Below are 115,343 nucleotides of genomic sequence, written 5' to 3' on the forward strand. Positions count from 1 at the left end.
AATGGCTGAAAAAATTGTCACAAGTGAAACGGATTGGAAGTACACGTTTACCGACTTACCAAAGTATAAAAATCAAGGTCAACTTATTGAATATAAAGTAACAGAAGAAGTAATTGCGGAATATTCAACGGAGATTGAAGGTACAACAATTAATAACAAACACACGCCATATAAAACTTCAAGAACTGCCATGAAATTCTTTGACGACGCACAAAATCAAGATGGTACACGTCCAACGGAGATTACAGTTCAATTATATGGCGATGATGAAAAAGTTGGCGAATCGGTTCTTTTAAATGAAGAAAATGAATGGAAACACACATGGGAAGACTTAGATGAGCGAAAAGCAGGAAAGAAAATTCGCTATACAGTAAAGGAAGTCAATACACCTGTCGGCTATGAAGTAATCGTCGACCACGAAACGACTCCTGGGATGATATTAGTTACTAATAAACATGTACCAGAAGAAGTTGAACTAAAAGGTGAAAAGAAGTGGGATGACGATGGTAACCGCGATCAAAAACGTCCAAGTAAGATTAAAGTCCATCTATTCGCAGATGGTAAAGAGATTCAAGAAAAAACTGTAACGGAAAAAGAAGATTGGGCATATGAATTTACAGGATTACCGAAGTATCGTGATGGTGGAGAAGAAATCGTTTATACGATTACCGAAGACTCCGTACCAAACTATACAACGGAGATTGAAGGAATGGATATTACAAATAGCTACACACCCGGCAAGACAAGTGTAACCGTTACGAAAACATGGGATGATCAAAATGATTTAGAAGGAAAACGTCCAGACGATATTCGTGTTCAATTATATGCGAATGATAAAAAAGAAGGTACAACAGTTATATTAAATGAGAAGAATAAGTGGACACACACATGGCAAGATCTCAATCAAAATGCAGATGGAAAGCCGATTAAATATACAGTAAAAGAAGTTACAGAGCTGAAAGATTATGAAGTATCCATCGACGTAGAGAATAAAGGAAATATTGTCATTACAAATCGCTTGATTGAAACACCTCCAGAAGAAGAACCACCATTTGACGGTGGGGAAGAGTTTGAACCACCAAGTTCAGGTAACGAAGAATTTGAAGTAGATGGTCCTTCTAATTTAGGTGCATTGTTACCAAATGGGAACTCATTCCAAAATGTACCGTACGAAATAGATAGACCAGTACAAAAAGAAAATCTTCCAAAAACAGGTGAAAAGACAAACCCGTGGTATATTGTAGTAGGTGTAATACTTTGCTTACTTGCGATTTTCTTCATCTTTAGAAATCGCCGTCATAAAAAACAGAGTCGTTAAAATAAGAAAAGGCTTCGGTATGTATAAATGATGTCGAAGCCTTTTGCTTTTACAATTTCCACTTTTTCTACTTTTTCAGACGTGTGTATTTTTTTTACAAGTGGTTTACATAAAAACTTTTGGAAAATTTCATCGGCTTCTTCACCCTTTAATAAGCCAGTTTCTATTTGTTCAGAGAATGTCATATGAATGGATAAGAATAAGTCTACCGCAATATGTACATCTATTTCTAAATGATAGCCTACTTCAACTAACCGTTTTAACATACGTCCCATTTCTTCTCTTTGTAGTTTGTAAATGAGAGCATGTAATGAATCACCATAATTAAAATGAAAAAAATGAAGATGGATTTGTTCATTTAACATTTTATAAATTGTGAATGGATAGAAAAATTGTTTTTCAATCGCAATATTATTTTTTGCAGTAAATAATAGCGATAACCGAATGTGAATAAATCATATTTATCTTGGAAGTGATTATAAAAGGTAGATCAATGAACAGCTGCACGTTTGCAAATATCATTAATTGTAATGCGTTCAAAATCCTTATTCTCTAAAAAAACTAAATCACGTAAAGAATTCCAAAGTAAAAGGTTGGTATGTGTCACTTTAAGTGGTTTCATAAACTAGACATTTCCTCCTTGTTGTCTAAATATTAGACAGTTTGCATCATTTGATTATTGTTAATGCTGGTAAAAAAAGTGAAAATTGAATGGTAGCGTGATTATATCATCTGGAGGTTTTAAAATGAGTCATCAACAATCTGTTATTGAACGTATTGAAATCCCCACTCATATCAGTAATTTACAACAGATTATAGAGCGAGAAATTGTCCCAAAAGAAAGAATGCTTAAAATGTATAAAACAGAAACAGTGGGAGAAATAAAGACAATTGTTACAACCTATTCGACGAAAATAGATGCAATGAAAGATATTCTTTACTTTCCAAATGGACACGAATTAACAGAATCATATCACCTAGAACAGCTTTTTTATACAAAAAAACATCAAATTGTATTCTTTGACCAAGCGCTTGTGAAATTTCCAAGCTATTACATTGTACACCTAGAACGTCGTGTAATTTACCATGTCTGTTTAGCAGAATTCAGTCGTTTAATCCAAATGGATGCGTGGATATCCATTTAACTATAAATAAAACGTATATTATCTAGGCTATATACATATTTATAAATGAAATGTAGAGAAATCTATGAATAAATGATTAAATTTGTATAAAAAACAAGTTATTTTTTAAAACATTCAGTAAGAAGAACTTCATTTTTATCATAAACAACTAAAAGGAATTTTCTTTATTTTCAAAAAGAAGTATGTGTATTTCAAAAAAAAGGTATAATGGAAAGAAGTACATGGAGGTGTTTTTTTGCGACAACAAAAAGCCATTTTCATTTCTTTTTTTCGTTCAGGTGTACTAGGTTTTGGTGGAGGCCCTTCGGTTATACCTTTAATTGAAAGAGAAGTAGTGAAAAATTTTAAATTGATGGATTCAGATGAGTTTGCGAACACATTAGCGATTGCGAATACGTTACCAGGTCCGATTGCAACAAAAATGGCAGGGTATGTCGGTTACCGTGTAGCAGGTATTACAGGCATGCTCAATGCACTTGTAGCAGCGGTTATACCGACTGTAGTAGCTGTTATTCTGTTATTAGGTAGTTTACAAAAGTTTCAAGAAGTACCATTTGTTCAAGGTATGACAAAAGGTGTTATACTTGTCGTATCTGCGATGATGTTTAGCTTGATGGTTGATTTTTTGAAAAAATCTTACTATAAGCTAGGAATTCTAACGGGTTTAGTTTTATTAGCGATCAGTATCATTTTAATGGTTATTCTCAATCTACATCCAGGGATTGTTATTGTATCATTCCTTGTATTAGCGTTTGTTCTTCCAGTTCGTAAGGGAGGCAAAAGTACATGATTTATTGGCAATTATTCGTTGTATTCCTCTATACGAATTTGATTGGTTATGGAGGAGGTCCTGCAACGATTCCATTAATGGAAGAAGAAGTGGTGCAGCAACATCATTGGATGACGACAGAGGAGTTTAGTAATACAGTTGGTCTGGCGAATGCTCTACCAGGACCGATTGCAACAAAGATGGCAGGGTACATTGGATATGAGCAGGCAGGTATTATTGGAGCCATTATTTGCCTTTTTGCAACAATTATGCCATCATTAATTTTAATGATAGCTCTTTTAGGGCTACTAAATAAATTTAAAAAGTCACAACGTGTACAGCGACTTTCCACATATGTCTTACCAGCAATCGCTATTTTGATGGGGCAACTCGCATATAGTTTCTTAAAAACATCGATGGATTCCTCGGGTATTTGGTTATCCATCATATTAGTCGCAATTTGTTATATTTTGATTGATATCGTAAAAGTGAATGTTATTTTTTTAATCGTTTTGAGTCTTATATTAGGTGGTTTTTTCTTATAAAAGGAGGTATAAGACAGTGGATAAATTACGTAAGCATTCTTCACACTAAATTACATTTAGGAGGAGAATAAAATATGAAAGTAACTTTTTCAAAACAAAAACAATTTTCAAAAGAACAATTAGCAGAACTATATAACGATGTCGGTTGGTTTGCTTATACGCAAGATTTACCACAACTACAACAAGCCATTGAACAATCCCTTTATGTTGTAGGCGCTTATAAAGGGGAAGAATTGGTTGGTTTAGTTCGTGTTGTCGGTGATGGTTTAACAATCATCTATGTCCAAGATATTTTGGTAAAGGAAGCTGAACAAAATCAAGGAATTGCCTCGCACTTATTAGAGGATGTATTACACACATTTGCTTCTGTACGACAAAAAGTATTGTTAACGGAAGAAGCACCAGACGTTCGTCACTTCTATGAAAAGCACGGTTTTACATCTTGTAATCAAGGCGAAACAGTCGCTTTTGCAAAATTCACATAAACGAAAAAACACTTTGGAATCATTTCCAAGGTGTTTTTTTAGTTCAAATAGAAGGAATTCGATTATGAAACAGTGAAAAGGGAATAAGAAGAAAAAGTGTAAAGTAGGTGAAGAGATGGGAGATTTAAAAGCATTTATTTGGAAAGTGAAAAAATCGATTTATGCAGAGAATGCAGATCACTATGTACAAGGTGGATTACGCCATACAACATTCAAAGATGGTTTCTATCACTTTGAAAATCAAGAAATTGGCCATCGCTACTATTCTGGGCATGAGGTCATTTATAAAAAAGATGAACCTATTTGGACAATGGTTTATTCGGGTGGCATTTTAAATGATGATATAGGTGAGAAGCGACTATTATCTTTTTTACGCCGTGCCCTTGTAGAAGAGGAAAGGACCAATATATTACGTGGTCCGAGCTTCTACCAAGAGGAACATCTACTTTATTTGAATGAATTTTACGGTGGTATTGATCGATTTTCCGGACGTGAATATATCCGTTTTGGCACACATATTATTTATGAACTTCACTATAGCGGTGGTTTACTCGACTAAGTCAAGTAAACTCACATCAAGATGGTGCGTGACAGTCGCCATCTTTTGTAATGCAGTCACATCTTCAATGATATAAGTGCGACCTTGTTTCGATAACTTTTTCTGTTTAATGAAATGTGCAAAAACATGGAGTAAATGGCGATAAGAGACACCGAGATATTCACATACTTCGGTGTGCTTTTCTTTGTAAATACCTTCATGAGAAGAGATTAAAATAAATTCCGCAAGTCGATTTTCAAGTGGGAAGGAGAGCCCCTGTGCAAAGCGAGATGAGTGCATCGTAGCTTTTCGACTTAAATAGGCGCAAAGAAGGCGCAAGAAATGTGCATCTTGTAGTAAGAGAGATTTCACTTGTTGAATGGAAATCGCAAAACACTGTAAATCCGTTAATGCTTGTACTCCTTTTGAATAAGTGGCATCTTGTAACAATTCGAGTTCACCGATAAAAGCACCTGTTGTAATAAAGTTGAGTAATGCGACTTTACCATTCGGCTGCGTTGTGAAAATTTTTGCGCGCCCTTCTAATACATAATAAAGATAATCAGGGGTATCGCCTTCATGAATAATCATGTCACCACGCTGAAATGTTTGAACAGATAAAAAAGGTTCGATTGGAAAAGAAAATAGTGTATGGATAGGATGTATCTGTAATACCTGTTTTATGTCGTCTGTTTGTAAATTTTGCATCATTTACCACCTTAAATATGAGATATCTCACATTATTGTAGAGAAATACGTGCTAAACTGCAATAAGAAATGGAGTGAAAACATGAGAGAACAAAAGTGGATGGCACAACATTATTTTATCTTCTTCTTATCATGGGGGATTTTTCTACCGTATTGGACAGGGTATCTCGTACATGAAAAAGATGTAGCGATTGAATTAGCAAGTATGATGATGAGTGCAGGGTTAATATTGCGCGGGATTTCGACGATGTTCATCTTTCCGGCGATGGCAAACCGCTTTAGTCAAAGTACAGTACTGACAATTTTTATTTACGGCTCATTTTTAACGAGCGTATTATTTATTTTTACAAGTGATACAACGCTATTATTTATTTTAACGTGTTTACTAAGCTTCTTCTTACCAGCGATTATGCCAGGTTTGGATAGTACGGCAGGTATTTTAGTGCAAAAATATAATATTCATTATGGACGTAGTCGTTCATATGGTTCACTCGGTTTTATTGTATCGGTTATTATCGTGAGCCTTGTGTCTGCTCTTTACGGCGATCAATCGATGTTATGGCTTATGATAGCCTATACACTACTACTCGTGGCAGTCAATCTACAACGTGTACCAGAAGCATTAAAAGAAAAGCCAAATAAAAAAGTGAATAATGTTAGTTTTAAAACGATTTTTAAAACACGCCATTTCGTTTTTATTTTAATTTTAGTTACATTAATCCAAGGTTCACATGCAGCCTATTATAATTATGGCTATCTCTATTTAGAACATTTAGAAGTTCCAAAATATTTGATTGGGATTGTCATTAACGTGGGGGTTGGATTTGAAATCCTACTATTTGCGATTGCTGACCGCGTATTTTCAAAGTGGAGTCCAGCTAAATTATTCGTCTTAGCATCAATCGGTGCATCACTGCGCTGGTTACTTGCCTTTGCTGTACCAAATGCATGGATATTTACTGCGTCACAAAGTTTACACGCTTTATCGTTTGCAGTCTCACATTTTGCCTTTATAATGTATTTAGCAAAAGAACTGGAATATACACAGATTACAAAAGCACAAGGAATCTATTCCGCTTTTGCATTAAGTTGGGGAACAGCGATTCTAACGGTTATTAGCGGTTATTTCTATAATACCCAACCGAATTTTGCATTCGCTGCTATGTTTGTTTTCACATTACCAGCACTCGTTGGTTCACTTTATTTATATAAGAAGACGAAAGCAACCGAAAACATTTAAAGGAGTAAGAATTTGAAGAAATATATCACATTATTTTTTGCTGTGTTATTGCTTGCAGGATGTAATATACAAGGGCAAACTGCGAAAGAACCACCGACTGTTAAAATAGAAGCAGACGGTAAAAGTTATGATACTGTTCTTGGGACGTTTTGTTGGAATGGTAAGTGTGAGGATCATGCAGGGCCTGTTGAATTAATGAAAGACAAAGTGACATTACAAGTGAAGGCAGGCGAAAAGCTTCAATTGAAGCAGAGTACGACGAATCTTCCTACAACTTCTTTTTTAACAGAACTTAATTCCATTGAACAAGGAAAAGATTTACCGTTAACAGAAGATGGGACGTTTACAGCGCCGACACAACCAGGAACATATTACTATGGTTATACGGCTTCTTGGCGTGATGAAAAGAAAGATGTATCAATTGGCGATGCACAGTATGCCTTCGCTTTAAAAGTATTACCATAAGAAAAAATCTCGAAATCAATTTGATTTCGGGATTTTTTTACTTTATTTAAAAATAAAGGTTGAAATATTCAGAAAAATAGATTATATTAATCCTACAGGAATACTAGGTTAAAGAAGGAGTGAGAAAATGATTCAAATGGTAGGAACAGGGTTACTATGTGGCGCACTACTTGGTTTCGTCTTACAAAGAGGGCGCTTTTGTTTAACAGGTGGTTTTCGAGATTTATATTTAACGAAAAATACACGTATGTTTAATGCTTTATTACTTGCGATTGCGATTCAAGCAGTCGGTGTCTATGCACTCATTCATTTTGATTTATTAGTATATGAAGCAGGAACGTATTCATTCGTAGCTGTAGCACTTGGCTCATTTATTTTTGGGGTTGGTATTATTCTAGCAGGAGGTTGTGCAACAGGTACATGGTATCGCGCAGCGGAAGGATTAGTCGGTAGTTGGATTGCACTAATTTTTTATATGTTAACGAGTGCCATGATGAAGACAGGGGCATTCAAACCAATTCATGACGCTCTTCAAAGTATGCAAGTACGTGATAATTCGATTGCACGTACATTCGGTGTCAATGTGTGGGTACTTATTATCTTTTTCATCGGTGTTGTGGCACTCATTCTTGTAAAAGAAGCACGAAAACCAAAAATCTTCATTCCACAACTAAAGCCGAAAAAAACAGGTATCGCGCATCTGTTATTTGAGAAGCGCTGGTCAACTTATGTGACAGCTTCCTTAATCGGTGTGATTGCGATTTTAGCATGGGTATTCAGTGAAGCAAGTGGTCGCATGTCGGGTTTAGGTATTACAACCCCATCTGCCAATATCGTGCAATATGCTGTAACAGGTGATGTACAGTATATTAACTGGGGTGTTTTCTTAGTACTCGGTTTATTGATTGGTTCATATATCGCCGCAAAAGGAAGTGGCGAGTTCCGTCTACGTGTACCCGATCCTAAAACCATCGTTTCTAGCCTATGTGGTGGTGTGCTAATGGGGTTCGGTGCAAGCTTAGCAGGTGGTTGTACAATCGGAAACGGTCTTGTACAAACAGCGATGTTCTCATGGCAAGGTTGGATTTCACTTGGTTTCATTATTCTAGGAGTTTGGACAGCGACTTATTTCGTATTCGTTCGTCCAACAATTAAAAAAACAGCGCAACAACCAACTGTTGCACAAACAAATTAGGAGGAATTTTATATGGTAAAAGTATTAGAAACAGCAGGGCAAGTTTGTCCATTTCCATTAGTAGAAGCGAAGGCGGCACTTGAAACACTTACATCAGGCGAGGAATTAGAAATTCGCTTTGATTGTACACAAGGAACGGATTCGATTCCACGCTGGGCAGCAGAAGAAGGGCATACTGTGACGAATTTTGAACAAGTGGGTGATGCGGCTTGGACGATTACCGTACAAAAGAAATAGCCACTTGTTTACAGAATACATTTCCTATGGCATCATACTAATGACTCTATAAATAAAAAGGTTGATGACAATGGAACAAAAATTCAAAGTGAATCAAATGCTGACGAATCGTCAAACAGGTCACGTCGAAAAAATTTATGCGACAACACCAGACGGTCAACCATTTGACTTACTCGAAATTAGTATTTTAACGCATTATGAAGTGATTACATTAGAAGCGTTAGAAGAAAAGTTACAACAAGCAGGGATCACATATGAATTAGTGCCTGTTGGTCGCACATATCTTCTAACTGTCGCAACAAAAGAAGATGCAGAACGCTTCATTGAACAGATCGCACCGCTTTATAATGAAGTACTACAATAATAAAAGAGGAATTTCGTCAAATACATGATGAAATTCCTCTTTTTTACTTTTTAAAATACTATGTGTGTGCATGCAATATGAGAATTTCATATGCTGTTACTTTAACATTTTAAAGCATTGTCAATCATTTAAAAATCTTCATTTAGACATATCCTATGTACGCCAATTTTTACATACGTCCACCCATTCAATACTTTGTGCATAGCGTTCTAATTCTGGAATCGTTAATTCGATGGCGGAATTACTACTACCACAAGCTGGGAATACCGTCGTGAATCGCTTAAGTGATTCATCTAAATAGACGCGTATCCCTTCATTAATACCGAATGGACAAACCCCACCAATCGCATGACCAATGGTTTCTTCTACTTCTTCTGGTTTTAGCATGCGAGGCTTTAGTTGAAAAGTCGCTTTGAATTTCGCGTTATCAATTTTCGTATCACCAGCCGCTACAATTAGAATCGGCTGTTCTACCCCGTTAAATGATAAAGTTTTCGCAATGCGTTCAGGTTCACAACCAAGTGCTTGCGCTGCTTCCTGTACAGTAGCCGTACTTGCATCAAATGTTTGAATCTGTTCTACTAAATCAAATTGTTCAAAGTATTGTTGTGCTCGTTCGAGTGACATCTCTTGCTCCTCCTTTGTTATTTGCATGATATAATGATAACGTAATCAATTGAGAAAACCAACGCAATTGTTTGAATATTTCATTTATTAAGGAGAGATTAGAATGGACGGACGTAAGAGAAGTACGATTCATAAAGGACTGGCAGTGGCGATTGTCTTAAAACAAGATCAGCGCACAGGAAAAGAAACAGTCGGTGTTGTTAAAGATATTTTGACGAATAGCCCATCACATCCGCACGGTATTAAAGTACGCTTAGAAGATGGTCAAGTAGGCAGAGTGTGTAGAATTCTTGACAATGCATAGATTTTTAGACATCATTCTCCATTTATGAATTGCCCAAACAAATCTTGGTTGGTACTATAGAATAGTATGAATATTTGTATAGAGATGAATAGGTAGGGAAATGCACATGAGAATTTTAAATTTCATCATTATTTATGTCGTTGTATTAGCACTTGGTATGGGTGCAATTGCACTAGGTGTACCACAAACAGCAGCACTTTGGTTCTTCACCATTGCCGCAATCGTGTTAGTAATCGGCTATATGTATGCGATGACATCAACGAAGAACACAAAGTTAACATTATTTGCGATTAAGTTTCAAAAACGTTCGCCGATGTTTGCGTATGTCTTTGCGGTTAAAGACGGTACATTAGAAGACGAACTAGAAGCGATTGAGTTAGTGAAAAAGAAAGTGAAAAATCCTGAAACGGTTTATGACTATGAATTTTTAGGTTATATTCGCCAAAAGGATCTAGTCAATGCGTACGAAATCATTAAAAAGATGAAATCGAGTCCACGTAAACGTTTAAATATCGCAATTTACGAAGCAGAAGCTGGTAAATACGGTGTGGCACGTAGCCATGATTTAGACTTCATCTGGATGGAAGATTATATCGAAGCATATGTCGCAAACCTTCAAGGTAATAAAGAACGTTATGAAGAATATATGCAAAAAACAATCGAAGGCACAAAAGGTTTACAACGCCTAACGAATGAAGCCATCTACGCACGTGATCTACGTGAATGGGATGCGGCACATCAAAAGAAGAAAAAGAAAAAATAATGAAGGAGCTGTGTATACAGCTTCTTTTTATATAGAATGAAAAATCCCTTATTTATGGATAAAATTTCAATTTTTTCTAGAATTATTACCTTAGCGAACTAATTTATGCAAAACTGATTGTATGCAGATGTGTCTAAAAAGACTACAATATAGTTAAGAATTTAAATATTTAGGGGATGGAAGGAAAAAACTTAAGTATTTAAATGCTATTTATGATAGGAGTGAGATAATATGCAACTATTCGAAGTACCTGTAGGAGCGAGAGAAAAGTTTTTGAATTTATTAATCCTTGCAGATGAGGATGAAGCAGTCGTTAGAGAATATATGAATGAAGGTAGACTATTCGAAATCACAGAAAAGATGGAGAGAGTCGGGGTTATTCAAACAATTGAATGCGACGGTTATTCCGAAGTGAAGAATATTGCCATAACTCCAGAGCGTCAAGGTCAGGGGATTGGGAAAAAAGCTTTACGCTTCGTTGAAAAGATTTTATACGACGATGGAGCTCAGATCATGAAAGTTGGGACAGCAAATTCATCTATTAGCAATATCGCTTTTTATCAAAAGGCAGGTTATCGCCTAGATTCAATTCAGCATGATTTTTTTTCAAATTATAAAGAACCGATTTTTGAAAATGGAATTCAAGCGATTGATTTATTATACTTCTCAAAAGAATTATAAGAATTTACAAAATAGTATGATGTAGCTTGATGAAAGAAAACACCTTCTTGTGAAGACACAAGGGTGTTTTTTTTATATGGTCAAAAGAACTACGATTATATTGTAAGCCGATAGAAAAGCGTGTATGTGTCTGGAAATATCAAAAAAATAGCATAAAAAATATACAATTCCTTTCTTGTACTATAACAAAAATGATTGTATCAATACAATAAAACGCGAATTTTCTCTTTTAAATTATTATTTTCTGTTTTGAGTACCTTTTTTGCTTATTAAATCAATTCTTTTACTTATTTATGAAAATATTGGTTCTTTTTTGATGTAAACGGTTATATTTTACTTGTAACAGAAAATAACGTACATAAAGTAGGGGGAATGAACATGAAACAGGTTCAAGATATTCGAGTAACAGCAGCAGATCCATCTGGTATCGGTCTATTTGGTTTAGCTATTGTCACATTGGTGGCATCAACGCAGAAGCTGGAATGGACAGAGGGATTAGGCTTTGTTCTCCCATGGGCAATCTTTTTAGGGGGTTTTGCACAATTATATGCTTCAATGATTGATGCAAAATTAGGAAATACATTTGGCGCAACAGCATTCGGTGCATATGGCTTCTTCTGGTTAGCTGTAGGCGGTGGCTGGTTAATTCAAGCAGGCGTGTTAGGCGAAACACTTGCTTCACAATTAGATGTACACCAACTCGGTGTTGTATATTTAGGCTATTTAGCATTTACAATTTTCATGACAATTGGTGCATTAGAAACAAACAAGGTATTGTTCTTAATCTTCTTCTTAATCAATTTCTTATTCTTAGGTTTAGGATTAAGTTCACTAGGTATCTTAGAAACTTCAATGCACAATATGGCTGCAATTTCTGAATTATTAATCGGATTATTAAGTGTCTACGGTGCAGGCGTAAATGTTCTAAACCGTCACTTCGGTTTTGAATTCTTACCACTAGGCAAACCATTCAACATCATTGGTCGCCGTCGTGAAAAAGCAAAAGCTTCAGACATGGCAACACACTCATAATAGTAAAAGGGAGTCGATTCGTGAATCGGCTTCTTTTTTTATCTTTCAAATCTAGCATAAGTATTCTTTTATGGTATATACTAACAATAGGGTCAGCTTCAAAAGGAGCAAATTAACATGACAACACAAACACAAAAAGTATACTATCCAACAACAGCGATTAGTGACGGACAACATGGTGAAGGGTTCGTTGCGGGGGGGATTCGTCCAATTCGTGAAGATTTCACGTTATTCGGTAAAGCGATTACAGTGAAGTTGCCTGTTGGAGAAAACGGGGCAGTACTAGAAGCGATTGCACAGGCAGAGCGCGGCGATGTACTCGTTGTCGATGCGAGAGGCGATGTGAATCGTGCGATTGCAGGTGATTTCGTGATGAGTATGATGAAAGCGGTAGGCATTGCGGGACTGGTTGTTGATGGTGTGATTCGTGATATCGAAGCAGCACGCGCATTAGACTTCCCTGTGTTTTGTAAAGGAACGACAGCTGTTGCGGGTGTGAAAAATGGTGGCGGACGTGTTCAAGTACCTGTCGCAATTGGAGAGGTAGCAGTACAGCCAGGCGATTATATTTTTGGAGATGCGGACGGTGTGATTGTCGTGCCGCAGTCAAACATTGATGAAGTGTTAGAGCGTACGCAAGCGAAAATCCAAAGTGATGCAGAACGAGAAGCAGCAGTGTTACAAACAGAAGAAACGGTGCGTGCGTACTTAGCGAAAGTGACAAGTAAATAAAAGTTGAGGAGAAGAATCGTGTAAACGATTCTTTTCTTTTATATAGATCTAGAGATAGGATTAACTTGATTAGAAATATATTGTAAACCTATGCTTTGAACGTCATTTAGTTATGTTCGTAATATGTATTGTACAGTGGTTTAAATGCTTTTTTTAACATTTGTATATTTTCTGTATTATTTGAAATAATATCGATTACATCAGAGTTTATATACAACAAAAAATCATCAGAATAGAATACTATATATGATTCAGGGTTTCCTTTTTTAATAGAGAAACAGTAGTTATATACATCTGTACAATTTAGTTTTTTTAGTTTCGTTAAAATAACTCGAACATCTGGAGTATGGTATAGATTTTCGGTGATTTCTTGCCAATTTTTTAATTGAATGACTTTTCCAATTCCTGTTTTAACATATATATTTTTATTTTGAAAAATATAACCAGAAATAAAAATTGTTTGTATAGATTTAGTTTTGAATATTTTTTCTAAAATAGATTTCAAGTTTTTTAATGTGAGTTTATCTAAAATGAATCTTATTCTTTTATGATGATTCGTTTGAAAATAAGGCGTTTCTTTATTGGGTGTAAAGTCAATGTTCAAGTTTTTTAGTTCAACCATTAATAGAGTCTCCAATCTTTTTATAATCTTAATTATGAAATTCTTTTGTAAAATAATCAATAAAATAAAGGATTTTCCTTTTGTAGCTCGAATATGAAAAGTGTACGACTAATCAAAGGAGTGGATTTAGATGTCGAAAAAAGTGTTAATCATTGCAGGAGATGCAGTAGAGGCTTTAGAAGTGTACTATCCATATTATCGTTGTTTAGAGCAAGGGTATGATGTGACGATTGCAGCGCCAAGCGTGAAAAAGATTCAAACTGTGATTCATGATTTTATTGATGGCATGGACACATATGTTGAGAAAACAGGCTATGGTTTAGAAGCAAATGCAGCTTTCGAAGATGTAAATCCAGATGAATTTGATGGTTTAATCATTCCTGGCGGGAGAGCGCCTGAATATTTACGTTTGAATGACCATGTAGCGAAGATTGTCCGTCATTTCTTTGAAGCAGACAAACCAGTTGCGGCTGTCTGTCACGCGGCACAAATTTTTGCGGTGATTCCAGATGTTATTAAGGGACGTGAGCTAACAGCTTATATCGCTTGTAAACCAGAAGTACAGGCAGCAGGTGCAACATATGTTGAAGAACATCTGCATACAGAAGGAAATCTTGTATCAGGACATGCATGGCCTGATTTACCAGGATTAATGAAAGGCTTTATTCAATTACTTGAAAAATAAATAATTCTAATGAGAAACGGCAACAAATGCTGTTTCTCATTTTTTGTAGAGCTAGTGTGATAACGCTACACTTCAGAACTATGTGGAGAGATACACTTCGCTGTATATAAAAACAGGTTGGGACATAAATGCAAAAAAACACATCCCACATGAGCATAAGAAAAACTGGACTCGCGCTATAGCGCGAGTCCAGTTTTTCGTTGCGAACGCTAAAAATGGGAAGTGACTTGTTTTGTCCCAGCCTGTCTTTTAAATTCCTTTTCGATTAAAGAGAACAATAGCAAGCAGGTGGCAGGCGATTATACAAATACTTGTTGTAATCAGAACACCTGTATAGTCGGACCAGACGTATTCACCTTGGAGTACTAAATTATTTTCAGAGATGAGACGAATGAATGATAGATCTTTTAATTTCTCGAATAGTGAAATAATAAAAAGAACGATGAGAATGCCAACCGCAAATAATAATGTGCCAAAGAATGAGCGGAATAAGACATTACCTAAAATTAAGACGGAAGCGACGAAAATACCGAACAGCCAGAGTAAAAAGACAGATAAGAATAAATGCTGAACGTCTTCTTTCGGCCAGTAGTAGATTGTATAAGCATAAACGACAAGTACGGATAACACGTAAACAATCGTCCACATGATCATAGAGAATAATGATTTGACGAGTATGACAGATGTACGTGACAATCCTTTCGTTAATGGAATCACGAGTGTACCATGTTGGCGCTCATTTGCTAAGCTCGCACCGAAGATTAGGACGAAAACGAATAAGCCGATTTGTGAAAAGTTTTTAAAGAATTGTTGCCACGAATCGAGTGCTGTCGGTATCGGGAACGAGTCTGCTACATCTTTTGGTAAGAAGTTCCCTAAAATTTCAGGCATGAATTTTGCAGTGAGAGGACTAGAAAATGCAAGAATGAAAAAGACGGTTGCTAGAATGAGCAGTCTATAGTTGCGGAGGAAGTCTATCCATTCTTTCTTAAAAAGTGCCGATACTTGATTCATGATTGAATCACCTCCAAAAAGACATCTTCGAGTGTCGATTGTTCAATCTCAATGGATTGAATGGCAATCTGTTGCTGAATACATTGTTCGAAAATCTGTTGTTGTGTTGCAAGTAAATTCGTCGATGGAATCGTGAATGTTGTACCGCTCTGTGTCGCATTCGTTAGGAGCGGCTTTAGTTTTTCAGCGTCAGCCATTTGCTGTACGACAACGCGTAAAATCGGTTTTTGATGTTGTTTTAAAATATCCGATACTTTACCGCTCAATTGGAACGTACCATTGTGTAAAAAGGCGACGCGGTCACAAATTTTCTCGGCATCACTTAAAATATGCGTTGAGAAAATAACGGTGGTTTCATGTTTAATTTTTTGCAAAATCTCAATCATTTCGCGGCGACCTACAGGATCGAGTGCGGAAGTCGGTTCATCACAGATCAATACTTTCGGTTGGTGAATGAGTGCCTGTGCAATGCCAAGACGTTGCTTCATACCGCGTGAAAATCCACCAATACGCTTACGGTTGAAGGGAAGACCCACTAAAGCTAAATATCTTTTTGCTCGTTCTACGCGTACTTTTTTATCTAATCCTGTAACTTCACCACAAAATAGTAAATATTCATAGGCTGTCATATACGGATAGAATGAAGGAACGTCGGGTAAGTAACCGACATGTTGATTCGTCGATGTCTTACCAAAGCGTACAGATTCGCCTAGAATTCGCACATCTCCCTGATCGGCCTTTAATAACCCCAGCATAATCTTCATTAAGGTTGTTTTACCTGCACCATTTTGTCCAAGTAATCCAAAAATTTGACCTTCTTCTATTTTAATTGAGATATCATTTAAAACAGTATGTGTACCAAACTTTTTATGAATATGATCAATATGAATCATCACGTTCACCTCGTCCAAATAAGAAATAAACAATTGGTCCAATAATCTGGATGAATAATACGATGAGAATCCACATGATGCGGTTACCAAAGCGATAGTGTGGATGGCGAATAACATGAACGAGTGCAACAATCGCGAGCGTCCATTCTAAAATAATAAGTGGAATTAGAATCGGTAATAGCTCTCTGACTTGATCCATTATGCATTCACTCCTAACATATGTGTTAAATTACTTACTAGCACTTGATAACGTGCATCTTGTTTTAATGGCTCAAACATCGGGTTTTTTTCAACAATATCTAGCAGACTTTGACGTAGAGAGGCTTCATCGCGTGGCATTGTCTGACCTAAATCAAGTTCGCGTAATAGCCATTCATCTACTTTATTAAAGTAATCGTCTCCATGTAATGTAATCGGGAACGGTGTTTGTTCAATTACATGTAAGTAGCGCTGTAAAGCTTCAAATGCTGCGTCCATTCTCCCTTGAATGGTATAACCTTGAGCTGCACCAATATACATAGAAATACATGAATTGATATGAAGTGTATCGAGCTGGAATAAACGAATTAAGCCAAAGCCGCGTTCCACCGTCTCTTGAAAACGTTCTTCATCTTGTAATTGCATTTGTAAATAATTTGCGAGAATAAAGACGTTACTCACGACTTTTTGAAATAATGAGATTTGATACGTTTCTTCTGCCTTGTCACCTTGTTGAAGCTGTAAATAAGCGCTCGCAAGCACTAAATCATTCCCCGCGTAAGCCTCTACTTCTTCACCGAATAGCGCAATCACTTGTTGTGGTTCATTTTTTATGAGTGCAATTTGCGCTTGTAATGAACGACAAAGTTGTAATAGACGTAGGTCGCTCGATTGTTGTTGGATACGAATACAGAGCGATTCAGCTAATGATAAAATTTCTTTCGTGCGTTCCCCTGCTAATTGGGTATAATTAAGTAGTAAGACAGAAATTTGCATTAATAAAGGGAAACAAGCATAGTATTCTTTAATAATGTTTTGAATTTCAGCATATACCTCATCAAATGGTTTTTGTTGAAAATCATTGGCTAGGCGCATATATAATTGTTGGATGTGTTCTTTTGACATTTGCGGTTCATAACCGAGTAAGTCATCAATCGAACAATTAAAATACGTAGCGAGTTTTGGGAGTACCGACAAATCGGGATAACTCTGATTCGTTTCCCACTTTGAAACAGCTGCAGTTGATACACCCACATAATGTGCGACATCTTGTTGGGTTTTACGTTCTTTTTTTCGTAGCGTTACTAAGCGATTTGATAAATCAAACATATGATCAGCTCCTTTACATAAAGTATAAAACTAAAAAAGGGGAAAATCGAACGACTTATATTTATATTTGATTAAAAAAATCAACTATTGGTTGAATAATAGAGAAGGAGTGACGAATTACGTGTCACTGACGGAACAACTAAGAGAAGCTGGGCATCCAGAATTAGCTCAGTATTATGAAGAAAAAAATAAACAAGCGATGATTGCATATATGCGTCAATTTGATGTCGTCGCATATCATACATTGTCACTATTACTTGCGCAATTAGAAGCTGTAACAGAGACAACGAATGAGACAGAAAAGATTTTTTGGCAAGACCTAGACATTGCCATTGAAGAATTTTTAATGGCGGAAAAGGAGACAGATTTCCCATATGTCATAGAAGAATCGCTCGTTACTATCTATGCGCAGGCGATTGCTGGAAATTCAGAAGCGATGATGCAGTTGGCTAAGTACTATCAAAATCAGGAATTATATGAAGCTGCGTATGATTGGTATGAGATTGGTATGCAATTAGAAGTAGGGGAAGCTTACTATTGGCATGGGAATTATGCCTTTTTAGGTCGTGTTATTGAACACGACCTAAAAGTAACGTATGAAGCTTATTTACGCGCTTCACAGCTTGGTTATCCAGATGCTGTAAACAATTTAGCAGACATGTATTTGCGTGGTGAATATGTTGAGCAGAATGACGCAAAAGCAGCAGAGATTTTTAAGGAAGCTGCAAAACTAGGTGTGAAGGAGTCCATGTACACACTTGGCTATTTATACCATCATGGGCGAGGTGTTCTAAAAGATGAAGAACATTCGGCTTATTGGTATCATCAATCGGCGCTACATGGCGATGTTTTTGCGATTAATAAACTAGGACACGAGGCATTCGCAGAAGATGATGGTGAACGTGCGCTTAGTTGGTATCAAAAAGCAGCAGATTTGCAAGATCCTTATGGCGAGTATAATGTCGGTTTTTGCTATGAATCGGGTATAGGTACACCAATTGATTTAAAAAAAGCGAAAATATGGTATCAAAGAGCCGCATTGCATGGTGATGAAGAAGCAAAAAAGCGTTTAAAAGAACTCGCGAAAGGATGAAGAATGTGCTAGAAGTGATTGTGACAACCGTAGAAGATGCAATTATTGCAGAAGCAGGAGGGGCTGACCGTCTCGAGTTATGTATTTCCATGGAAGAAGGGGGCATTACACCCAGTCTAGGCAAGATTAAAAATGTCATTAGTGCAGTGAGTATTCCTGTGCATGTAATGTTACGCCCACATAGTAATAGTTATCACTATACAGTCGAAGATTTTTCAGTTATGTTAGATGATTTACGTGTCATTCAATTATTTGGTGCGCGCGGTGTCGTACTAGGTGGATTAACGAAAGAAAACTTCATCGATAACATTCTATTACAAGATTTACTGCCCCACTGTGAAGGACTCAATGTGACGTTTCACCGTGCATTTGATGAAGTGGAAGATCAAATTGAAGCGTTACACCAACTAAAGAAATATCCGCAAATTAAGCAAGTCTTAACTTCAGGTGGTCCAGGGACAGCGCTTGATAATCTAATACAAATAGAGGCATTACTTTATGAAACATCGCATGAACGAATGCATATTTTAGCAGCTTCAGGAATTGACCCAACGAATGTAGCACAATTACTTGAAATTGGTGTAACGAATATTCATGTAGGCTCAGGCGTACGTTTTGGAAAAAGTTTTCATCAGCCAATTAATATCGAAATGATTCGTAAAATAAAACAATTAATGGAGAGCTATTTAACATGACTGCATTTGTATTTGATTTAGATGGCACGATTTGTTTTAAAGGAAAACCTCTACAAACGGATATTTTGGCTGCATTTGAACAGTTGGAAGAAGATGGACATGAGGTTGTTTTTGCTTCTGCACGCCCGATTCGTGATATGTACCCAGTCTTACCAAAGTATTATTGGCATCATCGGATGATTGGTGGGAACGGGGCATTTATTTTTAATGGTGAAAAAGTAGAAGTGCATGCTTTTTCGAAAGAAGTGCGTGAAAAAATAGACGAACTTATTGAAGAGCATCGTCTCATGTATTTAATGGATAGTGCATGGGATTATAGTTTTACAGGTTCAAACACACATCCAATCTATACACAGCTTGATTCACTCAAGCTTGCTGAGAATAAAGAGAGACAGCAATTGAGTGATTGGGTAAAGTGTGTGCTATTTACAGAAGATGAGATGATTTTTCAATCATTAGAAGCAATGGATTGTGTCATCCATCGACATCAAAAAGAAGGTATTTTAGATATTAGTCCTTGTGGTATCACAAAAGAAGCAGGACTAAAGCAGCTCGGTATTCTGCCAGGTACATATATTGCATTTGGTAATGATCAAAATGATTGTCGTATGTTAGAAGAGGCAAAAATATCTGTTTGTGTAGGTGGAAATGAAGAAGTAAGGAAGTATGCGACGTATGGATGTGACGAACAACAAGTGGCGCATATGATGAGACAATTATCGAATGAATGGAAAGAAATTAACATATAGATTATATAATAAAGCATAAATTTCTTTAAGTTTATGCTTTTTTTATGAAAAAATGTCAAAAAAGTGAATTTATTTTATATATACTATTCTGGGATTAAATGCATAAAAATAGCATGAAATACTAATGAAAATAAGTATTTATACTCATTGCGAAAGGTATAAAAAACTAAAAATTTTGAAAATTAAACAATTTACTATAAAGATTTGAATTTTCAATAATCAATTCAAATGACCATAAAATGCTAAGTATTGTACAAAAATAGCTCGTTCATGTTAGTATACAATTACTAGTGATAGAACAACTAGAATTTTTCTAATGGGAAGTGATTATATGTTAACTGTTAAAATTTCAAGAGAAGATGTAAGTTACGTAGTTGAAGTTATGACACAAGCAACATTAGATGTAAAAAGTATGACTGTAAAATCTCTGCATGATATGGTATATACATTAGGCCGTCTTGCACATATTAATGACGTTCATTTTTTTATTCCAAGTGATTTAGAAACCTCTCTAGTCAAGTCATTACAAGTCGAGTATCCAGGAGAAGTGTATGAACATCGAATTACAGTCCAATAATGCAATGAGTATTTACATGAAAAAGGAGGCGACATCCAATTAGTCGCTCCTTTATTTTTAACTGAAGGCGCATTGAAAAGCAGGGCTATCTTCCTCTTTTTAATGTGTTAAAATTTTTTCATAAGCATAACATGGAATATTTTCCCCATAAGAAACATTACCAACATACTGGTAATGATTTTTTTTTGCCACGCGTTGCATTGGTATATTCTCTGTATGTGTATCAAGCCGGATTTGTTTAAACCCTTTGGCGTGAACAACTTCCTCAATCGCTTGTAAAAACTGTGTACCAATTCCTTTTGCCGCTGTTTCTTTTGCCACAGCCATACGATGAATCGCAATATAAGGATCATTTGAAGACCATTTGCCATTTAATGCATCGTAAGCAGGCTCACCGTCTTCGTCCAAGCAAACTGTTCCAATAATTTGCTGTCCATCCATCAATACATAACTTTTCTGTTGTTCCACATCTTTTTTCATCTGTTCTAGGTCAGGGTAGCCATTTTGCCACTGAGGTAGACCAAGCTGTTTTAAATTCGCGCGTCCATCTTCAATAATCTCCATAATGCGTGTAATTTGTTCTTTTTTTGCTTGTACTAATCGCATCGTATCACCTCTTTTGTAGTATAACGTAAAAATGTTATTCTACAAATATTTAGAATATTTAGGAAAACGCTTGACTATAACAGATAAATTATTTATATTGTGTTATATAACAAATTAAATTGAACAGGGGTTGACGATATGAGAAATAAAGAATTACTATTAATTCCAGGCCCGACACCAGTGAGAGACGACATTTATGATGCACTTAGCCAAGAGACAATGGGACATACAGATCCACGATTTGCACGCATTTATAAAAATTCAATCGAAATGACAAAGGAATTATTTAATCATCCTGCAGAAGCATATGTTATTTCAGGTTCAGGAACACTGGCGATGGAGATGGCAATCGTCAACACTGTTTCAAAAGGTGAACGTTTATTAGTAATTAGTCATGGCTTCTTTGGGGACCGTTTTGTACCACTTGCAAAAGCTTTCGGCATTGAAGTCGATGTGATTCAAGCAGAATGGGGCAAACAGATTTCAAAAAAAGCTGTTATAGAACAATTAAAACAGCACGAATATAAAGCGGTTACAGTAACGCATGTCGATACATCTACAGGCGTTGTTGCAAATATTCAAGAATTAATTCCTGTTGTTAAAAGAGCAGGTGCATTATTCATTTTGGACGGTGTATGTGCAACGACAGCACTAGAAGAAGATATGTCAAAAGAGTATGGGCAAGAAGGCGCAAAAATTGATGTAGTCTTAACTGGCTCACAAAAAGCGATTGGTGCACCTCCAGGGCTTGCGATTATTGCATTTTCAGAAGAGGCGGTTGCCGCACGTGAAGCATTAGAGAATGTGCCAGCTTATTACGCAGATATTCATAACTGGCGTAAAGTAATGGACGACCCAACAGCTTATTTTGCAACACCACCTGTTAATTTGATTTATGCATATGAATGTGCAATGAAAATTGTACTTGAAGAAGGGATGGAGGCGCGCGTGGAAAGACATGAAAATTACGGTGCAGCGATTCGTCGTGCACTAATTGCATACGGTATGAAGCCATTGGCAAAAGAAGAAGCAGCTGCTCCAACATTAAGCTGTATTTTATATCCTGAAGGTGTAGAAGATCATGTATTCAGAGCGAAACTAGCTGATCGTGGTATTATCGTAGCAGGTGCGTTAGCGCATTTATCTGGCAAAGCATTCCGAATCGGTCATATGGGTAACACAACACCGCAAATGCTTGAACAGGCGATTTGCCAAATCGGTGAAGTATTAGAAGAGATGGGACACAGCGTAACAATTGGTGCTGCTCTAAAAGCATTTAGAGAAGTATTAGGTAGTAAAGCAACGATTTCATAATCATAGAATAATCCGACTTGTTTTCGAACAAGTCTTTTTTTATATGAAAATAGTCATATATATTGCTTAAGTATATTAAAAAGATGTATTCTGTTAAGTAGGTTTATGAAAACATAAAAAGGAGCGTTCACATGAAAAAACAGCATCATCTGTCTCTATTTATTGTATTTAGTATGATTATGGTCTTTTTAGTACTAAATACACAGATGGAGGCAAAAGCTAAAACACCTACTTACATAATTACACCGAGCAGTAAGCCATACAATGTAACGTATAGTAAATATAGTACATATAACCAACATACAAAACATTATTATGTATTACGTTCCTATTTAGAACGTTTTGAAAAAACAAAAGGTGGAAAACTCATCTTAAAAAAGGGAACATACACAATTTCTAATACACTCTATGTTCCTTCTAATGTGACCATTCAACTTGAAAATGGAGCAAAGTTAGTAAAAGGAACAAAGACAGGTACAAGCCAGTTTAAGGCGGCTAGTTCCATGTTCCAATTAATTGCACCTTCAAAATCAAGTAAAAAAGGTGTTTACGGTAAATATAATGGAGAGAAAAATATTCAATTCATAGGTAAAGGTACCGCAACAATTGATCTAAATTATGTTGAAAAAGGTATTGGTATTATTATGGGGCATAATCAGAATGTTTTAGTAGACCGCATTCAATTTCGTCATATGAATTATGCGCATTTTATTGAAATGGATGCTTCCAAAAATGTAACAGTAAAAAATTCAACATTTAAATATGCAAAAGACCCCCTTATTTCGGTAAAAGAAGCAATTAATCTGGATACACCAGATCGTTCAACAAAAGGATGGAGTCAGGAGTGGAGTAAATTTGATGCACAACCAAATAGTCATGTATTGATTGAAAATAATACATTTGAGGATATTCCACGTGCTGTAGGTACACATAAATATTCGTATAAAAAATTACATGACCGTATAACAATTCGTCAAAATAAAATGGTGAATTTGCGTAGTGACTATATTCGTGCGCTCAACTGGTCGAATGCTGTCATTGAGAAAAATACATTTACAATGAGTTCGAAAAATAAGCGTAATGAAGTAGTAAAAGGTATTGCGGCGAGTGGAACAAAAAACCCGATAATCCGCAACAATACATTTAACTATATGGCCATCTCGATGATGTTCTTCACATTCTCAAATACTGGTGGAGGCACAACGAAAAAAGTGTTTGCAGATTTATCGAAAGCCAATAAAGAAGCATTGATGACGAATACGTTTAAAAACTTAAAAACACCATATATCCAGATTCGTGACAATATTCAATCAAATGGTTCACGTAAAACAGAAACCATTCGATTAGACGATTCAGTTTTACGTTAATAAAAGATTTCTAAAAGGAGCTTCCGCATAGATTGTGCTAAAGCTCTTTTTTTAGATAATGAAAAACTAGCTGTTTATAAAAATTCAAAAAAATGTATAATATATACAAAAGGAGGATGGAATATGTTAGAAGTAATGATTCATGGGATGTTACTGGCATTCGGGTTAATTTTACCACTCGGTGCGCAGAACATCTTTTTATTTAATCAAGGGGCTATGCAACCGAAATTTATTTATGCATTTCCTGCTTGGATTACCGCTGCACTATGCGATACACTCTTAATTTTACTCGCAGTTTTCGGAGTATCCGCAATCGTTCTTCAATTTGAATGGCTACGTATTACGATGATGAGTGTCGGTGTTTTATTTTTAAGTTATATGGCATGGAGCATTTGGCGCAGTGAGCCGCCACAAGATGTACAAGGTTACTCGATGCCAATGAAAAAGCAAATGCTATTTGCGGCATCTGTATCCTTATTAAACCCACATGCCATTTTAGATACAATCGGGGTGATTGGCAGTAGTGCATTAGCTTATACAGGCGCAGCTCAGTGGTATTTTGCAATCTCTTGTATTGTCGTTTCATGGTGTTTTTTCTTAGCGTTAGTCATTCTCGGTGCTATTTTTAAAAAGCTTCAATTGCCGCGTTATGCGTTTGTCATTATGAATAAGCTATCAGCTATTTTTATCGTTTTCACTGCAATTTACTTAGTTACTACATTATTTGCTTAGTCATTCGTTGTCATTTTCTTTTTGAATTGTTAGAATATACATATATTGAATGAGTATTCAGTTGAAGGAAGGGGATGGAATGATGTTAATGAAAGATGTATTAAAGCAACATGCTGAGGAATTAGGCGATTATCAAGCAATTGTGTATCACGATGTTGAATGGACGTATCGCACTTTTTATAATGAAGTCACTTGTTTAGCAGGCTATTTACAAAGCTTACCACTTCAAAAAGGCGACTTCGTCGGTTTATTAATGGAGAACACGGATCAATTTCCAATCGCTTATTTTGCGATTCAATTTGCAGGGTATGTCGTCATGCCAATCAATACAAAATTAGCACCACCTGAAATTGCCTATATTTTGAATCATTCAGAAGTGAAAGTATTGATTATGGATGAAGTTTTCCAAGAAACATATGAGAAAACGGAATACATCTGCCAACAAGTTATTATGACAAGTGATTTACACAATTTAGCATTGATGGCTCCGCAGTATCGTGATGTGACGATGAACCCATCTGATGTGGCGGTGATCCTTTATACATCTGGCACAACAGGGCATCCAAAAGGTGTCATGTTAACGCATCAAAACATCTATATAACAGCGGAACTCTGGTCTGAACCGATGGAATTGACGTCAGAAGATCGTTTATTTATTTGTACACCACTATTCCACTCGGCTGGCGCGCATGTCTTTATGGTTCCATGTTTTTATGTGGGTGCCACATTAATCATTGAAAAAGCATTCTCACCAAAACAAATTATGCAACAATTAAGTGATACAAAAGCGACATTCTTCTTTGGTGTTCCAGCAATGTACACACTTATTTTAAATCATGATTTAGACGAATCACACGATGTTTCATCCCTTCGTCTATTCGGTTATGGTGCAGCGCCGATGCCTTACGAACTCATTCGACGTTTAAAAGAAGCTTTCCCAAATGTTAAAGTACAAAATTTCTATGGACAGACGGAGAATTCACCAGCTGCCACAACATTATTAGATGATGATGCACTAACAAAAGTGGGTTCTGTTGGTCGTCCACTCGCACACACAGAAATTCGGATTGATGACGGTGCTGGTGGCGCGCTGCTAAATGGCTATGTCGGTGAAATTGTGGTCAAAGGTCCTCAGTTAATGAAAGGCTATTTAAAAAATCCTGATGAAACGATGATGGCACTTCGCGATGGCTGGTTATATACGGGCGATTTAGGCCGCTTAGATGAAGATGGCTATTTATATATTGTTGATCGTAAAAAGGACATGATTATTCGAAGCGGCGAAAATATTTATCCAATTGAGATTGAAGAAGTATTATATCAAATGCCAGCTTTATTTGAAGCAGCCGTTGTCGGTGTTCCGCATCCGGTTTACGGAGAAGTTCCAAAGGCATATGTTCGCGTAAAAGAGGGGAATACTGTATCGGAAGAAGAAATTCTAGCCTACTGTGCGACACAGCTCGCAACGTATAAATTACCGTATGAAATTGAATTCATTGATGAATTGCCGCGTAACGCTTCAGGAAAAGTATTGAAGCATGTATTGCGTCACTAAGGGGGAACAAGTATGGAAGATGTGTATCTAATTGAAGGTGCGCGAACAGCCTTTACTGCGTTTACAGGCTCTTTTGCGACCGTATCAGCCATTCAACTCGGAACGGTAACAGCTGTTGAAGCATTGAATCGCTCGAAAGTTGCACCAGAAGATGTTGATGCTGTATTTTACGGGAATGTCATTGCGACAGGTAAAGATGCAGCTTATACAGCGCGTCATATTGCGTTACTTGCAGGATTACCAGAAGAAATACCTGCTCTCACATTGAATCGATTATGTGGTTCAGGATTACAATCTGTTATTTCAGGCGCACAGGAGATTCAACTCGGTGAATCACAAATCGTTTTAGCAGGTGGCACAGAAAATATGTCACAAGCTCCATTTTCAAATTTTGAACAGCGCAGTCAATCATCAAAAATGGGGAATATTCAATTTGAAGATATGCTACAAGCTACTTTAACCGATCAATACACAGGCATGGGTATGGGCATGACAGCTGAAAATTTAGCTGAAAAATATGCGATTACGCGAGAACAACAAGATGCCTATGCGGTATTATCACATGAACGTGCAGCAGCCTCACAACAAGCAGATGTATTCGCACGTGAGATTGTGCCTGTTCAAGTGCCAACACGTAAAGGAACACGCGTAATTGAGCAAGATGAACAAATTCGTCCAGATACAACTGTTGAACAGATGGCACAGCTCCAACCTGTTTTCAAACGCCAAGGTACTGTTACAGCAGCAAACGCCTCAAGTATTAATGACGGTGCAGCTTCGATTGTACTTGCAAGTGGGCAAGCTGTAGAAGAAAAAGGATTACAACCACTCGCAAAAATCATTTCGTATGCTGCTGTTGGCGTGGATCCGAACTACATGGGAATTGGTCCTGTACCCGCGATTAAACGCGCTTTAGTACGTGCAAATTTAACAATAGATGATATTGACTTGTTTGAAATTAATGAAGCTTTTGCAGCACAATATTTAGCAGTTGAACAAGAGTTACAATTAGACCGTAATCGTGTGAATGTACATGGAGGAGCAATTGCACTGGGGCATCCTGTTGGTGCAAGTGGTACACGTGTATTATTGAGTGCAGCACATACATTGCATGAAAGACAGGAACGCTATGCAGTTGTAAGCCTTTGCATTGGCGGAGGTCAAGGAATTGCGATGATTATTGAGCGCGTATAGGTATAAAGAATCAAATATCTTAAAAGTATGGTTAGAGGTAAAACACCTCTTCCATGCTTTTTTAATTTAGGATATGATAGTACTTGCTGATTTAAAAAAGAATGGAGAATTGATTTTGTTTATACGCGTCTACATGCAAGCTTCTACTGAAGTGGAAGCGACAACTTATTTGCAGAAACTATTGAATTTAGGTGAGCGAGTAAAATTATCGCTAAAAAAAGAGAAGTGTGAACCATTCTTAGATACGTTTGCAGTTGAATTAGAGGCAAAAGCAGCTTCTGAAAAGCAAGTGAACGAATTACTAGAGAGTATCGCACCAAAATGGAATCAACTACCAAACAGCTTTATCGCTACAGAAAAAGAGACAGAATTACATATTCATCACATAGAAATGATTGAAGTGTATCCTGAATTTTAATCTTTGAAGTTCGCTTACGAGAGCGAGCTTATTTTTTTTTCTTAAAATGGAACTTTTCTCCCGAAAAATCGTATAAAAAAGTATATATAAAGACGGAGGTTGGTTAGATGGGTTTATTAAAAGCTGGAATCGGTGCCATGAAAGGCGTTTTAGAAGATCAATGGCGTGAATATATTTATTGCGAAGGACTTTCAAAAGATGTGTTAGTCGTAAAGGGGCGTAAACGCTCAACGAAGCGTGGTTCGAATAAAGGGAATGACAATATCATTTCAAACGGTTCGATTATTGCAGTAAATGAAGGACAATGTATGATGATTGTCGAGCAAGGAAAAGTAGTCGAAGTCTGTGCAGAACAGGGTGAATACGTCTATGACATGTCGACAGAACCAAGTGTCTTCTATGACGGTGATTTCATGGAAAACTTAAAAGAAACATTTAAAGAAGTCGGCAAACGCTTTACATTTGGCGGTGAACCTGCAAAAGACCAACGCGTATATTTCTTTAACACAAAAGAAATCGTCGGGAATAAATACGGAACACCATCACCTGTACCGTTCCGCGTAGTAGACCGTAATATCGGATTAGATGTCGACATCTCGATTCGTTGTCACGGGGAATATTCATATCGCATTGTCGATCCATTATTGTTCTATGTCAATGTTGTAGGAAATGTAGAGAATGAATATACACGTGATGAAATTGATAGCCAATTAAAAACAGAATTGATGACTGCGTTACAACCTGCCTTTGCAAAAATTTCAGCGCTGGGCGTTCGTTACAGTGAAGTACCCGCACATACGATGGAATTAGCAGATGCGCTCAATCAAGTATTATCTGAAAAGTGGACAGCTTCTCGTGGTCTCGCGATTGGTACGATTGGTATTAGCTCGATGAAAGCCTCTGAAGAAGATGAACAAATGATTAAGACGCTTCAAAAGAATGCGGTTATGCGTGATGCTCCAATGGCAGCGGCACAGTTAACAGGTGCGCAAGCAGAAGCGATGGTCAAAGCAGCTGAAAATGAAAATGGTGCGATGAACGGCTTCATGGGTATGAATATGGCACAAAATACAGGCGGTATGAATGCAAATCAACTGTATCAAATGGCACATGAACAGCGTATGCAACAACCAGCAGCACCCGAATCAAATGAAGCAACATGGACATGTTCGAATGGTCATACAAATACAGGGAAGTTTTGTTCGGAATGTGGCGAAAAAAAGCCAGAAGTTGAGACGTGGACATGTTCTTGTGGGGCTGAAAATACGGGTAAATTCTGTTCCGAATGTGGTCAGAAAAAGCCTGTCGCTACAACATTCCATTGTTCCGAATGTGGACATGAAATGTCAGCTACACCTGCTCCAAAATTCTGTCCAGAGTGTGGTACACCTACGGAGCGCTAAGGAGGAAGTAGCATGACGAGTGATGTGAAAGAAGTAAAGCTCGATTTTGATGCGGAATGTCCTTCCTGTGGTGCTTCTGTTGAATTTAATCCGAAAACTGGAAAGCTCTCTTGTCCATATTGCGGCTATGAAGTAGATATTGCGAAACCCGAACAAGAGGAACAACGAAGCGCGCAAGAACTTGATTTTTACGACGCAAAAAATCGTGGAAGATTTGACTGGGGTGTCGAAAAAAAGACTGTTATTTGCTCGGAATGTGCGGCAGAAACGATTTATGATGCGCTCCAAGTAGCAGATACCTGTCCGTATTGTGGTTCACATCAAGTGATGGAAGCAAGTACAGAAGAAACACTTGCGCCGAACGGGGTTTGTACGTTTGAAGTGACGGATAAGGAAGCAGGCGAATCTTTTCATAAATGGATTCGTAGTCGTATTTTTACACCGAGACAGGCGAAGTTAAGTGCGAAACCAGATGCTTTTACAGGTGTCTACTTACCGTATTGGACATTTGATTCACGAACGATTTCGTATTACTCTGCGCAGTATGGGATTAATCGAACGGTACGTGATGCAGAAGGAGAAACACGAATCGTAACAGATTGGTACTCAACATCCGGTGTTTATCAAGAGTTTTTTGATGATGAATTGGTGAGTGCAACGAGAAGATATGATCGCGATATGATGCGCAAAATTGAACCGTTTCGTTTAACAGATAATAAAGGGTACCGACCTGAATATGTCAGTGGTTTTTTAGCAGAACGCTATAGTATCGACTTAGATGAAGGTTTTGAAGAAGCGAAATCGAGTATTCATAACAAAATCGAACAAGCGATTAAATCAAAAGTTCGCTTTGAACATGGCGCAGATATTGTTGGTCATGTATCGTTTTCGACAACACATGATGACATTACGTATAAATATTTGATGCTACCGATTTGGTTATCTTCTTTTAAATATAAAGATAAGCTCTATCGTTTTATGGTGAATGGTCAAACAGGTCGTGTGGGTGGCAGTGCGCCAATCTCAACTGTTCGAGTGGGAATCGCGGTATTATTATCAATTGCCGTGATTTATATGATTTATCTATTCTCACAATCTTAAATTGAATTGGAGGAATTGCCTAAACGGTGATTCCTCTTTTTGTTATAATAAAGTGACTTTAAAAGAAACAAATGAGAGAGGAAGAGCTCGTTGAATGAATTTTATATGGTTGCAGATACCGCGCGGTTAAAAAATATAAAACCAGAGGAATTAATCCAGCAACCTTTCTATATCGTACCTAAACAAATACCTTGTATACAGCTACAGTTAGATGCACAAACTATTCAGCACATGTTGACGCATTTACCACGTCAATTAGAGGAGATGAAGCAGTCACTAGAGCAAAAAGTGACACGTTTTCAATCAGCTAGTAGCGTCAGACAGCAATATCAAGCGATTGAAAAAGAGCTAGTAAAACTAGTGCAAAATGAAGCAGTGATTGGACAACCCATTTCAGCAGAAAGCGCACGTGTTTTATATGACCAAGTAGCCTATTACTTAGAATGGCTAATGAAAGAAGTCGTATATGTTCAACAAGAAACACTCCTCTCATTCACTGAAAAAAATTGGAATGAAAAAAAGAATATAGACGATTTTTTAACAGCATGTCATACATGGTTTGAGACAATTTTCCATGTAACGCCCACATTGAAAAAAGTAGATTTACAACAAGACTGGCTTGGGGTTTCAGATGATGGTATCACGTATAACTACCACCTATTTGCGGGATATGACGTACTATACGATTTTAAAACGATGTTTAAAACAGCTGACGTACCAGGATTCATATTAAATCTTTCGAAATTTTTAGTGCGTGATACAACGCGAGGCAAGACGAAAACCGCTCTAACAGAATTTGCTTACAGTCGCGTGATTAAAGGGCTTGGGATTTACCCAGATGAAGACCATCTATTTTGTTATCGCTATAATCCTTTATTTCAGTTAAGCTGTTCTGATTTTGCACTGCCTTATTTAACAGAGCGTAAACGATATATGATTTATGCGATATACGATTTACGTCAAAATCCTACATCTCCATTTGTACAATATGATGAGCGTAAATACGGTGCAACGATTCATGTCGAGAATAACGAGTTAAAAGAAGCCTATGCAAATATCACACCGCGTTTTTTAGCCTGTAGTTATACAGAAAAGGAACAAGGACAACTTGATTTTGACCGTATTCCTATTCAAGCGATGTGGTTAGAGGATGAAGCGGCACTTCGAGCTTTTATACAACAAGATCCGCAGTACCCTGCTTTTACACATGTCCTAATCGAACAATTTTTAAAACGAATAGAAGGTGGCAAATAGAATGAAGCCTGAAGTACAAAAATTACAGCAAATTGAACAACAACTAAATGCACACTTTATCGAACGACAACATGAAATTCATGCCATCTTACTCGGTATCTGTGCGCAAAAAAATGTCCTATTGATTGGTGCGCCCGGTGTTGCGAAATCAAATATTGTCGACCAATTCATGTATGTATTACCAATAACTTATGGTACATTCAAGCGACTAATTTCACCGACCACACAACCAGAAGAATTATTCGGTTCCGTCCGCTTTGACCGTTTAAAAGAAGGGATTATGGAACGAAATATTGAAGGACAGCTCCCAACAGCACATGTGGCTTTTTTAGATGAAGTGTTTAAAGCAACATCTGATTTACTTAATAGTTTATTAAAAATTATGAATGAACATCGCTTTGAAAATGGTACCGAAGAATTGACGACACCACTGTTCACATTAATCGGTGCAAGTAATGAATTTCCAGAAGAAGACCGTTTGAATGCATTGTATGATCGCTTTTTAATTCGCCGTGAAGTAGAAGCGATTCAAACGCCTGCGCACTTCATGCAGATGTTACAGGGGAATACAGAGGAGATTACACTACCGCGTCTAACGGCAGAGGAGATACAGGTTATCCACGCTGAAACAAAAGCAGTTCACATTCCAGAGACGATGATCGAAATGTTAACAGAAATTCATTTTAAATTGAAGGATGCAGGGATTGTTGTGTCTGATCGCCGCACGAAGCAATGTTTATCGATCTTACAAGCTGAAGCATATTTACAAGGACGCAATGAAGTGAAGCAGTCGGATTTTCGTGTGTTAGTAGATTGTTTATGGATTGAGTCGGAAGATCGTGAGACGGTACAAGATTTACTTGTACCTTATACAAAAACAGTCATCGACCAATTGTTTGTTCAATTGAATCGTTTGCGTATGGAAGTTGATGCGAAACATGCCGTACTCAAACAAGCAGAGATGATTCAATATGAGGAATATGCACAGTTTGCTTCAGCAATTTTAATGAAATGGCAGCAAATCGAACAAGAAATGATGACAGAGTCACCAACAGAAGAAGAACTGCAAAAGTTAAATGAATGGAAAGCACAACTACATGAAAAAATAGCGGAGGAAGTGATGTAGTTGCATAACGAGTTAAATAGTCAGCTCATGGACATCGACCGATTTACGATACAAGCATATAACGACTTACTCACGCATCATGAAGGACTGCAACAATTAGTTGAAAAGCATGAACAACTACCGCAGTTAGTGCGTGATGTATGGTGCATGCTCTACACTGGAAAGACCGAATTTAAAACGACTTCTCCTTTACAAATACTAAGCGAACTACAAGAGTTTCCGCTTTTTTTACAACAAGCGATGGGTGATAAACTGATTACGACGCTTGCGACACTACGATTTGGCTATTTATTTTTACGTCAACTGGAACAACCGGAAGATGAGTCATTAGAAGATGCATTTAAAAAAGAGATACAGCATGTTTTAGAACAAGTAGAATATGTAGAAGATCTACTCAGTAGTTTGCAACAACGAAAACAAGAGAGACAGCAAACACCGATTTATGATCAGTTGGCTTTAGCAGATGCACTAGAAAAGCAATCAGAACTACAAAAAATGGCTGAATGGGCGAAAAAGTTTAAAATTTCAGCGAAACAAAAGCGCGTTCAAATGAAAACTGCTTCCATACTAAAAGGGACTGTAACAACAGGACAAAAAGCAGAGCGTTTATTACCTATTGAGTATTTAAAATCTGAAACACCTGAAGCAGAACTTGATTTTCTTGTGCGTTTTTCAGACGGAAGAACCCGCATGTATGATTATAAAGAGCGCACGAAAAAAGAAAAGGGCGCACTCATTATTTGTTATGACGAGAGTAGTAGTATGCAAGATTTAGACGTACAAGGAAAAGGTTTTTTAATGGCTTTACTTAGTATGGCGAAACAAGATCGTCGAGATTTTGTTTTTATTCCATTTAGTGGTGATGTGGATTATCAGCAAATTCAGCATTTTAAAAAAGGGAAATATAAAATCCCTCAATTTCTTCAATTTGCACAGTCGTATATTGGCGGCGGAACCAATTTTGAAAAGCCGCTTCAACAAGCCATTCAATTTATGAAGCATTCGACAAAAGGGGAAGTATTATTTATTACGGATGGTGTCTGTCATATTCCGGAAATAGTAATCGAACAGGTGAATGCAGAAAAGAAAAAAAAACAGTTTTATTTGATGTCATTATTGATTGGACATAACAAACATCCTGGACAATTAACGGAAATTTCAGATGAAGTGCTTCATTTAATTCATTTTCAAGATATTCATCATACAAGGGTTTTTGAATTATAAAGTAAAATACATGCCCTAAAATGTTTTAAAAAAAGAAAATGTGGAAAAGTGCTATTGAAAGGACGTGTACTATTAATGAATAAAAAATTAGCTCTTTATGCAGTTCCATTATTAGCATTATCGTTGACAGCATGTAGCACAGATAAGGATGAGAAGAAAGAAGAAACAAAAGTAGAGGAGCCTGCATCAGATACTACAAATGATTCGTCGTCATCTGATTCATCTTCAACTGATTCTTCAAAAGACGATAGCTCAACGAATGAAAAAGTAACAGAGCAACCGTACAAAAAAATGGACCTTGATGTTGAGTATGACAAAGGTGATTACACATTTGAATACGAGAAAAAAAGCGATGGTGACATTGCAGAGATAGAAGATGAGCGTGACAATACGAAAAAGACTGGTGATGAAGCTCTAGGTGAAATGCAACCAATTGTTGAGAAGTTCACATTTGACCAAAACTCATCAGATGAAGAAGTGAAGAAACAAATTATGGACAATATCAAAATCGATGATAACTACAAGTCTATCAAACTAGAAGTGGAGTTTGATGATGGCAAGGAAAAAGAATATAAATTCGTTAAATAATTGAATGTGAAAAACTAGTATCGCCTCATCAGGTGATGCTAGTTTTTTCTTTTCTAAAAGGATTTTTCACATTAATTGAGAATTTTTATCAATTAAACTTGAAATTGATAATCATTATCATTTATAATGAATGTATTAGTTATGGAGGTTATGTCGATGGATTTAACAATGATGCATGTAACAGCATACTTTGCAAAAGCAGCTGTTTCTTTAACGAATGTCTTTCAAGAACATATTTTAGCTGAACATAAATTAACACATATTCATACACAATCGAGTGCATTTATCTTCCCAGTAAGCGGAAAAGCCTGGGTGCACAGTGGTCGTGAGAAATTCTTTATTACACCAGGTCGTATTTTACATATTCACGAACGTGAAACACTTCATATTGAAAATTGTGGTGAACAAGATGTACAATTTATCGTTGCACAGTATCAAGTAGCAATTCGATCCGATGATGATTTATATGATGATGCTTTCGTGCTGCGCGTATCAGATACCACAATTTATTTAGAAGATGCCGTTCGATTATTGGATATGCAGGCGCTACCAGGAGCGATGGCAGCACTTCAACGTCGCACGCTCTTTTTCCAACTCATCGAACGCTGTATGGAAGGTGTACGTGATCAACAGCTTCAATCGACGGTAGATGTGATGGAGTCCATCGTTGCTTATATTCAACAATACTATCGCGAGAAAATCAATGTCACAAAAATTGCAGAGAAATTTCAAATTGAGCGTCGTCGCCTCGCTTATTTATTTGAAAAACATACAGGGTTATCACCGAACGCGTATATTACAGCGTATCGCATTTCAAAAGCGAAAGAATTACTAGAACGTGTGGATTTATCCATTGCAGAAGTAGCAGAGCGTGTAGGATATGATGATTGTTTCTATTTTAGTCGTGTATTTAAAAAACAAACAGGTTATGCACCTTCAACTTACAGAAGAAAACAAATCGTCGCATGGACAACAATGTAAAGGAGCAGATGAACATGACAGAGATATATGATGTAACGATTATTGGCGGAGGACCAGCAGGTTTATATGCCGCATTTTATGCCGGACTACGTAATATGAAAACAAAAATAATTGAGTTCCAATCTGAATTAGGTGGTAAAGTGCGTCTATTCCCTGAAAAGAAGATTTGGGATATCGGTGGTCAGCCCCCAATAACAGGTGATGCTTTCATTAAGCAACTCATTGAACAAGGTCTAACGTTTCATCCAACAGTCCATGTGGAAACGAAGGTAGAACGTATTGTAGATCAACTAGATGGAACATTCCATATTGAAACAAATAAAGGAACACATATGAGTCGCTCGGTCATTGTCGCAGTAGGTGGTGGAATTATTCAACCACAGAAGTTACAAGTAGCAGGTGTTCCAAAAGAAGATGTGCAAAATATGCATTATGTTGTACGTGAGTTTGAACAGTTCCGCGATCAAGTAGTACTCATTTCAGGTGGCGGTAACACAGCTGTTGACTGGGCAAATGAATTACATGGTATTGCCAAAGAAATTCATGTTGTCTACCGCGGTGAAAACTTATCTGCTCATGAAGCACAAGTGGAGCAAGTGATGAAGCATGCTACAGTTCATACGCAAACACAGATTACACAAGTCCATGCTAATGAAAATACGAATTGTATAGAAAATGTAACGATTGAACAAGCAGCAGGTGAAAAAATTATCTCCGTTGATCATATGATTGTCAGTCATGGCTTTGATTTAGATCAAACATTACAATATGACGTATCGATTCCGCTTGAACGAATCGACCATGCCATTGCTTCGACTGCTACAGGTAAAACGGATATGCCAGGTATTTTTGTAGCAGGGGATATTGCTAAGTATGAAGGGAAAGTAAATCTATTAGTCGGCTGTTTCCAAGATGCTGTTAATGCAGTGAATGGTGCGAAACTACACATCGAACCAACTGCTAGCCATGTAGCAATGGTTAGCTCACATAATGAGCGCGTACAAAAACGCATACCCGTAGAAACAAGAAAAAATGAGAAGTCGCTAGCTTAGGCGACCTCTCATTTTTATTTTGGTATTGGATTTGCTTTTGGTACCCATTTCATACAGATTAATAAAATGATACAAGTTAATCCTTCAGCAATCGGGAAAGCAAGCCAGATTGTAATGCTCGGCAATGCCATTGGTAGTAAAATAAGTAATGGCATAAAGAGTAGAATACTTCTACTCAGTACAATTAATACAGAAAGGCGAATACGCTTAATCGCTTGGAAATATTCTGCGATCACTAAGTTGAAGCCTAAGAAAATATAACCTGTGAAGTAAAGAAGAATCCCTTTCTCTGTAAAGGCGACAACAGTTGGATCATCAACACCAAATAGTTCAATGAGTAAGGACTTTCCGAAAATCCCGATGATGAGTAAGAGTACACCAATAATGGTCGCAGTTAAAATCCCAAGTAATAAAAACGATTTTAAACGACCATAAAGGCGCGCACCGTAATGATAACTCACGAGTGGTTGAATCGAAGCACCCACTGCAATGAAAATCATTAAAAAGACCGCATGTAAATAATTGATGATCGCAAATGCTGTGACACCCACTTCTCCTGTATAATGAAGGAAAGTAAGATTATACATCACAACGATGATAGCAAAACTCATCTCGACGACATAACTTGGTAAACCGATTTTTAAAATATCAAGCATACCACGTAGTGAACGAGTAGGTTTTATAAAGTGTAGATGGTTTGCGGGTGTACGGAAGTGAAGTAATAGAATACATAGACCAATCAGTGTGGCAATACCAGTCGCATATGCGGCACCAGATACACCCCATTGCCAAACGAAAATAAAGAAATAATTAAGTACGACATTTAAAACGGCTGTGACACCTAAACCTGTCATAGCTAATTTCGGATTCCCGTCATTTCGAATGAAAATACTTAAAATATTTTCAAGTACAAAGACAAAACCGAAAATGAGAATGACCCATAGATAATCACGTACATACGGATAGGTTACTTCACTTGCACCAAAAAGATAAGCGACTGCTTTAAGTTTCCATAAGCCAATACCGATTAGAATACCTACAATTAGAATCGTTAATAAAAATGAGCGTGTAAAGATGGCATGTGCTTTTTGAATTTTATTTTCGCCAAGCGCGATGGAGAATAAGGTTGCACCACCCATACCAATCCAGAGCGATACAGCTAATAAAATAGAGAAAATCGGTGTGGCAATATTCACACCGGCAAGTGCCTGTTCACCAACGCCATGACTGACGAAGATGCCATCGACGAGAATATTACTTGCCATGAGTAACATGCCGAGAAGCGATGGGAATAAATAAGATAAAAAGAGTTTTTTAGGTGGGCTTGTTTGAAGTTTAAGCGCCATTGGATCTTGCTGTGTTGCGGTTGTCACGATATCAATTCCTTTCGTAGTTATAATGCTAAAGTATATGGTTACCGTATAGTCAAGGGGGAAATGTAGATGGAAAGAGAAAAATTAAAAGGTTTTTTTACAACAGGCGAATTTGCCCGTTTATGTAATGTGCGAAAACAAACATTATTTCACTATGATGAAATTGGGTTATTAAAACCAGAAGTGAAGCTCGATAATGGTTATCGTTACTATTCATATCAACAATTCGATGTTTTTAGTGTCATCGAATTATTAAAAGAATTGAATATGCCATTGAAGGAGATTAAACAGTTTTTAGCAACGAAATCACCAGAGCAGTTTGTGACATTATTTGAAGAAAAAAAGCGTGAGCTACAACAAAAAATGAAGCATTTGAAGCAGTTGGAGCGCATTGTTGATACAAAATTGGCGATTACAAAAGAAGGAATGGCGACAGATTTTACAACAATTCGTATTCAACCCGAGGAAGAAGAGCGCTTTTTCATTAGTGCAGATGTTAAGAATACGGATGATAAAGCCTTCTTACATGCGATTTCTGACTTGATTGAGTTTGTTTATAATGAAGAATTAGATATTGGCTATCCAATTGGAGCGATTTTGCAAAGAGAAGAAATTGAAAACGAGGATTACGAGAACTATGTCAATTTATACACGAAAATCGCGCCGACCAAACGTCAAGTGCCAATTCATGTGAAGGAAAAGGGGTTCTACGTAGTTGCCTATCATATTGGGGAAGAATCGAAAAAACATACAACCTATGAGCGTATCCAGCAATATGTACGAGATCAACAAATGCGATTAGCGAGCGATGCGTATGAGGAGTATGTGTTTGAAGAAACAGCTGTTTCAGAATTAGAAAATTACGTAACAGAAATTAAAATACGTGTTGAGTAGAAAAAGCAGGAAGAAGCGAGATGAAATATGCTAAAATGAGGACAAGAGGTGGGGTTAATGGGAATTAAGATCGTACAACGTAAAAAAATCTACGAAGAAGTTGCGGAACAATTAATGGCATTAATTAAATCTGGGGAACTATTGCCAGGAGACCGTCTAGATTCGGTAGAAGAATTAAGTCGTCAGTTTGATGTAGGGCGTTCAACGATTCGCGAGGCATTAACGGCATTGCGTGCGATGGGCTTAATCGAGATGAAACAAGGTGAGGGGACCTTCGTTAAAAATTTTGATGGACGTACACTAGGAATACCGCTTGCATCTGCATTACTCATGACGAAAAAAGATATTGCAGAACTGCTAGAAGTCCGTCGTGTATTAGAAGTAGGTATGGTGAAAAGTGCCGCAGAAAATCGGACGATGGAAGATTTAGCTGCATTAAAAGGGCATTTACAAGAGATGTATGATCATACAGATCAACCGAAAATTGCAGAACAAGCTGATTTAGCGTTCCACTATGCGATTGCGAAAGCAACACATAATGAGATGTTACAATCTCTTTTTAAAACAGTGAATGATGTCATGAGCGAAGTCATTCATGATACACGTCTCATCTGTTTATATGATGAACAAGCGACATTTGAAACATTGAATGCGCAACATTTACATATCTTTAATGCGATTGAATCACAAAATATCGACCAAGCAAACGAAGCGATGACGACACATCTTCAGTTTGTGGAAGACGTATTGAATAGCTATGTGGCAGAGCAAAAAGAAGGATGAATAAAAATAAGAAAGCTTCAGTATTTTATATGCTGAGGCTTTTTAAGTTGTATTAGGATATTCGTTTTGGGCGATGCTTTTCGCGGGCACGGCTTCATCTCATGTTGGCGATGAATCGCCAACATGGATATTCCGCTCGTGCTGTTCCCGCAGAAGTCACGCCCACACGTCCATCTAATGTGAAAAATAACTATGTGAACTTAAGTTGCTATTATCGTTTCTTTTTGCTATAGAATGTTTTCGCTAGATAGAAAGGTTGGATTGTTTAAAGTTATTTTCTTAACAGAGGGTAAAGGTATAGGAGATAAAACACTTTCAAAAAGCTTGCTGAACTAGATTAAAAAGTATAGAAGTTACTTGTTATAGTATTTATAAATAAAATGTACGATGTTTAAAAATACGAGGATTTCTAGCTCTTTACCAACGTTATTTATTGTAGAGCCTAATAAAGAGGACTTTAGCACAAATTAATCTGCTAAAGTCCTTTTCTTATTCCGCTGCTAATTCAATCGAGCGTTTTGTAGCTTCATCAATACAAGCTTCAATAGCTTGTTTGAAGTGGTGATTTTCAAGTGCTTGAATACCAGCTGCTGTTGTACCACCTGGGCTTGTTACTTTACGTCGTAGTTCAGTTGGTTCTTCATCGGACTGTTTTAACATTTCCGCAGCACCTGCAATCGTTTGAACAGCGAGTGAGCGAATTGTGCCTTGCTCTAAACCGTATTTCATTCCTGCTTGTTCGAATGCTTCGACCAAGTAATATAAATAAGCAGGGCCGCTACCTGAAAGTGCTGTAATCGCATGAAGTTCTTCCTCTTTCACCTCAATCACAAGTCCAATCGCTTCTAACATCTTTTTAAACGTAGCTTTCAACTCATCCGATACTTCTTCACTAAAAGCCATACCGCTCGCACTCATACCGATTGTTGCCGATGTATTTGGCATGACGCGTACAACAGGGCGGTTACCTAAAACACTTTGAATCGTCTCAATACTCGTACCTGCGACAACGGATAATACGGCTGTATCTTCTCGTAAATACGGGGCTAAATCGTTCATCCCTGCCATCACATCTTTTGGTTTCATCGCTAAAATAACACAATCTGCTTTGGTTAAAATCGCGCGACGGTCTGAAACAACTTGTACACCATAGCTGTTCGCGAGCTTCGCGAGTTTTTCTTCATTCGACTTGTTCATTACATGAATGGCTGGCGGGACTACAACCCCCTCTTTAACCCATCCTTGAATAATTGCTTCTGCCATTGAACCTGCACCTGCGAATACAATTGTTTGCATACATGTCGCCTCCTCTAAAATAATAAAAATAAAAAAGCATTCTCCATCCTTCTATGAAAAAAGGACGAAAATGCTTGGATTCCGCGGTACCACCTTGTTTTACTCTAAAAATAGAGTACGCTCAGACTCTTTATCGCAGAGTATACGGTTCTGTTTTCAGAACTGCTCAGAAGTAGGTTCTAGCTCATTTTGCCATGTGACTCTCAGCCGGTGATCACACTCTCTTTTCGCAAGGGATGACTGCTATACTATTCTTCATCAATGCATTAGTATATAAAAGTGATTATAGTTTCTTTACAAGAGGTTGTCAACTGTCATTGGTAGATGACAACCATTCAAGATTTCAGTATAATCATATGAATAACCATTCAGTATGAAGTGAGAGGAGATTGTCACATGATAAAAAGAATTGAAACACCAACACCCTTCGCCGTTGGAAGTGTGAATTGCCATTTATTAAAGGGTGATGCATTATCCATTGTAGACGTAGGTACAAAAACAGACGAAGCACTTGAGGCGATTCGAGTAGGACTAAAGCAAGAGGGCTATCGTTTAGAAGATATTGAACAAGTAATTTTAACGCATCATCATCCCGACCATATCGGATGGACGGATGCTTTTCCAAATGCTGAAATTATGGGGCATATTTATAATGATGCCTGGTTGCGTCGTGATCCTGTCTTTATCGATTCGCACTATGATTTTTATATGCATCAACTACAAATTGAAGGTGTGCCTGAAAAATTTTTTGAGTGGCCAAAGCGTATGACGAGACGACCGCATATGATGGGGACAAGACCGCTAACACGTATTTTAAAAGAAGGCGACGAAGTACCTGGTCATAAAGGGTTGTATGCGATTGAAACATTGGGACATGCGCAGTCACATCTAGCTTATTGGCATGAAGATACAAAACAATTGTTAGGTGGCGACTTGTTGATTTCGCATACGGTATCGAATCCACTCATTGAACCACCATTAATGCCGAATAATCCACGTGCGAAATCGCTTCTTCAATATAATGCATCACTGAAAAAAGTATTGGATTTACCTGTAGAAATTGTACACAGTGGGCATGGTGCGCCGATTTTAGATGCACATGCACTGATTGAAGAACGATTGGAACGTCAACATCGACGTGCATTAAAAGTATTACAAATCATTGAGGAATTAGGTCCGATTACAGTTTATGAATTGTCTGCGAAAATTTTCCCAACAAAATATGAAACGGAACTCGGTCTAACATTGTCGCATACAGTTGGACAGGTCGATTATTTACAATCACTCGGTCATATTGTTGAAACGAGTGACGAACGAGGAGTATTACATTATGTACGCGCCTAAACGAATTTTTATTACAGGTGCAACGTCTGGTGTAGGTTATGAAATCGCAAAACAATTAATTCATACATCGCATGAATTATGGCTGACAGGGCGAAATGAAGCGATTTTAAATGAATGGCAACAACAAGGAGCGCATATTATTCCGGCAGATTTAACAGATGACCACCAACGTAAGCACCTCATTCAAAATGTACCAGAAGTGGATGTAGCGATTTTAAATGCAGGTGTTGGTACATTCTCATATGCACAGGAAATGGCCGATGAAGACATAGATGCGATGATTGCACTCAATGTCACAGCACCGATGAAGTTAACAAAAGAGTTACTACCGATTGTAAAAGAGCAGTTCATCTTTATCGGTTCGCAAGCAGGGAAGGTTGCCACACCGAAAGCTTCTGTCTATGCAGCGACAAAATTTGCACTCATTGGTTATACGAATGCATTACGACTGGAACAACCGAATAAAGTGATTACGGTTATTCACCCAGGTCCGATTGATAGTCCGTTTTTAGACCATGCAGATGCGACGAATACATACCGACAAAAGATGGGGAGCGTGCTATTATCAGCTGAAGAAGTCGCAAAAAAGACGATTCAAACGATTGGTACGAAAAAAAGAGAATGTAATATCCCGTGGTATATGGGGATCTCGAGTAAACTCTATGCACTTGCACCGTCTATTGTCGAAACGATTGGCAAACCTTTTTTTAATAAAAAATAAGCTACATTGCTTTTTATACTCTTTTTGGTAAAATTAAACAAAAGAGGTGTGTACATGAAAAAGTATATGATGCTATGTGTGGCCATTTTATTACTTACTGGTTGTTCGAACAATACAGAGCTCGGCAGTAATCCACCGAAAGTGACAGTAGAAGTAGACGGAGAAAACTATGATACAGAGCTTGGTTCATATTGCTGGCAAGGCGGTGCAACAGGTAGTGGCGAATGTGCAGATAAAGCGGGCCCTGAAGAACTATTGAACGGAAAACAGCCGATTGTTGTGCAACCAGAAGCCGAACTAGCGATTCAAATCGACTTAAAACGCCAGCCAGATGAAGTAGCACTTGAACAAGTGAAAAAAGATCAACCAATAAACATCACGAACTTTAAAAACATGCGCGTTACTGCCCCAAAAGAAAAAGGTACGTACTTCTATATTCTTCAAGCAGATTGGGCGAATCAAAAAGAAAAAAACATATCAGATGGCGACGCTTGGTATGCGTTTCATATACGTGTGGAATGATTGTTTTTTTCGAAGCAGAACCTAACCAACATAAACAACCCCCGTATGATGTCAAAATCATACGGGGGTTTCTATGTTTTAAATGACTATATTTAATTCTTCCACTTGAACCAGCGTGCGTGGCTCTCCGCTTGGTCGATACGACGAATTTCTTCGATTTGGTGTTCGTGTAAGAAATCTTGGTGTAGTTGTTCATCATATAAATTATTGTAAATATGATAAACAGGGCGTGTTTTACTAATCGCAATAAGTGACTGCATCAAATTCATCTTCGCTTCAGGTGAGAATTGATTCGCTACATATGTATGGAATATGACAAGCATTTCTTCTTCAGGTACTTGCGTTGCAATGCGTTGTAATTTCTTCGTTGCATCACCATCCACTAATTGAATCGGTAATTCACGTGTAATATGCACAGCTTGATTGAGTAATTGTAGACGGTCAGTATGTTCAGGCCAAATGAGTGCTTTCAACCAATCTAAATCTTCTTCCTCGTTTACATTCATTGTACGTAAGTCGATACCAATTCGTGTCGCCACTTCAAAAGGTTTGGCAATACTTTTTGGTAAAGATTCTCCGCGGTTATCACTTTGTAATGTCAGTGAACTCGTTTGATCGCCAACTGTTGTATCGCCATAACGGAATTGATAATGGTCGATACCAAGCTGTAAACCAGCGCTTGTGCCAACTTCGATGAGTGCGAGCGGTTTTTTATGTTGTTCGAAAATATCACAAAGCATTGGATACAAGTAAGCACAACGTCTTACTTCATTTGTTTGAACTCGCTTTGTTGCAAAAAGATAAGCAAGTTCTTGTGTATGTGTTAAGACAAAATCTTTAAAATGTGGGAACGCTTCCATCGGTGATTGTACAAAATCCGTAAAACGTGGATAGAATGCACGCAGTGGATGTTCTTGTGTCATCAATAAATATTGAACAGAGGCAAAGAGCAAATTCGGAATGGGTTGTTCTTTTGGAATTTGGGCAGCAATGCGCAAAATCGCTTCATCTTGTGCAATCGCATAAGACAATTGTTCATATAATGGACTCGAATTGTGACACTCTTGCTGGGCAAATTGTTCAAAAATCCCTTTCAAATTTCTTGTCATAAGCTTCCCTCCGATTATTTTTACTACTTTTATAGTAAAATAAAAGAATGATTAATAAAATTAAATATATTTAAATGTTTTAATTAAAAATAGTAAAGAGGTGTGTGAAGTGGAATATCGTTGGATTGAAACATTTCTCGTTGCAGCCAAGTATAAAAATTTCCGAATGGCATCGGAGCAATTAAACTTATCGCAACCGAGTATTACGGTGCATATTAAACAGTTAGAAGATGCTTTGAATACGACATTATTCAAGCGTGAAAATAATCGCGTAACATTAACAGAGTCGGGGAAATTATTTTTAGTACAGGCGAAAAAGATGAAGCAGCAGTGGGATGAGAGTTTGCAAACATTTGCTCTGCAACAAAAGGGTGTCATTGAGAAGTGTCAGATTGCCATTACACCGATGATGGTGGAAACGATTTTGCCAAATATTTTATATGAATTTATTAGTACACATCCTGAGTATGAAATTTCGATTACGATTGAAGAGTCGGAGAAGATGGAACAGTTAATAGAAGCAGGAGATATTCAACTAGCGATTGGTTTAGTACAGCCTGGATCAAAACGTGTGCGTAGTCATCTATTTGTGGAGAGCCCATTACAACTCGCTTATCCACTCGATCAATATGACGATGAGACGGGCGTATTTATTGAAGAACATGAATTGTTTCAACAATATCCTCTTTTCACAGGACATGATCCAACGAACTTTGCTTACATTCAAAAAGAAGTGGCGCGCCATTATCCATCGTGTAAACAAATTCAGTTATCGCATTCATATGCGGTGAAGAAGTTTATTCGTGATGGGTTAGGAATCTCTTTTTTACCAAAACTCATTTTACGAAAAGATATGATGGAGGGAAGGTTGAATATTTACGATTTTCAAAGCTTTCCACTACCGAATGTATCGCTATACTTTCTATATAAAGAATTACGCTCGCTTGAAAAAAGTTTAATAGAAGTGATTGAATCACGTCATTTTGCATAGAAAAATGCAAATATGCATGAATAAACACAAAATATGCATAAAAAGAATAGAGATAAAAAAGGTTTGAAAGTCAATGTTTAAAAGGCTTTTAAACCTTTTTTAAAAACAAATACAAAATACATGAAAATACACTTGCATTCATAAAAATACCATGCTATGATAAGTGCATAAATATAAAATAAAAACGTATAAACATACACAACACGAATCGGAGGAAATAAAAATGAAAAAAGTCGTACTCGCTTATTCAGGCGGTTTAGATACATCTGTTGCAATTACATGGTTACAAGAACAAGGTTATGAAGTAGTCGCTTGTTGCTTAGACGTAGGTGAAGGAAAAGATTTAAAACATATTCAAGAAAAAGCATTAAAAGTTGGTGCAGTTGAATCATACGTAATCGATGCAAAAGACGAATTTGCAGAAGATTTCGCATTAATGTCTTTACAAGCACATACATGGTATGAGCAAAAATATCCATTAGTATCAGCATTATCGCGTCCGTTAATCGCGAAAAAATTAGTTGAAATCGCAGAACAAACAGGCGCAACAGCAGTGGCACATGGTTGTACTGGTAAAGGGAATGACCAAGTTCGTTTTGAAGTTGCATTCAACGCTTTAAACCCAGATTTAGAAGTATTAGCACCTGTTCGTGAATGGGGCTGGAGTCGTGAAGAGGAAATCGAATATGCAAAAGACCGCAATATTCCAATTCCAATCAACTTAGACTCACCATTCTCAATCGACCAAAACTTATGGGGTCGCGCAAATGAATGTGGTATTTTAGAAGATCCATGGGCAAAACCACCAAAAGATGCATATGATTTAACAGTTGAAATTGAAGATGCACCAGACGTAGCAGACGTAATCGAAATCGAGTTTGAACAAGGTGTACCAACAAAATTAGACGGCGTATCATACAAATTAGCAGATATGATTTTAAAATTAAATGAATTAGCTGGTAAACATGGTGTTGGACGTATCGACCACATTGAAAACCGTCTTGTAGGGATTAAATCACGTGAAGTTTATGAAATTCCTGGTGCGCACACACTACTTGTTGCACATAAAGAATTAGAAGATTTAACACTTGTAAAAGAATTAGCGCATTTCAAACCAGTTGTTGAAAAACAATTAACAGAGCTAATCTATAACGGTTTATGGTTCTCACCATTACGTAACTCAATCCAAGCGTTCATTAAAGATACACAACAATATGTAAACGGTACAGTTCGTGTACGTTTATTCAAAGGTCATGCAGTAGTTGAAGGACGTAAATCACCGAACTCACTATATGATGAAAAACTTGCAACGTATACAAAAGACGATGAGTTCAACCACAATTCAGCAGTTGGTTTCATCGAATTATGGGGCCTTCCAACAAAAGTTAATGCAATCGTTAACGGTAAAAAAGTAGGTAAAGCATAATGAGTAGCAAAGCATGGGGCGGTCGTTTTCAAAAATCGGCTGAAGCATGGGTAGACGAATTTGGTGCATCGATTGGTTTCGACCAACAACTAGTTACAGAGGATCTTGAAGGCAGTATCGCTCACGTAACGATGCTTGGTAAATGCGGTATTTTACAAGCAGATGAAGTAGATGCCATCTTAAAAGGTCTACACACATTACAAGAAAAAGCAGAAAATCAAGACCTTGAATTCAAAGTGGAACACGAAGATATTCATTTAAATCTTGAAAAAATGCTCATCGACTTAATCGGTCCTGTTGGAGGTAAACTCCATACAGGTCGTAGTCGAAATGACCAAGTTGCAACAGATATGCATCTATTCTTAAAGAAGCGTGTCACAGAAGTGATTGCACTGATTAAGAAATTGCAACAAGCGATTGTAGAACAAGCAGAAACGCATATTGATACAATTGCGCCAGGTTACACGCATTTACAACGTGCACAACCAATCTCATTCGCACATCACTTGATGACGTATTTCTGGATGCTAGAGCGCGACCAACAACGTTTTACGGAATCAATGAAACGTATTGACGTATCGCCACTTGGTGCGGGTGCATTAGCAGGTACAACTTTCCCGATTGATCGTGAATTAAGTGCCGAATTAATGGGCTTCTCAGCTGTATATCAAAATTCAATTGATGCAGTAAGTGATCGTGATTTCATCGTAGAATTCTTATCAAATAGTTCACTGCTAATGGCGCACTTATCACGTTTTGCAGAAGAAATCATCATCTGGTCGACAGATGAGTTCAAGTTTATTGAATTAGATGATGCATTCTCAACTGGTTCAAGTATTATGCCACAAAAGAAGAATCCAGATATGGCAGAATTGATTCGTGGTAAAGCAGGACGTACATACGGTAATCTAATGGGGTTATTAACCGTATTAAAAGGTATTCCACTTGCATATAACAAAGATATGCAAGAAGATAAAGAAGGTATGTTTGATACACTTCATACAGTCGTTGGCTCGTTAAAAATCTTTGAAGGCATGGTTCGCACGATGGTTGTCAATGAAGAAGTGCTACACAAAGCAGTTCATAATGACTTCTCAAATGCGACAGAATTAGCAGATTATCTAGCAACGAAGGGGATGCCATTCCGTGAAGCACATGAAGTAACAGGAAAGTTAGTGTTTACATGTATTCAAAAAGGCATTTATCTACTGGATCTGCCATTAGAGGAGATGCAAAAAGAAAGTACATTGCTTGAAGCAGATGTCTATGATGTATTAGCACCTGTTGCCGCAGTAAAACGTCGTCATTCATTAGGCGGCACAGGCTTTGAACAAGTAACAAAACAAATTCAACATGCCAAAACATTGTTATAAGTAAGACATGGAGCGTCTGTTCACAGAGGGGAACGCGATTCATGGGAAATGTCGCACCATTTCACCAAAAGGGATGCCAGAGGGAGAAACTTTTGCTAGCTCCATCGTGTACAATGTTTTGAAATAGATTGGAAGGTAATTCACAGAGGGGAATGAATTCCAAACGGGACATACATATGTTCCAGAAAAGGCAACTTCCAGAGGGGAGTTGTTTTTTATTATGGTAAAATATGTGTAATGAAAAGGAGTGGTTATATGAGAGGGTATATTTTCGATATGGATGGTACATTGTTTCAAACGAACTTAATTTTAGCACCCGCACTAGAAGAAACTTTTCAAATGTTACGTGACAAAGGGTTATGGGAAGGAGAGACGCCATTAGAACGTTATGAAGCGATTATGGGTGTACCTTTACCAGAAGTATGGAGAACGCTCTGTCCATTACATACGGAATCTCAACACCAAGTAAGTAATGATTTTTTTCAGCATGCATTAATTCGTTGTATTCAGAATCGACAAGGAGCTTTATATGACGGTGTAGAAGATGTGTTGAGTAAATTATCAAAAGTAGATCCGCTATTTATTGCAAGTAACGGTCAAACAGCTTATTTACAAGCCATTGTTGATACGTATCAGTTACAAAGATATTTTCAAGCCGTATACAGTATTGATGTCGAGTCATCAGGGAATAAAGCAGATTTAGTAGCGCGTATTATTCGAGAACAGCAATTGGAAGAAGGAGCTGTTATTGGGGATCGACTTTCAGATTTTGAAGCAGCACACAAAAATCACTTTAAAGCAATTGGTGTAGCATTTGACTTTGCACAGCAGCAGGAATTACATATGGCAGACGAAGTTGTGACAAACTTTAAAGCGTTACCACTTTTATTAAAGTAATATTATTTCAAAAGATTGATTCTGTACATATGTTCGGGGTATGATGAATTTATATAGGAGGACACAGCTATGTTTATCATCTTACTTACCCTCTGCATTTTTAGTAGTCTTATCATACTGTACCATCGACAAAAGCCTTTAGAATCCATCTTTCAAGAAGATGAAGCAGAGGTTGTAACAGCGGAGCAAAGAGGCGAAGAGCTGGAGAATGAAATCGTCGACTTTCTTTCACAGTTACCTGGACAATTTGTTTTATACAAAAACTTTTACATTCCACTTCCACAAAATAAATGGACAGAAATTGATGTATTAATGGTTCATGAAAAAGGTATTTTTGTATTTGAATCAAAAAATTATACAGGGGACATATATGGAACAATTCACGATTCCCATTGGACAAAATCTTTTAGTGAAACGTTCGATCAGCGCTTTTATAGTCCTGTACGTCAAAACGCGACGCATATTCGAGCGTTAACTGCATTAATCGGTTCGGTTAAACCCATTTATTCTGTCATTGTCTTTGGACGTGATGCGGCTGTGCATGTTGATCCGATGCCAGCAGATAACACATATATTTGTAAAATAACGCAATTAGTATTTTTATATGATGTTTTACAAGCACTTCCAAGTCAGATTTCAGTACATGCACTTCAAACTCAACTTGATCCATGGCAACTGACAACAGAGGAAACTAAGCTAGAACATGTGGAAAATATAAAAAGAACCTATGGGAATAAAGCGATTTCCTAGCCAAACTGTGTATAACTCTTTATTATTGAGGTATATGCAGTTTTTAATTGTAAAGTATCAAGAAAATACAATAATTTTTTTAGAATTTGTTTTATAATTGAAGGGAGAGGAATATGAATACAGATTTGAATTTGCTCATTGCGTTTGGAGCAGGGTTTTTAAGTTTCATTTCACCTTGCACATTACCATTGTATCCTGCGTTTCTTTCTTACATAACAGGGGTATCGTTTGGTGATATTAAAAAAGGAAAAGGCTTAATGCAAAAAAAAGCCATTTTACATACGTTATTCTTTTTATTTGGTTTTTCATTGATTTTTATTGCGTTAGGCTTTAGTACAACATTTGTTTCCTCTTTATTTAGAGAGTATGACGAAATTATTCGTCAATTCGGTGGTATTTTACTTGTCATTGTTGGTTTAGTCACAGCAGGCATTTTCACACCACAATTTTTAATGAAGGAACGAAAGTTTGAATTAAAGAGTCGACCAGCAGGTTATATTGGTTCAGCGCTTATTGGACTTGTGTTCGCAGCGGGTTGGACACCATGTACAGGACCGATTTTAGCAGGAATCTTTGCGCTTGGCGTATCGAATCCAGATGCAGCCATTTGGTATATGCTGGCATATGTAATTGGTTTCGCACTACCATTTTTCTTCTTATCATTCTTTGTCACACGACTAGGTTGGATTCAGCGAAATGGTCAAAAATTAGTCAAAGTTGGCGGGTACATAATGATTGTACTTGGAATCATTATTTTCTTTAATGCGATGACGATTTTTAATCGCTTATTGTCACCGATTTTTGGCGATTTTATTGGTTTTTAACTAGCTAAAAATAGTGAAAAGTAGTATATTATAAAACGATAAAAGGGGTGGACAGATTGACAACTTTATTAGTAGTAGACGATACCGTTTTTATGCGTGAAACTGTTAAATCACTAGCGGTTGAATGTGGTTTACAAGTTGTCGGAGAGGCTGAGAATGGTCAACAAGCAATTGAACTGTATCGTACATTACAGCCAGATCTTGTTACGATGGACGTAACGATGCCCGTATTATCAGGATTGGATGCTACAAAAGAAATCGTAAATGAATTTCCAAGTGCTAAAATTATTGTCGTAACAGCTCTAGGGCAACAAAAAGTCGTCATTAAAGCACTTGAAAACGGTGCAAAAGATTTTTTGACGAAGCCATTTGATCATGAACAATTTAAACGTATTATTCGTCAAATGATTGTAATTTAGTGTAAAGATAAGGAGAGGGTCATATGTTTAATTCGATTCCTTCTCAATATGTACTAATTGGTTCAACAGTTTTAGTCGTATTCATGGGAACGATGATGATGCTCATTCGAGTAAAATCAGCCAAAAAACCTGCAACAGTCAAAAAAATAATTATTCCGCCGCTTGGTATGGCAACAGGAGCTTTGATGTTTATCTTCCCGTATTTCCGTGTTTCATGGGATCATACTATCACATCTGTTATAGTCGGTATGCTTTGTTCCATTCTATTAATTAAGACGTCTCGTTTTCATATTTTAGATGAGCAAATCTTTTTAAAACCGTCAAAAGCATTTTTCTTTGTATTAATGGGATTACTTGCTTTCCGTACAATTGCGAAAATCTATTTAGGTGGCGAATTCCACTTAGGTGAATTAGGTGGTCTGTTCTGGATTCTAGCCTTTTCAATGATTCTACCATGGCGCTTAGCGATGCTATGGCAATACAAGCGTTTAGAAAAGAAAATACCGCTACATACATTTGAAAAAGTAGAACAATAAAATAATCGAGTTTTTTCGAGCGAGTTATGTTTCCTTATAGGAAATGTAGCTCGTTTTTTTAAATTAAAGGGAATCTGTGCCGTTGAAAGGGACAAATGATTGCGCGAAAGGGAATCTATGCCGTTGAAAGGGACAAATGCACGCGCGAAAGGGAATCCATCGATTTGAAAGGGACAAATAGCCGCGCGAAAGGGAATCTATCGGTTTGAAAGGAATAAATGCACGCGCGAAAGGGAAATGTCGCTGTTGAAAGGGACAAATGCACGCGCGAAAGGGAAATGTCGCTGTTGAAAGGGACAAATGCACGCGCGAAAGGGAATCCGTCGGTTTGAAAGGGACAAAATGCCGCGCGAAAGGGAATCCATCGGTTTGAAAGGGACAAATGCACGCGCGAAAGGGAATCTATCGGTTTGAAAGGGACAAAACTAACCATATAATACATAAAAAATATATTTTATGTATTACATTAGCTATTTATGGTATTTTTATTCTCTTTTATGTAAAATGAAAGAAATGAATGATGAATCACTATGTTAATAAGTTAGGAGGAGCGGTATGGCAGTAAGCGTAACGGAACAAATGGAAGTGGCTGAACGTATTGAAGATTTTTATATTTTATGTGTGTATGAACAATATTCAATGAAGAAACATGTTCAATTTTTACAAAAAGAATTCAATCAATCGAAAATTATTGAATTGCCAGAGGTGCATCATACATTTCATGCAAAATCATTTGTCGTATGGGCAAAAACATATGAACAGAATGAAGCGCTTTTTTATAATATTCGAATGCAGGCTAGAAAAGAGACGGTCATGGAAATTGCAAAGGCGCTTGTGGCATACCATTTCGAAGAACATCCTACACTTGAAAAGAAATTAAAAAATCCAGCTATATTGGATGAAACGATGCATGAATTACAACAATTAATTCAGCAAACAACGTTTTTATCAGATGAGCGTTGGTTAACTTTTTATTATGATTTTAAAAATCAGGTGAAAGATTGGGTCATCGTTAAATTACTCGACCATGTTTCGATTGAGGAATTACGTCAAATGAATGATACCGACCTTAACTATCTATTTTTCGACTTCTTTTCGCAACAACTCGCTGAAAAAGGAGAGTTCATGCAAGTGATGACGGATGCGACGAATGCCTACTTAGAAAAGTGGCTCGAAGAAATTTTATGTGAATTGAAAAAAACAAATCAATTACCTAAAATTCTGCATCATCTACAAGATGAAAAGACAAAAATGGGTGAATTTACAGCACAGTTTACAGTTGAAAATCATTTGTTTGTGATGAACAATCTACCTTATCAACTAGTACGAGAAGCGATTTATAAGAAGAATTTTGAACATCATATTGGTTCACCTTACCCAACGGCTATTGTTTTGAAGGGTAATACAGAAGGGCGTTTTGAAATTAATCCATTCGTACGAGATCATGCTTTGCAATATGCGTGGGAGCAGGTGGGGAAAATTTCAGATATTGATGTTGATGTATTTGATGCGCTATGTAATGTCTTTTTATCGCGTAAACGTCAACCGAATGAGTTAATCAAAGTGACGATTACGGACTTACTTCATTATAGAGGACTAAAACCGAAACGAAGTGGTGACGGTAGACGAGGTGGCTACGACCATAAACAAAAAATCCAAATTATGCAGTCATTATGTAATATTCAAAGCATTCATATGTCATTGACAAAATTACTTAGTTTTGAAAAGGGGACACCCCAATATACAACACTAAAGGGGCGCACCTTCTTATTCAAAGATGCATTAGGACAAGATTTTGCATTATCGCCGCATGAACCTGTAAAAGAAATTTATTTTTCATTGGATGAAGCGTTTGCGCATTATTTAACGGGGGCGGGGCGACAAGTAGCTTTACAACATATGAAGGCGCTACATTACCATCCAACACAACAGTTGCATGAAAAGCGACTCAGTCGTTATTTGAGTTGGCGCTGGCGTACACAGGCACGAAAAGCAGATTATTTAGCGCCGAATGCGATTCGTACATTATTAGATTCGATTGGCATTCCGATGAACGAGCGTTTACCATCGCGTACACGAGAGCGATTAGAAAAAGCACTCGATCAATTGGAAGCAGATGGTGTGATTCAATCTTGGCAATATGAAAAATGGGATGAATCGATTGCAGAATTTAAAGGATGGGCGAAAATATGGTTGGAAACAGGTATTATTATTGAACCACCAGTAGCTATTTTAAAACAGTATGCAACAATTGAACGAAAGACTACTAAAAAAGTAGAAAAGAAAAAAACATTGAAAGAAGTACGGCAACAACGTAATTACTCGTTACTACAGTTGGCAGAAGAACTCCAGTTGTCGATTAGTGAACTAGGTGAGATGGAACGTGGTTTACGCCCATTAACAAAAAAAGTACAAAGTTGGTTAGAGTAAAAGGATTAGCGTTCAATCGCTAATCCTTTTTATTTCTACTTTATGTTATTTTAATTCTCGAAAAGACTTAAAAATTTTAGTTCAAGCTAATCCTCTATTCATTTATTTTCGATGTTTATGTATCACGTACGTCGTGATTCACATGTACGAAAAGCGTGGTTGGCTTGTACAACAAAAAAATAATAAAAAATGTAAAACGAGATGGTTCAAGGGTTTGAAGGCTCAATTATAATGAGCCATTTGTATATAAGTATATGAACTTAGTGTGTACGGTACAATCGCGTCAACTTAAGCCTTCGCTACAATAGGTGTAACAGAAATGTCTGTTAATACACATATAGAGGTGATGGAACATGCTCGAAAATCGTCATTACGAAACATTGGCTCCACTGTTTAACCCGAAAGGCATTGCAGTTGTAGGTGCTTCAGAAAGTAAGTACAAAATTGGTTATTTACAAGTACAGGCATTAATTGATGGGAAATTCACAGGTGAGATTTATCCAATTCATCGAACAGCCACTGAAATTGCAGGTTTACGTTGTTATCCATCTGTATCAGAAGTCGAAGGAGAAGTCGATTTAGCGATTCTTTGTACGAGTGCGAATCAAATCGAAGAAGGTATCATCGATTGTGCGAAAAAAGGGGTAAAAGCAGTCATTATTTTCGCAGCTGGATTCTCTGAAACAGGAGAAGAAGGAATTGCACAACAACAACGCTTAGCGATGCTTGCAAGACAGCATGGTATTCGAATTGTTGGACCAAACTGTGTAGGGCTTGTGAACACATCGAATGGTTTAATTGGCACATTCTCACCTGCCATCTTAATGGTTCCAACAGACGGTAAAAAAGGTGTTGGCTATGTATCGCAAAGTGGTGCCTTCGGTGTATTAACGTATATGGCAGCAGCACAGAACGGTATTTTATTTAATTACTTTGTTAGTACAGGAAATGAGATGGAATCTGAATTTGCAGATTTCATTGAATATATGATTCACGATGAACAAACACAAATTATTACAGGCTATATGGAAGGTGCACGTGATCCAAAACGTCTACTTGCTTTAGCAAAAGAAGCGTTAAAACGTAAAAAGCCGATTGTGCTGATGAAAACAGGACGTAGTGAGGCGGGCAGCCAAGCAGCCGCTTCTCATACAGGTTCACTTGCAGGTGCAGATAATATTTATGATGCATTCTTTAGACAGGCGGCAATCGTTCGTGCAGATGATTATGATGATATCATTTCATTCTCTAAATTATTTTTAGCGAATAAATTACCAAAAGGGCGTAATACAGTTATCGTCACAAGTTCGGGTGGTCGTGGAATTAACGAAGCGGATCGTTGTGAAAGTTTAGGGTTATATGTTGTGCCGCTTTCTGAAGAAACAAAAGCGAAAATTCGAGAAGATATTCCGAGTTATGCTAGTGCAACGAACCCGATTGATTTAACAGCAGCAGCTTCCGTAACGAATCCAGAATTATTTTTAGCTCCAATGAAAGCGCTAACAGAGGACCCAGATGTACACAATATTATTTTTACAGAATTTCCACATAATTGGACGAAAGAGATGCCGATTTTACAAGAGTTCATCTCGCTTTGTGAGAAGTCCGATAAATTTGTCTGTGTCACAACATTTGAGATTGAAGGGATGACATATCCACCAGCTACAAAAACATTAGTAGAACATGGTATTCCTGTTATTTCAGGTAGCTTAAATCCGATTCGTGCGCTTTCTAAATTAGTAACATATGCAGAACAATACCGAGGGCAGTTTGATGAAGTAGCAGAGCAAGAAATCTTCTTAAAGCAAGAGATTGATGCACTGATTGCAGGTCAAGAGATGTTGAGCGAGGCGCAAGCGGCAACGGTTCTTCAAGCATACGGTATTCCAACAACGAATCGTGTCATTGCGATGGATGTTGAAGCAGCAAAAGCCGTTTCAGAGCAAATGGGTTATCCGGTAGTAATGAAAGTGGATTCTGCACAAATTCCACATAAGACGGAAGCAGATGCGATTCGCTTAAATCTACAAAATGAAGCAGAAGTACAGCAAGCATTCCATGAAATTATGCAAAATGCGAAAAATTACTGTCCAGAAGCCATCATCAACGGTATTTCAGTTCAAGAGATGCTCGGCGAAGGTGTCGAAATGATTATTGGAGCACAGCGCGACCCGTTATTTGGACCAGTCATCATGGTAGGGCTAGGCGGTATCTTCGTTGAAATCTTCAAAGATGTATCATTCCGCGTAGCACCATTATCACGAAAAGATGCAGTGGATATGTTAGAAGAACTCAAAGGAAAAGCACTATTACATGGCGCTAGAGGTAAGGTGAAAGTAGATACAGAAGCGATTATTGATGTGCTATTACGCGTATCTTCACTTATGATGGATCACGATCAAATTGAAGAATTAGATATTAACCCACTGATTGTTTATGAAAAAGGCGTCAAAGCAGCAGATGCCATGATGGCACTGAAAAAAGTAGAAGAAAATGTAGTGGTAGGAGGGTTAACAGATGTCCAATAAACATTTAATTGGTTTAAAGGGAGAGTCATTTACATTCCATGTCACGCTTGAACATATACAAGCATTTGCACGTGCAATTGGTGATGCGTCACCACTTTATTTCGATGAAAAATATGCTAAAACGACAGCGTATGGTCGCATTACTGCTCCGCCAACCTACCCGATTGCGATTGGGGCAGCAGGTGGCGCCATCGACTTACAACTCGACCAACGACGTATGCTACATGGTGAGCAGGCTTTTATCTATGAACGTCCAATCGTTCCAGGAGATGTTTTAACATGTGATGCAGTCGTTTCAGACGTTTATGAAAAACAAGGTAAAAACGGGACGATGGAATTCATTGTACTTGATACCTATATGTACGATACGACAGACAGATTAGTTGTGACAAGCAGAACGAATATCGTATATCGTGCTGCACAGCAACATGTATAGGAGGAGAAGAAGATGTTGGTATTAGAACAATTACAAGTTGAACAGACAATCGAACCAATCACGAATAAACCGATTACCAATGATCAGTTAGTTGCATATGCACAAGCATCAGGTGACTTAAATCCAATTCATACAGATGAACAAGTGGCTAAAAGTGTCGGATTACCAACGAACATTGCGCATGGTATGTTCGTGATGGGACAGCTCGGTCAGTATGTGAATCAATTAGCAGGTAAAGAGGCGCGCGTGGAAGAATTTCGTATGCGATTTGGTGCGATGACATTCCCACAAGAACAAGTAACTTGTTCAGCCATCGTTGAAAAAATAGAAGGCAAACGCGTCCGCTTGAATGTTTATGCTTCAAAAGGACCGCAAGAAGTTGTTGGAAATGGTACAGCTATTCTCGTATTTGAAGGAGTGCATACACATGAATGAAATGAGAAGTAAGTACGCAATTGTCGGTGTTGGAGAAAGTGAACGTTCAAAAAATTCAGGTACAACGCCGTTACATTTAGCATTGGATGCAGCAAGAGCAGCAATTCAAGATGCAGGAATTGACCCACAAGAAATTGATGGTTTCATGAGTTACTCAGAGGGCGACTCATGTACAGCACACCAAGTAGCAACGTATTTAGGTGTTCGTCCACGCTATGTAAAAGATATTTCAGGCGGTGGTTCGAGTACAGAGCTACTCATCGCAGATGCAGTCAGTCTAATTGAGACAGGACAAGCGAATACCGTTCTTATTTACCGCGCGATGAATGGACGTTCTGGCGTACGTATGGGCGGTGGCGGTTGGAGTACGGATTTATTACAAACAGCTATTGATGGTGGTTCATTCATCATTCCATACGGTGCAGGCAGTCCATCGCAATGGTTCGGGCTTTTCGCACAACGTCATATGCATTTAAACGGAATTCAAAAAGAACATTTAGGACATGTTTGCTTATCGGCTTACGAATATGCACAGCAAAATCCAAAAGCCTTTTTCTATGGTAAACCACTAACAATGGAAGAATATTTAGCAACACCTGACTTAAGTGATCCATTCAATAAACATGATTTTTGCTTAGAATCAGATGAGGCAAATGCCATCATTGTGACATCAGCAAAACGTGCAAAACAGCTGCAACAAAAACCAGCCTATATTCTGGGGATTGCTGCTAGACAATGTGTATCACACGCACATTACTGGCAAAACGTTGAAGAAGTAGCGGCCGATTATGTCGCAAAAGATTTATACGAAAAAGCAGGCATTACACCAGCTGAAATTCAAGTGGCGAGTATTTATGACTGCTACAGTTGGGTTGTATTACGCCAATTAGAAGCATATGGACTTGCGCCGAAAGGACAAATTGGTGAGTTTGTAGCAGCAGGGAATTTAAAAATTGATGGTGCCTTACCAACAAATCTTGCAGGTGGCATGTTAGCAGAAGGTTATACACATGGCATGAACAATGTCCTTGAAATCGTGCGACAAGTTCGCGGTGAATATACAGGAACGAATCGCCAAGCGAAAAATCATGATGTCGGTATTTGTACAGGATGGGCAGGACCAGATATTGCAGGAGCGATGATTTTACACAATTAAGGAGGCGCTTTAGATGACAGAACAAATCAAAGAAACAACCTATACAAAACCAATTCCATTTAAAACAATCGACAATGCACCGTACTGGGATGCAGCAGATGCACATCATCTTGTACTTCAAAAATGTACGGATTGTGGTCAATATGCACATCCACCAGGCCCAGCATGTAGCCATTGTGGTAGTCAAAACGTCATTTGGGAAGATCAAGGGACGGAAATCTTCGGTGAAATTTACTCATATGTTATTTCATATCGTCCATTCTTACCGGGTTACACAATGGAAGATTGTCCACTTGTTATTGCCGTTGTGAAGTTAAAAGAACAAGACATTACCATTATCGGTAATGTACTAAATTGTGAACCAACGGATATCGCAATTGGTAAGCCAGTACAAATGATTTGGGAAACCATTAACGAAGAACGTGCCATTCCACAATGGCAGCTCGTATAAGGAGGGAATTACATGGATTTTTCATTCACACCACAAGAAGAAGCTTTTCGCCAAGAGTTGAGAAGTTGGTTAGAAGCGAATTTACCAGAAGGGTGGCTTGACGGTACATTTGCGATTAATAAAGAAACAAAAGAATATGAACTATTTTTACGCGATTGGCAGCGCAAATTATATGAAGGTGGTTGGGCTGCCATTGCATGGCCTGAAAAGTACGGTGGTCGTAATGCGACGTTAATGGAAGAAATCGTCTACCATCAAGAGATGGTACGCGTCGATGCACCACCACTTGTCAACTATGTAGGAATTCATATGGTTGGACCGACATTAATGCATATTGGTACAGAGGAACAGCGTGAGCGCTATATGAAGAAGATGCTAACAGGTGAGGAAGTATGGTGTCAAGGCTACTCAGAACCGAATGCAGGATCGGACGTTGCCGCAATTCAAACAACGGCTGTCAAAGAAGGCGACAAATGGATTATTAACGGTCAAAAAGTATGGACGAGTTTCGGACATATGGCAGACCAATGTTTCCTTGTAGCACGTACCAATAAATTCGATAAAAAGCATAAGGGGATTACATGTTTCCTACTTGATATGCATCAACCAGGTGTCGAAACGGTACCGATTATTCAAATGGACGGTCAACATGACTTTAATGAAGTGTATTTAAACAATGCAGTCGCAACAGACGCTCAAATTATCGGTGAAGTAGATGAAGGATGGCGCGTGATTATCGCCCTTCTGATGCACGAACGTACAGGTATTGGCGCACAAGTTTTCACTGTAGAAAAACAATACAATGAATTAGTGGAAGTCGCAAAATCATTACGAGAAGACGGAGAATTCGTCATTGAACAACCGCTCGTACAAAAGAACCTGGTCGATTTATATATGAAAACTAAAGGTTCTCTATTAAATTACTACCGCAACTTAACAAAATCATTAAAAACAGGTCAACCAGGTGCAGAAGGCTCAATGGATAAACTACAAGTGAGTGAATTAACAAAAGAACTACTCGCACAAGCTGTATCATTACAAGGTCATCCAGGCGTGTTATGGAAAGAAGATGCAGTAGCGGGCAATTCATATTGGCAAGATAATTACTTGTACTCATTCGGTCAAACAATTGGCGGTGGAACGAGTGAAATTCAGAAAAATACCATTGCTGAACGTATTTTAGGCTTACCAAAAGATATGGGACGATAGGAGGGCGACAACATGGACTTTTCATTAAGTGAAGAACAAGAAATGTTTCGAAATTACGCAAAAAAATCATTAGCTGATTTAGAAGGTACACAAATTGCAAGACGCTATGCAGCAGGTGATCGTATCGCTATCCAACAAAGCCATGATTCTTTAGTAGAACTTGGCTGTACAGGATTAAATATCGAAGAAGCGTATGATGGAATGGGACTAGGCGCACTTGATTTAGTACCCATTTTTGAAGAAGCTGGTGCAGTCTTATTACCTGGACTATTACTTGAAACACAGTCATTCGTTGTGCCGCTCTTACAAAAATTCGGTTCGCAACATCAAAAAGAAACCTATTTACCACGTATTGCTTCTGGTGAAGTGAAGGTATCGATTGCTTGGTTAGAGCCTGAAAGCTCGTACCGTCCAGCAGGTATTCAACTGAGCGCACAACATGGTCAATTAAACGGTACCAAAATAATGGTACCAGATGCAGAATTAGCAGATTATCTAGTTGTCATTGCACGCGTTCAAGAAGGACGCGATGAAGCAGGCGTTCGTGCAATGATCGTTCCAACAGCGGATGTTGCGATTCAACCACAAGCAAGTATGGATGAAACGCGTCACGTGGCAAATGTTTTCTTCCAAAATGTCGCTTACACAGAAGAACAAGTGATAGGCGATTGGCATGCGATTCAAGAGAGCTTACTATCATTCAATGCCGCACTTTCAGCAATGATTGTAGGAAGTCTTGATAGAATCGTTCATACCGTAACAGAGTATGCAAATATTCGCGAACAATTCGGTCAACCGATTGGACGATTCCAAGCGATTAAACACCGTATTGTCGATATGAAGATGGATTTAGAAACAGCTCGTTCACTTGCACATTATGCAAACTGGGCATACGAAACGAATGCTGAAGATCGTGTACAAGCAGTAGCAGCGGCACGTATTTTCGCGACAGAGGCATTCAATCGTGTAGCTGGGCATAGCGTACAGATTCATGGTGGTATTGGTTTTACAGAAGAATTAGATTGTCATTTATATGTGAAGCGCGCTCGCTTTTATGAACATTATTTAGGTAGTACAGCAGACTATTACGTACAAGCTGCTAAAGCACTTGGTTTAACAGCAGTAGAACAACAAGTAATTGTGTAAATAAAGACCATTCATTGTTTGGATAGAAGCAATGAACGGACGACATATTCGTTTACAAATTTGACAGGTTTGTATTCCTTTCCGAATATGTTAAATACACACGAAAACAGGCTGTAATATGAGCATAAGAAAAACTGGAATCACGCTGTGGCGCGGTTCCAGTTTTTCGTTGCGAACGCTAAAAAAGAAGTGACATGTTTTGTCTCAATCTATATTTTTAGTTCGTTTTGAATTTGTACTTGTGGCGCACGTTTTTCAAGTTCTTGTAAAAAGATAGTTTGCTGTTCAGGTGAAATTGATTCCATTGCAACTGCAGAGATTGTGGAACAAACAACTACACCAGTGATCGTATAAAACAAAAAGGGGCTGTGTCTTTTGGACATGGCTCTTTTTTTATAGAAAGAGGTGAAAAATATGCAAGAATGGATGACATTTATACAGAGTATCGGTTTTCCAGCAGTTGTTGCTTTTTATCTCTTACACCGAGTAGAAGCACGTCTACAAGCGATTCATGATGCTCTTGTTGAATTAATCAAACATTCCTCCTAAGATGATTGCCAGTTGTTGTATGAAATTGTAAGATAGTGAGGGATAAGGGAGTGACATGATGCAAAAATGGAAGATATTAATCGGAATTAGTTGTTTGTGTATATTGCTTGCAGCTTGTGGTAAAACAACAAACTTTAAAGCAGAAAAAGATATTGAAATACAGAATTTCCAGTACACAAATCATGAAAATAAGACGGTTACATTAGATGATTTACAAGGGAAACCATGGCTGGCACTATTCATTTTTACAAGCTGTACAACAGTTTGTCAGCCGATGATGGCGAATATGGCAGATATTCAAGACTCCTTAAAAGAAAAAGGGATTGAAGATTATCGTATCGTCGGATTTAGTGTTGATCCAGAAGTTGATACACCGAAAAAACTAGCAAATTATTTAAAAAATTATGAAGTAGCAGATGAATCGAAGTGGGATTTACTGACAGGCTATACACAGCAAGATATCGAAAAGTTAGCAGTGAAGTCATTTCAAACACTTGTGAAAAAAACAGAGGGTGAAGATCAAGTGACACATGGTACAAGTTTTGCCCTTGTGAATCAACAAGGGCATGTCGTTAAAACATATAGCGGCTTTACAGACGTACCAAAAGATGAAATTGTAGTGGATGTCGAAAGTATCATTCAAGATAGTAAATAGTATCTAAAAAAAGAATAAATAAAGTCAAAAATACCATTTTGTTTTTATTAAATGGTATTTTTTGTCTTTTAAAACATTATTTTTGATTCTATATAGACAGTAGAACCGTATTTCTATATAATGACAAATTAATTAAAGGAGGGAGTTTTTATGATTAATTTAAAGCCACATCACGTGAATTACGCTGTTAGAATTCATGAACTTGCATCCGATCCACTTGTAGCAGATGCGCTTGGTTTAGTAAATCAAACATTAGAAAATCGTTTAGAATTTATCCAAAAGATGCAACAAGGTGAAAAAGAAGGTACGACCTGTTCACGACTTGTATTTCATAATCATCAAATGATTGGGGTTACAACGTTAATGTACATCGACCAACAGAAAAAATCATGTCATTTAGGAAGTTGGTTAGGTGTACCTTATTGGGGAAGGGGCTATAATGAACGTGCCAAATGTGAGATTTTAAAAATTGCTTTTGATACATATGGTTTAGAACGTGTATTTTTAGGGGCACGTACACAAAATCTTCGTTCACAAGCAGCACAGCAAAAACTCCCGTACCTTCGTCAACACATTATGCATGACTATCCAGAAGAACACCAATTTTTAGAAGAAAAAGAACAACAACCATGTATTCTAAATGTTGTAGAAAAAGATGACTTTTATGCATTTTTAAATATAGCTCGCTAGTCTATAAGAATAAAAACATATATAAAGCATATCTAAATAGAAAAAATCCGAAATCGTTTAACCTTACGATTTCGGATTTTTATTGTGAATGTTAAAAAAGATAGATTGAATATTTTACAATTTACATCCTCACTTATTTAAATGAGAACCAAGATCGAACATTAATCGAAATAATTGTTAAGACAATTCCCTGAATTAAGAAATAAGCTCCTGTTAAAATTGTAAAGCTCATTGCCGAGTAGAACGGACGGATAAACATTAATACACTTAAAGCAAGCGCAATAATTGTAAAGGCTAAAATGATATAAAAAGCTGGGCTGCTTTTTACGCGGAAATATTTTAACGTAATTAATGTCATAATTGATTCAATTGCAAACCAAAGTGCAAATAAGAAACCAGTAAATAGAATACCAAAATCGGCATTAAAGAATAGCAAGATACCTAAAGCTAAAATAAATAAACCAGAAATTAGACTAGATGTTTCAGGTTTATTTGATTTTTTACGTGAGAATAGATAATTGAAAATATCAAAAATCCCTTTGATAACTGCAAGTGCAGCAGCGATTAGGACCATAGACTTCAATGCGATTTCAGGTTTTACTAAAAAGAAAACCCCAAATGCAATAAAAATAATTCCTGTAATTAAAGTAAATGTTGTGATTTTTTTCATTTCATAAACCTCCCTTAAAATAGATTACTAATAATAGCGAATAATAGAAGAAACGACACAATTAAGATATTCGTTCTTTTCTTCAATACTATATACCCTATAAACTCACGAATAAAAGCAGTAGGAATATAGTAAAGTTTTGTTTTACCGCCAATACCAAAAGCTCGAATTCCGAGTTGTTGTGCTAATTTTCCAGCACGTAAAAGGTGGTACGTACTTGTGGCAATAGCAACATTTGCCTTTTTTAAATCTCGCTGATCTTGTTCTTGTACGACTTTTTCAGCGAATTGAATATTTTCTTCAGTCGTTGTAGACTGATTTTCTAAATAAATAGGTAGATATGATTCATAATTCTCCACAATGTATTTTTTCATCGCTTCGGCTTCCGAGATGTTTTCGTCTGCACCTTTTCCCCCACAAACAATAATCGTAGGTTTTACTTTTTGCTTTTTAAAAAATTGCATGCCTGCATCAATACGTCCTGCAAGTAGAGGCGTTACCTGATCTTTAATTAAACCTGAACCTAATATGAGAATATAGTCGATTTTTTTAAAAGTAGGCATCCATTTATAATAAACAGCTGTAAATGTATAAAGAGAAAAAAGCAAAATAATATAACCAATCGTTGAATGAATAAAAACAAGCATCATTTTTACAACTCGAACATCACCGTAATAATGTTGTAACAAGAATAAAATAAGTTCTAATACAACAAAGCCAATGAGTGAAAATAAAGGAAGTAGATTGCCGATTGAAAAACGTTCTCTTTTTAAAACAGCACGTGTATTCACAAATACCATAATAACTAAAATAAAAAGCCAAAATACAGCTATTATAAGAAAGAAAATAGCGATAGGAACAATTAGCCAAAAAGTAAAACGTTCAAAATGGTTTAATAGAGTAGCGAAGAAAATTAGTCCAACTGATAAAATGAATAGTAAAATAGCTAAACCTGTAAAAAGGCTCGTTGGATTTACGTGGTGAAGAACAAAGCTACAAAAAAATAGCACAAGGGATATGGCTATTAAAAACAGATAAACATCCATAAACAAACATCCTTTCCAAAACAACTTATCCTATATTATGTATAGAGATATTATTCACGCAAAATGAATTTACTAAACAATGAAGGGATAGGTTAGAGTAAATTATAGAATAAAAAGGGGAAGTTGTATATTTATGTTTAATGATAAATATTTCTCGGGACGAAGATATACTAAAAAAGCACCTTCAAGAAGAAGTGTGCTTTTGATAACGCGGGTTGTGTAAAGCGAACACGAGCCAAATAAGAAAGAGGACTAAAATAAGTGAATCACTTTTTTCGAACCGATGATGGAATAGCAGTGTTGCTAAGTCATGACTAACTAACGCGAGGAAGTTCATGAGAACAAGTACAAGAAATGAGTGAATCAAAAGTTTGGGGAAACGAATGGTTGTATATAACATCGTGAATTACTCCTTTTTTTATTTTTCTAAAATAACTTTAGAATGCTTTGTATCTGCCCATGTAAAGACTTTCACTTCATCTGGTGCATCTGTTGTTTCAACATAGACGATATAGTCGTATGGTTCGGGTGCTTTCCCTTTTAGTAAAAAATCATCATGTTCAGTTGTAATGGACTGAATTTCTTTTTCATCGTAACCTAGTCGCTGCAATTCAAAGACTGTGGCAGTGAGGATTTCTTCGCGGGCTGCAAGGTCGCCTAAACGCTTTTGATCATACAGTAATGTCGCATTTAATCCAATTGAGAGGATGAATAGAATGAGTCCAATCCATAAAAATGTTTTTTTCAAAGTGAGAACACCTCCAAGTATGTAGTATACCATTTTATCCATTTACTAGAATAGAAAGGAAAAAGTCCTGTTTCTTTTAAAATGAAGTGTATTTTACGCCCAAAAAGAAGAAATAAAACATTCTATAAACAGACGACAATCGACTTAATGGTATAATGAATGCATACATAGTAGATTAAAGGAGTTGAGCCTTGAACGTGGGACAAGTTGTTATTTTTGCTGAAAAACCATCGCAAGCGAAAGCGTATGCGGAGGCTTTTCCGGTGGCAAGAAAGACGAAACATTTTATTGAATTACAACCATGTGAGACGTTTCCAAATGGTGCGACGATTACATGGGGTGTTGGGCATCTTGTCGAACTGAAGCAGCCTGCTGAATACCATGCAGAATGGAAGCGTTGGAGTTTAAAAGTATTACCGATGATTCCTGAAAACTACGAGTTCAAAGTAGCGAAGGGGAAGTGGGATCAATTCCAAGCAGTGAAGGCGTTATTTAAAGAGGCAAGTATGTTAATTAATGCTTGTGATGTGGACAGAGAAGGATCGAATATTTTCTATTCAATTTTAAAACAAACCAAAGTGAAGTCAAAACCAATTCAAAGACTTTGGATTAATTCACTTGAAGTCGAAGAAATTCGAAAAGGGTTTCAAACATTGCGTGATAATCAACAAGATTATCAAATGTATATCGAAGCACAGACGCGTCAAATTAGTGACTGGCTTGTCGGGATGAATGCAAGTCGTCTATATACAATGCTGTTAAAAGAAAAAGGTTTGAATGAGACGATTTCAGTTGGTCGTGTACAATCCCCAACAGTCTACATGATTTACGAACGTCATGTTGAAATTGAGCAGTTTCAACCAGAAAATTTTTATGAATTAAAAGGTGAATTTCATTCGCGCATGGGTTCTTATACGGGGAAGGCAGATTTTAAGTCGAAGAAATATGAAGAAGCTTTAGCTGCATTAGAAAAAGCGCATATTCAAGAGAAAAAACGTCTCCCTGCGACAATTCAAAGTGTTGAAAAAAAGCCGAAAAAGGTATTACCTCCAAAGCTACATTCACTCTCAACATTGCAGCAAAAAGCGAATCGTATATGGAAGTATAGCCCTGCAAAAGTATTGGAAGTAGCACAATCTCTATATGAGAAAAAGCTCATTTCATACCCAAGAAGTGATTGTCAGTTTATTACGGACGCTGAATTTGCTTACTTAAAAAAGAAACTACCACAGTACCAAGAAATGATGAAAAAACCATTTGAACCAGCGCGCCTATCTGCTTCAAAAAGATATGTAGACGGCTCAAAAGTGGAAGAACACTATGCGATTATCCCAACAAAATCGATTCCATCTGCCGATAAACTAGCAGGTCTTTCGCTCATGGAAAAAAATATTTATGCGGAAATCGTACGTTCAGCGCTAGCAATGTTCCACCGAGACTATATGTACGAAGAAACAAAAATTGTGACAGATGTTCAAGGACTGTTATTCAAAACAGTTGGAAAAGTGGAATTAAATCGCGGTTTCCAAGAGTTATGGCCTGCACCAAAAGAACAAAAAAAAGAAGCACCTCCACTACCGCTTGTTGAAAAGGGAGAAGATGTAGATGCGATGGTGCAAATTCATCAAGGTACGACGCAACCGCCTAAACCTTTTACAGAAGGGCAACTTGTACAGATGATGAAAACATGTGGAAAGCTCATTGAAGACGATGCAGAGAGCGATATTTTGAAGGAAGTTGAAGGGATTGGTACAGAAGCGACGCGCGCAAGTATTATCGAAACAATTAAGCGTCATGGATATATTGATGTGCAAAAAAATATCGTTTCCATTACTGAAAAAGGAAAGGTATTGTGCCAAGCGATTGCAGGATCACTATTGGCTAGTCCAATTATGACAGCGAAGTGGGAAAGTTATTTAAGAAAAATATCTGCAGGCACAGGCACACAACAAGCTTTCCTTCAAAATATTGAAAAGTTTTTGCGTCACTTAATTGAGACAGCACCGCAAATCATTCAAACAACAGATATTACAGCTGCCGCAGAACTAGCAGAACCAGCAGTGAAAGGGCCGATTGCGAAGTGTCCGTCTTGTCATCAAGGAGAGTTATTAGAGAAAAAAAGTTTTTATGGCTGTTCTCGCTATCAAGAAGGTTGTAAATTTACAATTTCAAAACGTATTGCGAGTAAAAAGATTACAGCAAGCCAAGTACGTGATTTGTGTGAAAAAGGATTAACGAAACCAATTAAAGGTTTTAAATCAAAAAAAGGTTCGAGTTTTTCAGCACGACTAAAATTAACACAAGAAAAAATTGAATTTGATTTTTCAATTTAGAGATTGGCATGATTGCCAGTCTCTTTTTTTATTGAATTAAATTACTCTGTTTGTAGTAAAAAAACGACATATAAGATCGAAAAAAGAAGTGAAATTATATTCTGAATTTTAGAACTTTTTAAATATTCGATGAAAAATGCGCTGTTTTTTAATGTGAAAGACATAAGAAAACGAGTAAAAAAGATACAAAAAAAGTGAAAAAAATACAGTGTTTTTTCTAATATAAATATAAAAAAGATAGAGTTGTATAAAAAATGTTTAAAATGAATATTTATACATATAATGGACGAAAGGAATGCATACATGCGAAAAAGCATATCAAAAAACTTTTTGGATTTTTTATTGACTTGTAAAAATAATTCTTTTAGTATTGAACTCAGCATAAAGAATATAGCTCTTATTAATAACCGTTGAGACGAGGGGTCAAAGATACGGTGGCCAAACAATTTTATTCATGCAGGGTAAAATCCTGTGGGCCGAACCTGAGCACAAATGGACATTTGTGAACAATAAGAGGAACAGCAGATGATACTTTTCGAAGCTTTCCTTAACATTGGGTGAGCTTTTTTTGTGCCTAAATTTGCAAAAGTTAGGAGAATTAACAAGAAATTGGAAAAAGTATTATTTACATCAGAGTCCGTTTCAGAGGGACATCCAGACAAGATTGCCGATCAAATTTCAGACGCTGTACTTGATGCAGCACTAAGAGAGGATCCGTTTGCACGTGTAGCATGTGAAGTTTTCACTACGACGAATACGGTCATTGTTGGCGGAGAAATTACGACAACAGCTGTACTTGATTATGAAAAAATTGCGCGTGATACATTGGTGAACATTGGTTACACAGATGATGCATGGGGCATTGATGGACATACATGTGATGTTCAAGTGCTAGTGCACACACAATCACCTGATATTGCGATGGGCGTAGATGCCTCAAGCGATACACAAGATGTTGGCGCAGGAGACCAAGGTATTATGTTTGGTTATGCGACTTCTGAAACAGAGAACTATATGCCACTTGCCATTGAAATGGCACATGAATTAGTAAAACGTGCTTCGATGTTACGTAAAAATGGCGACTTCAAATGGGCTCGTCCTGATATGAAGTCACAAGTAACAATTGATTATTCAAACCGCGAGCATCCTCAAGTGGATACCGTATTAATGTCAATTCAACACGACGAAGAATATGATGAACAAGCGTTTAAAAACTATGTTAAAGAGCAAATCATTGGTTGTGTAGCAGCAAAATTCAATATGAACATGAACTTCCGTATTTTAATTAATCCAACAGGTCGCTTTGTTGTAGGTGGTCCACATGGAGATGCTGGACTGACAGGTCGTAAAATTATCGTCGATACATATGGCGGTGCAGCGCGTCACGGTGGCGGTGCTTTTTCAGGAAAAGACTGTACAAAAGTAGACCGCTCAGCAGCATATGCAGCACGTTATGTCGCTAAAAATATCGTAGCAGCTGAATTAGCAGAACGCTGTGAAATTCAGTTATCGTATGCAATTGGTGTAAGTGAACCGATCAGTATTGCAGTCGAGACATTTGGAACAGAACGTGTAGCACAACAAGAGATCATTCACGCGATTCGTCAAACATTCGACTTAACACCGAATGGCATTATCGACATGCTTGATTTACGCAAACCACAATACAATCAAGTTGCAGCTTATGGACATTTTGGTCGTCAAGAACTTGATTTACCATGGGAGCGATTAAATAAAGTTGATGCCTTACAGCAACTTTTAGCAGTTGCTGCGGAGCAATAATGGTTGTTGTAGCAAGTGCGGAACAAACACGTTTCGCACAGGCTCAAGCCCAAACACCACTGTATGATGCGCTTGTCAATTATGCGAAAAGTGATGTCACGCCATTTGATGTGCCAGGTCATAAACGAGGTGTATTACACCCGATGACAGCGACATTAGGTGAGATGACACTAAAGATGGATGCAAACTCGATGCAAGAACTCGATTTATTAAGCCATCCTGTATCAGTGATTAAAGAGGCGCAACAACTAGCAGCTGAAGCTTTTCATGCAGATACAGCATACTTTTTAGTAAATGGTACAACTGTCGGGATTTTAGCGATGATTTTAGCAACTTGTAAACCGGATGATGCAATACTCGTACCACGTAATTGCCATAAATCTGTGATGAATGGCATTATGCTAAGCGGGGCAATGCCCGTCTTTATACAGCCAACTGTCGATCAACATTTTGGTATCGCACATAATATTACATTGGAACAAGTAAAAAAAGCGCTGGATGAACATCCAGAAGCAAAAGTCTTACTGATTACGTATCCAACATACTTCGGTGCGATGAATGAACTCGAAGCAATTTGCACATGGGCGCATGAAAGAGGCATGCTCGTTCTTGTTGACAGTGCACACGGGGCGCATCTTTCAGCAATTCAACAAGTTGATGCGATGCAAGCTGGTGCAGATTTAGCCACAATTAGCATGCATAAAACAGGTGGGAGTTTGACACAAAGTTCAATTTTATTACAAAATACAACACGCCTTTCACAGGGAAAGGTGCAAAAAGTATTGAATATGCTACAAACAACAAGTGCAAGTTATTTATTAATGAGCTCACTTGATGTAGCAAGACGTGATTTTGCGCTTTACGGAGCGGAGCAGCTTGAAAAATTGAAGCCACTCTTCATGACAGCAATCCAACGAATTGATGCTATGACTCATTATGAAGTTTTAAAGGAGTCTTATATGCACAAGCAGTTTGGACAAGCATATGATTGGACGAAATTAGTTGTTCGTGTAAATGATTTAGGATTAACAGGTTTTGAAGTGTATAGCCTACTGAAAAAAGAATATGGTATTCAAGCGGAATTAGCAGAAGGATATGTCGTGATGTTCGTCATCACGTACGCTGATACGGCGGAGTCGCTTAATCGCCTAGTTTATGCCTTACAAGATTTGGAGATGCGCTATGCAAAAACGCAGTCGCTTCAACTCGAAATGGTTGTGAATGATGAGATTAATCCCATCATTATGACACCGCAACAGGCAAATTATGCAGCACAGGAGATTATACCGATTGAGCAATCAATTGGTCGCACGAGTGCAGAGACGATTATGATTTATCCACCAGGTATCCCTTTAATTATTCCAGGAGAAAAAATTACACAAAAAGTCGTGACATTATATAACTATTATAATCGGAAAATTGGCAATATTCTGTCAGAAAATGAATTTCCGGAAAAAATAACGGTCGTAAAGGATGAGGATCAATGAGTATTGAATTATCAACATTAGGTAGACATGTATTAATCGAATTTTATGGTTGTCCAGCAGAAATTATCGAGCAAAATAAATTAATTGAGCAATTTATGAATGAAGCAGCCGACTACTCAGGCGCTACAATCGTAGAATCTTGTTTCCACCACTTTAATCCATATGGTGTATCAGGTGCTGTGATCATTGCAGAATCGCACTTAACAATCCATACGTGGCCAGAATATGGTTTTGCATCAGTGGATGTTTACACATGTGGTGACTCTGTTAGCCCTTGGAAAGCAGCAGAATATTTAGAGCAAAAGCTGCAAGCGAAAAAGACAGAATCATTCGAAGTACCGCGTGGTATGGCGGATAAAATTCGTCAGTTCGCCCAACAAGAGATTGCAGAGATTACAGTGAAACAAGAGCAGTATGTGGAGGCGACAGTATAATGAAGAAGTACTATACAGAACAATGGAGCGAAGATTGCCAATTTTCAATCGCTTACGAAGAAAAGCTGCATAGTGAAGCCTCTCCATTCCAACAAATTGATTTTTATAAAGGCGAAGAATTTGGTACATTCTTTACACTTGATGGCTTAATGATGGTCAACGAAAAAGACGAATTTGTCTATCATGATATGATTACACATCCCGCTTTTGCGACAAATCCGAATATCAAAAAAGTATTAATTATTGGTGGAGGCGATGGCGGTACAGCACGTGAAGTACTACGCTATAAATCCGTTGAAAAAGTCGTAATGGTAGAAATTGATGAGCTTGTTTTCCGACTAAGCCAAAAATATTTACCGATTACAGCAGCTGGTGTAGAAGAAGATTCACGTATGGAAATGATTTTTGACGATGGTTTAGCATATGTTCAAAACGCACCTGACGCATCTTTTGATTTAATTTTAGTGGACTCAACAGACCCGATTTCAGTAGGGGAAGGGCTATTCACAACTGCTTTCTACCAAGAATGTCACCGCGTTCTTTCAGCAGAAGGTATTCTAATTAATCAACATGAGTCACCATATTTTGCGGAATACGCAGAGAATATGCGCAAAGCACATACGAAAATTAAGAAGATTTTTGACATTGCAAAAGTATATCAATTCCATATGCCGACGTATCCATCAGGACATTGGTTATTCGGATTCGCTTCGAAAAAATTTGATCCAATTCAAGATGTACAAGTAGAAGCATGGTCAAATTTCGGTTTACACACAAAATATTACAATACAGATTTACATGTAGGAGCATTCATGCTGCCAACATTTGTGAAGGAGAAGTTAGCACGTGAAGAATAAAAATATTAGTACTTTTATTGCATGTGAAGCTGCATACGATGAAGCTGATATCGTGTTATTCGGTATTCCTTTTGATGGTACAACAAGCTTCCGTCCGGGTACACGATTTGCGATGCAAGCGATTCGTCCCGATTCATATGGTTTAGAAACATATTCTCCTTATTTACAGCGTGATTTAGAAGATACGCGTGTATTTGATGGTGGTGAAGTAGAACTTCCATTTGGTAATACAGAAAAAGCGATGCAAGAGATTTTAGACTATACGCGTCAAGTAGTAGCAGATGGTAAAAAGTTTATGATGGTTGGTGGCGAACATTTAGTTAGTTTACCAACGATTCAAGCAGCCTATGAAAAATATCCGAATTTACATGTGATTCATTTGGATGCACATACAGATTTACGCCAAGAATTTTTGGGTGAAGAATTATCACATGCGACAGTGATTCGTCGCTGTCATGATTTTTTAGGTGATGGACGAATCTTCCAATTTGGCATTCGTTCTGGTACAAAAGAGGAGTTTGACTGGGCGAAAGAACATACACATTTAGAACCTTTCACAGCTACAACACTACAAAAAACAATTGAAAAGTTATGTGATGTACCTGTTTATATTACAATTGATTTAGATGTATTAGATCCAAGTATCTTTCCTGGAACAGGTACACCAGAACCGGGTGGCTGGACATATCGTGAATTAATGGAAGCGATTCAATCATTCCAATCACTCAATCACATTGTGGCAGCAGATGTCGTGGAGTTATCACCACAATATGACGTTTCGGGTGGTTCAACAGCAGTCGCATGTAAAACAATTCGAGAAATGCTTTTAACATTAGCGAAATAGTTCCAATATATAATAGAAGAAAAAAACAGGCTAGGGTTTACGTATAAAAAACGTCAAACTCTAGCCTGTTTATTTTATTCAGTCTTATCTTTTTCAGCTTGTGCGCGTAGTAAGTCGCGAATTTCCTTTAATACATCATCTGTTGTTTCTTTTGGAGCTTCTTCGACTTCTTCTTCCTTCTTTTTAGCAAATTGTAGTTTATTTAACGTACGCACAAAGAAGAAGATTGCAGCAGCGATAATAAAGAAGTCAAATACACTTTGTATAAATGCACCGTATTGAATGCCAAAAGCAGTTAAGTCTTCAAATTGTTTTTCTGAACCCAAAATCTTAGCGAGTAAGGGCATAATAATATTGTTTACAAGCGAACTAACAATTTTACCGAAAGCACCCCCAATGACAACCCCGATTGCTAAATCGATTACGTTACCTTTGAAGGCAAACTGTTTAAATTCGTTCCACATAGGATAAAACCACCTTTTATAAAATAATCTTCTTAACGATACCGTAACTGTACGATTGTATTCAAGAAAAAATTAAAAATAAAATAGATAACCTAACAAAAATAGGGATTTTTGAACGGAATTTGTATTAAAAATAGAAAATATCGTGCTATAATATATATTTGTATATAAGCTGGAACATGAAAGGATTTAAAAAATGAATAAAGTATTTTTAGCAGTATTACTCGCTACAGCACTCGCAGCGATTGAAGGAACGATTGTTGCAACTGCAATCCCGAGTATCACAGCAGATTTATCAGGTGTTGAGCTGATTAGTTGGATTTATTCAGCTTACTTATTAGCATCTGCCATTGCCACGATTCTATTCGGTAAATTAGCCGATATTTTTGGACGTAAAAAGATGATTATTATCGGGATTGGTATCTTCGTTACAGGTTCCTTACTAGCAGGAGTATCACAATCGATGGTACAACTCATTATTTTCCGAGCAATTCAAGGGATTGGTGCAGGTTCAATTCTTCCGATTACATTAACAATTGTTGGTGAACTATTCCCAACAGAAAAAGCACGAGCAAAAGGTCAAGGATATATTTCGATGATTTGGGGTGTCGCAGGTGTTATAGGTCCATTATTAGGTGGCTATTTAGTTGATCAACTATCTTGGCACTATATCTTCCTATTAAATGTCCCATTCGGTTTAAGTGCATTATTCTTAATTGCACGTTACTATGATGAAAAAGTGCATAAAAAGAAACACCATATTGACTACTTAGGAGCAGTTATCTTTTCAATTACTGTTGTCACCTTCTTACTATCCATTATTAAAGGAAGTAACACAGGTATTTGGGGTTCAAACGAACAAATTGCGTATTATTCTATTTCACTGATTGGACTATTCCTATTCATTCGTGTCGAGTTACGCGCAAAAGAACCGATTATTCCATTAACACTTTTTAAAAACCGTCGTTTAATGACTGTAAATGGGCTAACATTTATGATGATGTCGATTGTCATTAGTGTTTCTGTCTACATTCCAATCTATGGTCAATCCATTTTAGGCAATAGCGCTACACAAGCAGGTTTACTTATTGCGCCGCTTACCGTCATGTGGACAGTTAGCTCTGTATTAGTTGGTACATTAGTCGGACGTTTCCCAAATAAAGTGATTATTCAAGCCGGTACACTGTTACTTGTCATAGGTACAACAATGTTAGCCTTTTTAACAACTGATTCATCGTACGTATATGTGGGTATAAGTACAGCAGTACTCGGTGCAGGAATGGGGTTAATTGCGCCACTCATTATTTTAACGGTTCAAGCAGCAGCAAAACCAGATGAAGTAGGCATTTCAATTGGTTTAAATTCATTTACGAATACCTTTAGTCAATCGCTTGGCGCAGCCTTTTTCGGTGTGTTATTTAACATCATGACAAGCCAACCTTTACGCGATTTAGATAAAGGTGAGATTCAATTGAATGGCTCGTTCGATCATCAATTATTTACAAAAGCTGAAATGAATGACTTACTTCATATTATTACGAGCGGTGTACAAGTGGTTTATATCGGTGCAGCTGTCTTTGCGGTAATCGCTTTTCTACTAGCGACAATGTTACAAAAAAATAAAGTTCGCCATTAATGGTTTTTATTTAGTAGAACGGTGTTTTTTGGTATAATAAGATTAATCACAGGCGGAAGGGTGAAGGTTCTTGAGAATAGTAGAATTTCACGACTTTGATATATTCAATATTAAATTCGATTTATTAGAAGAAAAAGAATTACTTGAGTTATTAGAAGCAAAACAAGTGGATGTTGACGATGATGATGAGTATCATCTTGTAAAAGACGTTAAAGTGGGTTTCTCAGAAGACTTAGAAGGCGCACAAATTATTGGTCAAATTGATTTAATCGATTTACAATTCCGTCGTCATATCGAAGCAACGATTAGTGGTTATTTCACAATTGACATGGAAGGTCAAATTGATATGGAAGCTGCTTCACAAAAGATGTATGAAGACGGTTGGTATGTATTAAAACAACAATTACGCCCAATCGTAAACTTTTTAACAACGATGGATTCGCGTAAAGCGGTTCATCTACCGTTAGACTTCTAAGAATCAACAAGTATAGAATCAAAAAAAGGAGCTACATTTCGTTGTTCCTTTTTTTGTTGCGACAAAGTAGATATGGAGAGAGATGGAAAGTATGAGCTTCAAACATAGCGTGCATCGAATTTCATGGGTACCGATTATAGCCTGTATAGCTGCTGGTTTATTCATGATAGCACTCTTTTTTATTGTTGGATTTCATGTGTTTTTTGAAAAGATGCCCCTTTTCTTAATTGAATGTGGGTTAGCTGGGTTGTTTATTTATTTTGGATTGTTTTTATGGTATCAGCGATTGAAAAAGCAACCAATTCATTATAATGATGAATGGATTACAGTGGATGGTGATGGTCATCGTATTTACTGGAACGAAATTGAATCCGTTCAATTTTCAAATGTCGGCGGTATGAAAACAACAACCATTGTCCCTAAAAAGCAATGTTATAAAATATTGAAACAACGAATGGGACGACATAATCTTCAAAAAGTATATGCATTTTATTGGTTTTATTTAGAGAGACCAAAACAACTGCACGACCAAATTATTCAACAGTGGTATCATGCACACAACAATAATACAAATCATCAATTAAAATAAATACAGGAGACGACATAAGTTTTCATGTCATCTTCTGTATTTTTTATTTTAAAATTAATCGTTTTTAATCGTAAAACCAAGACTCGATTTAAAATGTTGCAATGCCCATTCATGTCCTGTCTTATTAAAACTTGCGACACCATCTGTATAAATAGTGCAATCGTAGCCGAGATTATAAGCATCGACTGCCGTATGCAAAATGCAAATATCCGTGCAAACTCCAACAAGCGTTAGTTCGCGAATACCTCTTTCATTTAATAAAAGAGCAAGTGGAGTACCTGCAAAAGCACTATAACGCGTTTTATCAATCGAAAAAACATTCGGTTGACTTTTTATTTTTTCGTAAATTGTTTGAATGGAGCCATACAAGAGTTGTCCATCTGTTCCTTCTATATTATGTGGTGGGAATAGAGAAGATTCTGGATGATGTGGATCCTGTTTTTGATGTAAATCATTCAAGAAAAAAATACATTCTCCTTGCGTATGAAAAGTTTGAATCAGGCTCGAAATACGATGTTCAATCAATTGACCAGGAATACCACACGTTAAGGCGCCATCTGTCGCGACAAAGTCACGTGTGTAATCAATAACAAGTAATGCTTTTTTCATAAAATTAATCCACTCCTTTTCAACCATTATAAGGGAGCAGACGAACGAAGACAAAAGGTTGAAAAAAAGTTGTCACAAAATAGACAAAATGTTTTACTTTTTATTTTTCAGCATTTATAATAAAAACAATTCAAAAACAAGGGAGGTTTTTACAATGGAATTTTTAGAAACAAAAAAATTAAATCGTCAGGCTTTACTTTTCTTAGCAATCAATACATTAGTGATTCTCAACTTTGCGATTGATTTCTATGAATTTCATTGATGTATAATATGAACATACACATAACTTACTCCTTTATTTGAAATCTGAACGAATTCGTTTGATTCTCAAATAAAGGAGTATTTTTTTGTCTTAAATGGGTATTTAATGAAATGGAGGTGTTTTTTACATTGAAGAAATATAAAAGAGCTTTTGAAACACTTGAGCGCCCATTTGCGTGGCTTGATTTAGACGCACTTGATGCAAATATTACAACCCTCTCTCTCCAAACAAAAGACAAGCGCGTCCGTATTGCGACTAAAAGTGTACGGTCAGTGGAAGTACTTCGTTATTTAGAAGAACATGTACCGTATATGTGTGGTTATATGACATATTCAGCAGCAGAAACAGACTATTTAGCACAACAGGGACTCAATCATTTTTTAATTGGCTATCCTGTTTATGAAACAGAATCTGTTCGAAATTTATGTAAATGGATTAAAAAAGGGAAGGATATCACCTTTATGATTGACGCACTTGCGCAAGCAGGCTGGCTCCACCAAATTGCAAAAGAGCAAGAAGTCAAAGTGAATGTGTGTATTGATTTAAATCTATCGATTAAAACACCTATTGTTTATTTTGGCACGCGTCGTTCATCGATTACGACAATTGATGATGCTTCGTTATTAATCGATCAACTTCAAGCGATGTCCTCACTTGAAATTGTTGGGGTTATGGGGTACGAAGCGCAATTAGCTGGTGTTCAAAATCAGCCGAAAAATAAAGCGAAAGGCTTAATAATCCAACAATTACAGCAACAAACAAAAGAGAAGGTAACGAAGTTAAGGAAACAAATGGTAGCGCTCGTAAAGCAAAAAGTAGGAGATTTACAATTTGTGAATGGTGGTGGCACAGGCAGTTTGGCGTTCACAGCGAATAGTAAAGAAGTAACGGAAGTAACAATTGGTTCTGGATTCTATGCACCGTCTATTTTTGATTTTCATAAATCAGTAAAGCTGGAATCAGCTGCTGGTTTCGCATTACGTGTTACGCGAAAGCCAACATCAGATACGATTGTTTGTCATGGTGGGGGGTATATCGCTTCAGGTATTTCAGAACAAAGAGAGCCGACAATTTTAAGTGCAGGTCTCACTTATTATCCAACTGAAGGGGCTGGGGAAGTACAAACACCTTTAAAAGTGAGTACGAAAGAGCATTATGAAATTGGAGATACAGTTTATTTTCGACATGTAAAGGCTGGTGAACTATGCGAACATTTTAAAGCACTTCACCTCGTACGCAGTGAAAAATATAAAGGAGCGTTTAACACATACAGGGGGGATGGACAATGCTTTCTATAAAAAAGATGCGACAAGGACGTTTTGAAAACTGGGCAGGGAATGTAAAAAAAGAAGGCTGCACACCACATGAACCACAGACGATTGAAGAAATATGTACATTCGTTTCACAGGTGTATGAAAAAGGGGGGATGATTCGCTCGGTTGGCGCGGCACATTCATTCAGTCCGGTAGCAAAACCAGAGCAGCATCTAATATCACTTCATCATATGCGTGGTTTATTAGATGTAGATGCGGTAACACAACAAGCGACTTTTTGGGGTGGTACTTACTTACATGAAGTAGGGCCGATTTTAGCACGTTATAATTTGGCACTTGAGAATATGGGCGACATTGCAGAGCAAACGATTGCCGGAGCCATCTCAACAGGTACACATGGTACAGGTTTAAAGCTCACCTCGCTTTCTAATCAAGTAGTGAAATGGGGATTTATAGATGGACAGGGGAAGCTACAGGAAGTGACGCGCAGTTCAGATGCACTCTCACAATCCCTCCATCTTTCGCTCGGTCTACTTGGCGTGATTGTCTACGTGACATTCCAAGCTGTTCCACTCTATGCACTGCAATATGTTTCACGCCATGTCGATGTAGCCGATACTTTAAAAAACGCCCATTTAATTACGCAAGCACATCGTCATGCGGAATGGTTCTACTTTCCTGGACAAAAGAAAATGCAGTTGAAGACGATGCGACAAGTCGAGCCATCCAATCAAAGCGAACCCTATATTCAGCACCAAATCGATCAATTTATCGAAAATACATTATTTCAAGCGCTCTCTACGACTTGTAAGTGGTATCCGAAAGCGACAAAATGGGTTAGTGAACTGGCAGCGAATGCTGTTCCAAATGGTCGGAAAAGAGGACTTAGTTATGAAATTTTTCCGTCTAAACGTCAAGTACGATTCGTCGAGATGGAATATGCAGTTACTATTGAACAAATGACAGCTGTTTTAGAAGAAATACATTTTGTACTCAAATCGCATCCGTTTGCTGTTCATTTTCCGATTGAGATTCGTGTTGCCAAAGGGGAAAGTGGCTTTCTTAGTCCAACGCAAGAACAAGATACAGCCTATTTTGCATTTCATATGTATCAAGGTATGGACGAAGAACCTTACTTTAAGTGGGTGCATACACTTATGAAAAAATATAAAGGGCGCCCGCATTTTGGTAAGATGAATGAACTGGATTATGAGCAGTTACAACAAGCCTATCCACAACTTCCACTCTTTTTAGAAGAACGACAAAAAGTAGATCCACAAGGTGTTTTTTTAACGCCATATTTCAAAGAATTATTCCAGCTTACGTAGTAGATGCGTCTTATTTGTCTTTTGATTTAGAATTATTAAAGTTTTCTAAAAATATTGTTTTTTAAGGAATAATGACAATTTCGAGAAGATATAAGGATGAAAGCGTATTCAATAAAGATTCATTTTTTAGAATTGTTTAACAATTTAAAAAATAGCATTGACGTAACTGGAAAAACGCACTATGATAATAACAATTTAAAAAACGTATTTGAAACGACCAAATAAAATTTTCAAAGGGAAAGCGATGTGAACGAAATGACAGAACAAAAGATATTTTTAGATGGAGAGTTTGTTGCAAAAGAAGATGCAAAAATTTCAGTCTATGATCATGGTCTTCTATATGGAGATGGTATTTTTGAAGGCATTCGCGTTTACAACGGAAATATCTTTCGTTTAAAACAGCATTTAGTTCGTTTATATGAATCAGCAAAGTCGATTCTGCTCACAATCCCTTACACAATTGAAGAAATGACAGAGATTGTTGTTGAATCTGTTCGCGTAAATGAATTGAAAAGTGCGTATATCCGTTTAGTTGTTACGAGAGGCGTTGGCAACTTAGGGATTGATCCATCAAATTGTAAAAAAGCGAGTGTCATTGTTATTGTAGAACCACTCGCTCTATTTAAAGAAGAATTATATGAGACGGGCATTAAAATCGTGTCGGCATCAAGTCGTCGCAATCGTTCAGATGTATTGAGTCCAAAAACAAAGTCACTCAACTACTTAAATAATGTACTCGTCAAGATTGAAGCGAATTTAGCAGGCGTTCCAGAAGCGCTCATGATGAATTCAGAAGGATATGTAGCAGAAGGCTCAGCAGATAATATTTTCATTGTGCGAGGCAAAGAGCTGATTACGCCTCCTGGCTATGTTGGTGCCTTAGAGGGAATTACACGTAATGCGATTCTCGAAATTGCACATGAACAAGGCTATGAGGCGAAGGAAGAAGTCTTTACTCGACATGATGTATACGTGGCTGACGAAGTATTTTTAACAGGAACAGCAGCAGAAGTTATCGCTGTTATTGAAGTGGACGGACGTGTCATTGGTACAGGGAAGCCTGGAAAAGTCACAAACGACCTACTCAAGACGTTCCGAAAAATCGTCGAGCAAGACGGTACAAAAGTATAAACTAACAACTTAAGAAAAATAGGCGGTGTCAGCATGCGTAGTGATATGATTAAATTAGGTGTGGACAGAGCGCCACACCGTAGCTTACTTTATGCTACAGGTATTAAGACAAAAGATTTAGAAAAGCCATTTATCGGTGTATGTAACTCATATATCGACATCATTCCAGGGCACAAGCACTTACAAGAGTTCGGTGCGATGGTGAAAAAGGCGATTATTGAAGCTGGTGGTGTACCATTCGAATTCAATACAATCGGTGTAGATGATGGAATTGCGATGGGACATATCGGAATGCGTTATTCATTACCAAGTCGTGAGTTAATTGCAGATTCAGCAGAAACCGTAATTAATGCACACTGGTTTGACGGTGTATTCTACATTCCAAACTGCGATAAAATCACGCCAGGTATGCTTATGGCAGCTGTTCGTACGAATGTACCGTCGATTTTTGTTACAGGCGGTCCAATGGAAGCGGGCGTATCAGCTGATGGTGAAGCACTGTCACTTACATCTGTATTTGAGGGTGTTGGCGCATACAAATCAGGAAAAATGTCAGCAGAACAATTACTAGATATTGAGGAAAATGCTTGTCCAACATGTGGTTCGTGTTCGGGTATGTTTACTGCAAACTCGATGAACTCATTAATGGAGATGCTAGGCATGACGGTTCCAGGAAATGCAACGATTGTCGCAACTTCTGAAGAACGTTATGAGCTAATTAAGCAAGCCGCAATTCATTTAGTCGAGATGGTTAAAAAAGACATTAAACCACGCGACATTGTGACAAAAGAAGCGATTGATGATGCGTTTGCATTAGATATGGCAATGGGCGGTTCAACGAATACCGTTTTACATACGCTTGCGATTGCGCATGAAGCAGGAATTGACTACAACATTGAAGATATTAATGAAGTAGCGAAGCGAATTCCTTATTTAGCTAAAATTATGCCAGCTTCAGACGTATCCATGCACGATGTCCATTTAGCAGGTGGTATTTCTGCTATTATTAACGAATTAGTATCGATTCCAGGAGCGATTACAGCCGACCGTATAACGGTTACAGGAAAAACATTGCGCGACAATGTAAAAGATGCTAACATTACAAACACTCAAGTGATTCGCACAAAAGACGATCCGTACAGTAAAGTTGGTGGCTTATCGATTTTATTCGGTAACATTGCACCGAATGGAGCTGTAATCAAAGTAGGAGCTGTTGATCCATCGATTACAACATTCCGCGGAGAAGCGATTGTGTTCAACTCACAAGAAGAAGCACAAGAAAAAATTGATGATGGTACAGTTCAAAAAGGACATGTTGTCGTCATTCGATATGAAGGTCCAAAAGGCGGTCCAGGTATGCCGGAAATGCTAGCTCCAACATCTGCGATTCAAGGTCGTGGACTTGGAAAAGACGTCGCACTTATTACAGACGGACGTTTTTCAGGCGCATCACGCGGTATCTCAATCGGACATATTTCGCCAGAAGCTGCTGAAGGTGGTCCACTAGCACTTGTACAAAACGGTGATATCATCTCAATTGATTTACCAAACCGTACGATGAATGTGGAATTATCAGAAGAAGAAATGGAAGAGCGTCGTCAAAACTTACCTACATTTGAACCAAAGATTAAAAAAGGTTGGTTAGCACGTTATTCACATCTTGTCACATCTGCTTCTACAGGTGGAGTTATGAAATTCTAAAAATTCAAAATAATTAAATAATATAAATCGTTGATGAGGTTAAAGGTTTTGACCATCTATATTTTCAGAGAGCCGGGTTGCTGTGAGCCGGTAGTATAGCCAAAACTGACATCCCCTCGGAGTGGGTTATTAAACGCTACATTAGTTATTAGATAACCTCGGGCGCATACTTTTGTGCTTGTTAAATAAAGAAACTACTCTATTCGCTAGGTGAATAGGGAGCATAGTTTCATGAGGTAGTATTTTACTACGAATAAAGGGTGGTACCATGAAAAGCTTTTTTCATCCCTACGTGAAGGTTTTCTTTTGCGTGGATGAAAAAGCTTTTTTCTTTATACATGTGATAATAACAAGGGAGGATCTATAAATGAATGCTCAAACTCAAGTTGAAACAACAAATCAAATCGATGCGGGTGTTTCGAAAGAAGTCACACCTCGAACCAAAATGACAGGTGCAGATGTATTTATTGATGCGCTGCATAAGCAACAAGTTGAAATTATCTTCGGTTATCCAGGTGGTGCAGTATTACCGCTTTACGACGCATTATATCGTAACCCATTAAAACATATTTTAGCACGACATGAACAAGGTGCGATTCACGCGGCTGAAGGTTATGCACGTGTAACAGGTAAACCGGGCGTTGTTATTGCGACATCTGGACCAGGTGCTACAAATCTCGTAACAGGTATTACAGATGCGATGATGGATTCACTACCTCTTGTCGTTTTTACCGGGCAAGTTGCTACGACAGTTGTCGGAACTGACGCTTTCCAAGAGGCAGATATTGTAGGGATTACACAACCGATTACAAAACATAATTATCAAGTGAAGGATGTTCAAGATTTACCGCGAATTATTAAAGAAGCATTCCATATCGCCAATACAGGACGTAAAGGACCGGTATTAGTGGATATTCCAAAAGATATCGCGAATACAGTATTCGATGCAGAACAATTTGATGACGATGCACCGATTCATTTACCAGGTTATCAGCCGACCACACAACCGAACTTCTTACAAATTAAAAAGGCGATTGCTCTATTGGAAGAAGCAGAACAGCCTTTAGTATTAGCAGGTGCAGGTGTTTTAGCAGCAAATGCATCAGCTGAATTGACTGAATTTATTGAAAAATATAATTTACCAATTGTGAATACATTGCTTGGATTAGGTTGTATTGATGGAGAGCATAATCAGTTCTTAGGAATGGCGGGTATGCATGGTACATTCGCAGCGAATATGGCGATTAGTGAATGTGATGTACTTCTAAACATTGGTGCACGTTTTGATGACCGTTTAACAGGTGACTTAACGAAATTCGCACCAAATGCCAAAATCATTCATATCGATATTGATCCAGCTGAGATTGGGAAAAATGTTGAGACATTAGTACCGATTGTGGCGGATGCAAAATTAGCGCTACACGCACTATTATCAAAAGATTTTACAACACCAAACTTATCAAAATGGCATGAATATTTAACCGAGTGCAAGACTGAATATCCATTATGGTATGACGAAGAAGCAGCACAAGGTGAAATTTTACCACAACAAGCGATGGAAATTGTGAATCGCATCACAAAAGGCTCAGCAATTGTGACAACAGACGTTGGTCAACATCAAATGTGGGCTGCACAATACTATAAGTTCAAACAAGAGCATCAATGGGTAACATCCGGTGGACTTGGTACGATGGGATTCGGTTTCCCAGCTGCCATCGGAGCACAATTCGCTTTCCCTAACAAGAAAGTTATTTCAATTGTAGGTGATGCAGGTTTCCAAATGACGCTTCAAGAGCTTGCATTATTAAAAGAATTCAATTTACCTGTCAAGGTCGTTATTTTAAATAACGCATGTCTTGGTATGGTACGTCAGTGGCAAGAAACATTCTATGACGAACGCTATTCATCTTCTATGATTCCAGTTCAACCGGATTTCGTGAAGCTAGCAGAAGCGTATGGTGTAAAAGGTTATCAAATCGATGACTTGAATCGCCTTGAAGAACAATTATCAGAAGCGATTCTTTCAGATGAAGCAGCTGTAATTGATGTACGCGTAAAGCAACTAGAACTTGTAACACCAATGGTTGCACCTGGTAAGGGCTTAGCTGAAATGATTGGAGTGAAAAAAGGATGAGACGAGTAATTACAGTAACTGTTATTAATCAAAGTGGCGTATTGAATCGTGTGACAGGTCTACTGATGAAGCGCCAATTCAACATCGAAAGCATTACAGTAGGTCACACGGAGCAAGAAGGTATTTCAAAAATGACGTTCATCGTACATGTGGAAGATGAACGCAAAATTGAACAACTTGTCAAACAAGTTTCAAAACAAATTGATGTATTAAAAGTGAATGACATTACAGATAAATCCATCGTAATGCGTGAGCTTGCATTAGTTAAAGTTGTTGCTCCACCGAATTTGCGTGCGGAGATTAATTCAATTGTAGATCCATTCAGAGGATCAATCATCGACATTGGTAAAAATGTAGTAACGTATCAAATTGTCGGTGATCCAGAAAAGATTGACGCATTTATTGAACTCATTAAACCATATGGTATTAAAGAGCTAACAAGAACGGGTGTTACAGCATTTGTTCGAGATGCTCAAATCAAACCAGCACCGCAAATTTCGATTTTAAAATAAACCAAACAATATTAGGGGGAATTTACAATGGTAAAAATGTATTATAACCAAGATATCAACGAGGCAATCTTAAAGGACAAAAAAATCGCAGTAATCGGATACGGTTCACAAGGCCATGCACATGCATTAAACCTTAAAGAATCAGGTTTCGACGTACGCGTAGGTATTCGCCCAGGTGGATCAGCAGAGCGCGCTAAAAATGATGGTTTAGTTGTAAAAACAGTTGCAGAAGCAGCGAAAGAAGCAGACGTAATCATGATCTTACTTCCAGATGAGCGTCAAAAAGAAGTATATGAAGCAGAAATCAAAGACGGTTTAGAAGCAGGTAACGCACTTGTATTCGCACATGGTTTCAACGTTCATTATCAACAAATCGTACCACCAGCAGACGTAGATGTATTCTTAATCGCACCAAAAGGTCCAGGACACTTAGTTCGTCGTACGTACCAAAACGGTGCAGGTGTACCAGCATTAATCGGTATTTACCAAGATGCAACAGGTACAGCGAAAGATTTAGCTCTAGCTTGGGCTAAAGGAATTGGTTCAGCTCGCGCAGGTGTTCTTGAAACAACATTCAAAGAAGAAACAGAAACAGACTTATTCGGTGAGCAAGCTGTACTTTGCGGTGGCGCAGTTGAATTAGTAAAAGCTGGTTTCGAAACATTAGTTGAAGCAGGTTACCAACCAGAAATCGCTTACTTCGAATGTTTCCACGAATTAAAATTAATCGTTGATTTAATGTACGAAGGTGGAATCGACAACATGAACTACTCAATCTCTGATACAGCAGAGTGGGGCGAGTATGTTTCAGGTCCACGCGTTGTAACAGCAGCTTCTAAAGCAGCAATGAAAGACGTATTAACAGATATCCAAACAGGTAAATTTGCGAAAGAATGGATTGCTGAAAACGAAAATGATCGTCCACAGTACTCAGTGAAAAAACAAGCAGTACGCGATCACCAAATCGAAGAAGTAGGCGCTAAATTACGTGAAATGATGCCATTCGTTGGACAAAAAGCAAACAAAGAAGTTGTAACAAAATAATAAAATATGGGGTGTGGGAAGTATATGCTTCCCGCATATCACTCCATACTTGTTATTTTCGCACGATTTGATTTAAGGGGGAAATTATAATGGAAAAGAAAATTACAGTGTTACCAGGAGACGGTATTGGCCCAGAAGTAGTAACTGCGGCTGTTGAAGTATTAGGTGCAATCGCACAAAAGTATGATCATCAATTTCATTTTGCATATGGTGCAATTGGCGGTGTAGCCATTGACCAATATCAAGATCCACTACCACAAAATACGATTTCACTATGTGAAGAAAGCGACGCTATTTTATTAGGCGCAGTTGGTGGACCGAAATGGGATCATAACCCAGCAGATTTACGCCCAGAAAAAGGACTACTCCGCATCCGTAAACACTTCGACTTATTTTCTAATTTACGACCTGTGCAAGCGATTCCGTCGATGCTCAAATCATCTCCTTTAAAAGAAGATATTGTGAAAGATGTTGATCTTCTAATCGTTCGAGAATTAACAGGCGGTTTATATTTTGGAGAACGTCATCGTACAGAGAACGAAGCACTTGATTCATTAACTTATACAAGAGAAGAAATCGAACGAATCGTCGATAATGCCTTCACACTAGCACGCTTACGTCGTAAAAAACTAACATCGGTTGATAAAGCCAATGTACTTGATACATCACGTTTATGGCGTGATATCGTAGATGAGAAAAAATCACAATATCCAGATGTAGAGGTAGAGCATAGTTTAGTTGATTCAACAGCAATGAAGCTAATTACAGCACCTGCAGAATATGATGTCATTGTGACAGAGAATATGTTTGGTGACATCCTAAGTGACGAAGCATCAGTTATTACAGGTTCATTAGGTGTATTACCTTCTGCAAGTATGCGTGCAGATAACTTCGGTTTATACGAGCCCGTACATGGTTCAGCACCTGAAATTGCTGGTAAAGGGATTGCAAACCCAGCAGCAACAATTCTTTCGGCAGCGATGATGTTACAATATTCATTTGGTTTATTAGAAGAAGCAAAAGCAATTGAAGACGCAGTGGCAGCTGTTTACGAAAAAGGATTCTTTACAGGTGATATGGCGCCAAAAGGTGTAGAAGCACTCTCTACAAATGACTGGACAGAAAAAGTATTACATGAAATCGAATCAGCTTATGTAAAAGAACAAACATTTATTTAATGATGATGAGGTGAAGAATATGGGGAAAAATATTATTGAAAAAGTATGGGATCAACATATTGTCTATCAAGAAGAAGGAAAACCAGATTTATTATATATTGATTTACATTTAGTACATGAAGTGACGTCACCACAAGCATTTGAAGGACTTCGTTTAAATAATCGTGTATTACGTCGTCCTGATTTAACATTTGCGACAATGGATCACAACGTACCAACGAAGAATTTACCAATAATCAATGACCCAATTGCAAAAAAGCAAATTACAACACTTGCGGATAACTGTAAAGAATTCGGTGTTGAATTGGCTGACATGGGGCATCCAGATCAAGGGATTGTCCACGTTATTGGACCACAACTTGGTTTAACACAACCAGGTAAAACAATCGTTTGTGGTGATTCACATACATCAACACATGGTGCATTCGGTGCGATTGCATTCGGAATTGGTACATCAGAAGTAGAACACGTCATGTCCACACAAACACTTTGGCAAGCAAAGCCAAAAACATTAGAAATTCGTGTAACAGGCGAGCTTGGTTTTGGCGTAACAGCAAAAGACGTCATTTTAGCGATTATTGCAAAATTCGGCATTGATGTTGGTACAGGGTACATTGCAGAATTCACAGGTGATGCGATTCATCAATTATCAATGGAAGAACGTATGACGATTTGTAATATGTCGATTGAAGCAGGTGCAAAAGCAGGTTTAATTAGTCCAGACGAAACAACGGTTGAATATTTACGCGGACGTAAATATGCACCACAAGGCGAAGCATTTGAACAAGCTGCGAAAGAATGGTTAGCACTTGCAACAGACGCAGATGCAACGTATGATCGTACAGTCGTTATTGATGGTTCTGAAATTGAACCATTCGTTACATGGGGAACAAATCCTTCAATGGGTACCGGGATTTCAAAAACAGTTCCATTTGCAAAAGATTTAGCAGATGAATCAGACCGTCAAGCGCTTGAAAAAGCACTAACATATATGGATTTAGAGCAAGGAACACCAATCGAAGACATCGCAATTCAACATGTATTCATCGGTTCTTGTACAAACTCTCGTCTACATGATTTACGTGCCGCTGCAGAAGTCATTCAAGGTAAAAAAGTAGCAGACGGTGTACGTGCTATTGTCGTACCAGGTTCTTATTCTGTGAAGCAATTAGCAGAAGCAGAAGGTTTAGACAAAATCTTCTTAGATGCAGGATTTGAATGGCGTGAATCAGGTTGTTCGATGTGTTTAGCAATGAATGAAGATGTTGTACCTGCAGGTGAGCGTTGTGCTTCTACATCGAATCGTAACTTTGAAGGTCGTCAAGGTGCAGGATCACGTACACACCTTGTAAGTCCGCCAATGGCAGCCGCAGCCGCAATCGCAGGCCATTTTGTTGATGTACGAAAAGTAATGAACGTACCTGTATAGGAGGGGAATTGTATGGAACCAATTAATATCGTAAAAAGTATTGTGACACCATTAAATCGTAAAAATGTCGATACAGACCAGATTATTTCAAAAGAGTTTTTAAAACGTATTGAACGTACAGGTTTTGGTCAATATGTATTCTATCATTGGCGTTTTGATGCAAATGATCAGCCAATCCAAGACTTCGTATTAAATCAGCCAAAATATGATGGTTCATCTATTTTAGTAGCACATGATAACTTCGGGTGTGGTTCATCGCGTGAACACGCACCATGGGCGATTTTAGACTACGGTTTCCGCGTTGTTATCGCACCAAGTTTTGCAGATATTTTCCATAATAACTGCTTCAAAAATGGAATTTTGCCGATTGAGTTACCTGTTGAACAAGTAGAGGCGATTTTAGCAAAAGCAGAGGCAGAAGATTTACAAGCCGTTGTAAATTTAGAGGAGCAAACCGTAACAGCTGGCGAAGATGTTTATCGTTTTGACATCGATCCTTACTATAAAAAAATGTTAATCAACGGTTGGGATGAAATTTCGTTGACGTTCCAATACGAAGAGTACATTTCAAAATTCGAACAACGTAAAGCACAAACTGTATAAATTAAGATAAGCTATCTATGGATGTTGGGGATTCCCAATCATTCAATAGATAGCTTTTTTATTTTTTTTTAATATTTTCAAAAAAATGAAACCTTTTATAAAAAGTATGCGACGATAGAGGTGAAGGGGTGAAAATATGACGATGGAAGAACTGATTGAGGCATATGCAGATTATTGTTATCGTGTCGCTTTTATTTATGTAAAAGACCACGGGGCAGCAGAAGAAATTGTACAAGATGTTCTACTCGCACATTATCGAAATGAACATGCTTTTGAACAACGTGCCTCTTTAAGAACGTATTTAGCCAAAATAACCGTACATAAAAGTCAAGATTATTTACGAAAGAAGAAAGGGAAGTGGCGCTTCTTTTTTACAAAAGAGAAGGAAGTCGACATAGGCGATTCGACGATTAACCCAGCGAATCTTTATGGAAGAAAAGAAAGAAATGGAGAAGTAGTAGATGCTGTTTTACAACTGGATGAAAAGTATCGTGCCATTATTTTATTTCATTATTTTGAGGAATATACGCTTGCAGAAATTAGTGAGATTTTATCGATTCCACTGAACACTGTAAAAACGCGTCACCAGCGTGCGAAACAACAACTCAAACAATCGTTAAAGGAGGTTTATTTTGATGAAGAATTTTAAACAATCATTTCAACGAGAGATGAATCAATATAAAATGTCAGAACAGGCAAAAGAGCGAATGATTCAAAAAGGAAAAAAAGAGAGAAGAAAAGTCATCTATAAACCCCTCCTATTAACTGCTTGTATGATGGTCGTATTCGCTGGCATTCTTCTTATGATTTTCCAACAACAAACGACACGCGTTGGACAAGCAGAAGATGGGATTCAGTCGATTCGAATTGATACAGAAGCGCGTTATGAAGAAGACGGAACAACATTAACGAATCAATGGTTTTCAAGCGAGCGAGAACTATCTTCTTCTAAATTTGAAGCATTTCAAAAAAAATTAAATGCGAGTCCTGTTATAAAAAAAGAAATAGAACCACCTTCTTTATACTATGTTGTCGAAGTAACGAAAGAGAACAACGAAGTCGAAACCTTTTTACTATTTTCGAATGACGAAGATACACAGTATTATGTAAAAGAACTTGATACAGATAAGATTTATAAATGGGTTGACAGTGTAGAGGAAACGGAACTCTTTTTCAAATTAAAACCAAGTGTTATGGAGATAGCACTCATCGCATTTATTTTATGTATACCCACTTTATTTTCAACATTATTCATTGAAAAAGAGAAGAAAGAACCCTATGAATATCAAAATAAAGTGAAAAATATTTTCGGGAAAATAGCATTCGTTACGACTATGCTTTTTGCATGGTACGTCATTTGGAAAACCAGAAATATTTTTTATGGTTTATTAATCTTTACATTTGCATCAATTATCGGTTCATTCAATAAAAACCATATTCGAATGAGCCGTCCAAATGCGATGAAGTTATTAGAAGGAACGAAGGATATACTGAGTTACACATATGCCTTTACAATATTTATTTTTATACTGTACCGTAATCAAAACGCTCTATACGTAGGAATTGCCTTTATTGTTTTAAGCTTTATTTTATGGTTTGTCATGAAAAATCGTGAAGAAGTAACGTGTCCACATTGCGACGAAGTGCTCGACTATCGGACGACGTGGAAACTTCAGTGGGGTATGAAGAAATATCAAGCATGTGGACATTGTGCACAACCGATTTATTTAAACAAAAGACGTATTGATCTACAAAGCTTCCTGCTAAGTCTTGTGTTAGGCGCATTATCAATCGGAGCGCATCTGTACGGAATTCATACAGCGTATATTATCGGTGTTATCATCGTTTATATGATTTACTTTATGTTATTTTCACCGCTCTTTATTCGTGTCGACAAAGAGGACAAACCACTTTGGTGATGAAAATAAAACCAACTATTGCATAAATTACTAGGGAGTGCTATACTCACCTTAACAAAATCATAGTGTGCTAGGAGTGCTGGTGTTGCCAGCTGAGATGGAGCCGTAAGCTCTGGATTCTTTCAACCTGATCTAGTTCATACTAGCGTAGGGAAGCCGTTTCGACCGAAAAAACAATTTCAGGTCCCTGTTTCGATACGTGTATGGAGACAGGGGCTTTTTCTAATTTCATAATGCTTCACCACTAGGGGTGCCGTTTTTACGTGCTGAGAGAGGTTTCGACACCTTAACCCTTATTACCTGATCTAGTTCGGACTAGCGTAGGGAAGTGGCATGCGATGATTCTGTCATTTGCAGCCATTTCGATTCTTTGTCGAGATGGCTTTTTTTATAGAGGAGGAAGATCATTGGAGAGTTTAGCTTTACAAGATGTCTGTTTTCGTTACGAAGAACAACCCATTTTAGACCATGTTCATTTTTCCATTCAAGAAGGTGAATTCGTTTCGTTAATTGGTCCGAGTGGTTGCGGAAAAAGTACGATTTTCCGTCTCATTACAGGTCTATCTCAGGCACAGTCGGGACAAGTGACCGTAGCGAAACAACCTGTAGGCTATATGCCACAGCAAGATTTACTGCTCCCTTGGCGAACTGTATTACAAAATACATTATTGCCATTAGAATGTCAGCGAATACCGAAAAAGAGAGCAGAAGAACAGAGTAAGGCGTTACTCGAGGAATTTGGTCTAGGAGCTTACATGCATAAAAAACCAAAAGACTTATCGGGTGGCATGCGCCAACGTGTTGCCTTCATTCGTGCATTGAATGCTTCACAAGATGTACTGTTACTCGATGAACCATTTAGTGCACTTGATGCACTGACGAAGATGGAGTTACAAGATTGGTTATACATACAAGCGAAGAAATGGCGTAAAACCATTTTATTTATTACGCATGATGTGGATGAAGCGCTCTATTTATCAGATCGTATTCTAACTGTACAGCAGACACCAATTCATACGCTACACGAAACGATTGTCCCAATGGAACATAAAAGACAGCGTTCAGATTTAGCAAGTAAGGAGGTGCAAGACGTGAAGCAACAACTGATTTACATGTTGCAACAAGGACGTCAGCAATTATGAGAAAAAATGCACCTGCGATTTACGTGAGTGTGGGACTGCTACTCATTTGGGAAGTATTTGCGCGCTGGCTAAATGAGATGTACATCTTACCGTCTCCAACAGCCATCTTACAAAAGATGTGGGATTTTAGAGAAGCTCTATTTACCGTCCATTTACCTGCAACACTACAAGTACTTTGGATTGGTTTACTAATTTCAATTATTTTAGGCATTGGCCTCGCGATTATGATGCACCTCAGTCATTGGTCGGAGCGCGCATTCTATCCGCTACTCGTCGCGTCACAGACGATTCCCATTACAGCACTCGCGCCCATTTTTGTTTTATGGTTCGGTTACACGATTTGGAGTAAAGTGCTTGTGACTGTCCTCATTGCGTTTTTCCCGATTGCGATGAGTATGTTTGATGGACTGCGTAGTACAAAGCGTGAACTAGAAGAACTCATGCGAACGTACGGGGCGACAAAATGGCAAATTTTTTGGAAGCTACAACTTCCGTCAGCGCTACCACAGCTATTCTCTGCTTTTAAAATCGCTGTACCGCTCAGTATTATCGGCGCAGCTGTTGGGGAGTGGCTCGGAGCACAGGCAGGTCTCGGTTACTTCAGTAAACGAATGATGACACAGTTAGACGGAGCAGGTGTATTTGCGCCTATCGTTCTATTATCTACGATGGCGATCATTGCTGTCTTCATCATTCGAATCATTGAAAAAAAATATATCGTTTGGAGGAAAGATTAATGCGTTTGATGAAATTTTTTGTACTATGTAGTTTGTTAGTTGTCGTATTAGCAGGTTGTTCAAGTAAAGCAAAAGATGGTAAAGAATTAAAAGAAGTGACAGTTATGCTCGATTGGTATCCGAATGCGATTCATAGCTTTCTCTATGTAGCGATGGAAAAAGGTTATTTTAAAGAAAAAGGACTTGATGTCAAACTACAATATCCATCGAATCCAACAGACCCACTGACTTTAACAGCTGCTGGAAAATCAACCATTGGTATTTACTATCAGCAAGATGTCATTATGGCACGTGCGAATGAAGGAGTTCCAATTCAGTCGATTGGTACGATTGTCCAATCACCACTTAGTCAATTGATGTCACTAAAAGAATCGAATATTCAACGACCACGCGATTTAGAAGGAAAAACAGTTGGTTATGGCGGTACACCATTAAGTGAAGCGACAATTAAAGCGATGGTAAAAGAAGATGGGGGCGACCCGAATCAAGTGAAGTTAGTCGACGTAGGCTTTGAATTAGTATCCGCACTCATTACGAAAAAAGTGGATGTTTTAGCAGGTGGTCTAATTAACCATGAGCTACCTGTCATGGAGGAAAAGGGCTATCCGATTTCAACAATGGACCCATCGGAATTCGGTGTACCAAAGAGTCATGAAATTGTCTTCGTAGCAAGTGACCGTACGATTGCGAAAGACGAAGCAACATTAAAAGCATTTTTAGAAGCAGCGAAACAAGGGTTTGATTATACGAAGAAGAATCCAGATGAATCGCTTGCTATTCTATTAGATCATCAAGAGAAAGACCAATTCCCACTGACGAAAAGTATCGAGGAAAAAAGCTTGAAGATTGTAACAGATAAGATGGAGACGAAGGAAGAGCCGTTCTTATCGGATAATCCAGCCAGCTGGGAAAAGCAAAATGAGTGGCTCGTTCAACAAAAAATTGCCGATAAAATGGTGCCAACAGACGAGCTATATAAAGAACTGGTGAAGTAGATGAAGATTCATGTTCTTTCAGATGGCAAGCAGACGAATGAACAGTTTGTAAAACGTGTTATGCATGCAGAAACCGAAATAGACGCACTACATTTTCGTGAATATGAACGCACAGCAAAGGAGTTATATCAGCTTATAGATCAGTGTCTACAAGCTGGTTTTCCTCTTCATAAAATGATCGTCCATGATCGGTTAGATGTTGCCCATGCACATCAAATTCAAACCGTTCAAGTTGGTTACAGAAGTCTACCTATTCCCGTAATTCGCGTGCGCTTTTCAGAATTTTCAATTATCGAATCAGTTCATTCTATTGAAGAATTACATAAGAGTGAGGCGGATCAATGTATGTTATCACCGATTTTTCATACAAGTTGTAAAAAAGATGCGATTCCTTTAGCAGCAGATATTCTCCAAACAGCGAAGCGTCCGTATATTGCATTAGGAGGGATTACGCCCCACAACGTACATCTTGTGAAAAGTGAAAGAATAGCGATTCGCTCGGGTTTTTGGGAGGCAGAAAATGGTTGTGACATATTAAAAATCTATCGTGAAATGAGGGAGAACTATGAAGAATTATGATGTCATCATCATTGGCGGCGGTGCAATCGGCAGTTCAATCGCCTATTCGCTTTCTAAACGAAAAAAGCGAGTAGCCATCATCGAAAAACAGATGATTGGCAGTGGTGCTTCATCTGCGGCTGCTGGTTTACTCGGTGTACAAGCAGAGTGGGATGCGGAAGATCCACTCTTTCACCTAGCACAGCAAAGTCGTCGATTATTTCCAAAACTTCAAGAGGAAATTCGTACACTCTCAGGCATTGATATTGGTTATGAACAAAAAGGAATCTTGCGCATCGCTCATACAGAACAAGAACTCGCACGTATTCATGACATTATGAACTGGCAAAGTGCGTGTGGTGAAGTGTGTGAAGCGATGACGATGGCACAAGTACAGCAGATAGAACCAGCAGTGTCATCTAAATTATATGGTGGTGTATTTTGCCGAGATGATGGGCATGTACTTGCAAAGGACTTAACAAAAGGCTATGCCGCGAGTGCCGCAGCACTTGGTTGTGCCATTTACGAACATACGGAAGTGACCCAGATTATAGAACAGCAAGGAGAAGTATGTGGTGTGCAAACAACAGCAGGCATGTTGGAAACGAAACAAATCATACTAGCAACGGGCGCATCAAATCAGACGCTGCAACAACATTTTGAAATTGAAGCGATTCCTGTGAAGGGGGAAGTCGTTTGCTTGCATAGTTATGAACCGATTTTACAAGTGCCACTATTTCGAGAACGATTTTATATTGCACCAAAACGAGGCGGTCATTACGTCATTGGGGCAACGATGAAGCGAGGTGACGTAACAAAGCACGTGGAAGCAGCAAGTGTGCAACATCTATTAAATCAAGCTTTTGAACTTGTACCAGCACTTCAACAGGCGACCTTTAAAACGAGCTGGGCAGGTTTGCGTCCAGACTGTTCTTTAGAACGACCACTTATGGCACAACATGCGACAACAAAAGGATTATGGTGTGCGGTTGGACATTACAGGAATGGTATTTTACTCAGTGCCATTACAGGTGAATATATGGCAAATCAATTAGAGGAGGTGACAAATACGTGCAATTACGTGTAAACGGTCATTTTATCGATGTACCAGAGGAAGTACAGACAGTCGCAGCACTTGTCGATTTTTTAGCACTTCAATCGAAAGTCATCATCGTGGAACAAAACGGTGCCATTTTACAGGCAGATGAGCATGAACGAGCAATTCAACCAAGCGATTCATTCGAAATCGTAACATTCGTAGGAGGCGGTTAATATGTTAACTATTGGAGAAAAACAATTCACATCACGTTTATTATTAGGAACAGGGAAATTTACAGATTTTGATGTACAACAACAGGCGATTGCAGCGTCGGAAACAGAAATCCTTACATTCGCAGTTCGTCGTATGAATATTTTTGAACCGACACAACCGAATTTATTAGAAAAAATTGATGTATCAAAATATACACTATTACCGAATACAGCAGGTGCAAAAACGGCAGAAGAAGCAGTTCGCATTGCACAACTCGCAAAAGCATCGGGGCTATGTGACATGATTAAAGTCGAAGTGATTGGTTGTGACCGTAGTTTATTACCAGATCCAATTGAAACATTGAAAGCAACCGAAAAATTATTAGAACTTGGCTTTATTGTATTACCTTATACGTCAGATGACGTGGTACTCGCACGCCATTTACAAGAGCTTGGTGCACATGCCATCATGCCAGGTGCTTCACCAATCGGTTCAGGACAAGGTGTTATTAATCCGCTGAACTTACAATTCATTATGGAACAATCAACAGTGCCTGTCATTGTCGATGCAGGGATTGGCACACCAGCAGATGCAGCTTATGCAATGCAGTTAGGTGCAGACGGTGTCTTATTAAATACAGCAGTAAGTGGCGCACAAAATCCAATTCAAATGGCACGCGCAATGAAGTATGCGATTGAAGCAGGGCGCATGGGGTATGAAGCAGGAGCCATTCCGAAAAAAGAATATGGTATTGCGAGTAGTCCGCAAAAAGGAATGAGTCCGATTGGATAGTGTACGTTATTCACGTCAAATTCTGTTTGAACCGATTGGCACAACAGGGCAGCAAGCATTACGAGATGCACATATCCTTGTGATTGGTCTTGGTGCATTAGGCAGTCAAATAACAGAACAATGTGTGCGAGCAGGTGTTGGACATCTGTCGATTGTTGACCGAGATTATGTCGACTACTCTAATTTACAACGTCAAACACTCTATCATGAACAAGATGCTGAACAAGGTTTGCCAAAGGCGGTTGCCGCACATCAACATCTACGCGCCATCAATCAATCCGTTCAAATTGATGCGTACATAGAAGATGTCAGTCCTGCTTTTTTAACACAATTTAAACAAGTCGACGTCATCATCGATGCGACAGATAATTTTGATATTCGTTTTATAGTCAACGACTTCGCCTATCAGCAACAGATTCCATGGATTTACGGTGCATGTGTCGGTTCATACGGTCTTTCCTATACTTTTTTACCGAATGAGACACCCTGCTTGCATTGTTTAATGCAAAAGATTCCACTTGGCGGTGCGACGTGTGACACAGCGGGAATTATCGCACCTGCTGTATCACAAGTTGTCGTCTGGCAAATGACGGAACTATTAAAAATTCTAACAAAACAATATGATGCACTACGCGGTACACTTATTTCAACAGATTTATGGAAGAATGAAATAGCCGAAGTGCGTGTACAAAGCTTAAAAGATCCAGCTTGTCCTTGTTGCTCATCTCATGCAACACATCCCTATTTACAAGCAGACAATCAATTGAAAACAGCGATATTGTGTGGGCGTGATACGGTTCAACTGCGTATGAATCAACGAGAAAATTGGTCTTTAGCTCAGTTTGCAGAAACATTACAAGGGCAAAATTATACACAAAATGACTATCTCATTCGCATTGAGGCAAAGCCCTATAAACTCGTCGTATTTCAAGACGGACGTGTGTTTGTTCATGGCACAAAAGATGTTCTTACTGCAAAAAAATTATATTATCAATATTTTTAACCAGAATACTTTAGCTTGGGTATAATAAGTATGAGGTGAAGAACATGGTTGAATATATAAAACCAACAGTAGAAGATGCGGCAGAGATTGTTGCATTTTATAATCGTGTCGGTGGTGAAACATCATATTTAAGTTTTGAACAAGATGAATATCCATTAACAGTGGAAGAACAGAGTGAAGCGATTGAACGTGACGCACAAGATGATAGTCAGTACATGTTGCTCGTGAAAGATGAAGGACGTATTATTGCGATTGGTACGATGACTACATCCCACAAAATAAAAGCACGTCATGTAACAGAGCTTGGTATTGTCGTTGAAAAAGCACAACACAGTAAGGGAATTGGTACAATTCTTATGAAAAAGTTGATTCAATGGGCGAGAGAGCAGCCATTCATTACGAAGATTCGTTTAGATACGCGTGCAGATAATTTAAAGGCTGTAGCACTTTACATTAAGCTTGGCTTTGTTATTGAAGGTACATTGAAGAATGAAACGTATTGGAATGACCAATACTTTGATCTGTATGTGATGGGAAAAGACGTCTAGTCCAAAAGAATTATTTTTTCTGTAACAGGAAAAGATGAAAATGAAAAGAGTTTTTCCTTAGGGAAATAATAAGTAAGCTAAACGCTTTTATACGAAGTGTTTAGCTTACTTTTTTTATAAAAGCTTATTTTTTTCTTATAAGAAACTTTTTTTCTTTATTTAAAAAACACGTAATAACGGAAAAAATCTTTGCATAGACTAAGAGCGATTTTGTTTGATATGATACGAAAGCACTTTCGACATCAGATGTCATTATTTGGAGGGTTTCTTTTGGACAAACAACAATCATTATTCGCCGCTTGGGTGAGTGTCATTAGCAATATTTGTTTAACGATTTTAAAAATCATTTCAGGCGTCGTATTCAAAAGCCAAGTTCTCCTCGCTGATGGAATACATAACGCAGCAGACGTTGTTGCTTCTGCGGTATCATTAGGCTCCATGAAAATCTCGAATCAACCAGCAGATGAAGACCATCCTTATGGACATGGGAAAGCAGAAGTTGTATCTTCCGCCTTTGTGTCCATTATTTTAATGTTGGCAGCAGTTTATATTGGGTATGAATCGATTCTTGCTTTATTTGAACCAGCGACAGAAGCACATATTTTAGCCTTTGTTGCAGCCGTTATTTCGCTTTTATGGAAAGCATGGCTCTATGTCTATACGATTCGCATTGGACGAAAAGAACGTAGCAAGGGATTAATTGCGACAGCTTATGACCATTTAGCCGATGTCTATGCCTCATTAGCAGCTGTTGTCGGTATCGGCATCGCGCTTATTAATCAATACATTATCGCAATTCCCTACGCTGCATATGGTGATCCTGTTGCAGGCATCATTGTCGCATTACTGATTTTAAAATTAGCGATTGGTATGATGAAAGAATCGATTGATATTTTAATGGAAGCAAGTATTCCATTGGAGCGAAGTCATCAATATTTTGAAACAATAAAGCAAATTACGTATGTCAAACGAATTGACAGTATTCGTGCGCGTAATCACGGACATTATGTATTAGTCGATGTACGTGTGGGTATTCAAGCAGACTTAACGATTCAACAAGGACATGATGTCTGTCGTGAAATTAAAAAACAAATTATGGAGCGCGATGAAGAAGTAACAGAAGTGTTAGTCCACCTTAATCCGTGGTACGCTGAAACAGAAGTAGCACGCACACCAGCGGAATTATAATGAAAAACCAGAATCGTATTACAATGCGATTTTGGTTTTTTGTTTTATTTTATTAAGTATGTATTATTCGCTTAATTAAAATCTGCAGTGAAGATTTAATTTTAAGTGGTATAATAAGGTTTAAATGTATTTTTTTAAAGTTAAAGTGATAAAACAAAAATATTAGGTGAGCTAACAACAGGTAGTAAGATAACTTATTTATTCAAAAAGAACAAATGGAGAGATTACTACACGGAAACAGGCGATAAAACATTAAGTACTAAGTGGAAAAGAATTAACGATACAGTGATTTTTGAAATGGATAAGTCTAATTCTACTAAACCATTTATTACTTTAATTGAAGATATTATGAAACCATTTGAATTTAGAAATAAGGTTGATTTGTGGAATGACTCTTTAAAAAATATTAATGAGATAATCGTTTTTTGTGGATTAGAGTTACTCTCAAATGGAAAAGTTATTACAGTGAAACCTGTGAACACTTTAGAAGAGGCCGCTAATAGAACTAATAACTTATATGAAAAATTAAATGAATATAATGTTCATTTAGAAGTAATAAAATATTGTAAACAGGAGTTGCTGCAAGAAAATTATTTCCATGCGATATTAGAAGCAAGTAAAGGTATATTACAGCGTATTAGAGATTTAAATTTATCTAGTAAGGATGGAAATACATTAATTAACGATTCATTTAATTTGAAAAACCCTTCAATTCTTATTAAAGGCAATTTAATATCTAATGATACAGAAAAGAGTCAATATCAAGGTCTAAAATCTTTATTAAACACTATTTGTTATTTATATAGAAATCCAACTGCTCATTCACCAAAGATGTACGATGATAGAAGTGAAGGAGATGCTATTCAAGCTTTATTATTAATTTCAATGGCTCATTCCCATTTAGATAACTGTGAATGTATTAGATTTTTAGAAGTTTAAAATAATTATTTTAAGTATTATAAAAAATTATATGTATTTTTCAAGAGCAAGATACATAAGTTTACTAGTTTTTAATCTATTTGTTCTACACTATATCTTAAATATAAATAATCTAATCAATTAAACGCGTAGAAAACGACTCCTGCGGGAATAGCATGAGCTGAAAACCCCACAGGAACGGAGTGACGAGGGGTTTGAAGCCATGCCCGCGGAAAGCGTTTTTCGAAGCGGAATTTGATTGAGTTAAAGAACCTGTATGATTTTTCGAAATCATACAGGTTCTTTTCTGTTGAAAATATTTTTATTTCAGACACTTTTCTAATCATCCGAAAGTTCAGGTGTTTTTGTACCGAGTGCCAGCAGTAAAATCATGAATAGAATACAAGCTGTTCCAATCCATTGCCAAAAACCGAAATGTTCTTGTAGCCAGAAGACCGTTGTTAAAACAGCAGCAAGCGGTTCTAAGCTACTTAATAAACTCGTCTCTTTCGGTGATAAACTTTGTAAGCTCTCGATATAAAACCAAAATGCTAACATTGTACCGAAAATGATGACGAAAATAAGATAGATATAACCATCTACATCGAATTGGGATAAATCGACTGCCCATGGTGGATGGATGAAACTAAGCATGAAGCCACCGATAACCATTGCCCAACCAACAACGACGAGTGAATCGAAATGAGCGAGTAGACGAACAGCATACAATGTATAAAAAGCGAGTGCGACGCCCGATAAAATCCCCCAAATAATAGCAGGTGTTGGGACGGATAAATTCGAAATGGAACCGTTCGTTAAGAGGAAGAAGCAACCGAGCAGAGCAAGCGTTACGGTAATCACGTCTTTTTTTGTTAAGACGGATTGTCGACGTAAGACAAGATAGAGAATAATCATGACAGGCGCTAAATATTGTAATAATGTCGCAACTGCCGCATTCCCATAATTGATGGACATCATATACGTGTACTGTACAGCAAGCATACCAATGATGCCGAAAATAATGAGTTGTAATGCTGTATGTTTATGTTGCCATATTTGAAAGATTTGTTTTCGGTCTTTTAAGAAAAATTGTACAGTTAACAATAAAATACCAGCGATGAGCAATCTTGTTGTAACAAGCCAGTTGACGTCAACCGCATAGTTTTGAAATAGTTTTTGTGCAACTGTTCCTCCGACACCCCAAAAGAGAGCGCCCACTGTTACGAGGATAAGACCGATTTTTCGAGCAGGTCGTTTCATCTTTATTCTCCTTTTTTTCTATGTTCTCCATGTTATAATAAAGGATAATCTACTTAGAAAATACTGAATTTAATGAAAAAAGTATAACAAGATTGAGGTGAGACCATGCAAATTACCGATTTTCAACTCAATGCACAACTACAAGAACTAACCAAGCATCATACGGTAACATTACCTGTTGCTTGTTATGAAACAACGATTCAAGCAAATGTACATGGTTATATACCACTTCACTGGCATGAAGAATTACAATGGATTGTCGTGCTACAAGGATCTGCACAATTTCAAGTGAATGAAGAATATATGACGGTTTCAAAAGGAGAAGGACTTTTTATTAATCAAGCGCAACTACATGGTGCAAAAGATGATGCAAAAAATCCATGTATTTACCGCTGTTTGAATGTTTCGCCGCTATTTATAATGTCGAATGAATTGTATGCAGCATATGTTCAACCTTATTTGCAAGCCAATAGTTACATGAGATTAACGAAGTCAACAAGTTGGTCGAATCAAGTGTTGGCGCATTTACAAGCAATCTATACATTACTTGAAACGAAACATCCGTTATTTGAATTTGATTTAACCATTCATCTAACACAGCTTTGGAAAGAGATGATTATAGGGTTTCAACAAGGTATTGCACTTAGACAGCCTATTCAAAATGAGCGTATGAAGCAGATGCTCCAATGGATTCACACACATTATGCTGAAACGATTATTTTAGAAAATATTGCACAAGCAGGGCAGCTAAGCCGCTCGGAATGTTGTCGTTATTTCAAACGAATTTTACATACAACACCATTACAATATGTGACGGACTATAGAATTCGAAAAAGCCTTACTTATTTGCAACATTATAATGTTACAGAAGTAGCTTATGAAGTGGGATTTAATAGTACAAGCTATTATATTGAGAAGTTTAAAGAACGTATGGGACAAACCCCACTTGCTTATAAAAAGAGTATAGCGAGTAAAAATGAGATGGAAGCTTGACTTTGCTTCCATTTACTTATAATATGTATATATGATTATATGTTCATATAAAGGGGTGTTAAAAATGGAAGAACAAAATAATAATCGGAAAATACTTTGGTATTCACTCATTATTATTACAGTGTACATGATTATTGAGATGGTTGGTGGTTTTTTAACCAATAGTTTAGCATTACTATCCGACGCAGGGCATATGTTAAGTGATTCGATATCATTAGCCATAGCGCTTATCGCTTTTACACTTGCACAAAAAGCTTCGAATAACGGTAAAACATATGGCTATAAACGTTTTGAAATTTTAGCGGCTGTTGTGAATGGTGTTACACTTATGTTAGTGGCTTTATACATTTTTTATGAAGCATTCGATCGCTTTAAAAATCCGCCTGAAGTTTCAACAACAGGTATGTTAATTATCAGTACGATTGGATTACTTGTAAACATCTTAGTTGCATATATTATGATGCGCGGCGCCGATACGAAAGAGAACTTAAATATGCGTGGTGCGTATTTACATGTTATTTCAGATATGCTTGGTTCAATTGGTGCAATTGTTGCAGGTCTTTGTATTTTATTCTTTGACTGGCGAATAGCTGATCCAATCGCAAGTATTATTGTCGCAATATTAATTTTACGAAGTGGCTTTAAAGTGACGATGGATTCAGTTCATGTGTTAATGGAAGGAACACCAAAAGATATCGAGATTGACCACTTAGTAGATATTCTAAAGTCTAAAAAAGAAGTACAAGGTGTTCACGATTTACATGTATGGACAATTACATCTCGTTTAAATGCGTTAACATGTCACTTAGTAGTTCCAGATAATTTAACCGTAATTGAAAGTTCACAATTACTCGCAGATTTAGAACATCAACTAGCCCATGAGAATATTCAACATGTAACAATTCAATTAGAAGCAGCTTCACTTGCACATCAACCTGATTTATTCTGTACGATGAAAGTAGAGCTAGATCCACATGCAGGGCATAATCATTAGGAGTGATATGTATGAAACATATATGTGAACGACAATTAGATGAAGAAACATTATTCGTTGTATCGCAAACATTTAAAGCGTTGAGTGATCCAACTCGTATTCGTATTTTAAATTATTTATGTGGTACAGAACGTTCAGTGAATGATATCGCAGAAGCACTCAATCTTGGACAATCTACGGTATCACACCAACTTCGTTTTTTAAAAAATTTACGTCTCGTGAAATTTAGAAGAGAAGGTACAACAATGTATTATGCACATGACGACGAACATGTCATTGATTTACTACACCAAGCGATTGATCATGCAATGCATGAGTAAGAGGAGAAATGACGTGAAATATCCGTCGTTCCTCCTTTTCTTTCTTACTTTGAAAAAAGTAAGGTTAGACTGGATGGAAATGAGGAAAAAACATGGATAATAGGCATTATACGATTGGACAAATGGCAAAGCTAACGAATTTACCAAGCCAAACATTACGATATTACGATCAAATTGATTTATTTAAGCCGATTTATACAGATCCAGCCACAAATTACCGCTACTATGCGGAATCACAACTATATTTAATCGATTTGATTAAAAGCTTGCGATTTGTCGGTACACCTCTTGAGAAAATTAAAGAAATTCAGCATTTCTCAATTGAAGAAATGATTAATTACTTAAATAAACAAGAAGAAACATTGGCTAATAAATTAGCACAGCTACAAGAAACACAATATACACTTCGAAAAACACGTAAACAAATGGAAGAACAACTTGCGATTCCCGTTTTAAATGAAGTGTTTACAAAGCACGAAGAATCCGCTCGCCTTCTTTGTTTAACAGCACCAAATGCAACTCCCGAACATGTCTCAAATGATGAAATGCGTAAGTTAACAGAGACAATTGAAAATGAGGGAAGCGTACAGACCATTCGTTATGGTAGTTATTATCCACTCAAACGATACAAACAAATAGAAGATATTCAATACACCCAAATTTTCATTCCGATTTTGACATCAAAATTATTCCATGTGCAAAATGAGGCGATGAATATTGTGACGATGCCAGAAGGCAAATATATTGAAATGGCCTTTATTTATACGTCGGCACAATACATTCAAATGTATGAAAAACTATGGCAATATATTCAAATAAATGACTTGCACGTAGAAGAGGTCGTTTGGGAATCTATTATGCCGATGAGTTTTTCAACAAATGTAGAAGAAAAAATTTTAGTAGAGTTAAAAGTACGTTTGCTAGATTAATCGCTTGACATTATAGTTACTGTAAGGTTTAAGTTTAGTAATAGAAATTGAACAGAATCGAGGTTATTCAACATGAAAAATAAGTTAACATTATTTATTTTACTTGGAAATCTGTTCATTGCTTTCTTAGGCATCGGTTTAGTTATTCCGATTTTGCCAACGATTATGAATGAGTTTGGTATTAGTGGAACAACGGTCGGTTATTTAACCGCCGCGTTTGCTTTATCGCAGTTAATCGTGTCACCTTTTGCGGGGAAAGCAGCGGACCGATTTGGTAGAAAAATTATGATTGTCCTTGGACTTTTCATTTTTGCCTTTTCTGAATTATTATTTGGACTAGGGAAAAGTGTGGAAGTTCTATTTATTTCGCGTATTTTAGGCGGTGTCAGTGGTGCATTCATCATGCCTGCTGTAACAGCTTTTATTGCCGACATCACATCAAATGAAGAACGACCTAAAGCACTTGGTTTTATGTCGGCAGCTATTAATTTAGGATTTATTATTGGACCTGGGGTAGGAGGGTTCTTAGCAGAAGTTGGTACACGCGTGCCTTTCTTTGCGGCAGCCATACTCGGCACAGTCGCGGCGATTTTATCACAAATTTTATTAAAAGAGCCTGAAAAGAAAGCAGCCATCGCAGATGCTGGAGAGCATGCGACACCGAAGAAGAAGGCAGGACTTGGTCGTCTATTGACACCACTCTACTTGTTACCATTCGTCTTGATTTTTACATCGTCATTTGGTTTAGCAGCCGTCGAATCATTCTTCAGCCTGTTCGTTGACCATAAATTTAATTTCACACCAAAAGATGTCGCGATTGCGATTATGGGTGGTGGAATTTTAGGAGCAATCTTCCAGTTACTGATTTTTGATCGTATGGTGAAGCAACTAGGGGAAATTAATGTCATTCGTCTTAGTTTAATCTATTCGGTCGTGTTCGTTTTAGCGATTGCACTAGCACCGAATTATTGGACAGTTATGATTGTCTGCTTCCTTGTATTTGTTGGTTTTGATTTAATTCGTCCAGCATTAACGACGTATTTATCAAAGATTGCAGGAGATGAACAAGGATTTGTTGGTGGTATGAACTCGATGTTCACATCATTAGCGAATGTGATGGGTCCGATTATTGGTGGTATGCTATTCGATCAAAATATGAACTATCCATATTATTTTGCAGCGATTCTACTATTAATTAGTTTTATCCTTGCACTATTTTGGAAACAGAAAAAAGCATTGTCATAAGTAGGAGGTGTCACTTTATAAAGTGATGCCTTTTTCTTTATTCTTTAAAAGGTTGAAACATATAATCTTTATTCCATTTAGTTATAGTGATTATTCCGTCTAGAAGGGTAGTATAATAAATAAAATAAGTTTTTAAATTTTCTAATTTCTTTGGATTCAATTGAGGGGGATGACCAATGAAAGTATCATTGTTCGCGACATGTCTTGTCGATACATTTCAAACCAATGTAGGGAAGGCAACTGTCGAATTATTAGAAAGACTCGGGTGTGAGATTGAGTTTCCGCGTTCGCAAGTGTGTTGCGGTCAACCAGCTTATAACTCAGGTTATGTTGAAAAAGCAAAAGAACCGATGCGTAAAATGATTGATACATTTTTAGATGCAGAAGTGATTGTTACACCATCTGGTTCATGTGCCACGATGTTTAAAGAATATCCACATGTTTTTAAAGACGATTCAGCTTATGCTGAAAAAGCACAAATCGTAGCGGATAAAACATATGAATTAACCGATTTTATTGTGAATGTTTTAAAAGTAGAAGATGTTGGCGCAACATTCAACCACAAAATCACATACCATCCATCATGTCATATGACACGTCTACTCGGTGTGAAAGACGCACCGTTTACATTATTAAATAATGTGAAGGGCTTAGAATTCATTCCATTACCATATAGCTATAATTGCTGTGGATTTGGCGGAACATTCTCAGTGAAAATGGGTAATATTTCAGAGCAAATGGTAGATGAAAAAGTCGATTCAGCGATTGAAACAGAGGCTGAATATTTAGTTGGTGCAGATGGCGGTTGTTTAATGAATATTGGCGGACGTATGCATCGTCGCGGCGAAAAAATTAAGACGATTCACATTGCTGAAATCTTAAATCAACAAGCATAAGGGGGGATTTTCATGGCGATTAAATATAATGACAATGCATTCAAAGATAATGTGAATACAAATTTAGAACGTGACTTCATGCGCGGTGCAGTTACATCAGCACAAAACCGTCTACATGGTGGACGTTTAAAAGCAGTAGACGAGCTAGGCGATTGGGAAGAGTGGCGTAAACATGGCGAAGAAATACGTCAACACGTTCTCGATAATCTCGACTACTACTTATATGAACTCTCTGAAAATGTTGAAAAAGCAGGAGGTCATGTCTTCTTTGCGCAAACACCAGAAGAAGCGAATGCTTACATCCAATCGGTTGTTCAAAAACAACAAGCAACACGCGTTTTAAAATCAAAGTCGATGGTAACAGAAGAGATTAGCCTGAATGAAGCATTAGAAGAAATAGGCTGTACCGTACTTGAAACAGATTTAGGGGAGTATATTTTACAATTAGATGATCACGATAAGCCATCTCATATTGTCGCACCATCTGTTCATAAAAATCGTTTCCAAATCAAAGAAGTATTCGTTAAAAAGCTCGGTTATCCAGAAGACGGTTCAGCTGATGCCAAAGATTTAGCACGATTCGTTCGTACAATTTTACGTGATGATTATATGCAAGCAGAAGTCGGCATTACAGGCTGTAATTTTGCGATTGCTGATTCAGGTTCCATCTCACTCGTTACAAATGAAGGGAACGCGGGACTTGTGACAACCATTCCAAAAACGCAAATTGCTGTTATGGGTATGGAGCGTATTGTACCGAGTTTAGAGGAGATGGAAGTACTCGTTAATATGCTGACACGTAGCGCAGTAGGGCAAAAATTAACATCATATGTGAATGTTATTACAGGTCCAAAACGTGCAGAAGATGTTGATGGTCCAGAAGAATTCCATTTAGTCATTTTAGATAATGGGCGTTCAGATATTTTAGCTGGCGAATTCAAGTCGGTTTTACAATGTATTCGCTGTGCAGCATGTGTTAATGTTTGTCCTGTGTATCGCCATATTGGAGGGCACTCGTATAACTCGATTTATTCGGGCCCAATTGGAGCTGTTTTAACACCACTTCTTGCGGGATATGATGATTTTAAAGAACTACCATATGCCTCATCTCTATGCGGTGCATGTACAGATGCTTGTCCTGTTAAAATTCCACTACATGAATTGCTACTTAAACATCGTCAAGTCATCGTCGAAAAAGAAGGACGCGCACCTGTTTCAGAAGGTCTTATGATGAAAGGCTTTAGTGTCGGTGCTTCAAATAGCACATTATTTAATGTAGGTACGAAAATTGCGGCAGCAGTGATGAAACCATTGTCAAAAGATCAAATGATTTCAAAAGGTGTCGGTCCACTGAAAGATTGGACGGATATTCGAGACTTCCCTGTTGTGGAACGTGAAAAGTTACGTGATTGGTTTGATAAGCGTGAAAAGAAAGGCGGAAAATAAATGATTCAAAATCGTGAGAAATTTTTAGAAAAGATTGCTACATCCTTAAACCGACCTTTTTCGCCTACACAAAAGCCTGTGCGTAATTGGCAACATAAGCCAGAAGAAAAAAAACTATCGCATTTATCCATTGATGAGCTGATGCCGGCATTTGTGGAACAATGTGGTCGTTTAAATAATACAAATGTTGTAGAAGTGTCATCAGGTGACGTGAAGAAGGCAGTCGATGAAGCTGTTAAACAACATGGCGGCGAATCCGTTGCTCTATGGAATGATGAACGCTTCCAAAAGCTCGGTTTAGACGAATTATATGAAAAACAGTGGGTAGAAGAAGGATTACGCGTACATGTATGGGATTCAGGTCTTAGTCGTACAGAAAACTTCGAGCGCACGAACGATTCGAATATTGGGATTGTGTTTGCTGAATATGCACTTGCTGAATCAGGAACGGTTGTTTTATATTCAGCAGAAGGACAAGGAAAGGCAGTTGGGTTATTACCGAACGCTTTTATTGCGATTGTTAAAAAGAGTACACTTCGCCCTCGTATTACACAGGCTGTACAAGAAATGGAACGTGAATTCGTGGAAGCGGGCAAAACATTACCTGCAGCTGTTGATTTCGTATCAGGTCCAAGTAACTCAGCTGATATCGAAATGGACTTAGTCGTAGGTGTACATGGTCCGATTTACGCAACGTACATTGTCGTATCAGATCAGTAAAAATTAAAAAATCTCTCTATTTTATAATGGAGGGATTTTTCTTTTTGCGTTACGATAATAAAGACGAAAAGGAGGTGCTTGTTAGATGATTTCTTCATCGATTATTTCAAAAACTCATGCAAAGCCTTTCTTAAAAGTGCGATTCTTTGCATGGGGTGAATAATTCCACATCGCAAGCTTTGTGTTTTTAATGAATGGTTTTGCCCTTAGAGATGACAATATAAGGAGCCAAAAGCATGAGTTATCAAAACGCAAAAGAAATTTTACCAGAGAAATTAATGAAAGAAATTCAACAATATGTACAAGGGCAAACACTCTATATTCCGAGAAAAGATGAGCCGAAGCGCTGGGGAGAAAAGAGTGGTAGCAGAAAAGCGTTATATGAACGAAATGAAGCTATTTGTAAAGCGTATGCGCAAGGTGCTACAAAGGAACAATTGGCGCAACAGTACTATCTATCGGTTGAAACGATTCGCAAAATTATTTATCAAAAAGGGAAAAAATCATTCAAATGATTTTACCCACTCGTCATTACGTTGGTTACGTTTTATACTTTGACTATAGAAATGAGGGAGTCAAAATGGAACCATTTATTCGACATGATCAAGTGATCTTCATTGAAAAACAGATGAAACAGATTATAGACGGTCAGCAAAAACATTTACCGAAAAGTGTAATGCGTGCATTGACGGAAGAAGCTCACTTTAAAATTGAAGCACAATTTATACAATTAACAGAAGAACAGCGCCAACTAATTGATTTTACACGTTATGAAAATAACGAGATGTACCTCGAACAAATCAAAGCGTGTGAACTTGATTTTCCCGTTGTGACACTTGCTGAACTAAAAAAATTACTACCAAAGTATAAGAAGTTAAAAGTGCCAGAAGAATTAGCGGCGAATACGAAGCGTAGTTATTTAGGTTTTGATGATGTACGTTCACATCAAAAAGTTATCGTGGCAGAAATAGCGGGTGAATTATGTGCGATTGCAGGACATTTTATCGATAAGCATCAAAAGAATATTTGTGCGTTTTGTGGATGTACGAATGAGGTGGTCTATTTCACAGCGAAGACCCACGCACGCGATCCGAAAAACCCCGACTATTATAAAACGATTAGTCATTTAATCTGTAAAGATAGTGAAGTATGTAATGCACATCTAACAGATTTGACGAAATTGCATGATTACATGGAAGAAGTTTTAAAAAAATAAGCCACTTTTAATTTCCAAACGGTGTATAATATAGTGTGATTCGTAAGTTAATGGAGGATGTAATAGAAGATGTTGAAAATTACTTTTGGCAAAACACGCTATAATGCGGATAAGTTAATATTAAATGAAGCGGATAACATACTTGAGCTTGGAAATGGTTATCGCATGAAAAATTTAGCTCCGAATGTTAAATTAGCTGACTTTTTAGATTATATTAACCACCAATACATGCTAGGTGATAATATTATCAATGCAGAAATTTGGTTTTTACGTAATGGTGGTAGTGAAACACAACCGAATTATATGGTGGAAAAAATCGTAGCAGATGACCAAGAAGAGGAAGAAGATTTTCGTCGTAGCATTTTAGTTGATGACGATGGCATGCATCACTATGGGTTTAAAATCATTCATGTTCATGGAGATACGATTTTATTTGAAACACCGCGCGCCTTAATTCAAGTCTATGTACAAGGACAACTGATTCCATTTACAGCGACAGCATTAGAAAAGAGTTTAGCAGCTTTTGAAAAGATTACACTGCATACGATTGCTACATGCGTAAATCATTCAACAGCAAACATATCGAGCGAGACATTCTTGCGCTCATAATACTTAAAATAGAAGAAAATGAAATCTCAGCAATGAGGTTTCTTTTTTATATGGATAAAAATTGACAACAGCATATAAAGAATTCCATAATAAGAATAGTGAGGCAAATCTGTCTCCAACCAGAAAAGAGGCTTTGATATAATGAATCAACCCATTCTTTTTTACGACGGAACCTGTGGTTTTTGTCAGTGGTCGGTACAGCTCGTTTTAGAACATGAAAAACTACCTACCTTTTATTTTGCTTCCTTGCAAAGCGATTTCGCTAAAAAACATTTGCCAGAAGCGCTGACAAAAGATTTAAATTCAGTGGTTGTTTTAGACAATCAACGCATTTTTACACAATCAGATGCTGTGATTAAAGTAGCGTCAACACTTTCTTTTCCTTATTCTTTGGCGAAAATAGGGCAATTTATACCGAAAAGTGTCCGCAATACACTTTATCAACTTGTTGCACAAAATAGACAAAAATTATCACCAGTAAGCAAAAAATGTCGAATCCTAACAAAAGAGGAACGAATGCGCTTTATTGAATAATAAGGTCATAACTTTTGCTTATCATAAAGTATAATTTTAATGTTATTTACTTATGTGCAGGCATCTTATATCATTGGTGTTGGAGAAAAGTGGCTCATGAAAAAGCCTTTTTATATTAGTTAAATTAGAGGGGGAACCGAACAAATGGCAAACACTAACTTGCATAACAGTCGCTCTTCATTCGAAGTAAACGGCAAGACTTACAACTTCTACCGTTTAGGTGCAATTGAAGAAGCTGGCGTAGCAAACATCAAACGCCTTCCTTATTCAATCAGAATTTTATTAGAATCAGTTTTACGTCAATATGACGGATACGTAATCAAAGAAGATCACGTAGATAACTTAGCAAAATGGGGTAAAGGATCAGATGCAAACGCTGAAGTACCTTTCAAACCATCTCGCGTAGTATTACAAGATTTCACTGGTGTACCAGTAGTAGTTGACTTAACTTCTCTACGTACAGCAATGAACGACATGGGTGGCGACGGTAACGAAATCAACCCAGCAATCCCAGTTGACCTTGTAATTGACCACTCAGTACAAGTAGACAAATACGGTAATGCTCAAGCATTACAAGCGAACATGGATCTAGAATTCGAACGTAACGCAGAACGTTACAACTTCCTAAAATGGGCTCAAACTGCATACGATAACTTCCGTGCTGTACCACCAGCAACAGGTATCGTACACCAAGTTAACTTAGAGTACTTAGCACCAGTTGTACACGTGAACAAGAACGAAGACGGTTCATTCGAAGCATTCCCAGATTCAGTAGTAGGTACTGACTCTCATACTACAATGATCAACGGTATCGGCGTACTTGGATGGGGCGTTGGTGGTATCGAAGCAGAAGCAGGTATGCTTGGACAACCTTCTTACTTCCCAATTCCTGAAGTTATCGGTGTAAAACTTACTGGTACACTTCCATCAGGTACAACAGCTACAGACTTAGCGCTTAAAGTAACGCAAGAGTTACGTAAAAAAGGCGTTGTTGGTAAATTCGTTGAGTTCTTCGGACCTGGCGTACCAGCACTTCCATTAGCTGACCGTGCTACAATTTCAAACATGGCTCCTGAATACGGTGCTACTTGTGGTTTCTTCGCAATTGATGAAGAATCTCTTAACTACATGCGCTTAACAGGCCGTGAAGAAGAGCACATTTCAGTAGTTGAAGCTTACTTAAAAGCGAACGATATGTTCTTCGATGCAAACTTAGAGCCAGATTACACTGACGTAGTGGAAATCGATCTTGCACAAATTGAACCAAACCTTTCTGGTCCAAAACGTCCACAAGATTTAATTCCATTAACTGAAATGAAATCTCGTTACCATGAAGCAGTAGTTGCTCCATCTGGCGTACAAGGCTTCGGTTTAACTGAAGATGAGTTCTCTAAAACAGCAGCAGCTAAATTTGCTGAAGGCGATGTAGAAATTCCAGCAGGCGCTGTAGGAATCGCTGCAATCACTTCATGTACAAATACATCTAACCCATACGTTTTAATCGCTGCAGGTCTTGTTGCGAAAAAAGCGGTTGAAAAAGGCTTAACTGTTCCTAAATGGGTTAAAACTTCTTTAGCACCAGGTTCAAAAGTTGTAACTGGTTACTTAGAAGATTCAGGTTTACAATCATACCTTGACCAAATCGGTTTCAACACTGTAGGTTACGGTTGTACAACATGTATCGGTAACTCAGGTCCTTTACTTCCAGAAATCGAAGAAGCGATCCAATCAAACGATTTATTCGTAACTTCTGTACTTTCTGGTAACCGTAACTTCGAAGGCCGTGTTCACCCACTTGTAAAAGCGAACTACTTAGCATCACCACCACTTGTTGTTGCTTACGCATTAGCAGGTACTGTAGATGTTGACCTTCGTAAAGATTCATTCGGTAAAGATAAAGATGGCAACGACGTATTCTTCGATGACATCTGGCCATCAACTGATGAAATCAACGATGTATTATCTAAAGTTGTTACACGTGAATTATTCCAAAAAGAATATGAAACTGTATTCAATGCAAATGAAACTTGGAATGCAATTGAAACTTCTACATCAACTCTTTACACATTTGATGAGAAATCAACTTACATCCAAAACCCACCATTCTTCCAAAACTTATCAGCTTCTCCAGAGGATATCTCTGCTCTTGAAGGTTTACGCGTTTTAGCTAAGTTTGGTGACTCAATCACAACTGACCACATTTCACCAGCAGGTGCAATTGGTAAAGAAACACCAGCAGGTCAATACTTACGTGCAAACGGTGTAGAACCTCGTAACTTCAACTCTTACGGTTCTCGTCGTGGTAACCACGAAGTAATGATGCGTGGTACATTCGCTAACATCCGTATCCGTAACCAAATCGCTCCAGGTACAGAAGGTGGTTTCACTACTTACTGGCCAACAGGTGAAGTTGAGTACATTTACGATGCAGCAATGAAATATGCTGAAAACAACACTGGCTTAGTAGTATTAGCTGGTAAAGATTACGGTATGGGTTCTTCACGTGACTGGGCAGCTAAAGGTACAAACCTTTTAGGTGTTAAAACAGTTATCGCTGAATCATACGAACGTATTCACCGTTCTAACCTAGTTATGATGGGTGTTCTTCCGCTTCAATTCGCTCCAGGCGAATCAGCTGAAACACTTGGCTTAACTGGTGAAGAAATCTTCTCAGTAAATATCGCTGAAGGTGTAAAACCAAAAGATATGTTAACTGTAACTGCTACTGCAGCTGACGGTACTGTGAAAGAATTCCAAGCTCTAGCTCGCTTCGATTCAGAAGTTGAAGTAGATTACTACCGTAACGGTGGTATCCTACAAATGGTATTACGTAACAAACTTGCAAAATAATGTTGCGTAACCGAGAAAAGATCTACCTTAACGGGTAGGTCTTTTTTTATGCCGACAACGTAACCAT

At 37.7% G+C, this 115,343-nt stretch carries 124 protein-coding genes, 2 riboswitches and 1 other annotated feature (1 of these 127 cut by a window edge); of the genes, 104 read left to right on the forward strand and 20 right to left on the reverse strand.

Annotated features, from left to right (window positions below):
* Positions 1-1,318: the end of a Cna B-type domain-containing protein gene (locus ACKVQX_RS07435; protein WP_409136161.1), read on the forward strand. Its footprint begins 1,565 nt before the window's first position; the window shows 1,318 of its 2,883 coding nt (coding positions 1,566-2,883); its start codon lies off the left edge, out of view; the stop codon is at positions 1,316-1,318.
* On the opposite strand, the gene ACKVQX_RS07440 is transcribed toward ACKVQX_RS07435, so the two are convergent.
* Positions 1,315-1,584, reverse strand: coding sequence for a hypothetical protein (locus ACKVQX_RS07440; RefSeq protein WP_156422361.1), 270 nt, complete (start codon positions 1,582-1,584; stop codon positions 1,315-1,317). The two genes, ACKVQX_RS07435 and ACKVQX_RS07440, sit on opposite strands and share 4 nt — an antisense overlap.
* Before the next feature lie 224 nt (positions 1,585-1,808).
* The gene (locus ACKVQX_RS07445) at positions 1,809-1,940 is read right to left on the reverse strand and encodes a hypothetical protein (protein WP_257720775.1); all 132 of its coding nucleotides are present in this window, start codon (positions 1,938-1,940) and stop codon (positions 1,809-1,811) included.
* A gap of 124 nt (positions 1,941-2,064) precedes the next feature.
* On the opposite strand from ACKVQX_RS07445, the gene ACKVQX_RS07450 reads away from it, so the two are divergent.
* From ACKVQX_RS07450 to ACKVQX_RS07470, 5 genes are all read left to right on the forward strand, one after another.
* Positions 2,065-2,463, forward strand: a complete 399-nt coding sequence (locus ACKVQX_RS07450; protein ID WP_068453767.1) for a hypothetical protein — start codon at positions 2,065-2,067, stop codon at positions 2,461-2,463.
* 235 nt (positions 2,464-2,698) lie between these two features.
* The gene (locus tag ACKVQX_RS07455; RefSeq protein ID WP_068453764.1) at positions 2,699-3,253 is read left to right on the forward strand and encodes a chromate transporter; all 555 of its coding nucleotides are present in this window, start codon (positions 2,699-2,701) and stop codon (positions 3,251-3,253) included.
* On the forward strand, positions 3,250-3,777 hold the full coding sequence (locus ACKVQX_RS07460; protein ID WP_068453762.1) for a chromate transporter: 528 nt from the start codon (positions 3,250-3,252) through the stop codon (positions 3,775-3,777). The genes ACKVQX_RS07455 and ACKVQX_RS07460 overlap by 4 nt, the downstream gene beginning before the upstream one ends.
* Before the next feature lie 74 nt (positions 3,778-3,851).
* Entirely contained in the window at positions 3,852-4,262 is a 411-nt protein-coding gene (locus ACKVQX_RS07465) for a GNAT family N-acetyltransferase (RefSeq protein WP_068453760.1), read from the forward strand.
* A gap of 115 nt (positions 4,263-4,377) precedes the next feature.
* The gene (locus ACKVQX_RS07470) at positions 4,378-4,821 is read left to right on the forward strand and encodes a DUF5680 domain-containing protein (RefSeq protein ID WP_068453759.1); all 444 of its coding nucleotides are present in this window, start codon (positions 4,378-4,380) and stop codon (positions 4,819-4,821) included.
* Here the strand turns inward: ACKVQX_RS07470 and yeiL are convergent.
* Positions 4,810-5,508: a transcriptional regulator YeiL gene (yeiL, locus tag ACKVQX_RS07475; protein WP_068453758.1), complete on the reverse strand. Its 699-nt coding sequence runs from the start codon at positions 5,506-5,508 to the stop codon at positions 4,810-4,812. The genes ACKVQX_RS07470 and yeiL overlap by 12 nt on opposite strands.
* Before the next feature lie 82 nt (positions 5,509-5,590).
* Between yeiL and ACKVQX_RS07480 the strand changes: the two genes are divergently transcribed.
* From ACKVQX_RS07480 to ACKVQX_RS07500, 5 genes are all read left to right on the forward strand, one after another.
* Positions 5,591-6,748 carry an MFS transporter gene (locus tag ACKVQX_RS07480; RefSeq protein WP_068453754.1) on the forward strand — a complete coding sequence of 386 codons (1,158 nt, stop codon included), beginning with the start codon at positions 5,591-5,593 and terminating at the stop codon, positions 6,746-6,748.
* A gap of 12 nt (positions 6,749-6,760) precedes the next feature.
* Positions 6,761-7,213, forward strand: coding sequence for a membrane lipoprotein lipid attachment site-containing protein (locus tag ACKVQX_RS07485; protein WP_068453753.1), 453 nt, complete (start codon positions 6,761-6,763; stop codon positions 7,211-7,213).
* Positions 7,214-7,340: 127 nt separating this feature from the next.
* A complete protein-coding gene (locus ACKVQX_RS07490) occupies positions 7,341-8,408 on the forward strand; it encodes a YeeE/YedE family protein (protein ID WP_068453751.1) in 1,068 nt (355 codons plus the stop codon).
* 12 nt (positions 8,409-8,420) lie between these two features.
* Positions 8,421-8,645, forward strand: a complete 225-nt coding sequence (locus ACKVQX_RS07495; protein ID WP_068453749.1) for a sulfurtransferase TusA family protein — start codon at positions 8,421-8,423, stop codon at positions 8,643-8,645.
* 70 nt (positions 8,646-8,715) lie between these two features.
* A complete protein-coding gene (locus ACKVQX_RS07500) occupies positions 8,716-9,009 on the forward strand; it encodes a hypothetical protein (protein ID WP_068453745.1) in 294 nt (97 codons plus the stop codon).
* A gap of 153 nt (positions 9,010-9,162) precedes the next feature.
* Here the strand turns inward: ACKVQX_RS07500 and ACKVQX_RS07505 are convergent, their stop codons facing one another.
* Positions 9,163-9,636, reverse strand: coding sequence for a YbaK/EbsC family protein (locus tag ACKVQX_RS07505; RefSeq protein WP_068453743.1), 474 nt, complete (start codon positions 9,634-9,636; stop codon positions 9,163-9,165).
* Positions 9,637-9,739: 103 nt separating this feature from the next.
* Here ACKVQX_RS07505 and ACKVQX_RS07510 point away from each other — a divergent pair, with 103 nt between their 5' ends.
* From ACKVQX_RS07510 to ACKVQX_RS07530, 5 genes are all read left to right on the forward strand, one after another.
* Positions 9,740-9,940: a YwbE family protein gene (locus ACKVQX_RS07510; RefSeq protein ID WP_068453740.1), complete on the forward strand. Its 201-nt coding sequence runs from the start codon at positions 9,740-9,742 to the stop codon at positions 9,938-9,940.
* A gap of 106 nt (positions 9,941-10,046) precedes the next feature.
* Positions 10,047-10,703 (forward strand): hypothetical protein, encoded by a 657-nt coding sequence (locus ACKVQX_RS07515; RefSeq protein ID WP_068453738.1) that lies wholly within the window; start codon positions 10,047-10,049, stop codon positions 10,701-10,703.
* 231 nt (positions 10,704-10,934) lie between these two features.
* Positions 10,935-11,384: an N-acetyltransferase gene (locus ACKVQX_RS07520; RefSeq protein ID WP_068453733.1), complete on the forward strand. Its 450-nt coding sequence runs from the start codon at positions 10,935-10,937 to the stop codon at positions 11,382-11,384.
* 378 nt (positions 11,385-11,762) lie between these two features.
* Positions 11,763-12,416, forward strand: coding sequence for an acetate uptake transporter (locus ACKVQX_RS07525; RefSeq protein ID WP_068453731.1), 654 nt, complete (start codon positions 11,763-11,765; stop codon positions 12,414-12,416).
* A 117-nt stretch (positions 12,417-12,533) separates the two neighbouring features.
* Positions 12,534-13,148 (forward strand): RraA family protein, encoded by a 615-nt coding sequence (locus ACKVQX_RS07530; protein ID WP_068453730.1) that lies wholly within the window; start codon positions 12,534-12,536, stop codon positions 13,146-13,148.
* Positions 13,149-13,254: 106 nt separating this feature from the next.
* Here ACKVQX_RS07530 and ACKVQX_RS07535 read toward each other — a convergent pair whose 3' ends face one another.
* Positions 13,255-13,770, reverse strand: coding sequence for a hypothetical protein (locus ACKVQX_RS07535; RefSeq protein WP_068453726.1), 516 nt, complete (start codon positions 13,768-13,770; stop codon positions 13,255-13,257).
* 130 nt (positions 13,771-13,900) lie between these two features.
* Between ACKVQX_RS07535 and ACKVQX_RS07540 the strand changes: the two genes are divergently transcribed.
* Entirely contained in the window at positions 13,901-14,455 is a 555-nt protein-coding gene (locus ACKVQX_RS07540; RefSeq protein ID WP_068453725.1) for a DJ-1/PfpI family protein, read from the forward strand.
* A gap of 249 nt (positions 14,456-14,704) precedes the next feature.
* On the opposite strand, the gene ACKVQX_RS07545 is transcribed toward ACKVQX_RS07540, so the two are convergent.
* From ACKVQX_RS07545 to ACKVQX_RS07560, 4 genes are read right to left on the reverse strand one after another with little or no spacing between them, the layout of a single operon-like run.
* Positions 14,705-15,469 carry an ABC transporter permease gene (locus ACKVQX_RS07545; RefSeq protein WP_285216287.1) on the reverse strand — a complete coding sequence of 255 codons (765 nt, stop codon included), beginning with the start codon at positions 15,467-15,469 and terminating at the stop codon, positions 14,705-14,707.
* Positions 15,466-16,362 (reverse strand): ABC transporter ATP-binding protein, encoded by an 897-nt coding sequence (locus ACKVQX_RS07550; RefSeq protein WP_068453722.1) that lies wholly within the window; start codon positions 16,360-16,362, stop codon positions 15,466-15,468. Before ACKVQX_RS07550 ends, ACKVQX_RS07545 begins: the two co-directional genes overlap by 4 nt.
* On the reverse strand, positions 16,349-16,561 hold the full coding sequence (locus tag ACKVQX_RS07555) for a PLD nuclease N-terminal domain-containing protein (protein ID WP_068453720.1): 213 nt from the start codon (positions 16,559-16,561) through the stop codon (positions 16,349-16,351). The genes ACKVQX_RS07550 and ACKVQX_RS07555 overlap by 14 nt, the downstream gene beginning before the upstream one ends.
* The gene (locus tag ACKVQX_RS07560; RefSeq protein ID WP_409136162.1) at positions 16,561-17,670 is read right to left on the reverse strand and encodes a helix-turn-helix domain-containing protein; all 1,110 of its coding nucleotides are present in this window, start codon (positions 17,668-17,670) and stop codon (positions 16,561-16,563) included. The genes ACKVQX_RS07555 and ACKVQX_RS07560 overlap by 1 nt, the downstream gene beginning before the upstream one ends.
* Before the next feature lie 121 nt (positions 17,671-17,791).
* Between ACKVQX_RS07560 and ACKVQX_RS07565 the strand changes: the two genes are divergently transcribed.
* The 4 genes from ACKVQX_RS07565 to ACKVQX_RS07580 all read left to right on the forward strand — a co-directional run bounded on the left by ACKVQX_RS07565 (position 17,792) and on the right by ACKVQX_RS07580 (position 20,784).
* On the forward strand, positions 17,792-18,763 hold the full coding sequence (locus ACKVQX_RS07565) for a tetratricopeptide repeat protein (protein ID WP_087680491.1): 972 nt from the start codon (positions 17,792-17,794) through the stop codon (positions 18,761-18,763).
* Positions 18,764-18,768: 5 nt separating this feature from the next.
* Complete coding sequence (locus ACKVQX_RS07570) at positions 18,769-19,458, forward strand: copper homeostasis protein CutC (RefSeq protein WP_068453714.1); 690 nt, start codon at positions 18,769-18,771, stop codon at positions 19,456-19,458.
* A complete protein-coding gene (locus ACKVQX_RS07575; protein WP_409136163.1) occupies positions 19,455-20,207 on the forward strand; it encodes an HAD-IIB family hydrolase in 753 nt (250 codons plus the stop codon). The genes ACKVQX_RS07570 and ACKVQX_RS07575 overlap by 4 nt, the downstream gene beginning before the upstream one ends.
* 331 nt (positions 20,208-20,538) lie before the next feature.
* A complete protein-coding gene (locus ACKVQX_RS07580; protein ID WP_068453711.1) occupies positions 20,539-20,784 on the forward strand; it encodes a hypothetical protein in 246 nt (81 codons plus the stop codon).
* A 99-nt stretch (positions 20,785-20,883) separates the two neighbouring features.
* Here the strand turns inward: ACKVQX_RS07580 and ACKVQX_RS07585 are convergent, their stop codons facing one another.
* Positions 20,884-21,390: a GNAT family N-acetyltransferase gene (locus tag ACKVQX_RS07585; RefSeq protein ID WP_409136164.1), complete on the reverse strand. Its 507-nt coding sequence runs from the start codon at positions 21,388-21,390 to the stop codon at positions 20,884-20,886.
* 138 nt (positions 21,391-21,528) lie between these two features.
* On the opposite strand from ACKVQX_RS07585, the gene ACKVQX_RS07590 reads away from it, so the two are divergent.
* The 14 genes from ACKVQX_RS07590 to ACKVQX_RS07655 all read left to right on the forward strand — a co-directional run bounded on the left by ACKVQX_RS07590 (position 21,529) and on the right by ACKVQX_RS07655 (position 36,699).
* Positions 21,529-22,704, forward strand: coding sequence for an alanine--glyoxylate aminotransferase family protein (locus ACKVQX_RS07590; protein ID WP_087680488.1), 1,176 nt, complete (start codon positions 21,529-21,531; stop codon positions 22,702-22,704).
* A 131-nt stretch (positions 22,705-22,835) separates the two neighbouring features.
* Positions 22,836-24,071, forward strand: coding sequence for a right-handed parallel beta-helix repeat-containing protein (locus ACKVQX_RS07595; RefSeq protein ID WP_325921149.1), 1,236 nt, complete (start codon positions 22,836-22,838; stop codon positions 24,069-24,071).
* A 123-nt stretch (positions 24,072-24,194) separates the two neighbouring features.
* Positions 24,195-24,803, forward strand: a complete 609-nt coding sequence (locus ACKVQX_RS07600) for a LysE family transporter (protein WP_087680486.1) — start codon at positions 24,195-24,197, stop codon at positions 24,801-24,803.
* Between the two features lie 82 nt (positions 24,804-24,885).
* Positions 24,886-26,358, forward strand: coding sequence for a class I adenylate-forming enzyme family protein (locus ACKVQX_RS07605; RefSeq protein ID WP_409136206.1), 1,473 nt, complete (start codon positions 24,886-24,888; stop codon positions 26,356-26,358).
* A gap of 12 nt (positions 26,359-26,370) precedes the next feature.
* Positions 26,371-27,552: a thiolase family protein gene (locus ACKVQX_RS07610; protein WP_068453704.1), complete on the forward strand. Its 1,182-nt coding sequence runs from the start codon at positions 26,371-26,373 to the stop codon at positions 27,550-27,552.
* 115 nt (positions 27,553-27,667) lie between these two features.
* A complete protein-coding gene (locus tag ACKVQX_RS07615) occupies positions 27,668-27,970 on the forward strand; it encodes a hypothetical protein (protein WP_141273879.1) in 303 nt (100 codons plus the stop codon).
* A 107-nt stretch (positions 27,971-28,077) separates the two neighbouring features.
* The gene (locus tag ACKVQX_RS07620) at positions 28,078-29,373 is read left to right on the forward strand and encodes an SPFH domain-containing protein (RefSeq protein WP_068453701.1); all 1,296 of its coding nucleotides are present in this window, start codon (positions 28,078-28,080) and stop codon (positions 29,371-29,373) included.
* Positions 29,374-29,385: 12 nt separating this feature from the next.
* Entirely contained in the window at positions 29,386-30,474 is a 1,089-nt protein-coding gene (locus tag ACKVQX_RS07625) for a hypothetical protein (protein ID WP_409136165.1), read from the forward strand.
* A 90-nt stretch (positions 30,475-30,564) separates the two neighbouring features.
* Positions 30,565-31,728, forward strand: coding sequence for a hypothetical protein (locus ACKVQX_RS07630; protein ID WP_068453697.1), 1,164 nt, complete (start codon positions 30,565-30,567; stop codon positions 31,726-31,728).
* 1 nt (position 31,729) lies between these two features.
* Complete coding sequence (locus ACKVQX_RS07635) at positions 31,730-32,854, forward strand: AAA family ATPase (RefSeq protein WP_068453695.1); 1,125 nt, start codon at positions 31,730-31,732, stop codon at positions 32,852-32,854.
* The gene (locus ACKVQX_RS07640) at positions 32,855-34,078 is read left to right on the forward strand and encodes a VWA domain-containing protein (protein WP_068453693.1); all 1,224 of its coding nucleotides are present in this window, start codon (positions 32,855-32,857) and stop codon (positions 34,076-34,078) included.
* A 75-nt stretch (positions 34,079-34,153) separates the two neighbouring features.
* Positions 34,154-34,666 carry a YusW family protein gene (locus ACKVQX_RS07645; protein WP_156422360.1) on the forward strand — a complete coding sequence of 171 codons (513 nt, stop codon included), beginning with the start codon at positions 34,154-34,156 and terminating at the stop codon, positions 34,664-34,666.
* A 156-nt stretch (positions 34,667-34,822) separates the two neighbouring features.
* Positions 34,823-35,647 (forward strand): AraC family transcriptional regulator, encoded by an 825-nt coding sequence (locus ACKVQX_RS07650; RefSeq protein ID WP_068453689.1) that lies wholly within the window; start codon positions 34,823-34,825, stop codon positions 35,645-35,647.
* An 8-nt stretch (positions 35,648-35,655) separates the two neighbouring features.
* Positions 35,656-36,699, forward strand: a complete 1,044-nt coding sequence (locus tag ACKVQX_RS07655; RefSeq protein WP_068453687.1) for an NAD(P)/FAD-dependent oxidoreductase — start codon at positions 35,656-35,658, stop codon at positions 36,697-36,699.
* Between the two features lie 14 nt (positions 36,700-36,713).
* Here the strand turns inward: ACKVQX_RS07655 and ACKVQX_RS07660 are convergent, their stop codons facing one another.
* Positions 36,714-38,072 carry an MATE family efflux transporter gene (locus tag ACKVQX_RS07660; protein ID WP_231726942.1) on the reverse strand — a complete coding sequence of 453 codons (1,359 nt, stop codon included), beginning with the start codon at positions 38,070-38,072 and terminating at the stop codon, positions 36,714-36,716.
* A gap of 69 nt (positions 38,073-38,141) precedes the next feature.
* Here ACKVQX_RS07660 and ACKVQX_RS07665 point away from each other — a divergent pair, with 69 nt between their 5' ends.
* Both ACKVQX_RS07665 and ACKVQX_RS07670 read left to right on the forward strand, forming a co-directional pair.
* The gene (locus tag ACKVQX_RS07665) at positions 38,142-38,966 is read left to right on the forward strand and encodes a MerR family transcriptional regulator (RefSeq protein ID WP_068453685.1); all 825 of its coding nucleotides are present in this window, start codon (positions 38,142-38,144) and stop codon (positions 38,964-38,966) included.
* A 57-nt stretch (positions 38,967-39,023) separates the two neighbouring features.
* The gene (locus ACKVQX_RS07670) at positions 39,024-39,749 is read left to right on the forward strand and encodes a FadR/GntR family transcriptional regulator (RefSeq protein ID WP_068453684.1); all 726 of its coding nucleotides are present in this window, start codon (positions 39,024-39,026) and stop codon (positions 39,747-39,749) included.
* A 489-nt stretch (positions 39,750-40,238) separates the two neighbouring features.
* On the opposite strand, the gene proC is transcribed toward ACKVQX_RS07670, so the two are convergent.
* Positions 40,239-41,045: a pyrroline-5-carboxylate reductase gene (gene proC / locus ACKVQX_RS07675; protein ID WP_068453682.1), complete on the reverse strand. Its 807-nt coding sequence runs from the start codon at positions 41,043-41,045 to the stop codon at positions 40,239-40,241.
* 57 nt (positions 41,046-41,102) lie between these two features.
* Positions 41,103-41,316, reverse strand: a binding site (T-box leader).
* Between the two features lie 125 nt (positions 41,317-41,441).
* Here proC and ACKVQX_RS07680 point away from each other — a divergent pair.
* The 3 genes from ACKVQX_RS07680 to ACKVQX_RS07690 are packed head-to-tail and all read left to right on the forward strand — an operon-like array spanning position 41,442 to position 43,632.
* Entirely contained in the window at positions 41,442-42,389 is a 948-nt protein-coding gene (locus tag ACKVQX_RS07680) for an MBL fold metallo-hydrolase (protein WP_068453680.1), read from the forward strand.
* Complete coding sequence (locus ACKVQX_RS07685; protein WP_068453678.1) at positions 42,376-43,110, forward strand: SDR family oxidoreductase; 735 nt, start codon at positions 42,376-42,378, stop codon at positions 43,108-43,110. The genes ACKVQX_RS07680 and ACKVQX_RS07685 overlap by 14 nt, the downstream gene beginning before the upstream one ends.
* Positions 43,111-43,164: 54 nt before the next feature.
* Positions 43,165-43,632 (forward strand): hypothetical protein, encoded by a 468-nt coding sequence (locus ACKVQX_RS07690; protein ID WP_068453676.1) that lies wholly within the window; start codon positions 43,165-43,167, stop codon positions 43,630-43,632.
* A gap of 92 nt (positions 43,633-43,724) precedes the next feature.
* On the opposite strand, the gene ACKVQX_RS07695 is transcribed toward ACKVQX_RS07690, so the two are convergent.
* Positions 43,725-44,741, reverse strand: coding sequence for a DUF2332 domain-containing protein (locus tag ACKVQX_RS07695; protein WP_068453674.1), 1,017 nt, complete (start codon positions 44,739-44,741; stop codon positions 43,725-43,727).
* 109 nt (positions 44,742-44,850) lie between these two features.
* Between ACKVQX_RS07695 and ACKVQX_RS07700 the strand changes: the two genes are divergently transcribed.
* The 16 genes from ACKVQX_RS07700 to ACKVQX_RS07775 all read left to right on the forward strand — a co-directional run bounded on the left by ACKVQX_RS07700 (position 44,851) and on the right by ACKVQX_RS07775 (position 61,748).
* A complete protein-coding gene (locus ACKVQX_RS07700) occupies positions 44,851-45,732 on the forward strand; it encodes a LysR family transcriptional regulator (protein WP_068453673.1) in 882 nt (293 codons plus the stop codon).
* Between the two features lie 223 nt (positions 45,733-45,955).
* Positions 45,956-47,158, forward strand: a complete 1,203-nt coding sequence (locus tag ACKVQX_RS07705; protein WP_068453671.1) for an argininosuccinate synthase — start codon at positions 45,956-45,958, stop codon at positions 47,156-47,158.
* Positions 47,158-48,531, forward strand: a complete 1,374-nt coding sequence (argH, locus tag ACKVQX_RS07710) for an argininosuccinate lyase (protein ID WP_068453669.1) — start codon at positions 47,158-47,160, stop codon at positions 48,529-48,531. Before ACKVQX_RS07705 ends, argH begins: the two co-directional genes overlap by 1 nt.
* A gap of 255 nt (positions 48,532-48,786) precedes the next feature.
* Positions 48,787-49,428, forward strand: a complete 642-nt coding sequence (locus ACKVQX_RS07715; protein ID WP_068453668.1) for an HAD hydrolase-like protein — start codon at positions 48,787-48,789, stop codon at positions 49,426-49,428.
* Between the two features lie 69 nt (positions 49,429-49,497).
* Positions 49,498-50,178, forward strand: a complete 681-nt coding sequence (locus tag ACKVQX_RS07720) for a nuclease-related domain-containing protein (protein ID WP_068453667.1) — start codon at positions 49,498-49,500, stop codon at positions 50,176-50,178.
* 113 nt (positions 50,179-50,291) lie between these two features.
* Positions 50,292-51,002: a cytochrome c biogenesis CcdA family protein gene (locus ACKVQX_RS07725; protein WP_068453666.1), complete on the forward strand. Its 711-nt coding sequence runs from the start codon at positions 50,292-50,294 to the stop codon at positions 51,000-51,002.
* A 56-nt stretch (positions 51,003-51,058) separates the two neighbouring features.
* Entirely contained in the window at positions 51,059-51,421 is a 363-nt protein-coding gene (locus ACKVQX_RS07730) for a response regulator (RefSeq protein WP_087680471.1), read from the forward strand.
* Between the two features lie 23 nt (positions 51,422-51,444).
* A complete protein-coding gene (locus ACKVQX_RS07735) occupies positions 51,445-51,957 on the forward strand; it encodes a CcdC family protein (RefSeq protein WP_068453664.1) in 513 nt (170 codons plus the stop codon).
* A 555-nt stretch (positions 51,958-52,512) separates the two neighbouring features.
* Positions 52,513-54,387 carry a helix-turn-helix domain-containing protein gene (locus ACKVQX_RS07740; protein ID WP_409136166.1) on the forward strand — a complete coding sequence of 625 codons (1,875 nt, stop codon included), beginning with the start codon at positions 52,513-52,515 and terminating at the stop codon, positions 54,385-54,387.
* A 353-nt stretch (positions 54,388-54,740) separates the two neighbouring features.
* Positions 54,741-56,915 (forward strand): acetate--CoA ligase family protein, encoded by a 2,175-nt coding sequence (locus ACKVQX_RS07745; RefSeq protein ID WP_409136167.1) that lies wholly within the window; start codon positions 54,741-54,743, stop codon positions 56,913-56,915.
* Complete coding sequence (locus ACKVQX_RS07750) at positions 56,905-57,351, forward strand: MaoC family dehydratase N-terminal domain-containing protein (protein WP_285216324.1); 447 nt, start codon at positions 56,905-56,907, stop codon at positions 57,349-57,351. Before ACKVQX_RS07745 ends, ACKVQX_RS07750 begins: the two co-directional genes overlap by 11 nt.
* Positions 57,352-57,363: 12 nt before the next feature.
* Entirely contained in the window at positions 57,364-57,786 is a 423-nt protein-coding gene (locus tag ACKVQX_RS07755) for a MaoC/PaaZ C-terminal domain-containing protein (protein ID WP_087680617.1), read from the forward strand.
* Positions 57,779-58,942 (forward strand): thiolase C-terminal domain-containing protein, encoded by a 1,164-nt coding sequence (locus ACKVQX_RS07760; RefSeq protein ID WP_068453651.1) that lies wholly within the window; start codon positions 57,779-57,781, stop codon positions 58,940-58,942. The genes ACKVQX_RS07755 and ACKVQX_RS07760 overlap by 8 nt, the downstream gene beginning before the upstream one ends.
* A gap of 13 nt (positions 58,943-58,955) precedes the next feature.
* Positions 58,956-59,393, forward strand: a complete 438-nt coding sequence (locus ACKVQX_RS07765; RefSeq protein WP_068453649.1) for a Zn-ribbon domain-containing OB-fold protein — start codon at positions 58,956-58,958, stop codon at positions 59,391-59,393.
* Positions 59,394-59,405: 12 nt separating this feature from the next.
* The gene (locus ACKVQX_RS07770) at positions 59,406-60,602 is read left to right on the forward strand and encodes an acyl-CoA dehydrogenase family protein (protein ID WP_325943164.1); all 1,197 of its coding nucleotides are present in this window, start codon (positions 59,406-59,408) and stop codon (positions 60,600-60,602) included.
* 12 nt (positions 60,603-60,614) lie between these two features.
* Positions 60,615-61,748 (forward strand): acyl-CoA dehydrogenase family protein, encoded by a 1,134-nt coding sequence (locus tag ACKVQX_RS07775; RefSeq protein WP_409136168.1) that lies wholly within the window; start codon positions 60,615-60,617, stop codon positions 61,746-61,748.
* 209 nt (positions 61,749-61,957) lie between these two features.
* Here the strand turns inward: ACKVQX_RS07775 and ACKVQX_RS07780 are convergent, their stop codons facing one another.
* Complete coding sequence (locus tag ACKVQX_RS07780; protein WP_409136169.1) at positions 61,958-62,107, reverse strand: hypothetical protein; 150 nt, start codon at positions 62,105-62,107, stop codon at positions 61,958-61,960.
* A gap of 55 nt (positions 62,108-62,162) precedes the next feature.
* Between ACKVQX_RS07780 and ACKVQX_RS07785 the strand changes: the two genes are divergently transcribed.
* From ACKVQX_RS07785 to ACKVQX_RS07795, 3 genes are all read left to right on the forward strand, one after another.
* A complete protein-coding gene (locus ACKVQX_RS07785) occupies positions 62,163-62,297 on the forward strand; it encodes a YvrJ family protein (RefSeq protein ID WP_087680623.1) in 135 nt (44 codons plus the stop codon).
* 58 nt (positions 62,298-62,355) lie between these two features.
* Entirely contained in the window at positions 62,356-62,952 is a 597-nt protein-coding gene (locus ACKVQX_RS07790; RefSeq protein ID WP_335339050.1) for an SCO family protein, read from the forward strand.
* Positions 62,953-63,102: 150 nt separating this feature from the next.
* Positions 63,103-63,642: a GNAT family N-acetyltransferase gene (locus ACKVQX_RS07795; protein WP_068453634.1), complete on the forward strand. Its 540-nt coding sequence runs from the start codon at positions 63,103-63,105 to the stop codon at positions 63,640-63,642.
* 133 nt (positions 63,643-63,775) lie between these two features.
* On the opposite strand, the gene ACKVQX_RS07800 is transcribed toward ACKVQX_RS07795, so the two are convergent.
* The 3 genes from ACKVQX_RS07800 to ACKVQX_RS07810 form a co-directional block, all read right to left on the reverse strand.
* Positions 63,776-64,312 (reverse strand): HdeD family acid-resistance protein, encoded by a 537-nt coding sequence (locus ACKVQX_RS07800; RefSeq protein WP_087680626.1) that lies wholly within the window; start codon positions 64,310-64,312, stop codon positions 63,776-63,778.
* Positions 64,313-64,326: 14 nt separating this feature from the next.
* A complete protein-coding gene (locus ACKVQX_RS07805) occupies positions 64,327-65,358 on the reverse strand; it encodes a YdcF family protein (protein ID WP_409136170.1) in 1,032 nt (343 codons plus the stop codon).
* 418 nt (positions 65,359-65,776) lie between these two features.
* On the reverse strand, positions 65,777-66,106 hold the full coding sequence (locus ACKVQX_RS07810; RefSeq protein WP_409136171.1) for a hypothetical protein: 330 nt from the start codon (positions 66,104-66,106) through the stop codon (positions 65,777-65,779).
* 197 nt (positions 66,107-66,303) lie between these two features.
* Here ACKVQX_RS07810 and ACKVQX_RS07815 point away from each other — a divergent pair, with 197 nt between their 5' ends.
* The 6 genes from ACKVQX_RS07815 (at position 66,304) to speB (ending at position 73,843) form a co-directional block, all read left to right on the forward strand.
* A complete protein-coding gene (locus tag ACKVQX_RS07815; RefSeq protein WP_409136207.1) occupies positions 66,304-68,439 on the forward strand; it encodes a DNA topoisomerase 3 in 2,136 nt (711 codons plus the stop codon).
* Positions 68,440-69,048: 609 nt separating this feature from the next.
* Complete coding sequence (gene metK, locus ACKVQX_RS07820; protein ID WP_231726941.1) at positions 69,049-70,221, forward strand: methionine adenosyltransferase; 1,173 nt, start codon at positions 69,049-69,051, stop codon at positions 70,219-70,221.
* Positions 70,221-71,708, forward strand: coding sequence for an aminotransferase class I/II-fold pyridoxal phosphate-dependent enzyme (locus tag ACKVQX_RS07825; protein ID WP_409136172.1), 1,488 nt, complete (start codon positions 70,221-70,223; stop codon positions 71,706-71,708). The genes metK and ACKVQX_RS07825 overlap by 1 nt, the downstream gene beginning before the upstream one ends.
* A complete protein-coding gene (gene speD / locus ACKVQX_RS07830) occupies positions 71,705-72,142 on the forward strand; it encodes an adenosylmethionine decarboxylase (protein WP_087680631.1) in 438 nt (145 codons plus the stop codon). Before ACKVQX_RS07825 ends, speD begins: the two co-directional genes overlap by 4 nt.
* Complete coding sequence (gene speE, locus ACKVQX_RS07835; RefSeq protein ID WP_087680633.1) at positions 72,142-72,999, forward strand: polyamine aminopropyltransferase; 858 nt, start codon at positions 72,142-72,144, stop codon at positions 72,997-72,999. Before speD ends, speE begins: the two co-directional genes overlap by 1 nt.
* Entirely contained in the window at positions 72,989-73,843 is an 855-nt protein-coding gene (gene speB, locus ACKVQX_RS07840; protein ID WP_087680634.1) for an agmatinase, read from the forward strand. The genes speE and speB overlap by 11 nt, the downstream gene beginning before the upstream one ends.
* A gap of 74 nt (positions 73,844-73,917) precedes the next feature.
* Here the strand turns inward: speB and mscL are convergent, their stop codons facing one another.
* A complete protein-coding gene (mscL, locus tag ACKVQX_RS07845; protein ID WP_068453620.1) occupies positions 73,918-74,307 on the reverse strand; it encodes a large conductance mechanosensitive channel protein MscL in 390 nt (129 codons plus the stop codon).
* Between the two features lie 196 nt (positions 74,308-74,503).
* On the opposite strand from mscL, the gene ACKVQX_RS07850 reads away from it, so the two are divergent.
* The 3 genes from ACKVQX_RS07850 to ACKVQX_RS07860 all read left to right on the forward strand — a co-directional run bounded on the left by ACKVQX_RS07850 (position 74,504) and on the right by ACKVQX_RS07860 (position 77,007).
* Positions 74,504-75,943, forward strand: a complete 1,440-nt coding sequence (locus ACKVQX_RS07850) for a DHA2 family efflux MFS transporter permease subunit (RefSeq protein ID WP_409136173.1) — start codon at positions 74,504-74,506, stop codon at positions 75,941-75,943.
* Positions 75,944-76,013: 70 nt separating this feature from the next.
* The gene (locus ACKVQX_RS07855; RefSeq protein ID WP_068453618.1) at positions 76,014-76,418 is read left to right on the forward strand and encodes a hypothetical protein; all 405 of its coding nucleotides are present in this window, start codon (positions 76,014-76,016) and stop codon (positions 76,416-76,418) included.
* Positions 76,419-76,509: 91 nt separating this feature from the next.
* Positions 76,510-77,007: a hypothetical protein gene (locus tag ACKVQX_RS07860; protein ID WP_087680637.1), complete on the forward strand. Its 498-nt coding sequence runs from the start codon at positions 76,510-76,512 to the stop codon at positions 77,005-77,007.
* 54 nt (positions 77,008-77,061) lie between these two features.
* Here ACKVQX_RS07860 and ACKVQX_RS07865 read toward each other — a convergent pair whose 3' ends face one another.
* Positions 77,062-77,616, reverse strand: a complete 555-nt coding sequence (locus ACKVQX_RS07865; protein WP_409136174.1) for a cysteine hydrolase family protein — start codon at positions 77,614-77,616, stop codon at positions 77,062-77,064.
* A gap of 390 nt (positions 77,617-78,006) precedes the next feature.
* Between ACKVQX_RS07865 and ACKVQX_RS07870 the strand changes: the two genes are divergently transcribed.
* The 23 genes from ACKVQX_RS07870 to ACKVQX_RS07980 all read left to right on the forward strand — a co-directional run bounded on the left by ACKVQX_RS07870 (position 78,007) and on the right by ACKVQX_RS07980 (position 101,285).
* Entirely contained in the window at positions 78,007-79,176 is a 1,170-nt protein-coding gene (locus tag ACKVQX_RS07870; RefSeq protein ID WP_409136175.1) for an alanine racemase, read from the forward strand.
* The gene (locus tag ACKVQX_RS07875; RefSeq protein WP_409136176.1) at positions 79,164-80,480 is read left to right on the forward strand and encodes a D-arabinono-1,4-lactone oxidase; all 1,317 of its coding nucleotides are present in this window, start codon (positions 79,164-79,166) and stop codon (positions 80,478-80,480) included. The genes ACKVQX_RS07870 and ACKVQX_RS07875 overlap by 13 nt, the downstream gene beginning before the upstream one ends.
* A 255-nt stretch (positions 80,481-80,735) precedes the next feature.
* Positions 80,736-81,611 carry a branched-chain-amino-acid transaminase gene (gene ilvE, locus ACKVQX_RS07880; protein WP_285216421.1) on the forward strand — a complete coding sequence of 292 codons (876 nt, stop codon included), beginning with the start codon at positions 80,736-80,738 and terminating at the stop codon, positions 81,609-81,611.
* Between the two features lie 33 nt (positions 81,612-81,644).
* Positions 81,645-83,312 (forward strand): dihydroxy-acid dehydratase, encoded by a 1,668-nt coding sequence (gene ilvD, locus ACKVQX_RS07885; RefSeq protein ID WP_068453609.1) that lies wholly within the window; start codon positions 81,645-81,647, stop codon positions 83,310-83,312.
* Positions 83,313-83,757: 445 nt separating this feature from the next.
* Positions 83,758-85,446, forward strand: a complete 1,689-nt coding sequence (gene ilvB / locus ACKVQX_RS07890) for a biosynthetic-type acetolactate synthase large subunit (protein ID WP_338839081.1) — start codon at positions 83,758-83,760, stop codon at positions 85,444-85,446.
* Positions 85,443-85,958 carry an acetolactate synthase small subunit gene (ilvN, locus tag ACKVQX_RS07895; RefSeq protein WP_068453605.1) on the forward strand — a complete coding sequence of 172 codons (516 nt, stop codon included), beginning with the start codon at positions 85,443-85,445 and terminating at the stop codon, positions 85,956-85,958. Before ilvB ends, ilvN begins: the two co-directional genes overlap by 4 nt.
* Positions 85,959-85,985: 27 nt before the next feature.
* Positions 85,986-87,002 carry a ketol-acid reductoisomerase gene (ilvC, locus tag ACKVQX_RS07900; protein ID WP_068453603.1) on the forward strand — a complete coding sequence of 339 codons (1,017 nt, stop codon included), beginning with the start codon at positions 85,986-85,988 and terminating at the stop codon, positions 87,000-87,002.
* 89 nt (positions 87,003-87,091) lie between these two features.
* A complete protein-coding gene (gene leuB, locus ACKVQX_RS07905) occupies positions 87,092-88,180 on the forward strand; it encodes a 3-isopropylmalate dehydrogenase (protein WP_409136177.1) in 1,089 nt (362 codons plus the stop codon).
* 19 nt (positions 88,181-88,199) lie between these two features.
* On the forward strand, positions 88,200-89,609 hold the full coding sequence (gene leuC / locus ACKVQX_RS07910; RefSeq protein ID WP_409136178.1) for a 3-isopropylmalate dehydratase large subunit: 1,410 nt from the start codon (positions 88,200-88,202) through the stop codon (positions 89,607-89,609).
* Between the two features lie 12 nt (positions 89,610-89,621).
* Positions 89,622-90,212, forward strand: coding sequence for a 3-isopropylmalate dehydratase small subunit (gene leuD, locus ACKVQX_RS07915; RefSeq protein WP_068453598.1), 591 nt, complete (start codon positions 89,622-89,624; stop codon positions 90,210-90,212).
* 136 nt (positions 90,213-90,348) lie between these two features.
* A complete protein-coding gene (locus ACKVQX_RS07920) occupies positions 90,349-90,861 on the forward strand; it encodes an RNA polymerase sigma factor (RefSeq protein ID WP_068453596.1) in 513 nt (170 codons plus the stop codon).
* On the forward strand, positions 90,848-92,131 hold the full coding sequence (locus ACKVQX_RS07925) for a TIGR04104 family putative zinc finger protein (protein WP_409136179.1): 1,284 nt from the start codon (positions 90,848-90,850) through the stop codon (positions 92,129-92,131). The genes ACKVQX_RS07920 and ACKVQX_RS07925 overlap by 14 nt, the downstream gene beginning before the upstream one ends.
* A 62-nt stretch (positions 92,132-92,193) precedes the next feature.
* A riboswitch (TPP riboswitch) is annotated at positions 92,194-92,302 on the forward strand.
* Positions 92,303-92,367: 65 nt separating this feature from the next.
* Positions 92,368-92,475: riboswitch (TPP riboswitch) on the forward strand.
* A gap of 21 nt (positions 92,476-92,496) precedes the next feature.
* Positions 92,497-93,273 (forward strand): ABC transporter ATP-binding protein, encoded by a 777-nt coding sequence (locus tag ACKVQX_RS07930; RefSeq protein WP_409136208.1) that lies wholly within the window; start codon positions 92,497-92,499, stop codon positions 93,271-93,273.
* Positions 93,270-94,010: an ABC transporter permease gene (locus tag ACKVQX_RS07935; protein WP_068453590.1), complete on the forward strand. Its 741-nt coding sequence runs from the start codon at positions 93,270-93,272 to the stop codon at positions 94,008-94,010. Before ACKVQX_RS07930 ends, ACKVQX_RS07935 begins: the two co-directional genes overlap by 4 nt.
* The gene (locus tag ACKVQX_RS07940) at positions 94,010-95,005 is read left to right on the forward strand and encodes an ABC transporter substrate-binding protein (protein ID WP_068453588.1); all 996 of its coding nucleotides are present in this window, start codon (positions 94,010-94,012) and stop codon (positions 95,003-95,005) included. Before ACKVQX_RS07935 ends, ACKVQX_RS07940 begins: the two co-directional genes overlap by 1 nt.
* The gene (locus ACKVQX_RS07945) at positions 95,006-95,584 is read left to right on the forward strand and encodes a thiamine phosphate synthase (protein ID WP_068453587.1); all 579 of its coding nucleotides are present in this window, start codon (positions 95,006-95,008) and stop codon (positions 95,582-95,584) included.
* Positions 95,571-96,650 (forward strand): glycine oxidase ThiO, encoded by a 1,080-nt coding sequence (gene thiO / locus ACKVQX_RS07950; RefSeq protein WP_068453585.1) that lies wholly within the window; start codon positions 95,571-95,573, stop codon positions 96,648-96,650. Before ACKVQX_RS07945 ends, thiO begins: the two co-directional genes overlap by 14 nt.
* Positions 96,635-96,835 (forward strand): sulfur carrier protein ThiS, encoded by a 201-nt coding sequence (gene thiS, locus ACKVQX_RS07955; protein WP_068453583.1) that lies wholly within the window; start codon positions 96,635-96,637, stop codon positions 96,833-96,835. The genes thiO and thiS overlap by 16 nt, the downstream gene beginning before the upstream one ends.
* A 1-nt stretch (position 96,836) precedes the next feature.
* Positions 96,837-97,607 (forward strand): thiazole synthase, encoded by a 771-nt coding sequence (locus ACKVQX_RS07960; RefSeq protein WP_068453581.1) that lies wholly within the window; start codon positions 96,837-96,839, stop codon positions 97,605-97,607.
* Positions 97,600-98,610, forward strand: coding sequence for a ThiF family adenylyltransferase (locus ACKVQX_RS07965; RefSeq protein ID WP_068453579.1), 1,011 nt, complete (start codon positions 97,600-97,602; stop codon positions 98,608-98,610). The genes ACKVQX_RS07960 and ACKVQX_RS07965 overlap by 8 nt, the downstream gene beginning before the upstream one ends.
* Positions 98,611-98,654: 44 nt before the next feature.
* On the forward strand, positions 98,655-99,158 hold the full coding sequence (locus ACKVQX_RS07970; protein ID WP_068453577.1) for a GNAT family N-acetyltransferase: 504 nt from the start codon (positions 98,655-98,657) through the stop codon (positions 99,156-99,158).
* Positions 99,159-99,428: 270 nt separating this feature from the next.
* Entirely contained in the window at positions 99,429-100,346 is a 918-nt protein-coding gene (locus tag ACKVQX_RS07975) for a cation diffusion facilitator family transporter (RefSeq protein ID WP_231726939.1), read from the forward strand.
* A gap of 297 nt (positions 100,347-100,643) precedes the next feature.
* Positions 100,644-101,285: a TIGR02391 family protein gene (locus tag ACKVQX_RS07980; protein WP_068453575.1), complete on the forward strand. Its 642-nt coding sequence runs from the start codon at positions 100,644-100,646 to the stop codon at positions 101,283-101,285.
* Positions 101,286-101,603: 318 nt separating this feature from the next.
* On the opposite strand, the gene ACKVQX_RS07985 is transcribed toward ACKVQX_RS07980, so the two are convergent.
* On the reverse strand, positions 101,604-102,524 hold the full coding sequence (locus ACKVQX_RS07985; protein ID WP_068453574.1) for a DMT family transporter: 921 nt from the start codon (positions 102,522-102,524) through the stop codon (positions 101,604-101,606).
* Between the two features lie 111 nt (positions 102,525-102,635).
* Between ACKVQX_RS07985 and ACKVQX_RS07990 the strand changes: the two genes are divergently transcribed.
* From ACKVQX_RS07990 to acnA, 13 genes are all read left to right on the forward strand, one after another.
* A complete protein-coding gene (locus ACKVQX_RS07990; protein ID WP_231727000.1) occupies positions 102,636-103,517 on the forward strand; it encodes an AraC family transcriptional regulator in 882 nt (293 codons plus the stop codon).
* Positions 103,518-103,581: 64 nt separating this feature from the next.
* Positions 103,582-104,511, forward strand: coding sequence for a cation diffusion facilitator family transporter (locus ACKVQX_RS07995; RefSeq protein WP_068453570.1), 930 nt, complete (start codon positions 103,582-103,584; stop codon positions 104,509-104,511).
* Between the two features lie 11 nt (positions 104,512-104,522).
* Positions 104,523-104,831 carry a metalloregulator ArsR/SmtB family transcription factor gene (locus tag ACKVQX_RS08000; RefSeq protein WP_087680664.1) on the forward strand — a complete coding sequence of 103 codons (309 nt, stop codon included), beginning with the start codon at positions 104,523-104,525 and terminating at the stop codon, positions 104,829-104,831.
* A 92-nt stretch (positions 104,832-104,923) separates the two neighbouring features.
* Positions 104,924-105,760, forward strand: coding sequence for a helix-turn-helix domain-containing protein (locus ACKVQX_RS08005; RefSeq protein WP_068453568.1), 837 nt, complete (start codon positions 104,924-104,926; stop codon positions 105,758-105,760).
* Between the two features lie 72 nt (positions 105,761-105,832).
* A complete protein-coding gene (gene norA, locus ACKVQX_RS08010) occupies positions 105,833-107,005 on the forward strand; it encodes a multidrug efflux MFS transporter NorA (RefSeq protein WP_068453566.1) in 1,173 nt (390 codons plus the stop codon).
* Positions 107,006-107,181: 176 nt separating this feature from the next.
* The gene (locus ACKVQX_RS08015; RefSeq protein ID WP_068453564.1) at positions 107,182-107,901 is read left to right on the forward strand and encodes a (Fe-S)-binding protein; all 720 of its coding nucleotides are present in this window, start codon (positions 107,182-107,184) and stop codon (positions 107,899-107,901) included.
* Between the two features lie 12 nt (positions 107,902-107,913).
* Positions 107,914-109,347 (forward strand): LutB/LldF family L-lactate oxidation iron-sulfur protein, encoded by a 1,434-nt coding sequence (locus ACKVQX_RS08020; RefSeq protein ID WP_068453562.1) that lies wholly within the window; start codon positions 107,914-107,916, stop codon positions 109,345-109,347.
* Entirely contained in the window at positions 109,348-110,067 is a 720-nt protein-coding gene (locus ACKVQX_RS08025; protein ID WP_068453560.1) for a lactate utilization protein C, read from the forward strand.
* 236 nt (positions 110,068-110,303) lie between these two features.
* Positions 110,304-110,582, forward strand: a complete 279-nt coding sequence (locus ACKVQX_RS08030) for a CD3324 family protein (RefSeq protein ID WP_068453558.1) — start codon at positions 110,304-110,306, stop codon at positions 110,580-110,582.
* A gap of 65 nt (positions 110,583-110,647) precedes the next feature.
* Positions 110,648-111,283, forward strand: coding sequence for a FusB/FusC family EF-G-binding protein (locus tag ACKVQX_RS08035; protein ID WP_068453556.1), 636 nt, complete (start codon positions 110,648-110,650; stop codon positions 111,281-111,283).
* Positions 111,284-111,352: 69 nt separating this feature from the next.
* Positions 111,353-111,892 (forward strand): hypothetical protein, encoded by a 540-nt coding sequence (locus ACKVQX_RS08040; protein WP_068453554.1) that lies wholly within the window; start codon positions 111,353-111,355, stop codon positions 111,890-111,892.
* A 141-nt stretch (positions 111,893-112,033) separates the two neighbouring features.
* Entirely contained in the window at positions 112,034-112,426 is a 393-nt protein-coding gene (locus tag ACKVQX_RS08045) for a thiol-disulfide oxidoreductase DCC family protein (protein ID WP_068453553.1), read from the forward strand.
* Positions 112,427-112,570: 144 nt separating this feature from the next.
* The gene (gene acnA, locus ACKVQX_RS08050) at positions 112,571-115,276 is read left to right on the forward strand and encodes an aconitate hydratase AcnA (RefSeq protein ID WP_409136180.1); all 2,706 of its coding nucleotides are present in this window, start codon (positions 112,571-112,573) and stop codon (positions 115,274-115,276) included.
* Positions 115,277-115,343: the final 67 nt, after the last annotated feature.

It is taken from the genome of Kurthia sp. ISK08 (assembly GCF_046159805.1).
Lineage (GTDB): Bacteria > Bacillota > Bacilli > Bacillales_A > Planococcaceae > Kurthia > Kurthia gibsonii.

Coding starts and splice junctions, on each gene's coding strand:
- ACKVQX_RS07440 (WP_156422361.1), bottom strand. CDS start 1,584: ATGTTAAAACGGTTAGTTGAAGTAGGCTATCATTTAGAAATAGATGTA.
- ACKVQX_RS07445 (WP_257720775.1), bottom strand. CDS start 1,940: ATGAAACCACTTAAAGTGACACATACCAACCTTTTACTTTGGAATTCT.
- ACKVQX_RS07450 (WP_068453767.1), top strand. CDS start 2,065: ATGAGTCATCAACAATCTGTTATTGAACGTATTGAAATCCCCACTCAT.
- ACKVQX_RS07460 (WP_068453762.1), top strand. CDS start 3,250: ATGATTTATTGGCAATTATTCGTTGTATTCCTCTATACGAATTTGATT.
- ACKVQX_RS07465 (WP_068453760.1), top strand. CDS start 3,852: ATGAAAGTAACTTTTTCAAAACAAAAACAATTTTCAAAAGAACAATTA.
- ACKVQX_RS07470 (WP_068453759.1), top strand. CDS start 4,378: ATGGGAGATTTAAAAGCATTTATTTGGAAAGTGAAAAAATCGATTTAT.
- yeiL (WP_068453758.1), bottom strand. CDS start 5,508: ATGCAAAATTTACAAACAGACGACATAAAACAGGTATTACAGATACAT.
- ACKVQX_RS07480 (WP_068453754.1), top strand. CDS start 5,591: ATGAGAGAACAAAAGTGGATGGCACAACATTATTTTATCTTCTTCTTA.
- ACKVQX_RS07490 (WP_068453751.1), top strand. CDS start 7,341: ATGATTCAAATGGTAGGAACAGGGTTACTATGTGGCGCACTACTTGGT.
- ACKVQX_RS07495 (WP_068453749.1), top strand. CDS start 8,421: ATGGTAAAAGTATTAGAAACAGCAGGGCAAGTTTGTCCATTTCCATTA.
- ACKVQX_RS07500 (WP_068453745.1), top strand. CDS start 8,716: ATGGAACAAAAATTCAAAGTGAATCAAATGCTGACGAATCGTCAAACA.
- ACKVQX_RS07505 (WP_068453743.1), bottom strand. CDS start 9,636: ATGTCACTCGAACGAGCACAACAATACTTTGAACAATTTGATTTAGTA.
- ACKVQX_RS07510 (WP_068453740.1), top strand. CDS start 9,740: ATGGACGGACGTAAGAGAAGTACGATTCATAAAGGACTGGCAGTGGCG.
- ACKVQX_RS07515 (WP_068453738.1), top strand. CDS start 10,047: ATGAGAATTTTAAATTTCATCATTATTTATGTCGTTGTATTAGCACTT.
- ACKVQX_RS07520 (WP_068453733.1), top strand. CDS start 10,935: ATGCAACTATTCGAAGTACCTGTAGGAGCGAGAGAAAAGTTTTTGAAT.
- ACKVQX_RS07525 (WP_068453731.1), top strand. CDS start 11,763: ATGAAACAGGTTCAAGATATTCGAGTAACAGCAGCAGATCCATCTGGT.
- ACKVQX_RS07530 (WP_068453730.1), top strand. CDS start 12,534: ATGACAACACAAACACAAAAAGTATACTATCCAACAACAGCGATTAGT.
- ACKVQX_RS07535 (WP_068453726.1), bottom strand. CDS start 13,770: ATGGTTGAACTAAAAAACTTGAACATTGACTTTACACCCAATAAAGAA.
- ACKVQX_RS07540 (WP_068453725.1), top strand. CDS start 13,901: ATGTCGAAAAAAGTGTTAATCATTGCAGGAGATGCAGTAGAGGCTTTA.
- ACKVQX_RS07545 (WP_285216287.1), bottom strand. CDS start 15,469: ATGAATCAAGTATCGGCACTTTTTAAGAAAGAATGGATAGACTTCCTC.
- ACKVQX_RS07550 (WP_068453722.1), bottom strand. CDS start 16,362: ATGATTCATATTGATCATATTCATAAAAAGTTTGGTACACATACTGTT.
- ACKVQX_RS07555 (WP_068453720.1), bottom strand. CDS start 16,561: ATGGATCAAGTCAGAGAGCTATTACCGATTCTAATTCCACTTATTATT.
- ACKVQX_RS07560 (WP_409136162.1), bottom strand. CDS start 17,670: ATGTTTGATTTATCAAATCGCTTAGTAACGCTACGAAAAAAAGAACGT.
- ACKVQX_RS07575 (WP_409136163.1), top strand. CDS start 19,455: ATGACTGCATTTGTATTTGATTTAGATGGCACGATTTGTTTTAAAGGA.
- ACKVQX_RS07580 (WP_068453711.1), top strand. CDS start 20,539: ATGTTAACTGTTAAAATTTCAAGAGAAGATGTAAGTTACGTAGTTGAA.
- ACKVQX_RS07585 (WP_409136164.1), bottom strand. CDS start 21,390: ATGCGATTAGTACAAGCAAAAAAAGAACAAATTACACGCATTATGGAG.
- ACKVQX_RS07590 (WP_087680488.1), top strand. CDS start 21,529: ATGAGAAATAAAGAATTACTATTAATTCCAGGCCCGACACCAGTGAGA.
- ACKVQX_RS07595 (WP_325921149.1), top strand. CDS start 22,836: ATGAAAAAACAGCATCATCTGTCTCTATTTATTGTATTTAGTATGATT.
- ACKVQX_RS07600 (WP_087680486.1), top strand. CDS start 24,195: ATGTTAGAAGTAATGATTCATGGGATGTTACTGGCATTCGGGTTAATT.
- ACKVQX_RS07605 (WP_409136206.1), top strand. CDS start 24,886: ATGTTAATGAAAGATGTATTAAAGCAACATGCTGAGGAATTAGGCGAT.
- ACKVQX_RS07610 (WP_068453704.1), top strand. CDS start 26,371: ATGGAAGATGTGTATCTAATTGAAGGTGCGCGAACAGCCTTTACTGCG.
- ACKVQX_RS07620 (WP_068453701.1), top strand. CDS start 28,078: ATGGGTTTATTAAAAGCTGGAATCGGTGCCATGAAAGGCGTTTTAGAA.
- ACKVQX_RS07625 (WP_409136165.1), top strand. CDS start 29,386: ATGACGAGTGATGTGAAAGAAGTAAAGCTCGATTTTGATGCGGAATGT.
- ACKVQX_RS07635 (WP_068453695.1), top strand. CDS start 31,730: ATGAAGCCTGAAGTACAAAAATTACAGCAAATTGAACAACAACTAAAT.
- ACKVQX_RS07645 (WP_156422360.1), top strand. CDS start 34,154: ATGAATAAAAAATTAGCTCTTTATGCAGTTCCATTATTAGCATTATCG.
- ACKVQX_RS07650 (WP_068453689.1), top strand. CDS start 34,823: ATGGATTTAACAATGATGCATGTAACAGCATACTTTGCAAAAGCAGCT.
- ACKVQX_RS07655 (WP_068453687.1), top strand. CDS start 35,656: ATGAACATGACAGAGATATATGATGTAACGATTATTGGCGGAGGACCA.
- ACKVQX_RS07665 (WP_068453685.1), top strand. CDS start 38,142: ATGGAAAGAGAAAAATTAAAAGGTTTTTTTACAACAGGCGAATTTGCC.
- ACKVQX_RS07670 (WP_068453684.1), top strand. CDS start 39,024: ATGGGAATTAAGATCGTACAACGTAAAAAAATCTACGAAGAAGTTGCG.
- proC (WP_068453682.1), bottom strand. CDS start 41,045: ATGCAAACAATTGTATTCGCAGGTGCAGGTTCAATGGCAGAAGCAATT.
- ACKVQX_RS07680 (WP_068453680.1), top strand. CDS start 41,442: ATGATAAAAAGAATTGAAACACCAACACCCTTCGCCGTTGGAAGTGTG.
- ACKVQX_RS07685 (WP_068453678.1), top strand. CDS start 42,376: ATGTACGCGCCTAAACGAATTTTTATTACAGGTGCAACGTCTGGTGTA.
- ACKVQX_RS07690 (WP_068453676.1), top strand. CDS start 43,165: ATGAAAAAGTATATGATGCTATGTGTGGCCATTTTATTACTTACTGGT.
- ACKVQX_RS07695 (WP_068453674.1), bottom strand. CDS start 44,741: ATGACAAGAAATTTGAAAGGGATTTTTGAACAATTTGCCCAGCAAGAG.
- ACKVQX_RS07705 (WP_068453671.1), top strand. CDS start 45,956: ATGAAAAAAGTCGTACTCGCTTATTCAGGCGGTTTAGATACATCTGTT.
- argH (WP_068453669.1), top strand. CDS start 47,158: ATGAGTAGCAAAGCATGGGGCGGTCGTTTTCAAAAATCGGCTGAAGCA.
- ACKVQX_RS07715 (WP_068453668.1), top strand. CDS start 48,787: ATGAGAGGGTATATTTTCGATATGGATGGTACATTGTTTCAAACGAAC.
- ACKVQX_RS07720 (WP_068453667.1), top strand. CDS start 49,498: ATGTTTATCATCTTACTTACCCTCTGCATTTTTAGTAGTCTTATCATA.
- ACKVQX_RS07725 (WP_068453666.1), top strand. CDS start 50,292: ATGAATACAGATTTGAATTTGCTCATTGCGTTTGGAGCAGGGTTTTTA.
- ACKVQX_RS07735 (WP_068453664.1), top strand. CDS start 51,445: ATGTTTAATTCGATTCCTTCTCAATATGTACTAATTGGTTCAACAGTT.
- ACKVQX_RS07740 (WP_409136166.1), top strand. CDS start 52,513: ATGGCAGTAAGCGTAACGGAACAAATGGAAGTGGCTGAACGTATTGAA.
- ACKVQX_RS07745 (WP_409136167.1), top strand. CDS start 54,741: ATGCTCGAAAATCGTCATTACGAAACATTGGCTCCACTGTTTAACCCG.
- ACKVQX_RS07750 (WP_285216324.1), top strand. CDS start 56,905: ATGTCCAATAAACATTTAATTGGTTTAAAGGGAGAGTCATTTACATTC.
- ACKVQX_RS07755 (WP_087680617.1), top strand. CDS start 57,364: ATGTTGGTATTAGAACAATTACAAGTTGAACAGACAATCGAACCAATC.
- ACKVQX_RS07760 (WP_068453651.1), top strand. CDS start 57,779: ATGAATGAAATGAGAAGTAAGTACGCAATTGTCGGTGTTGGAGAAAGT.
- ACKVQX_RS07765 (WP_068453649.1), top strand. CDS start 58,956: ATGACAGAACAAATCAAAGAAACAACCTATACAAAACCAATTCCATTT.
- ACKVQX_RS07770 (WP_325943164.1), top strand. CDS start 59,406: ATGGATTTTTCATTCACACCACAAGAAGAAGCTTTTCGCCAAGAGTTG.
- ACKVQX_RS07775 (WP_409136168.1), top strand. CDS start 60,615: ATGGACTTTTCATTAAGTGAAGAACAAGAAATGTTTCGAAATTACGCA.
- ACKVQX_RS07785 (WP_087680623.1), top strand. CDS start 62,163: ATGCAAGAATGGATGACATTTATACAGAGTATCGGTTTTCCAGCAGTT.
- ACKVQX_RS07790 (WP_335339050.1), top strand. CDS start 62,356: ATGCAAAAATGGAAGATATTAATCGGAATTAGTTGTTTGTGTATATTG.
- ACKVQX_RS07795 (WP_068453634.1), top strand. CDS start 63,103: ATGATTAATTTAAAGCCACATCACGTGAATTACGCTGTTAGAATTCAT.
- ACKVQX_RS07800 (WP_087680626.1), bottom strand. CDS start 64,312: ATGAAAAAAATCACAACATTTACTTTAATTACAGGAATTATTTTTATT.
- ACKVQX_RS07805 (WP_409136170.1), bottom strand. CDS start 65,358: ATGGATGTTTATCTGTTTTTAATAGCCATATCCCTTGTGCTATTTTTT.
- ACKVQX_RS07825 (WP_409136172.1), top strand. CDS start 70,221: ATGGTTGTTGTAGCAAGTGCGGAACAAACACGTTTCGCACAGGCTCAA.
- speD (WP_087680631.1), top strand. CDS start 71,705: ATGAGTATTGAATTATCAACATTAGGTAGACATGTATTAATCGAATTT.
- speE (WP_087680633.1), top strand. CDS start 72,142: ATGAAGAAGTACTATACAGAACAATGGAGCGAAGATTGCCAATTTTCA.
- mscL (WP_068453620.1), bottom strand. CDS start 74,307: ATGTGGAACGAATTTAAACAGTTTGCCTTCAAAGGTAACGTAATCGAT.
- ACKVQX_RS07850 (WP_409136173.1), top strand. CDS start 74,504: ATGAATAAAGTATTTTTAGCAGTATTACTCGCTACAGCACTCGCAGCG.
- ACKVQX_RS07860 (WP_087680637.1), top strand. CDS start 76,510: ATGAGCTTCAAACATAGCGTGCATCGAATTTCATGGGTACCGATTATA.
- ACKVQX_RS07865 (WP_409136174.1), bottom strand. CDS start 77,616: ATGAAAAAAGCATTACTTGTTATTGATTACACACGTGACTTTGTCGCG.
- ACKVQX_RS07875 (WP_409136176.1), top strand. CDS start 79,164: ATGCTTTCTATAAAAAAGATGCGACAAGGACGTTTTGAAAACTGGGCA.
- ilvE (WP_285216421.1), top strand. CDS start 80,736: ATGACAGAACAAAAGATATTTTTAGATGGAGAGTTTGTTGCAAAAGAA.
- ilvD (WP_068453609.1), top strand. CDS start 81,645: ATGCGTAGTGATATGATTAAATTAGGTGTGGACAGAGCGCCACACCGT.
- ilvB (WP_338839081.1), top strand. CDS start 83,758: ATGACAGGTGCAGATGTATTTATTGATGCGCTGCATAAGCAACAAGTT.
- ilvN (WP_068453605.1), top strand. CDS start 85,443: ATGAGACGAGTAATTACAGTAACTGTTATTAATCAAAGTGGCGTATTG.
- ilvC (WP_068453603.1), top strand. CDS start 85,986: ATGGTAAAAATGTATTATAACCAAGATATCAACGAGGCAATCTTAAAG.
- leuB (WP_409136177.1), top strand. CDS start 87,092: ATGGAAAAGAAAATTACAGTGTTACCAGGAGACGGTATTGGCCCAGAA.
- leuC (WP_409136178.1), top strand. CDS start 88,200: ATGGGGAAAAATATTATTGAAAAAGTATGGGATCAACATATTGTCTAT.
- leuD (WP_068453598.1), top strand. CDS start 89,622: ATGGAACCAATTAATATCGTAAAAAGTATTGTGACACCATTAAATCGT.
- ACKVQX_RS07920 (WP_068453596.1), top strand. CDS start 90,349: ATGACGATGGAAGAACTGATTGAGGCATATGCAGATTATTGTTATCGT.
- ACKVQX_RS07925 (WP_409136179.1), top strand. CDS start 90,848: ATGAAGAATTTTAAACAATCATTTCAACGAGAGATGAATCAATATAAA.
- ACKVQX_RS07935 (WP_068453590.1), top strand. CDS start 93,270: ATGAGAAAAAATGCACCTGCGATTTACGTGAGTGTGGGACTGCTACTC.
- ACKVQX_RS07940 (WP_068453588.1), top strand. CDS start 94,010: ATGCGTTTGATGAAATTTTTTGTACTATGTAGTTTGTTAGTTGTCGTA.
- ACKVQX_RS07945 (WP_068453587.1), top strand. CDS start 95,006: ATGAAGATTCATGTTCTTTCAGATGGCAAGCAGACGAATGAACAGTTT.
- thiO (WP_068453585.1), top strand. CDS start 95,571: ATGAAGAATTATGATGTCATCATCATTGGCGGCGGTGCAATCGGCAGT.
- ACKVQX_RS07960 (WP_068453581.1), top strand. CDS start 96,837: ATGTTAACTATTGGAGAAAAACAATTCACATCACGTTTATTATTAGGA.
- ACKVQX_RS07970 (WP_068453577.1), top strand. CDS start 98,655: ATGGTTGAATATATAAAACCAACAGTAGAAGATGCGGCAGAGATTGTT.
- ACKVQX_RS07980 (WP_068453575.1), top strand. CDS start 100,644: ATGGATAAGTCTAATTCTACTAAACCATTTATTACTTTAATTGAAGAT.
- ACKVQX_RS07985 (WP_068453574.1), bottom strand. CDS start 102,524: ATGAAACGACCTGCTCGAAAAATCGGTCTTATCCTCGTAACAGTGGGC.
- ACKVQX_RS07995 (WP_068453570.1), top strand. CDS start 103,582: ATGGAAGAACAAAATAATAATCGGAAAATACTTTGGTATTCACTCATT.
- ACKVQX_RS08000 (WP_087680664.1), top strand. CDS start 104,523: ATGAAACATATATGTGAACGACAATTAGATGAAGAAACATTATTCGTT.
- ACKVQX_RS08005 (WP_068453568.1), top strand. CDS start 104,924: ATGGATAATAGGCATTATACGATTGGACAAATGGCAAAGCTAACGAAT.
- norA (WP_068453566.1), top strand. CDS start 105,833: ATGAAAAATAAGTTAACATTATTTATTTTACTTGGAAATCTGTTCATT.
- ACKVQX_RS08015 (WP_068453564.1), top strand. CDS start 107,182: ATGAAAGTATCATTGTTCGCGACATGTCTTGTCGATACATTTCAAACC.
- ACKVQX_RS08020 (WP_068453562.1), top strand. CDS start 107,914: ATGGCGATTAAATATAATGACAATGCATTCAAAGATAATGTGAATACA.
- ACKVQX_RS08025 (WP_068453560.1), top strand. CDS start 109,348: ATGATTCAAAATCGTGAGAAATTTTTAGAAAAGATTGCTACATCCTTA.
- ACKVQX_RS08030 (WP_068453558.1), top strand. CDS start 110,304: ATGAGTTATCAAAACGCAAAAGAAATTTTACCAGAGAAATTAATGAAA.
- ACKVQX_RS08035 (WP_068453556.1), top strand. CDS start 110,648: ATGGAACCATTTATTCGACATGATCAAGTGATCTTCATTGAAAAACAG.
- ACKVQX_RS08040 (WP_068453554.1), top strand. CDS start 111,353: ATGTTGAAAATTACTTTTGGCAAAACACGCTATAATGCGGATAAGTTA.
- ACKVQX_RS08045 (WP_068453553.1), top strand. CDS start 112,034: ATGAATCAACCCATTCTTTTTTACGACGGAACCTGTGGTTTTTGTCAG.
- acnA (WP_409136180.1), top strand. CDS start 112,571: ATGGCAAACACTAACTTGCATAACAGTCGCTCTTCATTCGAAGTAAAC.